The sequence below is a fragment of the Pseudomonas sp. NFACC43 genome, from assembly GCF_900119645.1.
In the GTDB taxonomy this organism is placed as follows: domain Bacteria; phylum Pseudomonadota; class Gammaproteobacteria; order Pseudomonadales; family Pseudomonadaceae; genus Aquipseudomonas.
Genome location: NZ_FPKK01000001.1, coordinates 382,644 through 495,204 on the forward strand (window position 1 = coordinate 382,644; position 112,561 = coordinate 495,204).

The window sequence follows — 112,561 nt, forward strand, 5'->3', positions numbered from 1 at the left end:
TGACTTGTCGGTTCCCCGTAATGCCCGTCAGTGTCTCAATGGAAGCCCGGTCCGATCACCGGGCTTTTTTCATGGATTCACACTAGCGCGCCATGCACCGCCGGTAACGCTCATCCACCCGCTTGGCGAACCACGCCGTGGTCAGCTTGCGCGTGATCTTCGGGCTCTTGAGTACGATGCCCGGCAGGACCGCCCGGGGCAGCGGTTTACCCTCGGCCTTCTCGGCCAGCTCGAACACCCTCTTGTAAAGCTTGCTGTCTTCGAACGCCAGACTGTCGCCCAGCTCCAGTTGATCGCGGATCGTCGGATTGCGCATCCCCAACGACTTTGCGAGTGTGCGCACGGCCAGCTCCGTGCTGCCAGGCATGATCGAATCATGCAGGATCAGGTCACCGTCGAGCGCCAGGGGTATGCCCGAAGCACGACTCACCGCGTGCTGGAACGCCGCGTTGCGGCTGGCATACCAACCGGCATTGAAGTCGGCGAACCGATACAGCGGCTCGGTGTAGCTCACCGGGTACCCCAGCAGATGGGCGATACCGAAATACATCCCGCCACGACGGCTGAACACTTCCCGACGAATCGAGCCTTCCACCGCGTAGGGATAATCCCGGGCATTGGCCTGGGCGAAGGCGATACTGACCTGCATCGGCCCACCGGTGTGTACCGGGTTGAATCCATCGAACAGCGTCTTGCCCAGCGGCACCATGCCGATGAAATCATCGAAAATCCCGCTCAGCTCCTTTTCATTGCGCGCCCCATTGAGCCGGTCGCTGTAGCTTTTGCCGTTGGGCGAGCGCACCTGGAGCGCGGCGCTGACCAGCACCCCCGGGATGTGCAGCTTCGCCGCGCGACGGTCGATTTCCTGCCGGGCTATCTTGCCCAACCCTGGCACCGGCGGCTCGGCCTGGAAAGTGGACTCCTGTTCGGTCACCGCCAGCACCGCGCAGATATTCTGCCTGGTGGGAGCGATCCGCTGCGCCGCGAACGCAACGTAGATGTCCGTGGCCCAACCTTCGCGATCCGCGAGCCGAGCCGGCAACAACCGCACGATCTGTGCCTTGACCTCGGCGGGCTGACGTTCAGGCTCCTGCGGCTGGCGACTGCCGCAACCGGCCAGGGCCAAAGCTGCGCAAAGACCGATCAACCAACGATTGAATTGCATAAGGCTCCAACGGATTCATGATACCGACGACGGTTCGACATCCTTGGGAGTGAGCTTTTGCGCGAAAGTGCCCTATCGTTCGACACCGGCCCCCCATGGGCCGCCGATCTCACGCAAGAGCCCGCGCCAACCGGCTTGCCGATGTTCATCACTGTACCGCTCACAAGGTCAACGACCCTTCGATGCAGGTCACCACCGCGCCGCCGATCCAGACCTCCTCACCCACCTGTTCCACATGGATCCGGCCGGCCCGGCCTATGGTCAACCCCTGGCTGACCACATAGGACGAAGGTGCCAGCCCCTTTCCCAGCATCCACTGGGCAAGGCCGGCGTTCAGGCTGCCGGTGGCCGGGTCCTCCGGCATGCCGTCGCCGGCGATGAAACCACGCACTTCGAATTGCGCAGCGTCGCCGTCCACGGCCCGGTCCCAAGGCGCGATGACCCCCACGGCCAGGCCCAGCAATTGGTGGTAATCCGGCTTGAGCGCCAAGACCTGTCGTCGGTCCTTGAGCATCAGGGCCAGCCAACCGGCGCCATTGTCGACCCACTGCGCGTCGACAATGGCGTCGGCCGTCAAGCCAAGCCCGTTGCGCACCCGCTCGAGCATATCGGCGTCCAGCGGGCCGGACCTGAGCAAGGGCGGCGCCAGGAACGCCAGGCCGTGTTCACTGCGGCGAATCCTGACCAGGCCGACGCCGCACTCTTGCAGGATCTCCTGCCCTTTCGGTACGCCTCCGGCCTGCAGCCAGGCATGGCAACTGCCCAGGGTCGGATGGCCGGCAAAGGGCAATTCGGTGGAGGTGCTGAAGATACGCAACCGGTAATCCGCCGCCGGATGCCGTGGAGCCAGCACAAAGGTGGTTTCGCTGAGGTTGGTCCAGTTGGCAAAGGCGATCATCTGCTCATCGCTGAGTCCATCGCCCCCCAGCACCACGGCCAGCGGGTTGCCCTTGAGCGGCACTTCGCTGAAGACATCCAGCTGCTTGAAATCGAATCGGCGCGTCATCGAGAGGGTCACTCCGGGATCTTCAGGCCGCGCACCACGGCCGGCCGCGCCAGGAAGCGCTCCAGTACCCGCGTTACATTGGGGAAATTCCGGATCCCCACCAGGTCGCCGGCCTCATAGAACCCGATCAGGTTACGCACCCATGGAAACGTCGCGATGTCGGCGATGGTGTAGCGCTCGCCCATGATCCAGTCCCGCCCTTGCAGGCGACCGTCGAGCACCTTGAGCAGGCGCTTGCTTTCCTCGACATAACGGTCGCGAGGCCGCTTGTCCTCATAGTCCTTGCCGGCGAACTTGTTGAAGAAACCCAACTGGCCGAACATCGGCCCGATCCCGCCCATCTGGAACATCAGCCACTGGATCGTCTCATAGCGTGCGGCCGATTCGTGGGCCAGCAACTGGCCACTTTTGTCCGCCAGGTAAATCAGGATCGCCCCGGACTCGAACAACGCCAAGGGCTGGTCTCCCGGCCCATGGGGGTCGAGGATCGCCGGGATCTTGTTGTTGGGGTTCAGAGAAAGGAACTCCGCGGACAACTGATCGTTGTTGCCAAAGTCCACCTTGTGGGGTTCGTAGGGCAGGCCGATCTCCTCCAGCATGATGGAGACCTTGACGCCGTTGGGGGTAGGCAGGGAATAGAGCTGGATCCACTCCGGGTACTGGGGGGGCCATTTCCGGGTGATGGGGAATGGGGTCAGGTTGGGCATGGGGCGCTCCGCAACGAATGGCAAATGCTGGAGCATAATTCAGGATGGTTCGGCAGGCATCAGCGAATCGTTCCTTGGTCGACTCCCTCAGTCGCGGGCCAGATGGGCGCGTCATGGGAATCACATCGGTTCTTCTTATATCCGCAACATCCTGTCGCTAACGTTTGCCCCAATCTCAAGGAAGATGCCGCGGCGCTATCGAACCAAAGGGTTCGAGGAGACTCTGAGCAATGCCCGGAGGATTCGAAGCGGGTATGTACGACAGGGAAAAACAACGCAGGCCCCAGGCTTCTGCGTTGCCAGGGTTTGTCAGCCCGGTTCGCAACCCGATTCGAGACAGCCCAGGACCATGATCCGATGACCCGTCCCTCGCGTTTCGCCCGGCATTTCAAACGCCGCCCATGGCTGCTGTTGCCGACACTGCTGGTCACCTGCGGCCTGGCGCTGTCGCTGGAGTCCAGCGTCAGCAGCGCCCAGCCGGCCGATGGGGTCCAGACCCTGGTATTCCTGCGCCACGCCGAGAAGCCCGCTGGCGGCCTGGGCCAACTCAACTGCCAGGGTCTCAATCGCGCCATTGACCTGGCGACTCTGTTGCCGGAAAGGTTCGGCGAGGCCGACTACGTGTTCGCCGCCAATCCCACCCGCAACGTCGAAGAAGGTGAGCTGGATCATTCCTATAGCTACATTCGGCCGCTGATGACCATAAGCCCCAGCGCCATCAAGCTCGGGCTACCCGTCAACATCGACTATTCGGCCAACGACACCAGTGACCTGGCGAGCGAGCTGATGGCCGACAAATACCACAACGCAACGATCTACACCGCCTGGTCCCATGGCTATCTGCCGGAACTGATCAACAAGGTGGCCGCCAAGGCCATGGGCAGGAAGCACACCATTACCGACGACTGGGCGTCAGGGGACTTCGATTCGTTGTACGTGCTGACCCTGACCTGGCACAACGGCAAGGCGAGCCTGTCCAGCCGCAGCTACAAGCAGGGCCTGGATAACGGGCAGAAGACCTGTCCCACCTGACCTGCCGGCATTTCCTGCAAACCGGGCCGATCACGAAATGGGCACGCTGAGGTATGATGCGCCCACTTTCCAACTCACCGGACTCTCTTCATGTCTCCAATCTCTGCCGCCCCCGACCGGAGCTGGTCGTTCTGGTGGAAACCCGCCCTGTTCCTGCTGGTGGCCTGCGTCGGCCTCTACTACGTCAAGTGGTCGCCTTATTACCTGAAGGCGTTCGTCGCCGCCGACAGCCACAACATCGGCAACTCCATCCTCAACGACGCCCAGACCGCGCCACTGATGGCCGCCCTCGCCTACGCCAAGGTGTATTTCCTGGCCATCTGGAAAGCGGCGGTACTGGCGGTGATCCTCGGTTCCCTGCTGCAGGTCCTGATTCCCCGTGACTGGCTGTTGCGCCTGTTCGGCCAGGCCGGCTTCGCCTCGACCTTGCGCGGCGGGCTGTTCGCCCTGCCCGGCATGATGTGCTCATGCTGCGCCGCACCGGTAGCGGCCAGCATGCGCCGGCAGAACGTCTCGGTGGGCGCGGCGCTGGCTTTCTGGATCGGCAACCCGGTGCTCAACCCTGCCACCCTGGTCTTCATGGGCTTCGTGCTGGGCTGGGGCTTCACGGCCCTGCGCCTCGTGGCGGGCATCGTCCTGGTGTTTGGCGTGTCGATGGTGGCCCAGCGCATCGCACGGCCTGAAGTCCTGCCCGAAGCCGCCGTGGAAGCGGTGGCCGAGGCCCGCACGATCGATGCCCAACCCTTCATGCTCCGCTGGGCCCGGACCCTGTGGCAGTTGTTCTGGAGCACCATTCCGATCTATGTGCTGGCGGTGCTGGTATTGGGCGCGGCGCGGGTCTGGCTGTTCCCCCATGTCGACGGCGCCATGGCCGACAGCCTGGTGTGGCTGGTACCGCTGGCCATTGTCGGCACCTTGTTCGTGATCCCGACCGCGGCGGAAATCCCTATCGTCCAGACGATGATGTCCCTGGGCATGGGCACCGGCCCGGCCGTGGCATTGCTGATGACCCTGCCGAGCATCAGCCTGCCGTCGCTGCTGATGCTGCGCAAGGACTTCGACGCCCGCGTGCTGGTGACTGTGGCGCTGCTGACCATACTGGTGGGCATTGTCTTCGGGCTGATCGGGGCGGTGTTGCTCTAACCGGCCCCGCACTGCACTGCGCAATGACTGTGAGGGCCGGTTTGCCTGCCCTCACAGTCGTTCCGGGAGAGGGTTGTCATTCATGCCGGATGGCTTGAACGCATCCTCCGCCGAGCTCAGCCCTGGCGGGACGCCCGCTCACGCAGATATTCCAGCACCGCCGCCTGCTCCCCGGAAAACTCGATCCGCCCGCCCTTCTTCTCCCGCTGGAACACGTACATCGGGTCGTAGTACTCACGCAGCAAGCCTTCGATCCAGCCGCGATGCAGGTCGACGGCACCGCTATCGGCCTGCTCGGCCAGGGCTGCTTCCATGATCGCCATCAAGCGACGATGGCGATCGCCACCCAGGCGCTTGTGGATGTTGTCCAGGCTCGCCAGCAAGCGCTCGGAAAACAACGCAAACCCTTCTTCGCCATGCACGGCGACAAACTCGGCGCTCAAGTCGACGACGTAATCGCGCAGGATCCGCTCGACCCGCCCCTCCACGCTGTCTTCGAGCCAGACCATGGGAACCTGCTGCATGCGCTGGTACAAAGGCAGCGGCAAGGCACAACTGCCCACCATGCGGCTTTCATCTTCCACCACGAACTGGCCAATACCGGCGGCACGTTTTTTCAGCACATCCACCGCCAGGCGGTTCTCGAAATCGATGTTCGAAGGCTGTCCGGTAGCCCGTTTGCCGAAGCTGGAACCCCGGTGATTGGCGTAGCCTTCCAGGTCCAGGCCGTTGCCCAGCTGGTTCAGCACTTCGGTCTTGCCGGTGCCGGTCATGCCCCCCAGCAATACCAGGTCGCATTCGGCAACCGCCTGCTCGACGGTGTCCAGCAGGAAGGTACGCATGGCCTTGTAGCCACCGCCGACCCTGGGATACTCGATACCCGCTTCGTCCTTGAGCCATTGCTGGACGATCTGCGAGCGCAACCCACCACGAAAGCAGTACAGCAGGCCGTCCGGGTGAGCCCGGGCGAACGCCGCCCAGGCCTCGATGCGTTGCGCCTTGATCTCGCCGCTGACCAATTGATGACCCAGCACAATGGCCGCCTGCTGGCCCTGCTGCTTGTAGCAGGTACCGACACGCTGGCGTTCGTTGTCCGTCATCAGCGGCAGATTGACCACGCCGGGGAACGCGCCCTTGTGGAATTCGATGGGCGCGCGGGTATCCATCATTGGCCGGTCGTTGAGGAAGATATCGCGGTAATCGGTAATGTCACTGGACATCAGGACACCTCGACCGCGTTTGTCTGTCGTTCCACCAGTTCGCCAATCGGCTCCAGTGCCAGGCCCAGCTCTGCGGCCATGGCCAGGAAGGACTCGTTCCCCTCCGGGGTGACGGCGATCAGCAATCCGCCGCTGGTCTGCGGATCGCACAAGACTCGCTTGTGCAACTCCTGGAGTCGACCGATCTTGCTGGCGTAACTGTCATAGTTGCGCAGCGTGCCACCTGGCACGCAGCCCTGGTCCAGGTAGTATTCGACGCCTGGCAGACGCGGTACCGCGTCATAGCGGATGCGCGCCGTCAGCCCGCTGCCGTCAGCCATTTCCACCAGATGTCCGAGCAGGCCGAAACCGGTGACGTCGGTCATCGCCATGACGCCGTCGAGCTTGCCGAAGCGGCTGCCGGGCTTGTTGAGGGTGCACATCCAGTCACGGGCCAGGCCCACGTCGGCGGCCCGCAACTTGCCCTTCTTTTCCGCCGTGGTGAGGATGCCGATGCCCAGGGGCTTGGTCAGGTAGAGCAGGCAGCCAGCGGTGGCGGTGTCGTTGCGCTTCATGTGGCGCTTGCTCACCAGTCCGGTGACGGCAAGGCCGAAGATCGGCTCGGGCGCGTCGATGGAATGACCGCCTGCCAATGGGATTCCCGCCTCGTCACAGACCGAACGACCGCCGCGAATCACTTCCCGGGCGATCTCCGGGGCCAGCACGTTGACTGGCCAGCCGAGAATGGCGATCGCCATCAACGGATCACCGCCCATGGCGTAGATATCGCTGATGGCATTGGTGGCGGCGATGCGACCGAAATCGAACGGATCGTCGACAATCGGCATGAAAAAGTCGGTGGTCGATACCACCCCGCGCTCCTCGTCGATGGCGTAGACCGCAGCATCGTCCCGGGAGGCATTGCCGACCCACAGCCGGGGGTCGAGGTTCTGCGCGCCGCTGCCGGCCAGGATCACTTCCAGCACCTGGGGCGAAATCTTGCAACCGCAACCGGCGCCGTGGCTGTACTGGGTCAGGCGAATAGGCTCGCTCATGGGCATACCTCTTGTCAGTCAAGATGGGCGATTCTACAGCAACGCCGATGCTTCGGTGCTCACGCCGATGGCGCATCCATCGGGCCTTACCGATGGAATTTTCATCGATGCCCGGAATCACTTGAACATCAGTCGCGCATTCAGCCAGGAGATTGCGATGTCCCTGCCCCCTGCAACCGACCACGGCACACACCTGGACTACGGTCTGGACACCTTGTTTGGCCGCGAGACCAAGAGCGTTCATTGCCGTTTCGACGTCAAACGCCTCGATGACGCCGAGCCGCCATGGTTCGCATTGCGCGTGCAACCGCCCCTGCCCGAGGACCTGGAAAAGGCCCAGATCGTCGTGTTCAGTGCCGAAGGTCGAAAGATCAGCGGTATTGTCCGACGCACCGAACGCCTGCCCGACGACTGCCTGCAGCTGGATGTCGAACCTGACTGAAGCGGGCAGTCTCGCTGTAAAGACCCTTGCCGACGCTGGAGTCCGGAGCGAGGCCCGTGGGATGATCGGCGTTCCAACACGCCTCCCTGCGGAGAGTTTCGATGTCGTTGCTGAATAAACACGCAAGCGCCCTGCTGCTGACGGTCCTGGCCAGCCTGATGGCATTGCCGGCCCACTCGGCCCCGCCCAAGGACCCTGGAGACCTGCCCGTGCGGAAGGTCTCGATGCTGGGCGGGAAATTTGCCTTCACCCTGCCCAAGGGATTCGCGGCGACCCCGCTGCCCGCCGGGGAGGCCGCCCAGGGCACCGCCGGGGCCACGGGGACGATGTATAGCAACGCCACCAGCAAGACCGTAGTGATCACGGCCGAAAACACTATTCTCGACGGTGCGAACGTGAAGGACGACGATGGGCCATTCCTCGACAGGACCATGGCCGATTTCGCCGCCCAGCGCACCAAGGCCCTGCCCGATGCCAAGGTCCTGGGCGAAAAAAGCCTGACCCGCAAAGGCACCGGCCTCGGCCTGCGCCAGCTCGATACCAGTGCCACCCAGGGCGGCGGACCGACCCTGGATACCACCTTGCTGGCCGCTTCCGGCACACGCATGGCCGTGGTGCAGATCATCTCCCGGGCCAGGGACAAGGCCGGCCATGAGGCACTGGTCAAGCAGATCGTCGCCGGGAAATGAGTTATCGCCCTGGCCTCGACCAGCATCGAGGCCAAGGGGACCGGGGCTTTCGTGCGATCGTCTCTGGAGCGAAGCGCCCCACGGCGCCTGGATTCAGCCAGGGCGCTCAGGGATTGAGGCGCTCCAGCCAGGCCCGCAGGTCCTGCACCTCCAGGGCGCTGATCGTGTGGCCAACGCCTGGGTAGGCGTGGAATTCGGGCTCCAGGGCCAGGGTCTTGAGGAAGGTGTCGGCCTCGGTACCGTCATGGTAGGGAATGATCGGGTCGGCCGTGCCATGGCCGATGAACACAGCCAATGCCCGTCGCGACTCATCGGGGGTCAATTCGGTCCGCAATCCGGAAAGTACCCTGCCGCCCATCGCGGCAATGCCGCCGACGGCCTCGGGATGCCGCAGGGCGACTTCGTAGCTCATCATAGCGCCCTGGCTGAAGCCCACCAGATAGACTTTGCTGGCGTCGGTGCGATACTTGGCCCGAGCCTTGGCGATGAAATCCAGCAGCATCTGGCCGCTGGCCTTCAAGTCCGACGAATCGCCCTCGTAGGCGCCCTCGCCCTTCTTCGCAAACCACTGGTAGTGGCCAGGTTCCATGACTTTCGGAGCGCGGACCGAGAGGTAGTTGTAGTCCCCGGGCAACTCGTCCTTGAGCTCGAACAAGTCCTGTTCGTTGCTGCCGGAACCGTGCAGGAAGATCACCAGAGGCCGATCCCTGGCCTGTTCATCGACATGAGCCAGGTAATTGAGGGGCAGGTCCGTGTGCAACGAGGGTTGCGCCTGGACCATGGCAGGCAGCAGCAACAACAGGGCGAGGGCTTTGAGCATCGATCTTCCTCCATCGTTTCGATAGCCGCGCGGCAACGACCGCGCGGTGAGGTAGACAGCACTTATCAGTCGTTGATCAGTTTGCCGGTGCGAATCGGTTCAAGCCCGGCCACCTTCGCCTGCCAGATACCCGGTTGGGTATAGCGTCCACGGTCCAGGGCGAACAGCACGCCACAGGTACCGGCCCGTACCGTGGAAACCCGATCAGTCAACGGATCGACCACCTCGAACAACGGATCGCCCCGCTCCACCCATTCACCGGCCTCCCGCAGGAAGCTCACCACACCGTGGTGTGGCGCGAACAGGTACTCGGTGCCTTCGAACGGGAACCCTTCGCAGCACTGCTCCGGCGCGGGCGGCCAGTCGCCACCGATGAAGCCTTGCTCAGCCAGGAAACCGAGAATGGCTTCGCAATTGGCCCGCGCCTGCTCCACTCGGGTATCGCCCATGCCGCCCAGTTCCAGCGTGGTTGCCAGGTTGGCCGCCGGAATCGCGGCGTCGGGATACGCCTTGGCCAGGCGCAGCCAGGGGGTCGAACAGGACTCGTCGAACGAGCTGCCACCGGAATCCTCGCACAACAGCGCCACCCCGGCCTTCAACCGGGCCGCCAGCGAGCGCCATTGCGGCCAGTGTTGCGGCAAGGCGTAGAGGTGAATCGCCGCCTCGAAATCGCAATGCAGGTCCAGGGTGATATCGGCGTCGCAGGCATGGCGCAACAGCAGGCGATGCAACGCCTCGAGTTGCGAAGGAGGCGCCGGCAGTTCATCCAGGACTTGCAACATGGTCTGGCGGATCAGAGTGATGTTGGCAGCCGGATCGTCGCCCAGGCGATCACCGATGCGTTGTGCCACCGGGGCACTGAGCTCCACGAAGGAGCGATTGAAATTCTTGCCGCTGCCCAACTCGAAACGGCCCATGTGGGCGCTTTGCAGATGCTGGTCCAGGCCTATGGGGTTGGCCGCCGGCACCAGCTCGACCACGCCCTTGAGCAGCCCCTGGGCCTCGAGTTCGTTGAGCCGCTGCTTCAGCTCCCAGGCCGTACGCATGCCGGGCAGCTCGTCGGCGTGCAGGCTGGCCTGGATGTAGGCCTTGCGCGGACCATGGCCATAACGAAACACACTGAGCCGGCGCTCGGTGCCCAGGTGGCTCCAGGGCAGGGTATGGTCGATGCGTTGCATGAAATCTCCAGAAAGGTGGCTCACCGGTCGACGGTGGCCACCTTGGTGTCTCTACGATTAATGGCCGTACACATCGAAGGCGAAGTACTTGTCCTGCACCTTCTTGTATGTGCCGTTGGCACGGATCTCGGTGATGGCGGCGTTGAATTTCTCGGCCAGGGCCTTGTCACCCTTGCGCACCGCAATACCGGCACCGCCACCGAAGTACTTGGGATCCTCGTAGGTCGGGCCCACGAAGGCGAAGCCTTTGCCGGCATCGGTCTTCAGGAAACCTTCGTCGAGGTTGACCGAGTCGGCCAGCATGGCGTCGAGGCGCCCGGCCACCATGTCCAGGTTGGCTTCCTGCTGGGAGGTGTAGCGCACCAGGTTGATGCCCGCGGGCACCAGTACGTCAGTGGCGAAACGATCATGGGTGCTGGCGCGCAGCACACCGACTTTCTTGCCCTTGAGCTCGGTCAGCGGGTCCTTGACCTCGGAGCCTTCCTTCATCACGAAGCGCGCCGGGGTATGGTAGTACTTGATGGTGAAGTCGACATTCTTCTTGCGGTCGTCGGTGATGGTCATCGACGACAGCACCGCGTCGATCTTCTTAACCTTGAGCGCCGGGATCAGGCCGTCGAACTCCTGCTCGACCCAGATGCACTTGACCTTCATCTGCTCGCACAACGCATCGCCGATATCCACATCGAAGCCCGCCAGCTTGCCGTCGGCCGTCTTCATCGAAAAGGGTGGGTAGCCGGCTTCGATCCCGAGTCGGATCGGCTTGGCGTCTTCGGCTACGGCCGACAAGGACAATACGGACAGTGCCAGGGCGCCGAACATCGCTAGCTTCTTCATTCTTTCTCCTGCGTGCGCTGATTTTATTTTTTGACGGAATTGGCAGTTTCGACGGCATGGCCGGCCACAGCATCAGGTCGGCAAAAACCGAAGAGGCCGGCAGTCTAGAGGGGCACACAGGCGGGGAATTATGTCGAAGCGACAAATAATTACAGAAAGCCCCGGACCTGTTGGAAGGCCCCGGGGTTTACGAAACAACCTACAGGCGCCCTGGCAAGGAAATGGCTACCTCACCATGGCTCCCAGCGTCAGCAATCGCAGCCAATCGCCGTTTCCGCCACCCGCTCCACCGAACCGGTCAGGCGGAAACCTTCATCGAGCCAGCCCATGATGCCGCCGATCATTTCCTTGACCGGATAGCCCAGGGTCGCCAGGCGGACCGCTGCCTTGTTGGCGCCGTTGCAATGCGGGCCCGCGCAATACACCACGAACAATGTGTCTTGCGGATACGCCGCCAGCGCCTGGGCAGTGATGGAACGAGTCGGAAGGTTGATCGCCCCGGGTACATGCCCGCGCTCGAAGGCCAGGGGGCCACGTACATCCACCAGCACAAAATCCACCTTGCCGGCCTGCTGGCTGGCATGCACGTCGGAACAATCCGTTTCGAAGGTCAGGCGACGGCTGAAATGCTGCAGGGCAACGTCGGATGGGGCAGCAGGCACTTCACTAACCAGGCTGGTCATCGCAGGTACTCCAGTAGAGGGCTTAGAGAGACTTTATCCGCCTGCAGCTTACCGCTACAGTGGCGTACAAGACACTCTGTGGGAATTTTCCGCCAAATGCATCCCAATCCCGGTCTGGTGGCCATCCTTGCCTACGACGGCCTCTGCACATTTGAATTCGGCATTGCCATCGAGATCTTCGGCCTGGGCAGGCCCGAGTTCGATTTTCCCTGGTACGAACACCGGATCGTTGCCGTCGATGACGGTCCGATGCGGGCCCTGGGCGGCTTCCAGGTCCTGGCCGATGGCGGCATGGAGTTGCTCGAGGCAGCCCGGACCATCGTCGTGCCGGGTTGGCGCAGTCGCAGCGAGCCGCCGTCCGAGGCGTTGCTCGACGCCTTGCGCAAGGCACATGCACGAGGCGCGCGCCTGCTGTCGATCTGCTCCGGGGTGTTCGTACTGGCAGCGGCGGGATTGCTGGACGGATTGGGCGCCACGACCCACTGGCGCTACACCGATGAACTGGCCGAGAGTTTTCCCGCCGTCCTGGTGGACCCGGACGTGTTGTACGTGGATTCGGGCCAGGTCATCACCTCGGCGGGCAGCGCGGCCGGCATCGATGCCTGCCTGCACCTGGTGGCACGGGATTTCGGCGCCCAGATCGCCAATGCGGTGGCGCGCCGCCTGGTCATGTCCCCCCAACGCACCGGCGGCCAGGCACAGTTCATCCCCTCGCCGGTCAGCCGCACGCCGCGCGGCGACCTGTCGGGCATCATGCAGTGGGCCCGCGAGCGCCTCCACGAACCCTTGGGCGTACGCGAACTGGCCAGCCAGGCGGCCATGAGCGAACGGACCTTCCTGCGCCACTTCACCCAGGCCTGCGGCCAGTCACCCAAGGCGTGGTTGCAACATGAACGCCTGGCACGAGCCCGCGAATTGCTGGAAAGCACCGAAGATACCACCGACAACATCGCGCAGCTGTGCGGCTACCGCTCGGTGGAGAGTTTTCGCGTGGCGTTTCGCAGTGTCGTCGGAGTGGCGCCTTCGGTCTACCGGGAGCGGTTCGGGCGCGGATGATCGTCCGGGCCTGGCCATGTAACCGCTGTCCCTGCCCTTCGTGACGGGTGCCGACCCGCTGGGCCCGGCACGTCGGCGACAGCATGATTGCGGCTGTTGGAGGCTGTGGCAGATTGTGCCGTGACTCGCCATCAACACGATCTTTCCTGCGATTGCATGAGGCAAGAACGAGACAGTTGCGCAGCGTAGCGCAGGCCCTGGGGGAAGTGATTTCGAACCGTGCCTTGCCACTGATAGCGATCGTATAGCTGCCATCGAGGCGACGGGTCAGTGCGAAGTCCGGCATGTAGATCACCTCACCGATATTCGGAGCCGGGCGGGTACGCAGCGCGGGGAAAGCCTTCCTGCCGATGTTCATGAAGCGTCTGGGCGCCATGGATGTCGGCATTGGCAAGTCCTTCATCCAAGGTCCGGAAGGACTGGCCGGCTGGGGCTCGGATAAACCCACTGCGTTCGAGCACATTCGTGTCCTCGATCCCGAGGCCAGGCCGGACGCCGTCGCCGAGATCCTCAAGCGAGTCAGGACGCGCTTCCCGGCCCTGGCGGACATTGAAGTGGCGGAGACCTGGGGAGGCTACGTGGACTGCGCCCCAGACGCCGTCCCGGTCATCAGCGCCGTGGACGGGTTGTCGGGTACCTGGCGGCGGGGCTGTTCCGGCATTGCCGCGCCGGTGACGACTGTCCCGTTCGACACAAGCCTGCTGGCCAAGATGAGCGCGGCGCGGTGGATGGCTCAGGCGGATCCAGGCCTATCGGTCGGTTTCGCCCTCGGGCAGGGACTTTCCACGAACCCGCCTCAAGGTTTGCGCAGCAGGTAGGTGTCCATGATCCAGCCATTGGCCTGCCGCGCAGCCTTGCGGGTGCGCTCGATATCGTCGGCCACCTCCCCCAGCCGACCGGCGATGAGGATTTCGTCCGGTGTGCCCACATAGGCGCCCCAATAAATGTACACGTCCGGATCGTTCACCTGGCGATACGCATCCTCGGCATCGAGCATCACCACCCTGCTGCTCGCCTGTCCCGCCTGCCCCGACGCCAACCGGCGTCCGGTGGTGATCTCCAGCGATCCGCCAATGCTGTTCAAGGGAACCTTGTGTCGCGCAGCCAGGGCCTGGACACTGGTGATCCCGGGAATGACCTCGAATTCGAAATCGCAACGCCCCGTATCGAGAATCGCCTGCAGGATACGAACCGTGCTGTCGTACAACCCCGGGTCGCCCCATACCAGGAACCCGCCACACTGCCCATCGGACAGTTCTTCGTCGATCAGTCTTTCGAAAGTCGCCTGCTTGGCACGGTTGAGTTGTTCGACACTGTCCAGGTAGTCCCGGTCGTCGCGTTGGCGTTCAGGACTGTAGGCTTCGACGAAACGATACGTGCGATCCACGATGTAACGCCTACAGATTTCATGCCGCAGATCCATCAGCTTTTGCTTGTCGGCCCCTTTGTCCATGAGAAAGAACACGTCGACCCGGTTCAGGGCTTTCACCGCCTGCATCGTCAGGTAATCCGGATCGCCGGCCCCGATGCCGATGACTGATAACTTCTTCATGCTCAGGACTCCTGCCCAGGGGTCAGGGTGCGTAATCGCCAGACCCCGTTGAAACGCAACTCCAGGGCGGACAACGGTTCGATGTCGATACGGTTGAACGCCGATGCCGGACAGTGCAGTACATTCACCAGGGCCGCGCGGATCACGAACGGATGGGTGACAGCCAGCAGGTGTCCCGGCTCCTCTTCCAGGCTGGCGAGCCAGTCTGCGACACGGCGACACAACCGAGTGACCGACTCACCGCCATGGGGCGCGGCATCGGGATCGTCCAGCCAGCCCTGCAGGCGTTCCGGCTCTGCCTTGAGCAACGCGTCGACCGACAGCCCGCGCCATCGACCCAGGTCACAGTCGGCCAGGGCCTCGACCACCCGGAACTGCGCCCCATACAGCGCGGCTGTCTGGCGGGCGCGCAGTTCCGGTGCGCAGAGCAGTTGCCGGACATGTTCATACCCGCTGCCCGCCTCCGGACGCCTGTCCAGCCAGGCGGCGTCCAGCGGCTCGTCGGTCGCGAAGCACCCGCGTTTCTGGGCGGCGGTGCGCCCATGGCAGATCAAGGTCAGGCGGGTGGCTTGCATGCAGGTTCTCACGCAATCGGGATAGTCGGGAAAGGCCATGCTGGGCCTTCTGTGTGTTCGGCACCTTATATGAAATCAAATATCCGAACCAAAAAGGCGTTATTTCGGACACGAAAAAAAGCTTTGGCTGACACTCCAGCTGAAACCAGCGCGAGGCCCCGTCCTACGGCGTTTTCGCACCATTTTCGAGCATTTTAAACGGAACGTAAAAACCGCTGGACATGTAGCTCCCGCTACATAAATACTATTTTCAGGACTTATGTAAGAAATCCAACACCCATCCACGCAAGGAGCACGGATGCCTCCCCTCAGAGACCTTATTACCGATCCCGGCCTGGTATTGACGCCGTCGGAACGCAAGGTCGTACGTGCCCTGCTCGATCATTATCCACGCAACGGCCTGGGCCCGATGTCGCGTCTGGCCGACCATGCCGGCGTGAGCGACCCGACCATCGTGCGGCTGGTGAAAAAACTCGGGTTCGGCGGTTATGCCGAATTCCAGGATGCGCTGCTGGTGGACATGGACCATCGCCTGCGCTCCCCCCGCACGCTGCTGCAACCCCGGGCCAAACTGCAACAGGGCGATACCTGGAGCCAGTACCTGGCGGCCAGCCACCAGATTCTGGTTGAAACCCAGGCTCTGACCCAACCCGAAGACGTACGCATCCTGGTGCAGTGGCTGCTGGACAGCCGGCATCAGGTGCATTGCTTCGGCGGACGCTTCAGCAGCTTCCTGGCCCACTACCTGCTCACTCACCTGCGCCTGCTTCGTGCCGGCTGTTTTTCCCTCGAGGACAACGCCCAGTTGCCTGACCGGCTGTTCGATGTGCAACGCCAGGACGTGGTGTTGATCTTCGATTATCGTCGCTACCAGGCCCAGGCCTTGCGCGTGGCCAGCGCGGCCAAGGAACGTCATGCCCGGGTCGTGCTGTTCAGCGATATCTACACTTCGCCCTTGCGCGAACTGGCCGACCTGATCATCAGCGCGCCGGTGGAGTCGTCGGTCTCGGCCTTCGACAGCCTCGTGCCGGCCCTGGCCCAGGTCGAGGCGCTGGTCGCCTGCCTGACCCTGCAGTGCCCGGCGCTGGCCGAACGCCTGGAAGGCATCGATGCCCTGCGCGCAGAGTTCAACACGCACCTGTTGGAGGAAAAATAAGGATGTTCTCGCTCCCCCACCGCTCACCCAGGGACCTGCCGTTCACCCGCGACCACACCGCCTTGCTGCTGGTGGATATGCAACGGGCCTGGCTGGAACCGCAATTCGATGCCCACCTGGACACCCCCGAGGCAGACTATTTCATCCGTCGCGCCCGCGAACGGGTGATTCCCAACCAGCAGCGTCTGCTCCAGGGGCTGCGGGCGGCGGGGCAGAACGTACTGCATACCCACATCGAAAGCCTCACCGCCGACGGTCGCGACCGCTCCCTGGACCACAAGTTATCGGACATGCACTTGCCCAAGGGCAGCCCCGAGGCACAGATCATCGCCGAGCTTGCCCCACTGGAAAACGAGATCGTCTTGCCCAAGACGTCTTCGGGCGTGTTCAACTCCACCAACATCGACTACGTACTGCGCAACCTGCAGACCCGGCACCTGATCGTCGCCGGCATCGTCACCGACCAGTGTGTCGACATGGCCGTACGCGACGCCGCCGACCGTGGCTACCTGGTCACCCTGGTGGAGGATGCCTGCGCCACCTACACCGAACAACGCCACCTGGCCTGCCTGAATGCGATCAAAGGCTACTGCTGGATCGCCGACACCGACACCGTGCTCGGCCGCTTGCAGGAGATGCAGCCGTGAGCCGTCTCGACCGCGCAGCGCCCCTGGCACAGCTTCCCGTCACCACGCTGGTCAGCACCGACCTGATCGGCGTGACCCGAGGCCGCTCGTTCCCCAGCGATGAGCTGCCCCACTACGTCACCGCCGGTTGCGGCTGGGTGCCGGCCAACAGTGCGCTGACCCCCCAGGACATCATCGCATCGGTCAATCCGTGGGGCGCTTATGGCGATCTGCGACTGATTCCGGACCTGCCTAGCCGGGTAACCGTCGACCAGGGGCCCGACGCCCAGGCGCCGGCGCTGGACTACATCCATTGCGACCTGCGGGAAACCGACGGTCGCCCCTGGTCCGCTTGCCCGCGCACGCTGTTGCGCGACGAAGTGGAACGCTACCGGGCCGAGCTCGGCCTGCAGGTACTGGCCGCGTTCGAACATGAATTCAGGCTGGACACCTCCCAGCCCCAACCCGATCGCCTGGCCTTCAGCCTCCAGGCCCAGCGCCAGCAGGCCGGGTTCGCCGGATGGTTGCTCGGCGCATTGCGGGCCGGTGGTGTCGAACCGGAGATGTTCCTGCCCGAATACGGCAAGCATCAGTACGAAATCACCTGCCGCCCCGCCCTTGGCGTCGCCGCGGCCGACCGCGCCGTGAACGTACGGGAGATTACCCGGGAAATCGCCCGGCAGATGGACCTGGCGGTGAGCTTCGCCCCCAAGACGTCGGCCGATGCCGTGTGCAACGGCGTGCACCTGCACCTGAGCCTGCAAGATCTGGACGGCGAGCCGGTGCTCCATGACGCTGCCAGCGCCAACGGTCTTTCCAGCCTCGGTCGACACTGGGCGGCCGGGGTGCTGCATTACCTGCCGGCCCTGTGCGCCTTGACCGCGCCGACCCCGGTGTCCTACGAACGCTTGCAACCGCACCACTGGAGCGCTTCCTACGCGTGCCTGGGACAGCGCAACCGCGAAGCGGCCCTGCGGATCTGCCCGACCGTCAGCCTGGGAGCCAGGCCGGTCGCCAACCAGTACAACCTGGAGTTCCGTGCCATGGACGCCACGGCCTCGCCGCACCTGGCGATGGCGGGGTTATTGATCGCCGGGAGGCTGGGTATCGAACAAGGGTTGGCACTCAATGCCGTCACCGATGAAATACCCGACGATTTGACTGAGGAACAGCGCCGCAGTCGTGGCATTATCGCCCTGCCGACCGACCTGGCCCAGGCCCTGGATTGCCTGCGTAACAGCGGGGCGCTGCTCGAAGCCCTGCCCGGCCCGCTGGTCGAAACCTACTTCGCCTTGAAGGCCGAGGAGCTGGCCTTGACCCAGGCGCTGTCACCTGCCGAGCGTTGTGAGCACTATGCGCGAATCTATTGAGTGTGCCGAATCGGGCCTGTACACCGAGCCAGCCTACCGGTTGCTTCGGGAGAACGCCGAGCACCCACTGATCCTGGTGTGCGAACACGCCAGTCGGTTCATCCCCGGGGCGTTGAACGACCTGGGCCTGGATGAAACGGCCGCCCAGGAACACATTGCCTGGGACATTGGTGCCCTGGCACTGGCCGAATGCCTGTCCGAGACCCTCGGCGCAACCTTGCTGTCGGCCAACTATTCACGGCTGCTGATCGACCTGAACCGCCCGCTGCACGTGCCGGACAGCATTCCAGCCCAGAGCGAGATCTACCAGATTCCCGGCAACCAGTCCCTGGACGAGGCCACGCGTGCCTACCGCCAGCAGTGCCTGTTCCACCCGTTCCATGACCGGTTGCGCTCGTTGATCGACCAGCGCCTGGCCGACCAGCGACCGGTACGGGTGGTGGGCATCCACAGCTTCACCCCGGTGTTCTACGGTCAGCCCCGCAGTCTTGAAGCCGGCGTGCTGTTTGCAGAAGCGGCGGACTACGCCCAGCGCATCGTCGACGGGCTGAGCCGGCATTCGCTGCGGGTGGCGGGGAACCAGCCCTATCGGGTCAGCCCCTTGAGCGACATGACGGTTCCGGTGCATGGCGATGGACGCGGCCTGGATTCGGTGCTGATCGAGGTCCGCAACGATTTGCTGCGCAGCCCCGAAGAAGTACGGGCCTGGAGCGCCTGCCTGGCGCCGTTGCTGTAGAAAACAGCGGCAAGACATCCTGAAAATCCATGATCGGCTGAAAAGGAGAACGGCTTGTGAGTATCGAGGCATTTGGCTACAAACAGGAATTGAAACGCAGCCTGTCACTGACGGACCTGGTGGTGTACGGGATGATTTTCATGATCCCTATCGCGCCGTTCGGCGTGTACGGCTACGTGAACGCGGAGGCGCCGGGGATGGTGCCGCTGGCGTACATCATCGGCATGGTGGCGATGCTGTTCACCGCGCTGAGCTATGGCAGCATGGCCCGGGCCTTTCCGGTGGCCGGCTCCGTCTATTCCTACGCACAACGGGGTCTCAACCCACATGTAGGCTTTATCGCCGGCTGGCTGATGCTGCTGGACTACCTGCTGATTCCCCCGCTGCTGTATGTCTACGCCGCCATGGCGCTGAATCACCTGTACCCGGAGATTCCCAAGGTCGGCTTCATCCTGGCCTTCCTCGTGAGCGCGACCTTCGTCAACTTGCGAGGCATCACCTTCACCGCCCGGATGAACATCATCTTCCTGCTGGCGCAGCTGGTGGTGCTGGGGATTTTCCTGGCCTATGCCTGGAATGCCCTGCACGGTGGCGCGGGTAACGGCCAACTGACCCTGGCGCCGCTGTACAGTCCGGAGCATTTCAACTTCGCCCTGCTGATGCAGGCCGTGTCGATCGCCGTGCTGTCGTTCCTGGGGTTCGACGCCATTTCCACCCTGGCCGAAGAAATCAAGGGCGATCCGGGTCGCAGTGTCGGCAAGGCCGCGATGCTCACGCTGCTGCTCATGGGGGTGATTTTCGTGGTGCAGACCTGGATCGCCACGGACCTGGCGGCCGGCATGGGCTTCAAGTCCGCCGATACCGCTTTCTATGAAATCGCCGAACTGGCCGCCGGCAGCTGGCTGGCCACCATGACGGCCGTCGCCACCGCGCTGTCCTGGGGCGTGGCCGTGGCCATCACCTCCCAAGCCGCGGTGTCGCGCCTGTTGTTCGGCATGGCCCGAGACGGCAAGTTGCCCAAAGTGCTGGCCAAGGTCCATCCAAAACACAACACCCCGTACCTGAGCATCTACCTGGTGGCGGTGCTGTCGCTGCTGATCTGCTACCTGTTCATCAATGCCGTGGATACCCTGACCTCACTGGTCAACTTCGGCGCACTGAGTGGTTTCATGCTGCTGCATGTCACCGTGATCAACCATTACTGGCGTCGCCAGCGGTCCGGGCAAGTGGTCCGCCACCTGATCTGCCCACTGATCGGCTTCTGCATCGTCGCGGCCATCATGTACAACATGGGCGTGGACGCGCAAAAGCTCGGCCTGGTCTGGATCGCAGCGGGCGTCGTCTATCTGTGCCTGCTCAATAAATTCGGCGCCAGCACGGCCCTGCCCGATCCGGCAGGTCATTGAGGTTCAGCGATGATCGCAAGGGGTTGTCGGTCATCGCGCTGCGACAACACAACGGTTACGACGCGTGGACATCGACAGTGATCGTCAAGCCCGGTGCAGATCACCGGGCTCAGGAACAGGAGTGCAATCCATGCTGGCCTTACGTCCAGTTCAACCAAGCGATTTGCCGCAACTGCAGCAACTGGCCCGTGACAGTCTGGTGGGGGTGACGTCGCTTCCAGACGACATCGAGCGCCTGCGAGAAAAAATCCTCGACTCGTGCGCATCGTTCGAGGCTGATGTGCGAGCACCTGGCGGGGAAAACTATTTTTTCGTGTTGCAGGACCTGGTCTCCGGGCGCCTGGTGGGCTGTTCCGAAATCCTCGCCAGCACCGGTTGCAACGAACCGTTCTACAGCCTGCGCAACCGCCCGTTCTCCAGCGAGTCCCGGGAGTTGAACATCCAGCATGGCGTACCGGCACTGTCGCTGTGCCAGGATCTGCAGGGCCAGACGCTGCTGCGCGGTTTCCACATCGACGCCGACCGGGTGCGCACGGCGGAATCGGAGTTGCTGTCCAGGGCCCGCCTGATGTTCATCGCCGCGCATCCGCAACGCTTCGCCGAATCGGTCATCACCGAAATTGTCGGTTACAGCGACGATGACGGCCAGTCGCCATTCTGGGATGCAATCGGCCAGCACTTCTTCGACCTGCCCTACGTCGAAGCCGAACGGTTGTGCGGCCTGCAAAGCCGATCCTTCCTCGCCGAATTGATGCCCCAGTACCCGCTCTATGTGCCGATGCTGCCGCCCGAGGCCCAGGCCTGCATCGGTCGGGTTCATCCCGATGGCCAGGAAGCCTTCGACATCCTGGCGCGCGAAGGCTTCGAGACCAACAGCTATGTAGACCTGTTCGACGGCGGGCCAACCCTGCACGCCCGTATCGCCAACATCCGCTCCATCGCCCGAAGTCGCATGGTCCAGACCTGGAAGAGCTCGCAGATTGACGCCCGGGGCCGCTACCTGGTGAGCAACGACCGCCTTGCAGACTATCGCGCCATCGTGGCCGAGCTGGATGTCGCCGCCGAGGGGCCCGTGGCCCTGACGCCCGACATGCTCGCCGCGCTGGACATCGACGAAGGCGAACGGATCCGGGTGATCACCCTATGAACGTCACGGGAAGTCCTGTCCTGGTCCTGCGCCCAGGCCGACACGACGAAGGAGCCGCATCATGATTGTCCGCCCGGTCGCCATTACCGACCTGCCGTCCTTGCTGGAACTGGCGCGCTGCGCCGGGCCGGGGTTCACCAGCCTGCCGGCCAACGAGGAACGCCTGGCCCACCGCGTACGCTGGGCCCAGCGCACCTTTGCCGGGCAGGTCGAGCGCGCCGACGCCGACTACCTGTTCGTGCTGGAGGACGACGACCGCCAAGTGGTTGGCATCAGCGCCCTGACCGGTGCCGTCGGGCTGCGGGAGCCGTGGTACAACTATCGGGTCGGGGTCACCGTCAGCTCGGCCCCGGAACTGGGCATCCAGCGGCAGATCCCCACCCTGTTTCTCAACAACGAGATGACCGGGCAATCGGAAATCTGCTCCCTGTTCCTGCACCCCGCCCAGCGTCACGGCCATAACGGGCGCCTGCTGTCCCTGGCGCGCCTGTTGTTCGTCGCCGAATTCTCCCAGCTGTTCGGCGAGAAACTCATCGCCGAGCTGCGAGGCCATGCCGACGAGAACGGTTGCTCGCCATTCTGGGACAGCCTGGGACGACACTTCTTCAAGAAAGACTTCAGCTATGCCGATCAGTTGTCCGGCATGGGCAACAAGTCTTTCATTGCCGAGTTGATGCCGCGCCAGCCGCTGTATACCTGCATGCTCACCGAACAGGCACAGGCCGCCATTGGCCGTGCCCATCCGAACACTGAACCGGCCCTGAAGATTCTCGGCGCCGAGGGCTTCAGCCATAAGGGCTACATCGATATCTTCGACGGGGGCCCGGTGATCGAGGCGCCAGTGTCGAAGATCCGCAGCGTGCGTGACAGCCAGTCACTGGCCCTGGCCATCGGCACGCTGGACGAACAGGCACCGGTCTGGCTGATCCACAACCGGCGCCTGGCGAACTGCCGCGTCACCAGCGCCCGGGCCCATCAGCACGGCCACAGCCTGCTGGTCGATCGCCTTACCGTCAAACGCCTGCAGATGCAGCCGGGCGATACGGTGCGCGCCGTGCCGCTGCTCGGTCAGGGACGCCAGGCTGCGACGGCTTAGCGCGGGCCTGCAACGCTCGCGGCGCAAAACACAAGACATATCACCGTGCAGCGGGATCGTTGTATCTTTCCATTAGCCATCGCCCGCGAACTCACCGTACTTGCACGCAAGGCATAGCCCATGCGCATTCGTCATCCTCCTTGCGCTTGCCACGTGATAGCCTTTGGCTCCTTCGGCGTTGACACTTTTGCTCAAGCCCTTCCATTCCATTGGTGGAACTCATATGTCCAGGCTTTCCCATCAAGATTTACGCCGTAGCTTTCGTCAACTGCTGGCTTCCCGGACCTGCTATCACACCGCCTCGGTGTTCGACCCGATGTCGGCGCGCATCGCCGCCGACCTGGGTTTCGAAGTAGGGATCCTGGGAGGATCGGTCGCGTCGTTGCAAGTATTGGGGGCGCCGGACTTCGCGCTGATCACCCTGAGCGAATTCGCCGAACAGGCCACCCGCATCGGTCGCGTGGCCCAATTGCCGGTCATCGCCGATGCCGACCATGGCTATGGCAACGCCCTGAACGTGATGCGCACCATCATCGAGCTCGAGCGTGCCGGGGTGGCCGCCCTGACCATCGAGGACACGCTGCTGCCGGCCCAGTTCGGGCGCAAGTCCACGGACCTGATCAGCGTCGCCGAGGGCGTCGGCAAGATCCGCGCGGCGCTGGAGGCCCGCGTCGATCCGGAAATGGCGATCATCGCCCGCACCAACGCCGGCATCCTGCCGGTCCAGGAAGTCATCAGCCGTACCCAGCAATATGAACGTGCCGGGGCGGACGGGATCTGCATGGTGGGTGTCCAGGACTTCGATCACCTGGAAAAGATCAGCGAGAACCTGAATGTGCCGCTGATGCTCGTCACCTACGGCAATCCGCTCCTGCGGGACGACAAGCGCCTGGCCGAGCTGGGCGTGCGGGTTACCATCGATGGCCACGGCGCCTACTTCGCCGCGATCAAGGCCACGTACGACAGCCTTCGCGAGCAGCGGCAGATCTTCACCCAGGCATCGGACCTCAGCGCCACCGAACTGACCCACACCTACACCCAGCCCGAGGAATATATCCGTTGGGCCGAGGAGTACATGAGCGTCAAGGAGTAAGAAAGCGCACTGTCCGGGAAGCGGCCATCGCGAGCTCGCTCCCACAGTAGGTTTGCGGTGCGACACCTGTCTCGCCCCCCACACTCCTTGTGGGAACGAGCTTGCTCGCGATGGCGGTGGTTCAGCTTGCATGCGTGCCGGATGTAGCAACGCCATCGCGAGCACGTTCGCACCCACAGGGGATCTGTGATGAGCGCGATGGCGTTGCCAGGGTGAAGCAGGCCTTCAGCGCCCGCTACGCAACATCTCCTTGGGCACGTATTTGCCGATCTCGAACTTGCCGATGGCCGCGCGGTGGACTTCATCGGGGCCGTCCGCCAGACGCAGGGTCCGTTGCATGGCGTACATGTAGGCCAGCGGGAAATCGCCGGAAACCCCCGCGCCGCCGTGGATCTGGATCGCACGGTCGATGACCTTCAGGGCGACGTTGGGCGCAACCACCTTGATCTGGGCGATTTCGCTCTTCGCTACTTTGTTGCCGACCGTGTCCATCATGTAGGCCGCCTTCAAGGTCAGCAGGCGAGCCATGTCGATTTCCATCCGCGAGTCGGCGATCTTGTCGATGTTGCCGCCCAGGCGTGCCAACGGCTTGCCGAAGGCGGTACGGCTGACGGCACGCTTGCACATCAATTCCAGTGCCCGCTCGGCCATGCCGATGGACCGCATGCAATGGTGGATGCGCCCGGGGCCGAGGCGCCCCTGGGCAATTTCAAAGCCTCGTCCTTCACCCAACAGGACGTTTTCGTATGGTACCCGCACGTTGTCGAACAGCACTTCGGCATGGCCGTGGGGGGCGTCGTCGTAACCGAACACCGGCAAAGGCCGGACGATCTTGACCCCGGGGGTATCCACCGGCACCAGGATCATCGAATGCTGGGCGTGGCGCGGCGCATCGGGGTTGCTCAGGCCCATGAAGATCAGGATCTTGCAGCGCGGGTCGCAGGCGCCCGAGGTCCACCACTTCTTGCCGTTGATCACCCACTGGTCGCCGTCGCGCTCGGCCCGGGCAGCCATGTTGGTCGCGTCCGAAGAGGCCACATCCGGTTCGGTCATGGCGAAGGCCGACCGGATCTCACCCCGCAGCAGCGGTTCCAGCCAGCGCTGCTTCTGCTCTTCATTGGCGTAACGCACCAGGACTTCCATGTTGCCGGTGTCCGGCGCCGAGCAGTTGAACGGTTCCGGCCCCAGCAGCGAGCGCCCCATGATCTCTGCCAGTGGCGCGTATTCCAGGTTGGTCAGGCCGGCGCCCAGCTCGGACTCGGGCAGGAACAGGTTCCACAGGCCTTCTGCCTTGGCCTTGGCCTTGAGCTCTTCCATGATGGCCGTGGGTTGCCAGCGGTCGCCCTCGGCCACTTGTCGTTCGAACACTGCTTCGGCCGGGTAGACGTAGGCATCCATGAACGCCGTGACGCGTTCACGCAGTTCCTGAACCTTGGGGGAATAGGCAAAATCCATGGGCAGCACCTTCTTGGCAGAGGTTGTTTTAGGTCATGAAATCGATGCTAGTTCAGCTACGAAAATTTACCTAACCTATTCTCGGCGTGTATTAACATTCATCACCGATATATGTTTCACTGATTCGCATCGCCTTCCGGCACCTCACCAAGTCCAAGAACAAGAGTGCAGCGCAATGAATCTGAGCAAGGTCGACCTCAACCTTTTCATCGTCTTCGATGCGATCTACACCGAAGCCAACCTGACCCGCGCCGGGCAGATCGTCGGCATCACCCAGCCGGCAGTGTCCAACGCCCTGGCGCGCCTGCGGGAAACCTTCAACGACCCGCTGTTCGTGCGCACCGCCCAGGGCATGGTGCCCACGCCCATGGCCCAGAACATCATCGGCCCGGTGCGCAATGCCCTGTCGCTGCTGCGGGTGTCGGTACAGGAAAGCCGGATCTTCAACCCGCTCCAGGCGGTCAAGACCTACCGCATCAGCATGACCGACCTGACCGAAGGGGTGATCCTGCCGCCGTTGTTCCAGCGCCTGCGCCGCCTGGCGCCCACGGTGGCCATCGAAAGTTTCCTGTCCAAGCGCCGGGAAACCACCAAGGAACTGGCCGCCGGCCGCCTCGACTTTGCCGTAGACGCGCCGCTCAACACCGACCCTCAAGTGCGTCACGTCAAGCTGATGGAAGACCGTTATGTGTGCGCCATGCGCAAAGGCCACCCCTTGGCGAGCAAGGAAAAACTCAGCCTCGATGACTACCTGGCCCAGACCCACGTGCATATTTCCAGCCGACGCAACGGCCTGGGCTATGTGGACCTGGCCCTCGGCAAGATGGGTATCCAGCGCAAGATTGCCCTGCGCTCCCAGCATTACCTGATGGCCTCGCAGGTGCTGCAGCAGACCGACATGGTCATGACCGTCCCCGAACGCTTTGCGCGTCGCCATGACCTGCACGCCTTCCTGCTACCGGTCAACGACGTGCCGCCGGTGGAGACCCACCTCTACTGGCATGAAAGCACCGACCAGGACCCGGCCAACCGCTGGATGCGCGAACAGATGATCGAGCTGTGCCAGCAGGTGACGGCGCACGAGAAGAAGCTCGACAAAGTCTGAAGGATCAAATGGTGGGAGTGCGCAAGCCCGCTCCCACCGATTCATGCTCCAACGTAGCGCAGCCCCCATGCTTGACGTGAACGTCAACCTGCCATTAGCTTAGCGCCAGCACCTTTCGTTTCGAGCGCGTCCATGAGCAGCCAGACCTACAGCATCTCCGATCTTGCCCGGGAGCTTGATATCACGACCCGAGCAATCCGCTTCTATGAAGAACAGGGCCTGCTGAGCCCTGAGCGACGAGGCCAGGAACGCATCTATTCACCACGGGACAAGGTCAGCCTCAAGCTCATCCTGCGCGGCAAGCGCATCGGGTTTTCCCTGGCCGAATGCCGCGAACTGATCGAACTCTACGACCCTTCCAGCGGTAACCAGAAGCAGTTGAACAGCATGCTGGCGAAAATCGCCGAGCGCCGGGAACAACTCGAACAGCAACTGCTGGACATCGAGCAGATGAAGCTGGAACTCGATACGGCCGAGGAACGCTGCATCCAGGCACTGGAGCAAACGCTCAAGGGACAGGAAGCTGTCCAGTAACGACCCAATAACGACGCCAGCCCCTTTGGGAGCGGGCGCATCCACTACCACAGGTCAATCTCCATGTCCCTTCCCTCCTTTGTACGCTTGATCGAAGTCGGTCCCCGTGACGGCCTGCAGAATGAAGCCCACCCCATCAGTGTCGCCGACAAGGTACGCCTGGTGGATGCCCTCAGTGCCGCTGGCCTGGGTTACATCGAGGTCGGCAGCTTTGTCTCGCCCAAGTGGGTGCCCCAGATGGCCGGCTCCGCCGAAGTGTTCGCGCAAATCCAGCGCAAGCCCGGCGTGACCTATGGCGCCCTGGCACCGAACCTGCGGGGTTTCGAAGACGCTCTGGCGGCCGGCGTGAAGGAAGTGGCGGTGTTCGCGGCTGCGTCCGAGGCGTTCTCGCAGCGCAACATCAACTGCTCCATCAAGCAAAGCCTGGAACGCTTCGCGCCGATCATGGAGGCCGCCGGGCAAAACGGCGTCAGCGTGCGGGGCTACGTGTCCTGTGTGCTGGGCTGCCCGTATGAAGGCGCGGTCAAGCCCGAGCAGGTGGCATGGGTCGCCCGGGAGCTGTATGCGATGGGCTGTTACGAAGTGTCCCTGGGAGACACCATCGGCACCGGTACCGCGGGCGCCACACGCAAGATGTTCGAGGTGGTCGGTGAGCAGGTGCCTCGCGCCAGGCTCGCCGGGCATTTCCACGACACTTACGGTCAGGCCATGGCCAACGTCTACGCCAGCCTGCTGGAAGGCATCGCGGTGTTCGACAGCTCCATTGCCGGCCTCGGTGGCTGCCCCTACGCCAAGGGCGCCAGCGGTAACGTCGCCACCGAGGACGTGCTGTATCTGCTCAATGGCCTGGGCATTGAAACCGGCGTCGACCTGGACGCCTTGATCGCCGCGGGCCGACAGATCTGCAGCGTGCTCGGTCGTCCGACCGGCTCACGGGTCGCCAAGGCCCTCAGTGCACAGTGAAGGTGTTACCGCCCCCCTTTGGGGGACAGCCAAACGAGTAACACGGAAACAATTTGTCAGATCTACACTGCCGCGTTTTTCCCATGAAAATCTTAAACCATTGATTTAAAAGGATTTTCAAAAGTTGGCACGGCACCTGCTTTCTCTCTGGCATAACAAGAATAAAAAAGCGGCAAACCTAATAAAAACAAGACGAAACGACTCTGACATAACAAAAACAACACGGCAGAGACGCAGCTAACAGATTTTTTTGGAGAAGGTGTGCTTTTCAGGGTGCTTCCAGAAGCAACCCGCAACCGGGCAGAGAACAATAAGACTACCCTCAGGTAGGACCCGAATCGGTTGGATCGCTAAGCGAAAAAGCAGATCAGCGCTCAAAAAAATACGTTTGCTCTTGATCCCGGATGGGGATCGCCCAAAACAGCGGTAAAGGGTCACGGTCACCAAAAACAACAACAGGCCGCCCCTCAATAATAAAAAGAGCACGCGACGACAAAATTAAAGGGGAGCTTCGGCTCCCCTTTGTGCTTTGCATCTTCCCTATCTTCCCGCCAGATGTCCGCGATAGCGGAGTGTCAGACAACCCGGTTGTCGACAGATGCACTGCCATCGCAAGCAAGCTCGCTTCCAACGTGTTGCCCCTAGCTCGACTCCCCGCGCAGCTCCTCGATGCTGATCTCGCGCATGCGGAATTTCTGGATCTTGCCGGTCACGGTCATGGGGAATTCCTCGACGAACCTGAAATGACGCGGCACCTTGAAATGGGCGACCCGCTCCTTGCACCAGTCCTGCAACGCCTCGCCGGTGGCACTGTGGCCAGGATGGAATTTGATCCAGGCAACGATTTCTTCACCATAGCGTGGACAAGGGATGCCTATCACCTGCACATCCGCCACGGCCGGGTGGGTGAAGAAGAGCTCTTCCAGCTCGCGGGGGTAAACATTCTCCCCGCCACGGATGATCATGTCCTTGTTACGCCCGACAATGCAGACGTACCCCTGCGCGTCCATGGTGGCCAGGTCGCCGGTGTGCATCCAGCCGTCCCGGTCGATGGCCTCGGCGGTTCCCTGGGGATTGTTCCAGTAGCCGAGCATCACGCTGTAACCACGGGTACACAATTGGCCAATGCTGCCACGGGGCACGATATCGCCGGCGTCGTCGATGATCTTGCTTTCCAGCTGCGGCTGGGTCCGACCCACGGTGGCCACGCGTAGCTCCAGCTCGTCTGAAGGACCGGTCTGCAGCGATACCGGACTGGTTTCCGTCATGCCGTAGGCGATCTGGACTTCGGCCATGTGCATCTCGCCGATGACCCGCCGCATCACTTCGATCGGGCAGGTCGCCCCGGCCATGATGCCGGTGCGCAGGCTGGACAGGTCGAATTCGCCGCGCTGCGGCTGGTCCAGCATGGCGATGAACATGGTCGGTACGCCATACAGCGCGGTGGCCTTTTCCTCGGCCACGGTGCGAAGGGTCAACAGCGGGTCGAAGGCATCGTTGGGGTAGATCATCGTGCTGCCATGGGTCATGCAGCCCAGGTTGCCCATGACCATGCCGAAGCAATGATAGAGCGGCACCGGGATCACCAGCCTGTCGGCGACGCTCAGGCCGAGGCTTTCGCCGACCATGTAGCCATTGTTGAGAATGTTGAAATGACTGAGGGTTGCGCCCTTGGGGAAACCGGTGGTGCCGGAAGTGTACTGGATATTCACCGGTTGATCGAAATGCAGGCTGGCCTGGCGCTCGGCCAATTGACCGGGGGTCACCGCCGCGCCCAGGCCCGACAGTTGCGACCAGGGCAGGAAACCGGAGGGCGGCCGGGCATCGAGGCTGATCACACCTCGCAGATCCGGCAGGCGTTCGCTGCGCAGCTGGCCGATCGATTGCTCTGCCAGCTCAGGCACGAGGGTCTGCAGCATGGCGTGGTAGTCGGAGCGCTTGAACGCCCCGGCGCATACCAGCCACTGGCAGCCGGATTGCTTGAGCACATACTCCAGCTCACCGCTGCGATAGGCAGGATTGATGTTGACCAGGATCACGCCGATTTTCGCGCTGGCGAATTGGCTGATGCACCACTGTGCGCAATTGGGCGCCCAGACACCTAGACGGTCGCCAGCGTTCAGGCCCAGCGCCAGCAAGGCCCTGGCATGCAAATCAACCGCGTCGGCCAGTTGCCGCCAGGTGTAGCGCAGCGACTGATGACGAACCACCAACGCTTCGCCATCGGGATAGCGGGATGCGGTCTCGTCGAAAGCCTGGCCGATGGTCTGCGCCAGCAGGGCCTCGGCCTGGGAGCCACGGGTGTAGCTGAGCTGCGAATGTGAACCGGGTTGATCCATGACGCCCCCTCTTGTCTTTATTAGTGGGTGAAGCGATGTCCCTTGCTGCACAAGCCCTCTTACTCTCGCTCAAGTTGACGTTAACGTAAAGGGTGATTGACAGTCGCCCATCCCAGGCTTACGTTAACGTAAAGGTGAGAGCACTCCCCCGCTCTCCGCACCCTATAAAAAAGCCAAAGGTGTCCCATGAGCTACCCTTCCCTGAATTTTGCCCTCGGCGAAACCATCGACATGCTGCGCGACCAGGTGCAGGCCTTCGTCAGGACCGAGCTGGCACCGCGAGCGGCGCAGATCGATATCGATAACCTGTTTCCCGCCGACATGTGGCGCAAGTTCGGCGACATGGGTCTGTTGGGCATCACCGTGCCGGAAGCCTACGGTGGCGCCGGCCTGGGTTACCTGGCTCATGTCGTGGCGATGGAAGAGATCAGCCGCGGCTCGGCCTCGGTCGCCCTCTCCTACGGCGCCCACTCCAACCTCTGTGTGAACCAGATCAACCGTAACGGCAATCACGAACAGAAAACCCGCTACCTGCCCAAACTGATCAGCGGCGAACACGTCGGCGCCCTGGCCATGAGCGAACCCAATGCCGGCTCCGACGTGGTGTCCATGAAACTGCGGGCCGACAAACGTGGCGACCGCTATGTGCTCAACGGCAGCAAGACCTGGATCACCAACGGTCCCGATGCCAACACATACGTGATCTACGCCAAGACCGACCTGGAAAAGGGTGCCCACGGCATCACCGCGTTCATCGTCGAGCGCGACTGGAAAGGCTTCAGCCGCAGCAACAAGTTCGACAAGCTCGGCATGCGCGGCTCCAACACGTGCGAGCTTTTTTTCGATGACGTCGAAGTGCCGGAAGAAAACATTCTCGGTGCGCTCAACGGCGGGGTGAAGGTCCTGATGAGCGGCCTCGACTATGAACGCGTGGTGTTGTCCGGCGGCCCCACCGGGATCATGCAGGCGTGCATGGACCTGGTCGTCCCCTACATCCACGACCGCAAGCAGTTCGGCCAGAGCATCGGCGAATTCCAGTTGATCCAGGGCAAGGTGGCCGACATGTACACCCAGCTCAACGCCAGCCGTGCCTACCTCTATGCGGTGGCCCAGGCCTGCGAGCGCGGCGAAACCACTCGCAAGGACGCTGCCGGAGTCATCCTCTATACCGCCGAACGCGCCACGCAAATGGCCCTTGAGGCCATCCAGATCCTGGGCGGCAACGGCTATATCAATGAATTCCCCGCCGGACGCCTGTTGCGTGACGCCAAGCTGTACGAGATCGGCGCCGGCACCAGTGAGATTCGTCGGATGCTGATCGGTCGCGAACTGTTCAACGAAACGAAATGAAATTTCACAAGCTGCAAGCGACAAGCCTTGAGCTGCAAGCGTTCGTGCTCTGGCTTGAAGCTTGAAGCTTGAAGCTGCTACGGAGTAGCCATGATCCTGCATACCCAGCTCAATCCGCGCTCGCCGGAATTCATTGCCAATCGCGACGCCATGCTCGGGCAAGTCGAGGCCCTGCGCGCCCTGCTCGCTCAGGTCCAGCAAGGCGGCGGCGCAAAGGCCCAGGAACGCCATACGTCACGGGGTAAACTGCTGCCTCGCGAACGCATCAATCGGTTGCTGGACCCCGGTTCACCGTTCCTGGAGATCAGCCCGCTCGCCGCCCATGGGGTGTACGGGGAAGATGTGCCCGCCGCCGGTGTGATCGCCGGAATCGGTCGGGTGGAAGGCGTCGAATGCATGATTGTCGCCAACGACGCGACCGTCAAAGGCGGCTCTTATTACCCATTGACAGTCAAGAAACACCTGCGGGCGCAGGCCATCGCCCAGCAGAACCGCCTGCCCTGCATCTACCTGGTGGACTCCGGCGGCGCCAACCTGCCGCGTCAGGACGAAGTGTTTCCGGATCGCGAACATTTCGGACGGATTTTCTTCAACCAGGCCAACATGAGCGCCCAGGGTATCCCGCAGATCGCGGTGGTAATGGGCTCCTGCACCGCCGGGGGGGCCTACGTGCCAGCGATGGCTGACGAGGCGATCATGGTCCGCGAACAGGCGACCATCTTCCTGGCCGGCCCACCGTTGGTAAAAGCCGCCACGGGCGAAGTGGTCAGCGCCGAAGACCTGGGCGGTGCCGATGTGCACTGCAAGGTCTCCGGCGTGGCCGACCATTATGCCGATAACGATGAACACGCCCTGGCACTGGCTCGCCGCAGCGTCGCCAACCTGAACTGGCGCAAGCTGGGCGACATGCACACACACACGTCGATCGCCCCGCTGTATGCCAGCGACGAACTGTACGGGGTGGTGCCGGCCGATGCCAAACAGCCTTTCGATGTCCGGGAAGTCATTGCGCGCCTGGTGGACGGCTCGGTGTTCGACGAGTTCAAGGCGTTGTTCGGTACCACCCTGGTGTGCGGCTTTGCCCATCTGCACGGCTACCCGGTGGCGATCCTGGCCAATAACGGCATCCTGTTTGCCGAGGCCGCGCAAAAAGGCGCCCACTTCATCGAGCTGGCCTGCCAGCGCGGCATTCCCTTGCTGTTCCTGCAGAACATCACCGGCTTCATGGTCGGACAAAAGTACGAAGCCGGCGGCATTGCCAAGCACGGCGCGAAACTGGTCACCGCGGTGGCTTGCGCCCGGGTGCCGAAATTCACCGTGATCATCGGCGGCAGCTTCGGCGCCGGTAACTACGGCATGTGCGGGCGTGCCTACGATCCCCGATTCCTGTGGATGTGGCCGAACGCGCGGATCGGCGTGATGGGGGCCGAGCAGGCAGCCGGTGTGCTGGTGCAGGTCAAGCGGGAGCAGGCCGAGCGCAGCGGCCATCCGTTCAGCGCCGCCCAGGAAGCCGAAATCAAGCAACCGATCCTCGACCAGTACGAAGAACAGGGTCACCCCTATTATTCCAGTGCGCGGCTGTGGGACGACGGTGTCATCGACCCGGCCCAGACCCGCGACGTGCTGGGCCTGGCCTTGTCCGCATCATTGAATGCGCCCATCGAACCGAGCCGCTTCGGCGTGTTCCGGATGTAACCGGGAAAATGTCCATGGATAACTTCAACACCCTCGAACTGCTCACCGACTCGCGCGGCGTCGCCACCTTGTGGCTGAGCCGCGAGTCGAAGAACAACGCATTCAACGCCGAAATGATCCGCGAGCTGATCCTGGCCCTCGACCAGGTCGGCAGCGACCCGGGCCTGCGCTTTTTGCTGATCCGTGGCCGAGGCAAGCACTTCAGCGCCGGCGCCGACCTGGCCTGGATGCAACAGTCGGCCGAGCTCGACTACCACACCAACCTCGACGATGCCCGGGAGCTGTCGGAGTTGATGTACAACCTTGCCAAGTTGAAGATTCCTACGCTGGCGGTCGTCCAGGGCGCGGCGTTCGGCGGTGCCCTGGGCTTGATCAGCGCCTGCGACATGGCCATCGGGGCCGATGACGCGCAGTTCTGCCTGTCGGAAGTGCGCATCGGCCTGGCACCGGCCGTGATCAGCCCGTTCGTGGTGCAAGCCATTGGCGAACGAGCCGCGCGACGCTACGCCCTCACGGCAGAACGCTTCGGCGGACAACGTGCGAAAGAGATAGGCTTGCTATCGGAAAGCTACCCATCCGAGACCCTGGACGAGCAGGTGGACCGCTGGATCGACAACCTGTTGCTCAACAGCCCGGCAGCCATGCGCGCCAGCAAGGAGCTGCTGCGCGAAGTCGGCAACGGGGCCCTCACCCCGGCCTTGCGGCGCTATACCGAAAATGCAATCGCCCGTATCCGCGTCAGCCCCGAAGGCCAGGAAGGTCTGCGGGCCTTTCTGCAAAAGCGCGCGCCAAACTGGCAAGCCGAGCCGAACCCGACCGCCTCGAAACGTAAGGAGCCGCGTCAATGAGCGTCCCAGTCCTCACTACGCTGCTGGTGGCCAATCGCGGGGAAATCGCCTGCCGCGTGATGCGCACCGCCAAGGCCATGGGGCTGACCACCGTGGCCGTCCACAGCGCAACCGATCGCGACGCTCGCCACATCCGTGAAGCCGACATCCGTGTCGACCTGGGAGGCAGCAAGGCCGCCGACAGCTATCTGCAGATCGACAAATTGATTGCCGCGGCCCAGGCCAGCGGCGCCCAGGCTATTCATCCGGGCTACGGCTTCCTTTCCGAGAACGCAGGGTTCGCCCGGGCCGTGGAAAACGCCGGGCTGATGTTCCTCGGCCCGCCCGCCTCGGCCATCGATGCCATGGGCAGCAAATCCGCGGCCAAGGCCCTGATGGAAACCGCCGGCGTGCCGTTGGTCCCCGGCTACCATGGCGAAGCCCAGGACCTGGAAACCTTTCGCGAGGCCGCCGAACGCATCGGCTACCCGGTGCTGCTCAAGGCCACCGCCGGCGGTGGCGGCAAAGGCATGAAAGTCGTCGAGGACGTCAGCCAACTGGCCGAAGCCCTGGCATCGGCGCAGCGGGAAGCGCAATCGTCCTTCGGCGACTCGCGGATGCTGGTGGAGAAATACCTGCTCAAGCCTCGTCATGTGGAAATCCAGGTATTCGCCGACCGGCATGGCAACTGCCTGTACCTCAATGAACGGGATTGCTCGATCCAGCGCCGACACCAGAAGGTGGTGGAAGAAGCCCCCGCTCCCGGCCTGACCCCGCAACTGCGGCGGGCCATGGGCGAAGCCGCCGTGCGTGCGGCCCAGGCGATCGGCTATGTCGGCGCGGGCACCGTGGAGTTCCTGCTGGATTCGCGGGGCGAGTTTTTCTTCATGGAGATGAACACCCGCCTGCAGGTCGAGCACCCGGTCACCGAAGCGATCACTGGGCTGGACCTGGTGGCCTGGCAGATTCGCGTCGCTCAGGGCGAGGCGCTGCCGATCACCCAGGAGCAGGTTCCGTTGCGGGGCCACGCGATCGAAGTACGGCTGTACGCCGAGGATCCGGCCAACGATTTCCTGCCGGCCACCGGGCGCCTGGCCCTTTATCGCGAGTCGAAGGCAGCACCGGGGCGCCGCGTCGACAGTGGCGTAGAGGAAGGCGACGAAATTTCGCCATTCTACGATCCGATGTTGGGCAAGCTGATCGCCTGGGGCGAAGACCGGGAACAGGCGCGGTTGCGGCTCTTGAGCATGCTCGACGAGTTTGCCATCGGTGGCCTGAAGACCAATATCGGTTTCCTGCGGCGCATCCTGGCTCATCCCGCCTTCGCCGCAGCGGAGCTGGATACCGGATTTATCCCACGTTATCAGGGGCAGTTACTGCCGGAACCCGGCGAACTGGATGACGGCTTCTGGCTCGCCGCAGCCCAGGGACTGGCCTTGAGCCTGGTGCCCCGCAGACGTTCCGATGACAGCGGCTCGCCCTGGTCCGAGACCACCGGCCTGCGCCTGGGATTGCCAAGGGAAACGACCCTGCATCTGAGCTGCGAAGGCCAGGATCGAGCGATGACGCTGGACGTCCAGGCTGGATCCGTCGAGCTTCGTGGCGAACAACTGATCATCGAGCACGACGGTTTGCGCCGCAGTCACCGAGCCATACGCCAAGGTGACAGCCTGTATCTGCAATGGAAAGGCGACCTGCATCGAGTGGACCTGTACGACCCTCTGGCCGCCGCGGAGGCTAGCCACAGCCACCAGGGCGGCCTGACCGCCCCCATGAACGGCAGCATCGTCCGAGTGCTGGTCAGCCCTGGCCAGGCCGTGGAAGCAGGCACGCAACTGGTGGTGCTGGAAGCCATGAAGATGGAACACAGCATTCGTGCGCCAAAAGCCGGTGTGATCAAGGCGTTGTTTTGCCAGGAAGGCGAAATGGTCAGCGAGGGCAACGCGCTGGTGGCGTTCGAGGAATAGGCATCGGCCCATCCAGGGCCGATCCGGTTCAGAATCTGATGGTGGCCTGCACGACCACACCGATGACGCGGCATTGCTCGGTGTACAGGCTTTTCGGGTAGGTTGGGTTGAGGGGTACCAGGTAACGCTGGCCGCTCTCTTCGATCAGCTTGCGGAAGGTCGCATCGCTGCAGCCGGGTAACTGGGCGACCACCAGCTTGCCCGGCACCGCTTCGATGGCCGGGTCCACCAGGATCGACATGCCTTCGGGGATGCTCAGTCCGGTCGGCGCGGTCATCGCATCGCCCACCACCACCAGCCAGAATGCGTCCCCTTGGGCGTGGTAATCCGTCAGCTCATAGCGCGCCTGGCCGTAGTCGCCAGGCTCCCCGTCGCGAACTTCGCCCATCTGGTGCCAGTCACTCACCGGGTAGCGGAAGTACGGGTTGTACTTCTGCGCCAGGGCCATGCCTTCCGCGGTCGAGGTGTCCGGTTCGCGGATCACCATCGCCACTTCGAGGAACTCCATGCCCAATTCCTGCAGGACCCGGTTCATGTCTTCGACACTGGGCTGCCGGCGCTTGGTCAGCCAATGGCCGACGCCGCCCTGAGACATTCCCAAACGTTCTGCGAGCACCACTTGCGTGACGCGCAGCTCCTTCATCTTGGCCTTGACCAACTCTATCCATTTATCCATGAGCGGCACGATACGTGGATGGCTCCGACCGTCAAAACACATATTGTAGTATTTAAATTGCCGTCACAATTACGATCGGTACTATTCTGGATCGAGGATTCCATTCCCCCAAGGAGAACCTCGATACCATGGACATACCCAGCAAAGACGAACCCGGCCGTCCCCTCGACAGCGCTTTCCCCTCGCTACAGGATTGCCCAGCCGCCCAACGGGCGTTGGACTATTACTTGAAACCAGGTGTTACGCAGACCCAGGAGCATCGCTTCTTCGACGTCAATCGCAATGTCAGCGCGGAGGAAGCCCTGGTACACGCCAGCGACCTGCTGCGCTGTGCAGCGGCCACCGCCCACGAGTCTGCCAACCGGCTGGAAGGATCGAGCCGTGACCTGGCCTTTTCGGTGGTGCATATGATTGATCTGGTCAAGGTAATGCTCGACCGGTCACTGGATGGTTACCCCAGCCGTCAGGCGTCCTGACCGGGATGGCGCCACGAGCGCGGCGACAGGGAAATTTTTTCCAATGAACGCAATAAAATCATTTGACTTGCAAATGATAATGATTATTATTGCATCAGCTGGTCGCGAGATCAGTCGATAGACCAGAAGACCTTGGTCGGACTTCTGGAATATCTCCTCATCAGGCTAATCACGGTTTTTGACCCGGCTTTTTGCCGGGTCTTTTTTTTGCCGATTTTCGGCTTATGGCTTCAGGCTAATGAAGTCTTTTCGGGTGTCGCTGATTCGATGCCGGCGATGCTAGCAAATGAATATTGGTTGACAAGCGTCACCCGCCACAGCGGTAAGAACTATCGACAGGCAGCACTTGAGAATCAATTGCAGACTCTCTAAGCTGCTTTTGCGTCCAGGGAGGACGCCCCCTCCTCGCGTGCTGTAAATCGTCCCGATTTTTCCTTTCTTGTGTAAAGTAACGGCCATAAAAATCCTTTCGGGAATCGTGACCGTGGCTAAATCCTCTTTTGATATCACTGCCAATTTCGACAGCGGCAATATCGAGGTCGTGGACATCAGCAACCCGCTGCAGTCGTTGCTGAAAATCAGGCCCGACACCCGCAGCGCTCATTTCCAATGGTTCCACTTCAAGGCCAGCGGTCTGCACGTCGGCCAGGAGTATTCCTTTCGCCTGCTCAACGCCAGTCAATCGTCCTACAACAACGCATGGACGGGTTACCAGGCCGTCGCCTCCTACGATCACGTCAACTGGTTCCGCATCCCGACCCAGTTTGAAGGCGACGCCCTGCGCTTCCACCTGGAAGCCGAGCAATCCCACGCCTGGTTCGCCTATTTCGAGCCCTACAGCCGAGGCCGGCACGACTGGCTGATCGAGCAGGCGCAGCACAAGGCCGGAACCGAACTACTGGCTGTTGGCAAGAGCATCGAAGGCCGTGATATCCAGCTGCTGCGCAAGGGCAGCGGGGCCGAAGGCCGTCGCAAGATCTGGATGATCGCCCAGCAGCACCCTGGCGAGCACATGGCCGAATGGTTCATGGAAGGCGTGATCGAACGCCTCCGGGACAAGGACGATGCACAACTGAACCGGCTGTTGGCCAAGGCTGATCTCTACCTGGTCCCGAACATGAACCCTGACGGTGCGTTCCACGGCCATCTGCGGACCAACGCCATGGGCCAGGACCTCAACCGCGCCTGGCAGAACGCCAGCCCGGAAGTCAGTCCCGAGGTGTTTTTCGTACAGCAGCAGATGGAAAAATACGGTGTCGACCTGTTTCTCGATGCCCATGGCGATGAGGCCATTCCCCATGTCTTCACCGCCGGCTGCGAAGGTAATCCGGGCTACACGCCACGTATTGCAAGACTCGAAGAGCATTTCCGCAGCCACCTCAAGCACCAGACCAAGGACTTCCAGACCACCCACGGCTATACCCGCGACGAGCCCGGCCAGGCCAACATGACCTTGGCCTGCAATGCGGTGGGGCAGAAATACGACTGCCTTTCCCTGACCCTGGAGATGCCCTTCAAGGACCACGACGACCATCCGAACCCGCACACGGGCTGGTCCGGCAGGCGTTCGATGCAGCTGGGCAAGGATGTCCTGAGCACCATTGCGGACATGGTCGACGAGCTGCGCTGAGGGGCCGCCCCAGCACCTTCGCAATCCACAGGCGCCGTCGAAACCGACGGCGCCCCGGGAAACGGCCTCAGCGCCGGCCGGATCCGCGCAACATGCTGTCCAACACCTCATCCCGACGGACCCAACCGTGAAACAATGCCGCCGCCAGGTGCACCAACACGGTCAGGAACAGCAGGTACGCCAGGTAGCCATGGGCCTTGCGTAACAGCGCAAAGGTCTGCGCATCCGCCGGCAGGATGGACGGCAAGCGCAGCGAGTCGCTGAGCATCACCGGATCCCCCGCCGCCGAGATCATGCCCCAGCCCAGCAACGGCAAGCCCAGCATCAGCGCATACAGCAGCCCATGCGAAGCTCTGGCCGCCAGTGCCTGCCAGCCCGGCAGGTCGGCCGGAAGCGGCGGCTGCCGGGTAGTAAAGCGCACCACCAGGCGCAGGATCACCAGCAGCAGGATCGCGATGCCCAGCGGCTTGTGCAATTGCAAAAGCCACTCATGACGCTCGGACACCGAAGCCACCATGCCCGCGCCAATGAACAGCATGGCAATGACCATCAAGGCCATCAGCCAGTGAAGCAGCCGGGCCAGTGGTGCGAAGTGACGGGGAGCGTTCATGGGCGGTTCTCCTGGGTGGCGGGCAGTTGGCTCACTTCACTGGTGCGTCGCAGGTAGGAACTGGCGTATGCGGCGGACCGCGCCGCCAGCAACGGGTCTTCGGAACCTTCGATGCCACTGGGCAGGATCAGCGGGTCATAGTTGATGTCGCGGCACTCACCGTTGTCTTGCGCCTGGGTGCGCTCCAGCACCAGCGTGCCGGCATTGAGCACCTTGCGGTCCGCGGGCCAGGCCTTGCTGGCGTCGTTGATCGGATCGCCCGGATTGGCCAGGGTGATCTGCAGTTGCCAGCGCAGGGGTCCGTTGGCAAGACGCTTGCTCAGGTCTTGTTCCAGGAAGTCGGCGCCCTGGGGCGGCGTGGCTTCGGCGGCATCCTGGCTCATCGGCACCACGCCCCAGCGCACCGCCTGGCGTTGCCCTGCCGTGTTGACCAGGTAGAACGCATTGATGCCGTTATAGGTTTCGGTAGCGTAGCTGGCCGACGGTCTCGCGGTCTTGATCCATTGCAGGAACGGCACCGCTTCCGGATGCGCGGCGAAAAACGCCGGCACCGCCGCCGGATTGGGTTTTCCCGTAGCAGGATCGGGCGATTGGGCCTGTTGGAACTGGTAGAACGCCTCGGGCGTGCCCACCGGGAATACCGGCATGCTGTTCATGCCGGTGCGCCATTGCTGGCCGTCGGCCTGGGTGAAACGCAACGCCAGGCTGCGGATCGGCACACTGCCGTCCGGTGCGTACGGGTTGCCGCTGGGCAAGGCGAAACGTCCGACGACCGGCGTGCGCGGCTGCGCGAACACCTGGGCACGGGAATAGGCTCGCGCCTCGCCGCTACTTTCGAAATAGCCCGCGACACAAACCCCTTTGGAGTGGTTGCGACGAAAGCCGGGATGCATACCGTTGTTCTTTTCCAGCACATTGACCAGCGCCTTGGGCGTCAGGCGCTGTGGATCGAGAGCGCCATTGACATAGGCAAACGCCCCAGCCAGTGCGGCCACGATAACGGCGATGCCACTCAGGCGCAGTGTCAGGCTGGCGGCACTCAACGGCGGCCGGCTCGATGAGCGGGGGGAGGAAGGGTCAACCATGACGAAGCTCCAGGGCCCAGGGCCATTTGCAGAAGAACCTGTCAGACGAAGACCCGAAAGGTTTATTCCCACGCCTCGTATTTATTTTTCCGGCGCTGGAATAATCTGGTTCACGGGGCGTCTTGCCTGTCTCGGCGCACTGGCTGCCCAACTGAAGCCACACTCCATGAATGAACTCGATGAACAGTTGCGCGTGCTCATCCCCCGGCTACGGCGCTTTGCCGTGTCGCTGACGCGCAACCCCAGCAATGCCGACGACCTGGTGCAGATGTGCCTGGAACGGGCGCTGGCCAAGTGGAACGACAAGCGTGCCGAAGGCGATTTGCGGGCCTGGCTGTTTGCGATCCTGTATCGGCAGTTTGTCGATGCCCATCGCCGGTCCCGGCGCTATGCGCGCATGCTGGAGTTCTTTACCGGACGCGACGACGCCCAGCCTTCGGCCGAGCGCAGCGTGATCGCCCAGTCGTCTCTGCAGGCGTTCGACCAACTCACCACCGAACAACGGGCGCTGCTGCTATGGGTGTCGGTCGAAGGCTTGAGCTACCAGCAAGTCGCCGACATCCTCGGCGTACCAACCGGCACCGTGATGTCACGCCTGTCCCGCGCCCGCCAGGCCCTGCGCCAACTCAGCGATGGCGAAATCACCCGCCCCACCCTGCGGATACTCAAATGATCAGCATGCCCCCCACCGACAACGACCTGCACGCCTATGTCGATCGACAACTGAGCGAGGCCGACCAGCGCCTGATGGAAACGTACCTGGCCCACCACCCCGACGTTGCCGCGCGGGTCCGAGCCTGGCAAAGGGACGCGCAACACCTGCGCACGGCCCTGGGCGTCGCCCTGGGACAACCGCCCAATCCGGACCTTGACCCGGCGATGATCCGACAGCGTCTCAAGCAGCGCTCCCGCCGCTACCTGGCCAGCGCAGCGGCCTTGCTGCTGGCTCTGGGCATGGGCGGGGTCACTGGCTGGCAGGCCCGGGAAATGACGCTGCTCAGCACGGCAGCCCCCATGGCCGACGCCATGCAGGCATACCGGTTATTTGCCCAGCAGGGCATTCTTCCGGCCGACTACCAGGCCGGCGACGAGCGTGGCATGCAAGGCTGGCTCGACCGCTACTTCACCCAAGCCAATCCCTTGCCCGACCTGTCCGGCGCCGGCTTCAAGCCAGTCAGCGGGCGCTTGCTCAGCACCGAGCAAGGCGCGGCGGCCATGGTGGTCTATCAAGACCCGAGCGGCCAGAAGATCAGCTTCTACGTACGGCCACCAGGCCCGAGAAACTTCCTGCTGCCCCGCGGCAGTCGTCGCGACGGCGAGCTGCAGGCCGAGTACTGGTCCGGGCCGGGCTACAACTATGCGATGGTCATCCCCAGCGATCTGCCGGCGGCGCAGAAGCTCAGGCAGACCCTGGACTTCTGACGCCTCGACCGGCTCCGAAAGAGTCCACAAAAGGGGATCGTCCAGGATTGCCTACCCTTGCCCGAACACCTGTGAAGGCCTGCGCAACAAAGGGTCGAACGGATTGATCCGCGGACCGATCAAGGCCGCCTCGCGCTTGAGCATTTCCACCACCGTCGGCAGGCGGTCCGGTCCCAGCCGGTCGCTGATCGTCGCCACGCTCAAGGCCGCCACGGCCCGGCCGTCACGATCGAGGATCGGCACGGCCACCCCCGCCATCCCTTGCAATACGCCGGTGTTACGTCCGGCATACCCCAGGGTGCGCACGTTCTCTACCTCCGAGCGCAGGAAGACTTCGTCGTACAGGTGGAAATCCTTCAGCCGCGGCAGGTTATAGCGAATGACCGTGTCGCGTTCTTCGGCCGGCAGGAACGCCAGGATCGCCAGGCTGCCCTGCCCCACCCCAAGCGCCACCCGCCCGCCGATATCACCGGTGAAGGTGCGGATCGGAAACGGCCCTTCACTGCGGTCCAGGCAGATCGCATCGAAACCGCAGCGCGCCAGCAGGAACAACGAGTCCCCCAGTGAGGCCGACAGCCGCAACATCGCCGGCCGCGCCAGCTCGCGCAGGTTGCCGGTGTTGCCGGCGCGGGCGGCCAGGGCGAAGAAGTCCAGGCTCAGGCGGTAACGCTTGCTGCGTGCGTCCTGCTCGACCATGCCCTCGTCCATCAGGCTGCGCAGCAGGCGATGGGTCGTGGGCTGGGACAGACCGACGCGCTGGGCCAGTTGCGTGACCCGTTCGCCACCGTCAGCGGTATCGCCCAGGCTGCGTAACACGGCAAACAGCCTGGAAACCATGCCGACCCCGGCCTCGCCTTTCTCATCATTCCGCTCAGTGGAATTTTTCATTCATATTCTCTGCATTTAATTTATTCACCGAATGAAACTGAAAATAGTCATCGTCTCAGTGAAATAGTCCATTGAGCCCATCCTATTCTTCGGCCTACTCTGCGTCCATAAGGGGCGATTCGAACAACAGCGGCAGCCGACCCAGGTCGAGCGCCAACGCACCCCGCGACACCCTTTCGTATCTGCCCATACAAAAAAGCGCGCTGGTTGGCGACGCATAACAAACCCAGGTGGAACGCAGTCATGGCTTTCGTGCAACTTGAAGACTTGAGTAAACGTTACGGCGACATCGACGCCGTGGTCGCCACCAACCTCTCGGTGGAAAAAGGCGAGTTCGTCTCGCTGCTGGGGCCGTCCGGCTGCGGCAAGACCACCACGCTGCAGATGATCGCCGGCTTCGTCGAGGTCAGCAGCGGCCGCATCCTGCTGGACGGTCGCGACATCACCCACGCCAAGCCGGCAAGCCGGGGCCTGGGGGTGGTGTTCCAGAGTTATGCGCTGTTCCCCCACATGACCGTCCGGGACAATGTCGCCTTCGGCCTGCGCATGCGCAAAATCCCCAACGCCGAGCTGCAGCCACGGGTGGATCGGGTGCTCAAACTGGTGCGCCTGGACCGGCATGCCGAGCGCTACCCGCGCGAACTCTCGGGCGGCCAGCGCCAACGCGTGGCATTGGCCCGGGCGCTGGTGATCGAGCCGCCGGTGCTGTTGCTCGACGAGCCGCTGTCCAACCTCGACGCCAACCTGCGCGAAGAAATGCAATTCGAGATTCGCCGCATCCAGCGGGAGGTCGGCATCACTACCTTGATGGTGACCCACGACCAATCCGAAGCGCTGTCCATCAGCGACCGGGTCGTGGTGATGCAGGCCGGGCGCATCACTCAGATCGACGCGCCGTATACCCTCTACGAACACCCACGCACCACCTTCATTTCCGGCTTCGTCGGCAAGGCCAACCTGTTGCCCGGCGCACGGGACAGCGCCGGTGTCATCCAGGCCTGCCCTCTTGGCAACGGGGACCTGACCCTGAGCCTGCGCCCGGAAAAGATCGACCTGTGCCCGGCAGGTACGGGGCGCCTGCAAGGCACCATCGTCAATCGCTTCTTCCTGGGCAGCCAGTGGCTCTACGGTGTCTCGACCAGCCTGGGCGAGTTGTGCGTGGTGCGCCGCAACGATGGCGGCGCTCCCATCACCGAAGGCACGGTCGTCGGCCTTGACTGGGACCCGGCATTGCTGCGCGTGCTGAGTGTGGACGAGGTGCGGGCATGAAGCGCCTGGACGCCATACGCCGGGGCCGCCAGGGTTACCTGATGTCCGCACCGGCCCTGGCCCTGTACCTGGGCTTGCTGGTCATTCCCCTGGGCCTGACGCTGGTGCTGTCGTTCAATGTCTTCGACTATGGCTCGGGCATCGACAGCAACGCCTACACCTTCGAGCACTACGTCAGCCTGCTGGGCGATCCGTACTTCTACGAGATCTTTCTGCGCACTTTCTGGATCAGCGCCCTGACCACGCTGTTGTGCGTGGCGATCGGCGTGCCCGAGGCGTACATCCTCAGCCGCATGGGCGCCCCATGGCGTTCGATTTTCCTGATCCTGATTCTCACGCCGCTGCTGATTTCGGTGGTGGTGCGCGCCTTCGGCTGGAGCCTGCTGTTGGGCGCCGATGGCCTGGTCAACCAGACATTGCTGGCCCTCGGCGGCTCGCCGATGAAGCTGCTCTACACACCGTTCGCCGTGGTCATCGCCCTGGTCCACGTGATGTTGCCGTTCATGGTCATTCCGGTCTGGACCTCGTTGCAGAAGCTCGATCCGGCGGCGGAACAGGCCGCGCTGTCCCTGGGCGCCAGCCAGTTCACGGTGATACGCAAGGTGGTGCTGCCGCAGATCATGCCCGGCGTGCTTTCCGGCACCCTGATCGTGTTCGGCCTGGCCGCCAGCTCCTTCGCCATCCCCGGCCTGTTGGGCGGACGTCGCCTGAAGATGGTCGCCACGCTGATCTACGACCAGTACCTGTCGGAGCTCAACTGGCCCATGGGCGCCGCCATCGCCATCGCGCTGCTGTTGCTCAACCTGCTGATCATGCTGTCGTGGAATCGCATGATCGAAGGCCGCTACAAGAAGTCATTGGGGTAATTCGTCATGTCCAGGAACGGTCCTTTCGCCCTGTTGTTTCATAGCCTGGTGGTGGTGTTCATGCTGGCGCCGCTGGTGGTGGTCTGCCTGGTTGCCTTCACTCCGGAGAACACCCTGAGCCTGCCGACCACGGAGTTTTCCCTGCGTTGGTTCCGCGCGGTGTTCGAGCGTGCGGATTTCGTCGATGCGTTCTACAACAGCCTGGTGCTGGCATTCTGCGCAGCCTCGCTGGCGACGTTGATCGCGGTGCCGGCGGCCCTGGCGATCACCCGCCTCGAGTTTCCCGGCCGGGATTTCTTCAACGGTCTGTTCCTGTCGCCCATCATCATCCCCCATCTGGTACTGGGCGTGGCGCTGTTGCGGCTGTTCGCGCTGATGGGCGTGAACGGCAACTTCACCTGGCTGATCTTCGCCCACGTGCTGGTCATCACGCCCTATGTGCTGCGTCTGGTCCTGGCCTCGGCCATCGGCCTGGATCGCAGCGCCGAACAGGCGGCGCAATCGCTGGGGGCCGGGCGGTTCACGCTGTTTCGGCAGATCACCCTGCCGATGATCCTGCCCGGGGTGGCCGGAGGTTGGTTGCTGGCGTTCATCAACAGTTTCGACGAGGTCACGCTGTCGATCTTCGTCACGTCGCCGGCGACACAGACTTTGCCGGTGCGCATGTACGTCTACGCCACCGAGTCCATCGACCCGATGATGGCGGCGGTGTCGGCCCTGGTCATTGCGCTTACCGCGCTGACCATGATTCTGCTCGACCGGGTGTATGGCCTGGACCGGGTCCTGGTAGGCAAACAATGAGGGCGCCATGGCTCTGCTGAAACGACTGGCCGAAGGCGACCGCCCGGCCCTGGACTTTACCCTGGACGGCATGCCGGCGACCGGTCTGCTGGGAGACACCTTGCTGACCGCGGTGCTGACCTGCAGCGACCACTTGCGCGGCAGCGATTTCAGCGCCCAGCCCCGGGCCGGTTTCTGCCTGATGGGCGCATGCCAGGACTGCTGGGTGCGCCTGGGTGACGGCCGCCGCGTGCGGGCCTGCTCCACACTGCTGGAAGCCGGACAGCAGATCACTCGCGAGCCGGGGCGCCAGGTATGAGTCCATATACGTGGCATGGCACTGCCAACTCCCCGAGGTGGTCATGAAACCCATCGCCATCGTCGGCGCCGGCCCGGCCGGAATCCGTGCCGCCCAGACCCTGGTCGCCCATGGCGTCTTTCCGGTCCTGCTGGACGAGGCCGCCCGTGGTGGCGGACAGATCTATCGGCGCCAACCGGCCAATTTCAAACGCTCGCCCGCCGCGCTGTATGGCTTCGAGGCAAACAAGGCCAACGCTCTCCACCAGACTCTCGACGAGCTGCGCGAGCAACTCGACTACCGCCCCGACACCCTGGTGTGGAACGCCGAGGCCGGCCTGCTGGACACCCTGCATGAAGGCCGCGCCGCCCGTCTCGAGTACGCCAGTGTGATCGTCGCGACAGGCGCCACCGACCGGATCCTGCCCGTGCCAGGCTGGACCTTGCCAGGGGTCTACAGCCTGGGCGCGGCCCAGATCGCGTTGAAGTTCCAGGGCTGCGCCATTGGCGAGCGGGTGGTGTTCGCCGGCAGCGGCCCCTTGCTCTATCTGGTGGCTTATCAATACGCCAAGGCCGGTGCCAACGTGGTCGCGGTGCTCGACAGCTCGCCCTTCAGTAGCCAGGCTCGGGCCCTGCCCGGCTTGCTGAAGCAGCCCCTCACCCTCGCCAAGGGCCTCTATTACCGCGGCCGGCTGGCCGCCCACGGCATCGCCGTGCACCAGGGCGCGAGCCTGACGCATATCGAGGGCGAACGACGGGTTCGCTCAGTGCGATGGCGTGACACCCGAGGCGAGCAGTCCATCGCTTGCGATGCGCTGGCTTTCGCCCACGGCTTGCGCAGCGAAACCCAACTGGCCGACCTGCTGGGCTGCCAGTTCACCTGGCAACCCCTCAACCGCGCCTGGCTGCCCCAACGAGACCACGCCGGTCGCAGCAGCGTGCCCGGTGTCTACCTGGCCGGTGACGGCGCCGGCATCATGGGTGCCGATGCCGCGGAAATGGCCGGCGAGCGAGCGGCCCTGGCCGCACTCGAAGACCTCGGTTACCGGGTCGATCCGCAGCGATGCGCTCAGCTGGAACAGACCCTGGAACGCATCGGCCATTTCCGACAAGGCCTGGAACGTGCCTTCGCTTTCCCCGAGAACTGGGCCAAGGATGCTGCCGACGAGCTGATGATATGCCGCTGCGAAGAAGTCAGCGCCGGCGACATCCGCAGCGTGGTGGCTGAAGGTCACTGGGAGATCAACCGGGTCAAGGCCCATTGCCGGGTCGGCATGGGCCGTTGCCAGGGCCGCATGTGCGGTGCCGCCGCGGCGGAAATCATCGCCAGCGCAAGCGCCCGCCCCGTCTGTGGGATCGGTCGCCTGCGGGCGCAGGCACCGATCAAGCCGTTGCCCTTTGGCCTGGAGGTCGAGCCGTGATCGACGTGGACGTGATCATCATCGGCGGCGGCATCGTCGGCGCCTCGGCGGCCTTGTTCCTGAGCAAGGCCGGACGCCGGGTGGCGTTGCTGGAGCGCGATTTCTGCGGCGCTCACTCCAGCGGCGTGAATTATGGCGGCGTGCGGCGCCAGGGGCGGCCACTGTCGCAACTGCCGTTGTCGCAACGGGCCCACGAAATCTGGAGCCAGTTGCCGCAGCTGATCGGCATCGACGGTGAATACCAGCGCAGCGGCCACTTGAAACTGGCCCGCAGCGCCGAGGACCTGCGGGCACTGCACGATTATGCCAGCGCCAGCCAGGGCTTCGGCCTCGATCTGCAACTGCTCGATCGCGATGAGCTGCATGCCCGTTTCCCTTGGGTCGGTGCCGTCGCGGTCGGGGCCTCCTTCTGCCCGGAGGATGGTCACGCCAATCCACGGCTGGTGTCCCCCGCCTTCGCCCAGGCCGCTCGCCGGCATGGCGCCCAGGTCCATGAACAATGCGCCGTCGACAGCGTGGAGCACGATGGCCAGCGCTTTACCGTGCGTACCCGGGTGGGCCCGCGGCTCCAGGCTCCCTGGCTGTTGAACTGTGCTGGCGCCTGGGCCAGCCATTTCGCCGCGCAGTTCGGCGAAGCCGTGCCCATGCATGCCGGGCACCCGGCGATGCTGGTCACCGAACCACTGCCCCTGGTGATGGATGCCAGCACTGGGGTGGAAGGCGGCGGGATCTATGCGCGCCAGGTCGCTCGGGGCAATTGCGTGCTGGGCGGCGGCCAGGGTTTCGCCCTGGACGAGGCCCGCGCCCGACCCGGGCAGAACGCGGTGCTCGAAATCCTGCGCCAGGCGGTCGAACTCTACCCGTTCCTGGAGGGTGCCCAGGCCATCCGTACCTGGAGCGGCACCGAAGGTTACCTGCCCGATCGCCAACCGGTGATCGGCCCCAGCAGCACCCAACCCGGCCTGTTGCACGCGTTCGGCTTTGCCGGCGCGGGCTTCCAGATCGGCCCCGCGGTGGGCCAGGCGCTCACCGAAATCATCTGTTGCGGCGCTTCGAACACGTCGCTAGATGCGTTTTCCATCACCCGGTTCCACTCCATCTCCGTTGCTTGATAGAGGAAGGTCGCGCCAATGAATAACGTCAAACGCACTGCACTTCTGGGTATTTCCTGCTTGAGCGCCTTGCTCGGTATCGGCCAGGCACACGCCGAGCCGACGCTCTACCTGGGCATGAACGGCGGAACCATGGAGCGGCTCTACGCCGACAAGGTCCTGCCGGCGTTCGAGAAGGCCAACAACGTCAAGGTCGTGATCGTGCCCGGCACGTCCGCCGACATCCTGGCGAAGGTACAAGCCAGCAAGGACAATCCACAGATGCATGTCATGTTCCTGGATGACGGCATCATGTACCGCGCCATCGCCATGGGCCTGTGCGACAAACTCGAGGACAACCCAACCCTGGCGCAGATTCCGGCCAAGGGGCGCATCAAGGACCAGGCCGTGGCAGTGAGTCTCGGTGTCACGGGACTTGCCTACAACACGCGGTTGTTCAAGGAAAAAGGCTGGGACGCTCCTACATCCTGGATGGACATGGCCGACCCGCGCTTCAAGGACAAGCTGGTGTTCCAGTCGGTGGCCTCATCGACCTTCGGCCTGCACGGCTTCCTGATGTTCAACCGCATCCAGGGCGGCAATGAAACCGACGTGGAACCGGGCTTCAAGGCCTGGCCGGACACTGTCGGGCGCAACGTGCTGGAATACATCCCCAGCTCGGCGAAGATTTCCGAAATGCTGCAAACCGACGAAGCGGCGCTGTTCCCACTGACGCCTACCCAGGTGACTGCCCTCAAGCTCAAGGGCATGCCGGTCGAATACGCACAACCGAAGGAAGGCGCGGTAGTGCTCAACGTGGCCGAATGCGCCATCGCCCGCAACACCCAGCCTGAACTGGCGCAGAAACTCGCCGCCTTCCTGTTGACGCCCGAAGCCCAGGCCATCGCCCTGGAAGAAGGCGACCAGATCCCGTCCAACCCCAACACCCCGACCACCGACAAGACTCGCGGCCAGGTGGAGGCGATGAAGCAATACCTGGAAACCGCCATTGCCGTGGATTGGGACCAGGTCAACGAACAGCGTCCGGCCTGGAATGCGCGGTGGAACCGCAGCATCGAACGCTAGGGCTTGCCTGAAAAGACGCCAGGCGACGACCGTCACCCAGGCGCTTTTTTTGTACAACGCGAGGGGTAAACCGTGGCGCAGCAAGCGCTGTCCTGAAGCCTGGCATAAGGTGTGTCAGACTGTTCGGGTTGTGGCGTTGGGTTGCCTTGCAGCCCCTCGCCACAAGGTTCTGTGTCAGGCCCGATGGCTGCAGACTCCTTTCCTGATCGACAGCGAATTTTCCATGGACACCCTCGCCCAACTCCGCGCCGGCCAACTGTCGGGGACCACCCGATTGAAACTGGCGTGTGGCCTGACGAAATTCCCCCGGGAAATCTTCGAGCTGGCCGACTCCCTAGAAATTCTCGACCTCAGCGGCAATCAGCTCGATACATTGCCCGACGACTTGCATCGGCTGAGCCGATTGCGCGTGCTGTTCTGCTCGGACAACCGCTTCACTGAACTGCCCGAATGCCTGGGCCGCTGCGCCGCCCTGACCATGGTCGGCTTCAAGGCCAACCGCATCGAACGTGTCACGGGGGCAGCCCTGCCGCCGCTGTTGCGCTGGCTGATCCTGACCGACAACCGCATCAGTCGATTGCCGGATGAACTGGGGCGACGCCCCCATCTGCAGAAACTCATGCTGGCCGGCAACCGATTGCAACAGCTACCGCAAAGCCTGGGGCAATGCCAGCGACTCGAACTGCTGCGCGTCGCCGCCAACCGCCTGGTGGAGTTGCCGCAATGGCTGTCGACATTGCCCAGCCTCAGCTGGCTGGCCTACGCCGGCAATCCGCTGGAGCCCCAGGCCAATGCCGCCCCGTTGAACGCCACGCCCGCCATCGACTGGTCACAACTGGCTCTGCGACAGCGGCTGGGGGAAGGCGCCTCGGGGGTGATCCACCGGGCCCGATGGCAACCGCCGGGCCAGGCGGCCAGGGAGGTTGCGGTGAAACTCTATAAAGGCGAAATGACCAGCGATGGCTCGCCATTGCACGAAATGCACGCCTGCATCACCGCCGGCAGGCATCCGAACCTGATCGAGGTACTGGGTCAGGTGGCCGGTCATCCCCAGGGGCAGGCCGGACTGGTGATGGCCCTGGTGGAGCCCAGCTATCGCAACCTGGCCGGACTGCCCAGCCTGGCCTCCTGCACTCGCGATGTATATGCCGATGAACTGCGCTTGAGTCTGCCCGTAGCGTTGCGCATCGCCCACGGCATCGCCTCGGTGGGGGCGCATCTCCATTGCCAAGGGCTCACCCATGGTGATCTGTACGGACACAACATTCTATTCAATGACCAAGGCGACTGCCTGTTGGGAGATTTCGGCGCAGCGTCGTTCCACGGCACCCCGGACAGCGCACAGACCCGGGCATTGCAACGTATCGAAGTGCGGGCCTTTGGGATTCTGCTGGGGGAACTGCTGGAGCGGGTCGAACCCGGCGTCGTGGAGCTTGGAACACTGGAAGAATTGAAGGCGCGCTGTTGTCAGCCGCAGGTACTGGCTCGGCCGGGGTTTGATGAGATTGAGGGTTTGCTTAGCGAACTCAAGCGAATTGATCACTCCCATACCCACTGAGCTCACCCATCCTGGTGGCGAGGAGATTTATCCCCGTCGGGGCGCGAAGCGGCCCCGATGCAAACGACCTGACGCACCGCGATGTCGGGTTTTAGGGCTGCTTCGCAGCCCAACGGGGATAAATCCCCTCGCCACGGGAGCCTGTGTTTCACAACACAGAGGCTGACCTTCGTCTCAGCCGGCCAGACCGACGAACATGTCCTGCACGTCGTCATGGTTGTCGAGGCCCTCCAGGAAGGCTTCGACTTCGGCCATCTGTTCGTCGGTCAGGCCGCTGACCGGGTTCTTGGGCTGGTAGCCCAGCTTGGCGGACAGCACGGTGAAGCCTTGCTCCGGCAACGCCTTCTGTACGGCGTCAAGGTCGGTCGGATCGGTGATGAACAGGGTCGCGCCCTCTTCGCCCGGCTCGAAATCCTGGGCACCGGCCTCGATGGCGGCCATTTCCGGATCGGCGTCCGGGGTGTCCGGCGTGGCCTCGATCATGCCTACATGGTTGAAATCCCATGCCACCGAACCTGAAGCGCCCAGTTGGCCCTTGCGGAAGGCGACGCGGATCTCGGCAACGGTGCGGTTGATGTTGTCGGTCACGCACTCGACGATCAGCGGCACCTGATGCGGCGCGAACCCTTCGTAGGTGACGCGGTGGTATTGCACGGTTTCGCCGAGCTGTCCGGAGCCCTTCTTGATGGCTCGCTCCAGGGTCTCGCGGGGCATGGAGGCCTTCTTGGCCTGTTCGACCACCAGTCGCAGGTGGGCATTGGTGGCGACATCGGCGCCGTTTCGCGCGGCAATACTGATTTCCTTCACCAGTTTGCCGAAGATCTTGCCCTTGGCGTTGGCAGCCGCTTCTTTGTGTTTAACCTTCCACTGTGCGCCCATTACTCACTCTCTTGTCTGACGCGCCGAGACATCTGCCGGCCGGCGCTGTGGCGCAAGTTTATACGGCCTAAACCGGCTGATCGACCAAAAAATGCAGCCGGGGAATCGACATTTCCGCAACGTAGCGTAGGGAATTTCTGAAACTGCGCTTCGCCCCCTCCGTTTTGCCCAAGGGTTTCGTACCCTCGTTGCCTCCTCTTCTCCAAGTAAGCACCGCAATGCGCAACGACACGGAAAGCCCCTTCAGCCTGACGCTCACGCAAAGCGACTTGCGCCTGCAAGTGCTGCGGTTCAGTGGTCGGGAAGCCCTCAACCGGCCGTATCGCTTCGACCTCGAACTGATCGGCCTGGCCCCGCCGATCAGCCCCGACACGCTACTGGGGCAACCGGCCTTCCTGCGCCTGGACGGCTCGTCCGGGGTGCATGGGATCGTGCACGATGTCGGCCTCAGCGCCCCTGCCGCGCACCGTATCGGCTATCGCCTGACGCTGGTTCCTTGTCTCCAGAACCTGGAACAAGGTCCGCAACGACGGGTTTTCCATCGCCTCAGCGTCGTGCAGATCCTGCAGCGCTTGCTGGAAGACCACGCATTGCCCGCCCATGGTTACCGCTTCGAGCTGCCCCATGGGCAGTATCCGTGCCGCCCCTTCTGTATCCAGTACGAGGAAAGCGACCTGGCACTGCTGCAACGGCTGTGCGAGGAAGAAGGCATCCACTACCACTTCGAACACACGCCCTACGGTCACGTCGCAGTATTTGCGGAAGATCCAAAAAGCTTTCCTACGCGATCTGTCGAATTATCCCTGCGTGCCGATGCTGGCGGCCAACAGACCATCGAGCACCTGTACCAGCATCACCGTTCCACACCGTCTGCCCCGACCTACCGTTTCAGCGACCGGGCGACGCCCCACGCCGCCACCGATGCGGCCAATCATGCCTTCGACGCTGTCGATCGCGAGGCGCTGCGGGGCAATCCAGCGCTGGCTCACGCCCACCAGGCCGGGCGCCGGAGCCTGGAGCGGCTGCGCTGCCGGCAGCGGGAGATCCACGGCCATAGCGCCCAACCCGCGCTGCGCAGCGGTCATGTCGTGCAAATCGACGGACACCCGGTCTCCACCTTCAACGATCAATGGCTGATCACCGAAATCGAACATCGCGGACGGCAATCCTCGATTCTCGAGGCGAACCCGTCGGCCGCACCGTCGGTCCGGGACTACCGAAACCGCTTCTCGGCCATCCCCTGGTCTACGGTGTACAGGCCGGCACTCGATCACCCCAGGCCCTGCATTCCCGGTTATCACATTGCGTATGTGCTTGGTCCTTCCGGCCAGCCGGCCCCGTTCGACGAGCATGGCCAGGTCCGGGTCAGCCTCTGGAACCCTCAGCAGGAAGGCATCGCCCTGCCGGTATCGCGGCAGATATTGAACGGCCACAGCGTACTCATCGCCGGCAGCGAAGTGCTGGTGAGCTTTCTCGATGGCGATCCCGACCGACCGGTGCTGTGCCCTGGAGCGATGGACAATGGCGGGCGCGTCGTCGCGCCATCATTGCCATCGTCGGACAACCGGGATTCACGGTTGCTGTTCGACTGGCTGCTCAACCCACCCGACACGACACCGTGATACATGCCCTGGGGTGGGCAAAAATTGACCTGGCACAAGCAAACCCGGCGAAACGGGCTTACAGTAAGCGCAACGCCGCCCAAGACGGCGCTCCCCCCTGATTGCCGGAGAGACTGCAATGCCCTGGAAAAGCTCCGAAAGCCGCTACAGTACCGCCACGGTCACCTTGCACTGGCTGATGCTGGTGTTGCTGGCGGTGGTATATGCCTGTATCGAATTGCGCGGGATCTTCCCCAAGGGCAGTGGCGGTCGAACCCTGATCAAGGAAGCGCACTTCATGCTGGGCCTGACGGTTTTCCTGCTGGTCTGGCTGCGCCTGTTCGCCCGCAGCATCGGCAAGGCACCGGCCATCTTTCCGGCTTCGCCTGCCTGGCAGACCGTCCTGGCGCGGCTGATGCATTGGGCGCTGTACCTGTTCATGATCGCCATGCCGCTACTGGGCTGGCTGATCACCAGCGCCGAGGGACATCAGGTGATGTTCTATGGGTTCGATCTGCCGTTGCTCGTCGACCAGGACAAGGATTTCGCCAAACGCCTCGAGGGCTGGCATGTGCTGGGCGGGACCATCGGCTATTGGTTGATCGGCCTGCACGCCCTGGCAGGGCTGTATCACCACTACATCGTGCGCGATAACACACTGCTGCGAATGATGCCCAAGCGCGGCTGACCCACCCTCATTCGAATCCCCGGCGCCCCTGCAGGCCGCCGGTATGGACGAAAACCAGGCGAGTGCCCGGTGCGAACTGCCCGGCTTCGACCCTGGTCTTGAGCATCATCAGTGCCTTGCCGGTGTACAACGGCTCCAGTTCGATTGCCCGGGTGTCCGCGACGAAGGCGCTGAGCTCGGCATCGACCCGGGCGAAACCACCCCGGCTGCCGTCATGCAATTCATAAGGCAGATCGGCGAATCCTGCTTCTTTCAAGAGACTGGACACCTGCAACGCCACGCCGTGGTCCGGCGGCACCGCGAGCACACCATGGACCGTATGTTCCCCCGCCTCGGCCAGGACCAACCCCGCCAATGACGTCCCGGTGCCGCATGCCAGCCACCAACCATGATAGTCCGCCCATCCCAGCCTTGGCAGTTGCTCACGGACACTGGCCACCCAGGCCATGCAGCCTTGCGCGCCGGGCAATCCTGAACCGCCCTCGGGGACCGGGTATAGCTGCGGATAACGCGCCCGCCACGGCGTCCAGAAATCCACCGCGTGCCGTTCACGGTATCCACCGTAGCCCAGCCAGTGCAGCTCCATGCCGAACGCCATGAGATCAAGCACCGTGGGCGTTTGTCGGAGATGACCGCGCAACAGGCCGACCGTGGGGAAGTCGAAGCGTTTGCCGGCCGCGGCCAGGGCATGCAGATGGTTGGAGTAGGCGCCCCCCAGGCTCATGATGCCCTCGGCACCCACCTCATGGGCCGAGTGCAGATGATGAAGCAGCTTGAACCACTTGTTACCGCTGATCAGCGGATCGATCCGGTCCAGGCGCAGCACCGCCACCTCGACACCGGCACGGGCGAGCCAATCCAGATGAAGGGGTTCGAGTCGAGGTCGAGGATGCCAGTCGAGAGCGCCAAGCAGCATTGAAGCAAGCCGGATAGGAACGAACCGGCATCTTAACAGCTCGGTCGTCGATGACCGTCCACTTCCTGACGCCCCTTTTGGGGGCGGGCTTGCCCGTGAAGAAGCCGGCACGTTCAACAGGTCGGCAAACCCATCCACCTTTCGCGGGCAAGCCCGTTCGGAGTGAACGGGCGATCTTTTCCTACAGCTGCGCCGCCAGCCGCGAGCCCTGGTTGATTGCCCGTTTGGCATCCAGTTCCGCCGCCACGTCGGCGCCACCGATGAGGTGGACGGTCTGACCCGCCGCTTCCAGGCCTTCCTGCAGTTCGCGCAGCGGGTCCTGGCCGGCACAGATGACAATGTTGTCCACTGCCAGCACCTGGGGCTCGCCAGCGTCACCGATGCGGATGTGCAGACCTTCGTCGTCGATCTTCAGGTACTGGACACTGTTGAGCATCTGCACCTGCTTGTTCTTCAGGCCGGTGCGGTGAATCCAGCCGGTGGTCTTGCCCAGGCCATCGCCGACCTTGGAGGTCTTGCGCTGCAACAGGAATACTTGCCGCGCCGGCGCATGGGGCTCGGCCTTGATCCCGGCGACGCCGCCCCGTGCCTCGAGACGGCTGTCGATGCCCCACTCCTTCCAGAACGCTTCCCGATCCTGGCTGGTGGCAACGCCCTGGTGAACCAGAAACTCCGAAACGTCAAAACCGATGCCACCGGCCCCGATGACCGCCACGCTGCGGCCCACCGGCTTGCGCTCCAGGATCACATCCAGGTAGCTCAGGACCTTGGCGTGCTCCACCCCCGGAATCGCCGGTACTCGCGGCGCGATGCCGGTGGCGAGGATGATCTCGTCATAACCACCCGCCACCAGTTGCGCCACATCCACCCGGGTGTTGAGGCACAGTTCGACGTTGGTGGTCTGCAACTTGCGATTGAAATAACGCAGGGTCTCGTAGAACTCTTCCTTGCCCGGGACGCGTTTGGCAATGTTGAACTGCCCACCGATTTCGCTGGCCGAATCGAACAGCGTCACCTGGTGCCCTCGCTCGGCCGCTACGGTGGCCGCAGACAAGCCGGCCGGACCGGCCCCCACCACCGCGATTTTCTTCACCTGGGTCGCCGGCAGGTAGTTGAGCTCGGTTTCATGGCATGCCCGCGGGTTCACCAGGCAACTGGTGAGCTTGCCGCCAAAGGTATGGTCGAGGCAGGCCTGGTTGCAGCCGATGCAGGTGTTGATTTCATCCGCACGGCCGGCGGCGGCCTTGTTGACGAAAGCCGGATCCGCCAGGAATGGTCGCGCCATGGAGACCATGTCGGCGTCGCCTTCGGCCAGGATCCGCTCGGCCACTTCCGGCGTGTTGATACGGTTGGTGGTGATCAGCGGGATGCTCACCGAACCGCGCAGCTTGGCCGTGACCTTGCTGAACGCGGCCCGCGGTACCTTGGTGGCGATGGTGGGGATCCGCGCTTCGTGCCAGCCGATCCCCGTATTGATGATCGTCGCCCCTGCCTGTTCGATGGCCCTGGCCAACTGGACGATTTCCTCCCAGCTGCTACCGCCTTCCACCAGGTCGAGCATCGACAGGCGGAAAATGATGATGAAATCCGGACCTACCGCCTCGCGTACCCGACGCACGATTTCCACGGGCAAGCGCATGCGGTTTTCATAACTGCCACCCCAGCGATCGGTGCGGTGATTGGTGTGGGCCGCCAGGAACTGGTTAATGAAATAACCTTCGGAGCCCATGATTTCGACACCGTCGTATTCCGCCTGGCGGGCCAATACCGAGCAGGTCACGAAATCGCTGATCTGTTTCTCGATGCCCTCTTCGTCCAGCTCCTTGGGCTTGAATGGATTGATCGGCGCCTGGATCGCACTCGGCGCCACTTGCCGAGGGCTGTAGGCATAGCGGCCGGCATGGAGAATCTGCATGCAGATCTTGCCGCCGGCCTCATGGACGGCCCGGGTGACGATGCGGTGCTTGAGGGCTTCCTCCTCGGTGGTCAGCTTGGCCGCCCCCGAGTAAACGCCGCCCTCGTCGTTCGGCGCGATACCACCGGTGACCATCAGTCCCACCCCTCCAAGGGCACGCTCGGCAAAATAGGCCGCCATGCGCTCGAAACCACCGGGCTTTTCTTCAAGGCCGGTGTGCATCGACCCCATCAGGGTGCGGTTGCGCAGCGTGGTAAAACCCAAGTCCAGCGGGGCGAGCAGGTGCGGGTAATGAGAGGCTGTCATCGGTCACTCCACAACGGGCAAAATCACGGAAAAAATGCGGAGACTCTGGTGGCCTCCATCTGTCATGCCCGACAGCCTAAGAGCCACGGCGCAACGGCTCAATGACCGTAACTGACAACTTGATGATCCAAATGTGCAGCACCCCATCCCATCACTTACCACCCGCCGACCCGCTGCCGTAGCGCCCCTTCTCCCCCGAACACCTGCGATCCTGCTTGCGCGAGCCAGTTCGCGATGGCCAGGGATCCGTGTCGGTCACCTTGCGCCCTCGCATGGCGGACAGGTGCTTCCCGGATTGCACGCATCCTTTTGCTAATCCCTTGTTTTACCGTACCCTGCCCGTGACACTTCAAGCATCACGAACCGCACAAGGCCGTTGACTGTTCCCCCATGCGCAAACTTTTGTACCTGTTGTTTTCACTGGCCTCGATTGCCGCCCTGGTCACCTACGCGCTGTGGACGGCGGATCGTCCGGCGGGCCATTACCTGTCGGACCTGCGCATCAACCTGGCGGTCGACCAGGGCATCCCCGCCGATCAAGGCAATCTGCTGGGTATCCAGCCCGAGCTCTTCCCCACGGATTACCAGAGCCCCGAGCGACTGCATCGCAAACTCGCGGCCTATCTGCAGGCTGCTCGCGACCAGGGCTTTGTCAACGAAAAAACCATCGTGGTCCTGCCCGAGCACATCGGTACGTGGCTGATGATCAGCGGTGAAAAGGACGAGCTGTATCAGGCTGGGACATTGAAGGAAGCGATGAACTGGCTGGCCGTCAGCAACCCGTTGGCCTTTATCCGGGCCTTGCTCGCTGCCGAGGGCGATAAACGACTGGACGATGCGTACTTGCGCATGAAGGCCCAGGGCATGGCCCATGAGTACCAGGCGCTGTTTGGCGGCCTGGCCAAGGAGTTTGGCGTGACCCTGGTGGCCGGCTCCATCGTACTGCCCGAGCCCAGCGTCAGCGAGGGCGAACTGCGGATAGGTCCGGGCGCGCTGTACAACAGCAGCCTGGTGTTCGGTCGCGATGGCCGACCGCTCGGGCAACCTCAGCGCCAGCAGCATCCTGTATTCGATCAACACGAGGTACTGGGTAGCGAACGCTCCGACACACCTCGCGTCATCGACACCCCGGCCGGACGCCTGGGGGTGCTGATCGGCAGCGACAGTTGGTACCCGGTCTATTATCGACAACTCAACGAACAGGGCGCACAACTGATCGCCGTCCCCGCCTTTGTCCTGGGACGAGACACCTGGAACGAACCCTGGAGCGGCTATAAAGGCCTCTCCACCCCCAGCGAGGTCAGCCTCAAGCCCGGAGAAGTGAGCGAAGGCCAGGCCTGGCATCGCCTGACCCTGACCAGCCAGTTGCCCATCAGCCAGGCCAAGGGCGGCGTCAGCGTGTTCCTGCGGGGGCAGTTCTGGGACAACGGAAGCGCCGGCCAAAGCTTTATCAGCCACGGCGGCCAGCATTTCCCTGACGGCGAAGCCCGTGGCGCGCGCTTGCTGAACCTGTGGTTGTAGCATGAAACCGCAGCCGATGCGCCTGGGGGACCTGTCAGTGGGTTTCGTCCATAGCCTGGCCGATGCGGTCGCCAGCCACGGACAGGATCCCCAGCCCTTGCTGGAACAATATGGCCTCGATGCCGCACGCCTGGCGGAGCCTGGGGCACGGTTGTCGATTCCACGCTACATGCGCCTGGGCCATGCCGCGATCCAGCAGACGGCAGACCCGGCCCTGGGCCTGCGCATGGGACGCTTCAGCCGCTTGAGCCAGGCTGGCCTGGCTGGTGTCACCGCGGCCCAGGCCCCGACGGTCCGCGAAGCCGCACGCTGCATGGTTCGCTTCGAGCCGCTCTACGGCTCCAACTACCGTGGTCAATCGAGCTTTCACGAAGATGCCCAGGGCGCCTGGGTACGGTTCTATTCCATCAGTCCGTATAACGCCTATAACCGCTTCGTCGTGGACTCGATCATCGCCGGCTGGCTCCAGCAGCTCTCCAGCGTGAGCGGCAACCCGCTGCGAGCCGAGCGCATAGAGATCGAATTCGAAGCGCCGGCCTACCTGGAAGCCTACCGGGCACTCGGTGATTGCCCGATCGTATTCGGGGCCGAACAGAACCAGTTGCGCCTGGGCCTGGAAAGCCTCGCCCAGCGCAACCCACAGCACTGCCCCAGCACTTGGCGGCACCTGCTGCAACTGTGTGAACGGGAACTGGAACAACTCACCCGCACCCGCAGCCTGCGCGAGCGCATCATCCAACTGCTGGGGCCGTTGCTCAGCGGTGGCCGTGAACCCGGCCTGGAAGAAGTGGCGGCACGCCTGAAGCTACCGACCTGGACGCTACGCCGAAAACTGGCGGAAGAAGGCACACAATTTCGCGCCATTCTCAACGACACTCGGCGCGACCTGGCCATGACTTACATTCGCGACACTGAACTGGCGTTCGGTGAAATCGCCTATTTGCTGGGGTTTGCCTCAGCCGAAGCATTTCAACGCGCGTTCAAGCGCTGGAATGGCCAGACGCCCGGAGAGTTTCGTCGCAGTCATCGGAACAAATGAGCCTCGAGCCCGCCGCCTGCTGCCTTCCTACAGCTCGGTGGCGTCCTCGGCGGGTTCCGGCGGGTCCAGCTCATACGCCTGATATTCCAGCAGCTCTTCCTGATAGTCGTCCATTGCGAATCCTTCCCCTGTTCGTTGAAACCGATGCCTGATGGCGCTGGTATCAGCATAAAGCTGCTTTATGAATAAAACATGAAGCAAAAGCTTCATGAATTAAACGTAGCACAACGGCAGGAAATTAAAGGGTGATCTGTGGCAAGGTATTTCAACCTCGCCACAAGGCTTCACGAGGCAGGCAGCGGCTGGATGGGTTCAGAGGGAGGCGGCAGGTCACTGGGCGGGGGCGGCGTGATGGGCTCCTGGGTCGGCTCCGGCGCTGTAACGGGCACGGCCTCCCCTGATGGCGCTACTTCACTGGGCGCGATCGGTGCAGGTTCCGCAGGAGGCACCACTGGTTCCGAGGCCGCTGGGAGGACCTGAGCCGGGGCTGGCGCAGCTTCCTGCTGCGTCGGCGCTACGGGCGCCGGGGCTGACGGCTCCGGCATCGGCGCAGGCGTCAACGCGGCAGGCTCTACCCTGGTTTCCGGAACGCCCAGCTCAGCTTTCGGTTTATCGGCACTTTCAGCGCCCTTCTTCGCTTCCGCTGGCAGGAATGCCTCCACCAGCGCAAAGAAACGCTCATAGAACTTGGCCGCCGATACCGTTTCACTGGCGACCTTGACCATCGAATCATCCGACGAACCGATGGGCATCGACACCGACCCCAGCACTCCCACGCCCAGGCTGGCGGAGTTGTTGATCTTCTTCAGCGCGTAACGGTCCTGCAGCGCGTTGGCGAACATGGTCGAACGGTGTCCGGTGCCGCTGTCCTGCGCGCAGACCAGGTTGAAGCTGATCTCCATGTGAGTATCACCGGTCTGCTGGAAGCTTTTGTGGCCGCTGACCAGTTTCGGATCGCTGCTGGTAATGATGTAGCCCTGGCTGAGCAGCGCACGGCGCCCGGCCTCGCAGGTCGCTGCATCGCTCACCGGATAGGTCCGGGAATAGGTACCGGAGTCATCGAAGTTCTCATGCTCGTAAATGGCGGCTTTCTTCGACGAGCAACCGGCTGCGACAGCCAGCATCAGTGCCAGCCCGACGGTGCGCATGTGAAATGATCTGAACATTGAACATCCTGAAGAAAACGGTCCGGGGCGCATTGTGCAACACAACGCTTCCGGTGATGTGGGGATTCGTGTCTCAAAGGGGTTACAAGTCTACCGGGGGATGTTTATCGGAAAAAGACACAAACCCGGCGGATCGATGAACATCCTGTTAATCGCAACGCGCAGAAACAAAAAACCCCGACTTTCCAGTCGGGGTCTTTTGTGAAGCGAACTACCGGAGCATCAGTACCGCTTGATGTCCGCTTCGCTCTCCAGCTGCTTGCGATAAGCCGCGAAGTCCTGCTGACCAATTCGGGAGGCCAGGTAGCGACGGTATTCGGCTTTCTCTGCGTCGGTCGGCGCCGCCGCCTCGTTCACCCCGTTCAGGCGCACGATCATCAGGCTTCCATCAGGCAAGGTGACGCTGGTGAACGTCGGCTTGTCCTTGGATTCCGGCTTGGGCATGCGGAACAGTGCCTGCAGAACGGCTGGATCGATGCCTTCCTGGCTGCGAGTCGCCGCCTCGGTGACTTTCCAGCCCTGGCCATCGACAGGCTTGTCCAGTGCGGTCTTGCCTTCGCGCAGGCTAACGATCAATTCGTCCGCCCGGGTCTTGGCTGCCGCGCTGGCATGCTCCTTCGTCAACTGGGCGCGAATGGCCGTTTCGACGCGCTCCAGGGGAAGCTGCTCGGGCTTGCGGTGTTCCTTGGCGCGCAGCACGACGACGGTTTCCGGGTCCAGTTCGATGGCGGTGCTGTTGGCGCCATCATCGAGTACTTCCGGGCTGAACGCGGCGGTGACAACGGCGCGGTTGGCCGCGATCCCTTCCCCACCTTCGCGACCGAACGGCGCGGACGTATGAACGGTCAGTTTCAGGTCCTGGGCCGGCTGGGCCAGATCGGAGGCTTCGAAAGAGGCATCTTCCAGTTGCTTGGTCGCCTCCACGAAACGCTGCTCCACTTGCTGAGTCTTCAGTTCGCGGGTCAGCTTGTCCTTGAGGCTGGCAAAACTCGGCACCTCAGGCGCCTCGACGCCCAACAGCTTGATCAGGTGGAAACCGAAATCGGTACGCACCGGCGCGGACACCTGATCCTTGTTCAAGGCATACAGGGCCTTTTCGAATTCCGGGTCATAGACACCCGGACCGGCATAGCCGAGATCACCGCCATTGTTCGCCGAACCCGGATCCTGGGAGAACTCCTTCGCCAGGGCTTCGAACGATTCGCCCTTGGCCAGGCGAGCCTGGATGTCCTCGATCCTGGCCTTGGCCTGGGCCTCGGTGACCTTGTCATTGACCTCGATCAGGATATGCGCCGCCCGACGTTGCTCGGACAGGTTGGCGATTTCCTTCTGGTAAGCCGCCTGCAGGTCTTCATCCTTGACGCTGACCTGATCGAAGAACGAGGCCTTCTTCAGTTCAAGGTAATCGATCACCACCTGATCGGGAGTCATGAACTCCTTGGCGTGCTTGTCGTAATAAGCCTTGACCTCGTCATCGGTCAGCTTCACCGCCGACGCGTCGCTCTTGATGGTGAGGGTGGCGAAATCACGGGTCTGTTTTTCCAGGCGGGCGAATGCCAGCACCTGGGCATCGGTGACAAAGCCACTGCCGGCCAGGCCGGCGCGCAACTGGCCGATCAGCATTTCCTGGGCCAGCATCTGGCGGAACTGCATACGGCTGTAGCCCAGTTGGCGAATCACCTGGTCGAAGCGCTCGGCGCTGAATTTGCCGTCGACCTGGAACTCAGGTGTCTGCAGGATTACCTGGTCCAGCGCGGCTTCGGAGAAAGCGAATTTCGCGTCATGGGCGCCTTGCAGCAGCAGCTTGCGGTCGATCAGCCCCTTGAGGGCCGAGTCGCGCAGCATTTTTTCGTCCAGCAAGGAGGCGTCGAAATCCTTGCCCAGCTGTTGCATGAGCTGGCGACGTTGCATATCGACAGCCTGGCTCAGCTCGTTCTGGCTGATTTTCTCGCCGTTGACCTTGGCCGCTTCATTGCTGTTGCTGGTGGCTTGAAAAATGGCATCGAAACCGGTCAACGCCATCAGTGCGACGATGACTCCGATGATGGTCTTGGCAATCCAGCCCTGTGAATTGTCCCTGATATTCTGCAGCATGCGTCCCCCAGAAACGGTTGAACTTCAAAAATTAGGCAACCGTGGAGCGTGGGTAGAATCCGGATAGAAGAAAGGCGCATCCGAGGATGCGCCTTCTCGTTACTGGCGGAGCGGACCGGGCTCGAACCCGCGAGCCCTGGCACGACAGGCCGTTTGAAAACCGACCGTGTTACCGCTCCGCTGCCAAGCCAGGCATGACCCCGACCCGGATAAACTCAATGAAACCTTAGTTGACGGCGTCTTTCAGTGCTTTACCAGCCTTGAAGCTTGGCTTCTTGGCGGCCTTGATTTGCAGAGCCTGGCCAGTCTGAGGGTTGCGACCGGTACGAGCCGGACGATCAGTGACGGAGAAGGTGCCGAAACCAACCAGAACAACGGAGTCGCCAGCCTTGAGAGCGCCAGTGACGGATTCGATTACAGCGTCCAGCGCACGGCCAGCAGCAGCTTTCGGGATATCAGCGGATGCAGCGATAGCATCAATCAGTTCCGACTTGTTCACTCTAAGTCCCCTTATATCTATTTGAGATGATTCTAAGTTTTTTTGGTGAAAGCAAAAACGAGTGCTGAATGGCCTACAGACACTTAAGAGCCGCTTTATAACAAGGGCTCTAAAAAACTGTCAAGGAAGCCCCCCAGGCAAATGCGTGTTAATGCGTGCTAATTCTTTCCTTAGAGTCAGACTCTCGCTTTTCGTCCTTCGCGACTATCTCCGGAGCCACATCCGGCAAGGGCTCCGGCGCGTATTGCAGCGCAATTTGCAGGACTTCGTCAATCCATTTAACCGGTTTAATCTGAAGATCCTGCTTGATGTTGTCGGGAATTTCCTTGAGATCACGAACATTCTCTTCGGGAATGATCACGATCTTGATCCCACCGCGATGCGCCGCCAGCAGTTTTTCCTTGAGCCCACCAATGGCCAGTACCTGGCCACGCAGGGTGATTTCGCCGGTCATCGCCACATCGGCGCGCACCGGAATGCCGGTCAGGGCCGAAACCAGGGCCGTGCACATGCCTACGCCAGCGCTGGGGCCGTCCTTGGGCGTCGCCCCTTCCGGCATGTGGATATGGGTGTCGCGCTTCTCGTGGAAGTCCACGGGGATGCCCAGGCTACGGGCCCGGCTGCGCACGACGGTCTGGGCCGCGGTGATCGATTCGACCATCACATCGCCCAGGGAACCGGTCTTGATCAGTTGCCCCTTGCCCGGTACGACTGCCGCCTCGATGGTCAGCAATTCGCCACCGACCTGGGTCCACGCCAGCCCGGTCACCTGACCGATCTGATCCTGCTGCTCGGCCAGGCCGTAACGGAACTTGCGTACGCCCAGGAAGTGCTCCAGCAGGTCCGAAGTAACCTTGACCGCGAAGCGTTTTTCCAGCGCATGCTCCTTGACCGCCTTGCGGCAGACCTTGGCGATCTGCCGCTCCAGACCGCGCACGCCCGCTTCGCGAGTGTAGTAACGGATGATGTCGCGGATCGCCTCCTCGTCGAACTCCAGCTCGCCTTTTTTCAGGCCATTGGCCTGGATCTGCTTGGGCGAAAGGTATTTGACGGCGATATTGATCTTCTCGTCCTCGGTGTAGCCCGGCAGACGAATCACCTCCATCCGGTCCAGCAGCGCTGGCGGAATGTTCATGGAGTTGGAGGTGCAGAGGAACATCACATCCGACAGGTCGTAGTCGACCTCAAGGTAGTGATCGTTGAAGTTGTGATTCTGCTCGGGATCGAGGACTTCCAGCAATGCAGAGGCCGGATCGCCCCGCATATCGCTGCCCATCTTGTCGATTTCGTCCAGAAGGAACAGCGGATTGCGCACGCCGACCTTTGTCATCTTTTGAATCAATCTTCCCGGCATCGACCCGATGTAAGTCCGGCGATGCCCGCGGATTTCCGCCTCGTCACGCACGCCACCCAGAGCCATGCGAACGAATTTACGGTTGGTCGCGTGGGCAATCGACTCCGCAAGGGAGGTTTTACCGACCCCGGGAGGACCGACCAGGCAAAGGACCGGGCCACGAATCTTTTTCACGCGTTTCTGTACGGCGAGGTATTCGAGGATGCGCTCCTTGACCTCCTCCAGGCCGTAATGGTCGGCATCGAGGATATCTTCGGCGCGAGCCAGGTCCAGACGCACCTTGCTCTGGGCTTTCCATGGCACCTGGACCAGCCAGTCGATATAGGAGCGCACCACGGTGGCCTCAGCGGACATCGGCGACATCTGCTTGAGCTTGTTCAGCTCGGCCTGGGCCTTGGCAAGGGCGTCCTTCGGCAGGCCGGCAGCATCGATTCGCTTCTTCAGCTCTTCGATCTCGTTATGGCCTTCGTCTCCGTCACCCAGCTCCTTCTGAATGGCCTTCATCTGCTCATTCAGGTAGTACTCGCGCTGACTGCGCTCCATCTGCTTCTTGACCCGACCGCGGATGCGTTTTTCGACCTGCAGCAGGTCGATTTCGCCGTCGAGCAACGCCAATACATGCTCGACACGGGCGGACAGGTCGATGATCTCGAGGATTTCCTGCTTCTGCTCGATCTTGAGGGCCATATGCGCGGCCATGGTATCGACCAGGCGCCCAGGTTCATCGATGCTGTTGAGCGACGACAGGACCTCTGCCGGCACCTTCTTGCCCAACTGCACGTACTGCTCGAATTGAGACAGCAGGCTGCGGACAAACACCTCGGACTCACGCTCAGGCACCTCGGCTTCGTCGATCAGCGACACTTCGGCACGGCAATGGCCGTTTACTTCGCTGAAGCGCTCGACCGCACCCCGTTGCTCGCCTTCGACCAGAACCTTGACCGTGCCGTCAGGCAGCTTGAGCAGTTGCAGAACCGTTGCAATCGTACCTACGCGATAAAGTGCGTCTTCGCCGGGATCATCGTCAGCAGGATTTCTCTGAGCCAGCAGAAGGATCTGCTTGTCACCCGTCATCGCAGCCTCGAGGGCTTCGATGGACTTCTCGCGCCCCACGAACAGCGGGATAACCATGTGCGGATACACCACGACATCGCGCAATGGCAGGAGAGGCAATTCGATGGTTGTCTTCATGATTTCGCCTCTACGGCGGCACTAAGGCCGGAAACAGATGAATGTAAGCTTGAAACCAAGATGGGGGCAGCCTTGAAAAAAAACAAGCGCTAAGACACGTCTAAATCACGCTAAAAGCAAAGGGGCCCGAAGGCCCCTCCTTTATTCCGGCGACCGGACGCTCAGGCGTCCGGGGCAGCCTTGGCAGCCGGCTCACTGTTTTCGTAGATATACAGCGGCTTGGACTTGCCTTCTATGACGCTTTCATCGATCACGACTTTACTCACATCGGACTGCGAGGGAATCTCGTACATCGTGTCGAGCAATACGCCTTCGAGAATCGAGCGCAACCCACGGGCACCGGTCTTGCGTTCCAGGGCACGTTTGGCAACCGATTTCAGCGCGTCGGAACGGAACTCCAGGTCTACACCCTCCATTTCGAACAGCTTGGCATATTGCTTGGTCAGGGCGTTCTTCGGCTCGGTCAGGATCTGCATCAATGCAGCCTCGTCCAGCTCGTCCAACGTCGCCAGGACCGGCAGGCGACCAACGAACTCCGGGATCAGACCGAACTTGACCAGATCGTCAGGCTCGACTTCACGCAGGGACTCGCCAACCTTCTTGCCCTCTTCCTTGCTGCGGACCTCGGCATTGAAACCGATGCCCCCACGGGTGGAACGGTTCTGGATGACCTTTTCCAGGCCGGAGAACGCGCCGCCGCAGATGAACAGGATGTTACGGGTATCGACCTGCAGGAATTCCTGCTGCGGGTGCTTGCGCCCGCCCTGGGGCGGAACGGAAGCGACCGTGCCTTCGATCAACTTGAGCAAGGCCTGCTGCACGCCCTCGCCGGAAACATCCCGGGTGATGGACGGGTTGTCGGACTTGCGGGAAATCTTGTCGATTTCGTCGATGTAGACGATACCCATCTGGGCTTTTTCCACATCGTAGTCGCACTTTTGCAACAGTTTCTGAATTATGTTCTCGACATCCTCACCCACGTAGCCCGCCTCGGTAAGGGTGGTCGCGTCGGCGATGGTGAAGGGAACGTTCAGCAAACGAGCCAGTGTCTCGGCAAGCAGGGTCTTACCCGAGCCTGTCGGGCCGATCAGCAGGATGTTGCTCTTGCCGAGTTCGACCTCGTCATTCTTTTTGTCACGTTGGTTCAGGCGCTTGTAGTGGTTGTACACCGCTACGGCCAGTACCTTTTTCGCGCGCTCCTGACCAATTACATACTGGTCGAGGATGCCGCTGATTTCTTTGGGCGAAGGCAACTTATGCGCGCTGCTTTCGGCCTGGGCTTCCTGCACCTCCTCGCGGATGATGTCATTGCACAGGTCGACGCACTCGTCGCAAATGAAGACCGAGGGACCGGCAATCAATTTGCGTACTTCATGCTGGCTTTTGCCACAGAAGGAGCAATAAAGCAGTTTGCCGTTGTCCTCGCCGTTGCGGGTGTCAGTCATTCGATCGATCCAAATCCGATAGGCTTGCAACACAAGATGAAGGCAATTGCGGGCTTTTTCAAGCCCGCAGGCGGCCGGTCATCCCAACCACCTGCATTTTGAACGACTCAGGCAGGCATCTGACGCTTGTTGATCACGGAGTCGATCAGGCCGTACTCGGCCGCACGCTCGGCGCTCATGAAGTTGTCACGCTCGGTGTCTCGCTCAATGGTTTCAAGGCTTTGGCCGGTATGATGGGCCAGCAGCGAGTTCAGACGCGAACGGATATGGAGGATTTCCTTGGCATGGATGTCGATGTCCGACGCCTGGCCCTGGAAGCCGCCCAACGGCTGGTGGATCATCATGCGCGAGTTAGGCAGGCAGTGACGCTTGCCCGCTGCGCCGCCGGCGAGCAGGAAAGCACCCATGCTGCAGGCCTGGCCGATGCAGATAGTGGAGACGTCCGGCTTGATGAACTGCATGGTGTCGTAGATCGACATGCCAGCCGTCACCGAACCGCCAGGTGAGTTGATATACAGATGGATATCCTTGTCCGGGTTTTCCGCTTCAAGGAACAGCAGTTGTGCCGCCACGAGGTTGGCCATGTAGTCTTCGACGGGCCCGATCAGGAAAATGACGCGTTCCTTGAGCAGGCGCGAATAGATGTCATAGGCACGTTCGCCACGAGCGGACTGCTCGATAACCATCGGGACCAGGCCGCCTGCGGCCTGGATGTCAGAGCTCTGCTGATAAAAAGAATTGCGGGACATGTCTCGCAGTCACTCCCAAATAGTTATGTCTTGAATACGCATAAGCCAGCGCGAAGGCTGGCTTATGGTGTGTATTTCTTACCGCAGAAAAATCAATCGGCTTGTGCAGCTTCCACCGGCTTGACCGCTTCTTCGTAAGAGACCGCTTTATCGGTCACGCTAGCTTTCTGCAGAACAGTATCCACAACTTGTTCTTCCAGCACAACCGAACGGACTTCGTTCAGTTGCTGCTCGTTCTTGTAGTACCAGGACACGACTTGCTCAGGCTCCTGGTAAGCCGAAGCCATTTCCTGGATCAACTCGCGAACGCGGGCGTCATCAGGCTTGAGTTCGTACTGCTTGACCACTTCGGCTACGATCAGGCCCAGCACGACGCGGCGCTTGGCCTGCTCTTCGAACAGCTCGGCTGGCAGTTGGTCCGGCTTGATGTTGCCACCGAATTGCTGGACGGCCTGCACGCGCAGACGACTCACTTCGTTGTCCAGCAGCGCCTTCGGCACTTCGATCGGATTGGAGGCCAGCAGACCGTCCATGACCTGGTTCTTGATCTTGGACTTGATGGCCTGACGCAGCTCACGCTCCATGTTCTTGCGAACTTCGGCGCGGAAACCGTCGAGGCCGGTTTCCTTGATACCGAACTGGGCGAAGAACTCTTCGTTCAGTTCAGGCAGCTTCGGCTCGGAGACACTGTTGACGGTCACGGTGAACTCGGCGGCCTTGCCGGCCAGGTCCAGGTTCTGGTAGTCCTCAGGGAAGGTCACGTTCAGAACGCGCTCCTCGCCCGCTTTCGCGCCGACCAGGCCATCTTCGAAGCCTGGGATCATGCGACCGGAGCCCAGCACCAGCTGGGTAGCCTTGGCGGAACCGCCGGCGAACACTTCACCATCGACTTTGCCGACGAAGTCGATGTTCAGCTGGTCTTCGTTCTGCGCAGCACGATCGGTCACTTCGAAACGGGTGTTCTGCTTGCGCAGGATGTCCAGCATCTTGTCCAGGTCGGCGTCCGATACTTCGGCGCTCAGGCGCTCGACAGCGATGGACTCGAAGCCGGCAACGGTGAACTCAGGGAACACTTCGAACGTGGCGACGAACTCCAGGTCCTTGCCTTTTTCCAGCACTTTAGGCTCGACGGATGGAGCACCGGCCGGGTTCAGCTTCTGCTCGACAACCGCTTCGTAGAACGAAGACTGGATCACATCGCCCACTGCTTCCTGGCGCGCATCAGCTTCGTAACGCTGACGGATCACGCTCATCGGCACTTTGCCTGGACGGAAACCTGGGATTTTGGCCTTTTGTGCAGTCTGCTGCAGACGCTTGTTGACCTGAGTCTCGATGCGATCAGCAGGCACGATGATGCTCATGCGACGCTCAAGAGCAGAAGTACTTTCAACAGAAACTTGCATGGATATTCCTCGTTGCACAGACGTTGGCCGGGTGTTTCCGACCCCAGAATCAAGGGCATGCATTCTAGTAGGTCAAACTCAAGAAGTCACCCTACTGAAAACAACCGGAAAACAAGCACCGACATTAAGGGGAGACAAACGGTCATGCCTCGCCCGGATTGCAAATTCAGCCAGTCAAGCCAGGAGCTCTGGACCAACGCTTCTATATATAGAAGCGAGCACTCGTCGCTCTTCGGTGCTCAGCCCCGCCGGAAGACCAACGGCATGCCGTGTATCATCACGAAACACAATCACCGCGAACCGCCAGCCGCGCCGAGCGAGACCGGACCGGACCGGACATGAACAGCCGATCGCCAGAAACAAAAACGGCGCAGTCCTCTTCAGGTACTGCGCCGTTCTCTGCTAATTGAATAGCGATTTGTATGGTGCGGACGGAGAGACTCGAACTCTCACACCTTGCGGCGCTGGAACCTAAATCCAGTGTGTCTACCAATTCCACCACATCCGCATGTCCAGCGACTTGTATAAACGACCCGGACATCTGGATCAGTTTGAAGCCCCTGGCTTTTAAAGCAAAGGCGCCAGACTGTTAGATCTGGCGCCTTTTATAATATGGGGTGGACGATGGGGATCGAACCCACGACAACGGGAGTCACAATCCCGTGCTCTACCAACTGAGCTACGCCCACCATATTGCCTTGTTGCGTTACTTGTGCCAAAGCTGCCTAATGGCGCACCCGGCAGGACTCGAACCTGCGACCATCCGCTTAGAAGGCGGATGCTCTATCCAGCTGAGCTACGGGCGCCTTTTTAATCTGTATTCTTTGACGATTACAAACTAAGTGCTTTCAGCTTTGCCGAATTGAAACAACCAACTCCGCTCAACCTACTTAACCAGTGCTAGGCTGTGCCCGACAAGTGCGACGAATGTTATAGACGGCCTGACAGGTCGTCAACTCTTTTCTAAAAAAAATTCATTTAATTAAAGGGGTTAGGGGAATTTGCAGACCAAGCGCCTTTGCCCTCACGCCTCGGCATGCGAGAATGCGCTCTCTTTTTTTCCCCTCTCGATGGTTAACCACGCGCAATGACTGCACAACTTATCGACGGCAAATCGATCGCCGCCAGCCTGCGCCAGCAGATCGCCCAACGCGTTACCGAGCGTCGCCAGCAAGGCCTGCGCACCCCCGGTCTTGCGGTGATCCTGGTCGGCAGCGATCCTGCCTCTCAGGTTTATGTCTCGCACAAGCGTAAAGACTGTGAAGAGGTCGGCTTCCTTTCCCAGGCCTACGACCTGCCTTCCGAAACCACCCAGCAAGCGTTGGCCGATCTGATCGATCGTCTCAACGATGACCCGAACATCGATGGGGTCCTGCTCCAGTTGCCCCTGCCTGAGCACCTCGACGCTTCCAAGCTGCTGGAGCGTATCCGCCCGGACAAGGACGTCGACGGTTTCCACCCTTATAACGTCGGCCGCCTGGCCCAGCGCATCCCGCTGCTGCGGCCCTGCACGCCCAAAGGCATCATGACGCTGCTGGAAAGCACTGGCGTGGATCTCTATGGGCTCGATGCCGTGGTCGTGGGCGCATCCAACATCGTTGGTCGCCCGATGGCCATGGAATTGCTGCTGGCCGGCTGCACGGTCACTGTGACCCACCGCTTCACCAAGGACCTGGCCGGCCACGTCGGACGCGCCGACCTGGTGGTCGTGGCCGCCGGCAAACCCGGCCTGGTGAAGGGCGAGTGGATCAAGGAAGGGGCCATCGTCATCGACGTGGGCATCAATCGCCAGGATGACGGCAAGCTGGTGGGCGACGTGGTCTATGAGACCGCACTGCCGCGCGCCGGCTGGATCACACCGGTGCCTGGCGGAGTGGGCCCGATGACCCGTGCATGCCTGCTGGAAAACACCTTGTACGCGGCGGAAACCCTGCATAGCTGATCGCAGCTTCAGCCGCCTGCCCCCTGCGGAAGCCAGTGGCGCTTTCGCAGGCGTTTCTGCGCCTGATCGAACGACACGCACGCCCTCCTTCATCGCCACTCGATGACATATTTTTCAGGTTCGCCCCTGCAGGATCGCATCCGATTAAATTTTATTCATTCACTCGCACCCGCGGCGCAGGCATGTAGCGCGGTTGTCACCCATACTCATAAAATGCAGCGCTTTTTTCAAAGCCGTTGCCGAACGGTACCTTACAACTCCATCGAGTCTACTCGCGTGAAAATCCGTCTTTCGATCCTCAGCCTGTTCTTCGCTTTCTCAGGCGCCCTTGCCACCCAGGATGTCCACGCGCAGGAAACCATCGCGACCCCACGCGACACCTCGAAACTGCAAGTCGCGTCGGGCAGCGCGATGCTGTTGGACCTGCAGACGGATAAAGTCGTCTACTCCAGCAACCCGGACGTGGTGGTTCCGATCGCGTCGGTGACCAAATTGATGACTGGCCTGATCGTGCTGGACGCCAAACAGAACCTGGACGAATACATCTCCATCACGATTGCCAACACACCCGAGATGAAAGGTGTGTTTTCCCGGGTCAAGCTCAACAGTGAACTGTCGCGCCGCGACGTGCTGCTGATCGCCTTGATGTCTTCGGAGAACCGCGCCGCCGCCAGCCTCGCCCACCACTACCCGGGCGGTTACGCGGCCTTCATCGCCGCCATGAACGCCAAGGCCAAGGCCCTTGGCATGACCAGCACTCATTATGTCGAGCCCACCGGCCTGTCGATCCATAACGTCTCCACCGCCCGGGACCTGACGAAGCTGTTGATCGCCGCTCGCAAATATCCGCTGCTCAGCGAATTGAGCACCACCAAGGAAAAGACCGTCACCTTCCGCAAGCCGGTCTACAGCCTGGGCTTTCGCAACACCGATCACCTGGTCCACAGGGGCAACTGGGATATTCAGCTGACCAAGACCGGCTTTACCAACCAGGCCGGACATTGCCTGGTGCTGGTGACGAAAATAGGCAATCGCCCGATGGCGCTGGTCATCCTCGATGCCTTCGGCAAATACACGCATTTTGCCGACGCCAGCCGGATTCGCAGCTGGGTCGAAACCGGCAAGAGCACCAGCGCTCCGGCCGTGGCCCTGCAATACAAGGCAGCGAAAAACCTGAAAAGCCGCCAGACCGGGGTGGTGGAAGCCTCCCAATAAGCGTGCGGCAATAAATGAACAGCCCCGGATATCCGGGGCTGTTTGCGTTCAGGGCTTGAGATTGCCCAACGGATCATAGGCCTTGGAAGAAGGCGGATCCTGCTCTTTCCTGTCGTCCCGTGGGGCCTTGGCCGGTCCTATCGGGTCGACCTGGGGATCGTCGAGATCCGGCGAATCCGGATCGAATCCCAGGTCGTCTTCGGCGGACGAGTGTTCGGAAGAATGGGGCCCTGTGGGGGTTTTCGACTGTGCCATACGTGCCTCCTCGAATCAGGGCCCGAACGTCGGAACCCTGACGATAAGAGCCCCAGGCAGCTCAGGTCGTGCCCGGCAGGTGACGAACGGGGCAGGCACTCAATGGGCCGCACCCAGGGCCTTGCTGGCCCGAGCCGCCGCTTGCTCCTGCCCTGCCCCGGCCAGCTCGTCGGCAGCCTTCAGCCAGCGCCGCGAGTCGACGTTGGCCGGCAGTTGCGTCGGTCGCTGGAGCAATACGGCCCAGCCACCGGCGTCCTTCAGGGCAGACTCGAACCCACTGAAACTCATCGACAGCCGGCGGTTCATGCCCGAACGCAGCAAGACCGTCTGCTTCTGCCGGTTGTAGCCGGCAAGGATTGCGTACCGAGGCCCGGACCAGAATGCGGAGCCTTCGGTGTAACGCAGCAATACGGGGTTGCCCGCCGCAACCTGCTCCAGCAGTGCGTCCAGGCGACTGTCGAGCGGGTACACCACCAGCCCGTACTCACGCGCCAACGTCTGCATGCTCTGCTGCAGATGGGCTTCGCCGCCCGGCAAATGCAGCGGTTTCTCCAGCAGCCCTGGCGTGATCACCGTGCCTTGCAGGGTCAGCAGGGCCGCCAGGGACTGCGGCGCGCCCAGGTAAAGCTCGCCGCGATAGAACGGCACGCTATTGAGCTCGACCCGTTCGGGCAGGCGCTGGATCTGGGGCGACACCCCACCGGCGCAACCCGCCAGGGCCACCAGACAGGCAACGGCAGATACCAATGATCGGATAGAGGGAATGACCGACGACATGATGACTCTCTTGTTCAGGCACCCGGCATCCGGGCCAGGCTTGGGGCGTCGATCATAAGATGCCCGCGCCTCCCTGGTATAGCCTTTAACCGCAGTCTGGTCGCCGCAATAGAACGATCCGGTCCGACGCCAAGGAATGCGTTCGACTGCTTGCAATACTTGAACAGCTAAACTGTCCAATGAACAGAGTGCGTTGCCCCGATCCGGGGTTGAGGAGGCCCTATGAGCCTGACGACCACCATTGTGATGCTTGTATTCGGCTGGCTGAGCGTAGCGACGGCCATGCTGTGGGGGGTCCTGCGGATCACCCGCCGTCATCATCACGCACCGCCACAAACGGAAAAAACCGCGAAACCCGCCAGGCGCCACGTCGCCGCACACTGACCGATCATTATCCAGCATGAAAAAAAACCGCCCGGGCATGGACCCGGGCGGCTTGTTCATGGCCTCGTGGAATCAGGCGTTTTCGGCTTCGACCGAAGCCTTTTGCCGGGCTCGGCGGGCCATCATGTTCAGCACTTCAATCGCAGCCGAGAACGCCATGGCCGCGTAGATATAGCCCTTGGGCACGTGGGCCCCGAAGCCTTCGGCGATCAGCGTCATACCAATCATGATCAGGAAGCCCAGGGCCAGCATGACCACCGTCGGGTTGTCATTGATGAACTTGGCCAGCGGCTCCGCAGCCAGCAGCATCACCAGCACCGACACGACCACTGCGATGATCATGATCGGCAAGTGCTCGGTCATGCCCACGGCCGTGATGATGCTGTCGATGGAAAACACCAGGTCCAGCATCAGGATCTGACCGATCGCGGCAGCAAATCCGAGGGTCACGCCAGAGGTGGCCGACTTGGGATCATCCGGCGCAGGGTCCATGCTGTGGTGAATCTCGGTGGTGGCTTTCCACAGCAGGAACAGACCGCCGGCAATCAGGATCATGTCCTTCCAGGAGAAGGCCTGGCCAAGGATCTCGATGACCGGTTCCGTGAGCTGCACGATGAACGCGATGGTACTCAACAGACCCAGACGCAGGAGCAACGCCATGCCGATACCGATCCGCCGAGCCTTGGCGCGATGCTGTTCGGGCAGCTTGTTGGTCAGGATCGAAATGAAGATCAGGTTATCGATGCCCAGCACGATTTCCATGACGACCAGGGTCGCCAGGGCGATCCAGGCTGTAGGGCTGGCGACGAGTTGTAAAAGATAATCCATGGGTCAGTCCTGACTCGATATGACGGGTTAGATGGCTTGGGTGGAAGATTTGGGTTCAGCTGCCGATTCGTCAGCCTCGTCCGCCGGTTCTTTCTTTGGACTGATCAGGCCGCCCGTGGCCTCGTTCAGCGCCTGCTCGGCGGCCTTGTGGGTGTCGTCGATGGCCTTTTTGGCGGTTTCCACTGCCTGTTCCTTCAACTGCTCGGCCAGATGCTGGGCGCTTTTTTCGGCCTGCTCGCAGCCTGCCAGCGTCAGCGAAGACATCGCAAACAGGGCTACAAGCCCCAAGGATCTGAATGTCATTGGATAAAGTGCCTCTCAGAGTAGAGGGAGCACGAAGATGCCCCACCGATGGAGCAGCATTCTAGAGAGACCGATAGTTCAGGGAAATTCGTATTTTCAGCGGTTATACTTCGGTTTTTCCGAATCGGTGCTTCCATGCTCAATTACCGGCAACTGCATTACTTCTGGGTCGTGGCCAAGACAGGCAGCATCGTACGGGCCTGCGAACAACTGAACCTGACTCCACAGACCATCAGCGGGCAGATCTCCCTGTTCGAGCAGACGTACCACATCAAGCTGTTTCGCCGCGTAGGACGCCAGCTGGAACTGACACAAGCCGGTCGCCAGGCGCTGCCCTATGCCGAACAGATGTTCCAGTTGGGAGGCGAGCTGGAGCTCATGCTGCGGGCCCAGCCCAACGAACAACAGGCGCTGTTCCGGGTCGGGGTGGCGGATGTGGTGCCCAAGTCCATTGTCTATCGGCTGTTGGCACCGACCATGGAGTTGAGCGTGCCCCTGCGCATCACTTGTCGCGAAGACAAACTCGAACGGTTGCTGGCGGACCTGGCGATCCAGCGTCTGGACATGGTGATTTCCGACAGCCCGATGCCGACCCACCTGGACATCAAGGGTTACAGTCAGAAACTGGGGGAATGCGGCATCAGCTTCTTTGCCACCACCGCCCTGGCCGAACAGTACGGGCAGGACTTCCCTCGCGGCCTGCAAGATGCCCCCTTGCTGATTCCCGGTCCGGAAACCGTGGTGCGCAGCCGCCTGCAACGCTGGTTCGCCGAGCAGCAGATCCAGCCACGTATCGTCGGCGAATTCGACGACAGCGCGCTGATGCAAGCCTTCGGTCAGTCAGGCAGCGGGATCTTCATCGGCCCGAGCGTGATCGCCGAAGAGGTGATACGCCAGTACGGCGTGCGGGAGATCGGCCGGACCGATGCCGTGAGTGAATCGTTCTATGCCATTTCCGTGGAACGCAAGGTCAGTCATCCGGGCATTGTCGCAATTGCCGAAGGGGCTCGGCGCGAACTGTTTGGCCCTGACTGAACGTCATCAGCAACAAGGCCAGCAGGATCGAGACCAGTATGAACCCGGCCGCCGCGAACCCGACACTGCCCAGGCCCAAGGTATCGATGACGCGTCCACCCACCATCGCCCCCAGGCCGATCCCCAGGTTGGCACCGGCAATGTTCAGCGACGCGGCAAAGGCCGGCGCCTGGGGGGCGGCCTTCATCAGACGCACATGACTGACCAGGAACAGGGCGGCCTGGGTCACGCCCCAGATGCCCATCGCCGCCGCCAGCCCCAGGGTGGAATGAATGCTCGGCACCAATGCCACCATGCCGCCGATCATGAACAGACAGAAGACCATCGAGGCGATCAGCGGATGCCGGTCCACCGCGCGGCCTCCCAGGGAGTTGCCCAACAGCCCCACGGCCCCGAAGCCCATCAGGCACCAACCCACCAGCGTGCCGTCGAAACCGGCGAGACGTTCGAGAATGTCGGCCAGGTAGGTATAGGCCGTGAACATGCCGCTGAACACCAGGATCGACAGCAGGACATGCCCCTGCATCAACGGGCTGCGCAGGATCTTGAACTGCGAGCGGAAGCTCACCTGATGCAGGTGCAGGCTGGTTTTCGGCAGATAGACGAACAGCAGCAACGCCTTGGCAAAGGCGATGACCGCCAGGATCGCGAAAGCACTGCGCCAGCCGAACATGTCGGAAATCAGTGTGCCCACTGGAATCCCGAATACCGTGGCGCAGACGATGCCGAATCCGATCCGGGCTATGGCGCGCCCGGCATGTTGCGGCCCGACGATATCCACGGCCGTTTCGCTGGCCAGTGCCCAGAACACCGGCAAGCCCAGGGCCGGGACCAGCCGGGCGATCGCCATGACCCAGATATCGGGGGCAACGGCCGCCAGTGTGTTGGCCAGTCCGAACATCAGCAGTACGCTAATGAACAGCTTGCGCCGTTCGAAACGGGCGAACCAGGCAGTCAGGAACGGCCCGAACGCCGCCACCGTAAATGCGAAGAGCGTCACCAGCAGCCCGGCCTGGGGAATGCTGACATGCAGGTCGCGGGCAATGGACGGCAGGAGGCCGACAATGATGAACTCCGTGGTCAGCACGGTGAAACCGGCGGCCGACAACAGGAAAATGGGTAACAGCATGCATAACTCCAGCAAAACGACGACACCAGCGTTGGCCCAGGGGCCCGCTGGCGGAATAGAAAGATGAGAAGCCCAAAGCCTAACAGAATGTCCGCGACAGACAAATTCACTTGAACACCGGGTGACGGATCGTCACAGGTCCGTCAGATTTCTTCCCGGGCTGTGCTAAAGTCCGCGCCCTCAAATACGTAACACTCTTCCGGCTCCGCTCATGTGGCCTGCCCGCCTGTTGCCCTGATCGTCGCCCGTTGCTCACAAAAAAAATATCTGGATGGTCGTCATGACTGCTTTATCCCCTTCCCTGTTGCAACGCTTCAAACGCACCGGCCTGGTGACGCAAATCGTCATCGGCCTGATCCTGGGTATCGCCCTGGCCTGGCTGGCGCCGGACGTGGCGAAGTCCACTGCCTTCATCGGCAAGGTCTTCGTGTCCGCGCTCAAGGCCGTGGCGCCAATCCTGGTGTTCGTGCTGGTCATGGCCTCGATCGCCAACCACAAGCACGGCCAGGAAACCCATATCCGGCCGATCCTGTTCCTGTACCTGCTGGGCACCTTCGCCGCGGCCGTGGTCGCGGTGGTAGCCAGTACGCTGTTTCCGTCCAGCCTGGTACTGTCCACCCAGGACGTCGCCGTTACCGCTCCCGGTGGTATCAGCGAAGTGCTGCAGAGCCTGCTGCTCAGCGTGGTGGACAACCCTGTCCGGGCGCTGATGGACGGCAACTTCATCGGCATCCTGGCCTGGGCCATCGGCATGGGGATCGCCATCCGTCATGCCGGCCAGACCACCCGCACCGTACTGGAGGACCTCTCCAACGGCGTCACGGTGATCGTACGCCTGGTGATCAGCTTCGCGCCGCTGGGGATTTTCGGCCTGGTCGCCTCGACCCTGGCGACCTCCGGCTTCAGCGCCCTGCTCGGCTATCTCCATCTGCTGACGGTCCTCATCGGCTGCATGCTGTTCGTCGCGCTGGTGGTCAACCCGCTCATCGTGTTCTGGAAACTGCGTCGCAACCCCTACCCGCTGGTGTTCACCTGCCTGCGCGAGAGTGGCATCACCGCATTCTTCACCCGCAGCTCGGCGGCAAACATCCCGGTCAACCTGGAACTGAGCAAGCGCCTGGGCCTGCACGAGGACACCTACTCGGTATCGATTCCCCTGGGTGCAACCATCAACATGGCGGGCGCCGCCATCACCATCACCGTGCTGACCCTGGCGGCCGTACACACCCTGGGCATCGTAGTGGACGTGCCGACCGCCGTGCTGCTGAGCGTGGTGGCGGCCATCTGCGCCTGCGGTGCGTCCGGCGTGGCCGGCGGATCGCTGTTGCTGATTCCCCTGGCATGCAGCCTGTTCGGCATTCCCAGCGAAATCGCCATGCAGGTCGTGGCCGTCGGTTTCATCATCGGCGTCCTGCAGGATTCGGCGGAAACCGCATTGAACTCGTCTACGGATGTGCTGTTCACGGCGGCGGCTTGCCTGGGTGAAGAAAAGAAGCTCGCACGCACGGCCTGATGCATTGGAAGAATCCCAGCCTGGGCCGTGGATGAACCCGCCCCTTCGCGGGCATGGTCACGCCCATGAAGCTAGACAGGGCCCCCCAGGCCCGGCCCACACCCATCGAAAGTCATGAAAAAGCCCGGGACGGCCCACACCGTCCCGGGCTTTTTCATGCTGCCAGGCTTAGAACGCGCCCATGTAGTCGCGCTTGCCGATTTCCACACCGTTGTGACGCAGCAGTGCGTAAGTGGTGGTGACGTGGAAGAAGAACTGCGGCAGGCCGTAGGTCAGCAGGTAGTTCTGGCCGGTGAAGCGCTTTTCCTTCGGCGTACCCGGACGGGTGACGATCTCGATATTTTCCTTGCCGTCGATCTGCTCGGGGCGGATGCCGTCGATGAAAGCCAGCACCTTGGCGATCAGGGCCTGCAGTTCGGCGAAGGTGGTTTCGCTGTCGTCATATTTCGGCACTTCGATTTCAGCCAGCCGCGCGGAGACGCCCTTGGCGAAATCCACCGCGATCTGCACCTGACGCACCAGCGGGAACATGTCCGGGTACAGCCGGGCCTGCAGGAATGCGTTCGGCTCGATGTTTTTCGCGCTGGCATGGGCTTCGGCCTTGCTCAGGACGTCACTCATGGCGTTGAGCATCTGCTTGAAAACCGGGATGGAAGCGGCGTACAGGGAAATAGTCATGGGGATCTCATGCAGGTGATGGAAAAAAGAGTCTTATCAAGCGTCGGCGATTATAGACACGCTGTCGCGCAGCTTGTCTTTTATTGCGCAAGGATTAGGCTAGGCGGCTTCACAGCATAGGGGACGCGCGATGAGCATCGAAGAACAGGATCAGGCCGAAGCAGCACGGCTCAACAGCACGGAAATCCGCATCCTCGGGGCCCTGATCGAAAAGCAGGCCACCAATCCCGAAACCTACCCACTGACCCTCAACGCCCTGGTTTTGGCCTGCAACCAGAAAACCAGCCGCGAACCGGTGATGAACCTCACCCCAGGCCAGGTTGGCCAGAGCCTGCGGGCGCTGGAGGGCCAGGGTTTCACCCGGCTCGTGATGGGCAGCCGCGCCGACCGTTGGGAACATCGGGTCGAAAAGGCCCTGGAGCTGGTGCCGGCCCAGGTGGTCCTGATGGGGTTGCTGTTCCTGCGCGGTCCGCAAACCGTCAACGAACTGTTGACCCGCAGCGGCCGGATGCACGATTTCGAAGACGCCGAACAAGTGCTGCATCAGCTGGAGCGCCTCATCGCCCGCGGCCTGGCCCTGCTGGTGCCGCGCCAGGCCGGCCAGCGGGAAGATCGATACGTCCATGCCTTGGGCGATCCGGCGGACATCGAGGCGATTCTCGCCGCCCGCCAGCACCCGGTGGAGCGCGGGACGGGCAGCGGCGTGTCGCTGGAACGCATCGAAGAGCTCGAAGCCCGCATCGCGGCGCTGGAAGAGCGGCTGGCCCGGCTGGAATAACCAGGCAAGGCCCGCGTCTAGACCGCGCGGGCGAAGGCCACGGCTTTTTCGAACTGTTCCAGGCTCGGCCGTACACCGGTGTACAGCACGAACTGCTCCAGGGCCTGGATCGCAACCACTTCCAGCCCGGTGATGACGCGCTTGCCTTCGGTTCGAGCGCGCACGATCAACGGTGTTTCCGATGGGATCGCCACCACATCGAACACCGTCTCGGCTGCCGCGATGGCGTCGGCCGAAAACGCCAGCTGATCGGCTTCCGGCCCGCCGCTCATGCCTATCGGCGTGACGTTGATCAGCATCTGCGGCCGCTGCTCGCCCAGCTCCGCTTGCCACTCGTAGCCCAGGGACGCGGCCAGCGCCCGGCCAGCGGTTTCATTGCGGGCAACGATCAGCCCCTTGCGGTAACCGCCATCGCGTAACGCGCTGGCCACGGCCTTGGCCATGCCGCCGCTGCCGCGCAGGGCAAAGGTCGATTCCTTGGGCACGGCATGGGTTTGCAGCAACTGGGCGACGGCGATGTAGTCGGTGTTGTAGGCCTTCAGGTGCCCATCGGTATTGACGATGGTGTTGATGGACTGGATCGCGGCGGCGGAAGCATCCAGCTCGTCGACCAGGGCGATGCAGGCCTCCTTGAAGGGCATCGACACCCCGCATCCCCGGATGCCCAGGGCGCGGATCCCACGGACAGCACCTGGCAGGTCCTGGCTGCTGAAAGCCTTGTAGTAGAAATTCAGGCCCAACTGCTCATACAAATGATTATGAAAGCGCAGGCCGAAGTTACCGGGGCGCCCCGAGAGGGACATGCACAACTGGGTGTTCTTGTCGTGATGAAATTGCATGCGTGTTCCTTGCGTTCACTTTCGGACAAACGGATGACCGTCTCGTTGGACCTTACACAATATTTACCCAACGGCGTTGCAGATCCTGGGAAAATCGTTGTCAGAGCAAATATCCCGGCGACCCTCATCGGGTTTGTTCCAGACCACAGCCGCCGGGGTTGAAACGAGGAACCGACATGAATCGTAAACTCCCCATCATCGCCCTGCTCGTGGGGGCACTCGCGGTCACCGGCCAGGCATCCGCCCATGGTCGCGGTGGTTGGGAGGGGCCCGCAGTGTTCGGCGCAATCGTCGGCTCGGCCATCGTCGGCTCGGCGCTCATCAACCGCGACCGTCCGGTGTATGTGCAGCAGCCGGTCTATGTCCAGCCGCAGCCGGTCTACGTACAGCAGCCACCACCGGTCTATTACCAGCCACAGCCGGTGTATATAGAGCGGCCCATCTATTATCGTCCGGCACCGGTGTATTACGGGCCACCACGGGGCTATTACTACGGCCCACCCCGGGGCCACTACGGTCGCTGGTAACCTGGACCCGGCATAAAAAAACAGCCTGTGACTGGCCAATCACAGGCTGTTTTTTCATGAGCGCTACATCACCCCGTCAGACGTGCTCGCGGCTTTCAAGCCGCACCGGGGCATGCTCTGCCGTCGAATGAGCAGGCTCCGCCACCACGGGGATCTCATTGCCGTCGCAGTCATGCAGCTTGCCATCGCTGAAATAATCGCCTTCGCGCAACGCCGCGAGATCCTGGTAGCGCAACACCCGCTCGGTCCCGGCGGCGAAGACCGACTGCTGGTCGGAATTGCCCGTGGTGAAGTGGTTGAAGGCCAGGTTCAAGACGATCGCCATGATCGCCGAAGAGCTGATGCCCGAATGGAAAATGGTCGCGAACCAGCTGGGGAAATGATCGTAGAAGTTCGGTGCGGCGATGGGAATCATGCCGAAGCCGATGGAGGTGGCGACGATGATCAGGTTGACGTTGTTGCGGTAATCGACTTTCGACAGGGTGCGAATGCCGCTGGCGGCAACGGTACCGAACAAGACGATGCCAGCACCGCCCAGTACCGAGGTCGGAACCGCCGCGATCACCCGCCCCATGAACGGCAGCAGGCCGAGCACCACCAGGAATACCCCGCCGGTGGCCACGACGAAGCGGCTCTTGATTCCGGTCACCGCCACCAGCCCGACGTTCTGGGCAAAGGCGCTCTGGGTAAAGGACCCGAAGATCGGGGCGATCATGCTCGACAGCATGTCGGCCCGCAGGCCATTGCCCAGGCGCCGGGAGTCTACCTTGGTGTCGATGATCTCCCCCACCGCCAGGATGTCGGCAGAGGTCTCCACCAGGGTCACCATGATCACGATGCACATGGACAGGATCGCCGCGATGTGGAACGTGGGCATGCCAAAATGAAACGGTGCGGGGAAGCCGAACATCGGCCCTTCGCTGACGGAAGAAAAATCCGCCATGCCCAGGAACACCGCGATCACGGTGCCGACCACCATGGCCAGCAGGATCGACAGCCGGGAAATGGTCGCGCTGCCCATCTTGCTGAGTAACAGCACCAGCACCAGCGTGACGGCAGCCAGCCCGATGTTCGCCATGCTGCCAAAATCGGCGGCATGGCTGTTGCCCCCCATGGCCCAACGTGCCGCCACCGGCATCAGCGTCAGGCCGATGGTGGTGATCACGATGCCTGTAACCAACGGTGGAAAGAACCGGGTGATGCGTGAAAACACCGGGGTGATCAGCAAACCGATCAAGGATGCGGCGATGACCGCCCCCAGGATGGCCTGGAAACCACCCTCCCCGCCGGTCCCGACAATCGCCACCATGGTCGCGACGCCGGAGAAGGATACGCCTTGCACCAAGGGTAACTGGCACCCGAAGAACGGCAGGCCCAGGGTCTGCAGCAAGGTAGCCAGCCCCCCTGCGAACAGCGACGCCGCAATCAACAGGCCGATGTCCGCCGACGACAGGCCGGCTGCCTGGCCAATGATCAAAGGCACCGCAACGATACCGCCGTACATGGTCAACACATGTTGCAGGCCGTAAGCCATATTCGCGCCGACACCAAGGTTTTCGTCCTCGGGCCGTGGGAGTGAAACATGGGGCGTTTTCATGGTTCGGGGGTTCCCTGTTTTTTGTTATGGGCACACTGTATTCAAAAATCAGGACAAATGTCCAGATAGTTGTATACAACTTTCAGCCCACATCATGACCAAAGGGTCATCACCTCATCCGTGACCCCATTGCCTCCAGGCTCTGCCTGAAAAGCCTCGATACTCGTTCAGGCGGCGGTGAAGACCGGCTCGTGCGCGAGTCGATCGCAATGCTCATTTACTCCAGTAAAAACGAGCGCGACTCCGGCCGTTACTCGCCGGTTTTCGCCTTGCATGACCTTTGCCTCAAGTCTTTTCAAACAGAGCCTAGAGCAGCCCCTTCACCGCGGGCCGCAGCACTTCTCGCGGCGGAACGCGCAGGCTGAATTCCTCCTCCAGCAGCTCGATCAGTTCATCGGCGTGCGCGATGATCCGTCGCTCGCTCTCTTGTCCCAGCCGGTGCACGGCATAGCTGTTGCCGTTGAGGGTCTTGCGCATGCCGTCTCCCGTGCGGGCCACCATCAGCCGGCCCATGAACGGAGACTCAGGGTGACTGCAGACGTACCAGTTGCCCACGGCGTAGTCGATGTCCTCCTGGCGTTGCAGGTCGAACAGGTACATCGGCCGCCATTCGCCCGCGACGTTGGCTTGCAGCAGGTAGCCGTCCTCATGCACCTCGATGCGGTACGGTTCGTGGGGCGTGGCCTGCACGTCCCGGCTATCGAGCAACAACGGGGCGGTGGGCACCATGCCGCCGAACCCCACATCAGTGATATAGCGCACGCCATCGATGACCACCAGGGTAATGCGGTGGGTACGCGCTGGCCACGCTCCTTGTGAGGCGTTCATCAGAACCCTGCCGGTGATGCCACGAACGTCGAAGCCCAGCTCCAGCAGGAGCGCCATGAACAAGTGATTGAGCTCATAGCAGTAGCCACCGCGACCTTGCTCGAAGACTTTTCGCTCGATCGATTCAAGGTCGATATGCACCGGTTGACGCAGCAGCGTGGAAAGCGTTTCGAAAGGGAACTCGGCGGTGTGGCGCCATTGCAGCTGACGCAATGTCTCGAGGGTCGGTGCGGGTGGGGCGTCGAAGCCCAGGCGATGCAGATAACGGCCCGTATCGCTCAGTCGTGCGGTGTCCATGAGGGTGTCCTTATCCGGTCCGGCGCAGGGCTTGCAGCAAGCTCACTGCAGTTGGCAGCAGGTATAAGGCATTACTTGTGCACCGACAACACCCCGGCCCGCCGGGTTTCGCCCTTCAGCGTCGTTTTCGTGAGGCGAGCCGGATCCAGGTGGGGGCATGATCGCTGGGATGAGGCTGGTTCCTGACCCAGGCGTCTACCCCTGCCTCGCTCAGATAAGGACTGGCCGCCGGGTTGAGCAACAGGTGGTCGATACGCAGCCCGGAGTTCTTCTGCCAGTGCTGACGGAAATAGTCCCAGAAGGTGTAGATCCTCTCCTGCGGATACAGATGGCGCAACGCATCCGTCCAGCCCTGGTCCAGCAGCCGCTGGTAGCACTCCCGACTTTCAGGCTGCAGCAACGCATCCTTGAGCCAGGAGCGTGGGTTGTAGATGTCCATGTCGGTGGGCACTACGTTGTAGTCCCCCGCCAGCACCACCGGGTGATCGCTGGCCTGCAGGTCCTTGGCGTAGTCGATCAGCCGGTTGAACCACTCCAGCTTGTAATCGAACTTGGGGCCTGGCTGTGGATTGCCGTTGGGCAGGTACAGGCACCCCACCAGGACACCATGCACGGCCGCCTCCAGGTAGCGGCTGTGACTGTCGGCATCACCGCCGGGCAAGCCCCGGCGGCTCTCCAGGGGTTGCGCATCGCGGGCCAGGATCGCGACACCGTTCCACGACGCCTGGCCATGCCAGATCGATCCATACCCCACCGACTCCAGTTCCGCCGCCGGAAAATCCTTGTCGGCCGCCTTGAGCTCCTGCAGACAGACGATATCGGGGCTCTCCCGCTCCAGCCATTGCAGCAGGTTGGGCAACCGGGCCCGGATGCCATTGATGTTGAAGGTCGCGATCCGCAGGTTTTTCATGGGCCAGAACTCGAATGCCAGGACACTCATGTGTGACCGACAACAAACCGCAGTGGTTGCAACGATGTTCAGGATCCGGTTCTCGACGAGGGCCGAGCACTTTGCAGCAGGTGCGTGAAAGCCGCCTTGTCGATGGGTCGACTGAGGAAATAGCCCTGGACCTCGTGGCATTGGTCCGTTCCCAGCGAACCGAGCTGATCCAGGGTTTCCACCCCTTCGGCCGTGACGGTCAGGCCCATGGCCTTGCCCAGGTTGATGATCGCCTGCACCACCGCGCGGTCGTTGCTGCTGTTGCTCATGGACGCGATGAAACGCTTGTCGATCTTGATGCCATCGAACGGATAGGTGCGCAGGTAGCCGAGTGAAGAATAGCCGGTACCGAAATCGTCCATGTTCAGGCGCACGCCCAGCTCCTTGAGGGCATTCATGACCTGGAGGGCTCCGTCCACATCGTTGAGCATCACGTTCTCGGTGATTTCCAGTTCCAGGCGGCTGGCCGGGAAATGGGTTTCGATCAGCACCTGGCGCACATCCTCCACCACATCGCTGCGTTCGAACTGCGCGGGAGAGAGATTGACCGAGACCATCAGGTCCCCCGGCCAGGTCAGCGCGGTTTCGCAAGCCTCGCGCAGCACCCAGCGCGAAAGCGGAACGATGAGATCGGTCTGTTCGGCCATTGGAATGAAGGCATCCGGCCCCAGCAAGCCCTGGCTTGGATGCTGCCAGCGCACCAGGGCCTCGACGGCGACGATCTCGCGACCGTCGACCTTGTAGCGAGGCTGGAAATGCAGGACGAACTCGTTTCTCTTCAAGGCCTGGCGCAGGTCGTTTTCCAGCTGGCGTCGATGCTGGATCTGGTCATTCATGTGCGGGGCAAAGTAGCACCAGGTCTTCTTGCCTTCGGACTTGGCCTGGTACAAGGCGATATCGGCACAACGGATCAACTCACCGGGCACGTAGCCCTGGCGACGGCTCACCGCAATGCCGATGCTGGCGCCGATGTGCAGGGCATGAGTCTCATAGTGGATCGGTTGCTGCAGGCTGTCGATCAGCCGTGCGCAGAACCGATCGATCTCGGTGGTGTTCTCCATGCCGCTGAGAACCACGACGAACTCATCGCCCCCCAACCGCGCCACCAGGTCCTGCTCACGGGTACTGTCGCGCAACCGCTGGGCCACCTCCAGCAGCACCGCGTCGCCGGCCGGATGGCCGAGGGAATCGTTGATCGGCTTGAAGTTGTCCAGATCCACCATCAGCAGGGTCAAGGGCGCGGAATGCTCCTTGGCCAGCAGGGCGTCGTCCAGGTGCCGCGCCAGCTTGTTGCGGTTCGGCAGGCCGGTCAGCGCATCGTGCAATGACAAGTGCTGGACCTGAGCGTGAGCGGCCACCTCGTCGGTGATGTCGCTGGCGGTGCCGCGATACCCCACCACCTCGCCCTTGTCCTGGATCGGCCGCGCCGAAACCCGACAAAAGCGCAATTGCCCGGAGTGATCGCGGTAGGAGCAACGCAGGTTGCTGGCATTGTGTTCCTCCGTCAGGTTGCCCAGCCACAAGGCAATCGGTGTCGTGTCGCAGAACAACAACTGTTCGATGTCCTGCCCCAGCCATTGCCGGTCGGAAAACCCGGTAACGGTACTGAAGCGTCCCGACAGGTAGGTGATGCGACGCTGGCCGTCGATTTCCCAGATCCAGTCGGAAGCCGCCTCGGCCACGGCCCGGAACCGCTCTTCGCTGGCTTCAAGGGCCTGGGCCGATCTCTCCAGGCGATCATGGCTGGCGTCCACATGCCGTGCGGTACGCATGGCGTAGCGGAAAAACCAGGCGGTGAGCAACGCCAGGATCAACAGTGCCGCGCCCAGCGGGGGTACCAGCGACCAGAGCAACTGCCGGCCCGGTCGTTCGAGCCGAGACACCAGGCTGTAGCCGGTACTGTCCAGCGGTACCGCCGGCTGGCCTGGCTCCAGCGTCGTATCCTGCTTGAGATTCAAATCGATCAAGCCGTAGCTCTGGCCCAGCTTGCGCAGCTTGACGGGTGTCAGCTGATCGACAAACAGCAGGATCGACGTGCCCTTGGGATCGATCCGGGGGCGCTCGTCATTGGGCAGGATCACCGCAGCGGTGACGATGGCCGGCCAGCCCTCGAACAAGGTATAGCGGATCCGGGGCGTCGACAGATCGGACTGGTCCTGAAGTTGGTTCATCAGTTCCTGCAACGGCATGTCCATGAAGGCTGACACGTCGGCCTGGACAGGCTGTCCCCGTATCAAGGCGTACTTGGTGCGCTCACGGTCGATGACGAACACGCCTTCGTATTCGTCGTTGGTGAACAGCGTCTTGCCCATGTTCTGTTCGGCGTAGGCCCAGTTCACATCGACCTCGCCATTGAGATGTTCGTATCCCGTGGTCCAGAAGGCGTAGCTGGTGATGTAGTTTTTCGAGGCGGTGATGCGATTTTCCACCGCGCGCTCGGTGTAGAAATGTGTCTTGCGCACATCCTCGGCATCCAGGTCGCTGGCGATGTCGAGCAGCGCCGCGACGGTCAACAGCACGCCGACGACGAACAGCCCCGCAACGGCGGCCACCAGGCGACGGGTAATGGGGGTATGGCGCATGACGTTTGAAGGCGTATCGGCAGAAGTGTCCATTCACCTGCTCCTGTACATCGACCCTGACTTCGATGTGCAGTTGACCGTCTTCAGCGGTCGATGACTCCAACGAACCTCAACGGTCGGATCGCTCCAGCACACCGCGCCCATCTTCCGTCGACCACACCGCCACGCGATTGCGGCCGCTGTGCTTGGCCTGGTAAAGCGCGGCATCGGCCCTCTGGATGAAGACTTCGGTACTGTCCAGGCTGCTGGGCACGAAGGCATAGCAGCCCAGGCTCACCGTCAGGTAGCCGGTCGGGGAGCCGGAATGGGTGATGTGTTTCTCGATCAGGCTGCTGCGGATCTGCTCGGCCAGCGTCACGGCGCCCTGCAGGTTGGTGTCGGGCAGCAACACGGCGAACTCCTCCCCTCCGTAACGCACCGCCAGGTCGGCCTTGCGATGGCAGCAGCTCTTGAGGACCTTCGCCACTTCGGCCAGGCAATGGTCCCCGGCCACGTGCCCGTAGGTATCGTTGTAGCGCTTGAAGAAGTCGATATCGAGCAGGATCAGGCTCAACGAACTGCGCTGGCGTGCGCCCCGGCCAAATTCGATGTCAAGGGCCCGCTCGAACAATCGCCGGTTCGCCAGCCCGGTCAGGCTGTCGTGGGTGGCGATCAATCGCAAGGTTTCCTGGGCCTTGCGCAGGTCGGCCTCGATCCGCTCGTTGTTACGCACCTGGCGTACGAATACCCAGCCGAACAGGCAGATACCGGTAACCACCAGGGCCACGATGAGGCTGGATTGAAAGGCCTTGGCATACCAGCCCGCCAGGATCGACTGCTTGGACATCGCGACCGTGACCATCAGCGGATAGGCCTGCAGGTGTTGGTGGTCATAGAGCCGGACGACGCCGTCGGTGGTGGAGCGGATCATCGCGCTGTGAGGCTGCGTACCAGCCAGGTCATGCCGGAACAGACGCTCCTGGGCCAGGGAGCGCCCGATCATCGTCTCGTCGAAAGGCCGGCGGGCCAGCAGGGTTCCATCGGACAAGGTCAGGACCATCTCGCTCTTGTCGTCGAGACTGAAACTTTTGAAGAACCTGTCGAAGTACGACATCTTGATGCCGGCCATGAGCACGCCCTGGAAGTTGCCGTCCTCATCATTCAGGCGCCGCGAAATGGGGATGATCCAGTCGCCGTTTTGCCGGCTGCGGATCGCCGGTCCGATATGGGCGATCAAGGAGGCGTTCTGCTGATGGAAGACGAAGTACTCCCGGTCCGCCACGCCGCTGCCTTTCTTCAGATTGTCGAAGGAGGTGACGACCCACTGCCCGTCCTTGTCGAACAGGAAAAGGCCATGCAACTGCTCCAGCGATTGCACACGCCGAGCGAGTATTTTCTGCAGGCGCGGTTGCAGCGAAGGTCCGAAACCATCGACCTGAATCCAGTCCGTCAGGCTGTCCAGCACCAGGTCGGCCTGACGGAACGTGTCCTGGGCCTGCTGGGCCATGGCCCAGGTCAGGTTGGCCGAAGCGATTCTCGCCGACTCCAGGTCGTGCCGGCGAGACTGCTCCAGTTGCAGGTACAGCAAACCGCACAGGCACAGGCAGACCGCTGCAATAAAGGCCACCGCCGCCTTGAGCAGCGGCAGGCGCTTCAGTGCACCGCCAGGGGTGTGGAGCGGATCATGGATGGGGATAGGCAAGCGAATTCCTGGGGAGGGCAAAACATGAGCGAATCGCTCAAAGCCCCCAATATCCGTGAGCTTAGCCTACCGCCTGTGGGGCGGCAATTTGCCTTAGCGATGAAGGCGATAGATGGCGGGGTTGGATCCAAAAAGCAGGCTCGCAGCACCGATGCGAGCTTGCTTGCGATAGCATCGGACCTGCCCGAATCGCTACCTTCTGACCTGTCGCCTTCGCGGACAAGCCCGCCTCTATAACGGCTGAGGCGGGCCGGCCTCAGGCCGTTTCCGCTGCAATCAGCGTACTGGCGGCACGCGGATTTCTCCGCCCCGGCATTGCGTCCGCACGCCCTTGCCGCATGCACTGAAGCCCAGGTCCTTGTCCATGCACACTCGCACTTCCGACAATTGCGGCCCGCTGCAAATCACGGCGATCCCCTTGTCCGGCATACCGGGATTGCTCTGCCGGAACAGTCGGGCAATCTCCTCGGCCTCGAAATAGTAGGACGAGCTCAGTGGCTGCAACTGTGGCGGAATCTTCACCGCCCCCAGAGCCTTGTCGGAAGCCTCCAGGTAGCCCATCGCGCCGAGGCCGCTGCAAGTGCCGTGCTTGGACCATTCATGCTCCATCAGTTTCGGCGTGGGGAACAAGGTCAGGCCCTTGTCCCGCTCGGCTGCCGTCAATGGCACCCGCGGCGCGCAAGACTGTGGCCAGCCGCCCTTGGCGTATTGCGGCCAGAGCCCATGGAGCACGAAACCGTAGCCCTTGCCGGAGCATTGCGAATCGCTCGGGTGTGTGAGGCAGAAAGTCGGCGACCAGGACAGTGCCAGCACGTAATAATCGAATACGCCCGCGACGGATTCCGCCCGAGCATTGCGCGACTCCCGGGCATTGCCCGTGTGGATGCAGCCCAGTGTAAAGGCGAGCAGCACCGCGATTGCAAAACGTTGTTTCATTGACCCACTCCTTGGGTAGCGATGGAAATAATCATGACGACGACTCGGCCGGCGATTGTGCCAGGGTTGTGTTTCAACCCCATGAAAGGACGAGTTTTTTACAGGTAAACCTTGCCCGGGGCTATTCAAATTGCATGGCGCCCCCTAACGTAGACCGTCCCCGGCCTCAAGCACCCATCGCCCATGAACATCCAGCCCCCAATCGCCGACGCCCCTTCGGCTGTCAGCCTGCGCGAAGCCTTCTGGTTCTGGCTCAAGTTGGGCTTCATCAGTTTCGGCGGACCGGCGGGACAGATTTCGATCATGCATCAGGAACTGGTGGAGCGTCGCCGCTGGATTTCCGAGCGGCGTTTCCTGCATGCCCTGAACTATTGCATGCTGCTGCCGGGCCCCGAGGCGCAGCAATTGGCGACCTACCTGGGCTGGCTGATGCACCGGACCTGGGGTGGGGTCATCGCCGGGGCGCTGTTCGTATTGCCTTCGCTGTTCATCCTCATCACGTTGTCCTGGCTGTATGTCGCCTTTGGCGAAGTACCGGTGGTGGCGGGCATTTTCTATGGCATCAAGCCGGCCGTGACGGCGATCGTCGTGCATGCAGCCCACCGTATAGGCTCCCGCGCCCTCAGGAACAACTGGCTGTGGGCAATCGCCGCTGCGTCGTTCACCGCGATATTTGCCTGCAACCTGCCCTTCCCGCTGATTGTGCTGGGGGCGGCTGTGATCGGTTACCTGGGAGGCCGTTGGGCACCGGAAAAATTCAGCCTGGGGGGACACGATACCGGGCATCGCTCCTTCGGCAGCGCCTTGATCGACGACGATACCCCTCCCCCGGAGCATGCCCGGTTCAGCGTCGGCAGGCTCACCCGGCTGGTCATCGTCGGCGCGCTACTCTGGACGTTACCCATGGGCCTGTTGACCCTGGCGTTCGGCTGGGGAGGCACGCTTACGCAAATGGCCTGGTTCTTCACCAAGGCTGCCTTGCTGACCTTCGGTGGCGCCTATGCGGTCTTGCCCTACGTCTACCAGGGCGCAGTCGCACACTTCGGCTGGTTGACACCGGCCCAGATGATCGACGGCCTGGCCCTGGGGGAAACCACGCCCGGCCCCTTGATCATGGTGGTGGCGTTCGTCGGTTTCGTCGGCGGCTACGTCACGCAGGTGTTCGGCCCCGAACAGGCTTTCCTCGCTGGCGCCGTCGCGGCCACGCTGGTGACCTGGTTCACCTTCCTGCCCTCGTTCCTGTTCATCCTGGCCGGCGGCCCATTGGTGGAGTCGACCCACAACACCCTGAAATTCACCGCACCGCTGACGGCCATCACCGCGGCGGTGGTCGGCGTGATCCTCAATCTGGCCTGCTTCTTCGGCTACCACGTTCTGTGGCCCAACGGCTTTGCCGGCGCACTGGACTGGCCGTCGGCAATCATTGCAATCCTTGCCACGATCGCTCTGTTCAGGTACCGACGTGGCGTGATTCAGGTCTTGCTGGCGTGCGGGCTGGCCGGGTTGGCGGTGCATCTGTTGCGTCAGTGACTGCAAGCGAAGCCTGGATGCCTGCGGGCAAAAAATTGAACACCCTTTTCCGTTGGTCACCTAATGAAGTTCATGGCCCTGCCACGCCCTCGCGCAACAACGGCAAGGGCTCGAACCAGAACAGCAATGACGCAGTCGCTCGCTTCCTGATTGCCTGGCCCAGGTGACCGATCCATGGAATCAAACGCTCTCGACATCCTCACCACCACCCAATTGCTGGGGATCTCCATCGCCAACTGGCTGCTCGCATCGGGCGTGATGACGGTGAGTTTTATCGTCGCCCGGGCAGGCATCGGCTTCCTGCTGCGCAAGGTAGAGGTCCTGGCACAGAAGCCCAACGCCCACGTCAGTCACATCGCCGTCGAGGTATTGTCCAGCACCAGCAATACGCTGTTGTTGCTGGCTTCGATCCTCATCGGTGTCGGTGTGCTGGACCTGCCCGAGCGTTGGCTGGGCCGCGTCAGCAGCCTCTGGTTCGTGGTGGCCGCCCTGCAGGTCGGCCTGTGGGCCAACCGGGCGATCGCCCTCACGCTCCTGCATTATTTCGCTCGCCACAGCCACAGCGACATTCATCAGAAAAGCGCCTTGGCAACCCTGAGCCTGTGGGGCGCCAAGGTGTTCCTCTGGGCCGTGGTGCTGCTGGCCATGCTCTCCAACCTGGGTGTGAACATCACCGCGTTCGTCGCCAGCCTCGGGGTCGGGGGAATCGCGGTGGCCCTGGCTGTGCAGAACATCCTCGGAGACCTGTTCGCCTCGCTGTCCATCGCCGTGGACAAGCCTTTCGAGGTCGGCGACTTCATCGTCGTGGGCTCCCTGGCCGGTACGGTGGAACATGTCGGCCTGAAAACCACACGGATCCGCAGCCTGAGCGGCGAACAGATCGTGATGGCCAACGCCCAGATGATCAGCATCACCATCCAGAACTACAAGCGTCTGCAGGAACGACGCATCGTCTTCGAGTTCGCCCTGCCCCACGAATGCTCGATCGAACAGATCAAGCAGGTGCCGGCCATTGTCGAGCGCATCATCAGGGCCCAGGAAAAGACCCGCTTCGACCGCTCCCACTTTCGCGGTTTTGGCGAAAGTGCGCTGGAGTTCGAGACGGTCTATATCGTGCTGGACCCCAGCTACAACATCTACATGGATATCCAGCAGGCAATCAACCTCGGCATGATGCAAGCATTCGCCGAAATCGGCGTACGCCTGGCCACACCGGCGCGCACCGTCCACGTGGCCTCGTTGCCGGACATGCCGCAGCGCTCCACAGACACCGGACACGACACCTCGATGCAGAACTCGCCAGCGTATGGCGCGCGGCATTGACCAGACAACGTCGCTTCATGACCCAACGCAATGAGCCCCCTTGCCCTTGAGCTAAGCTTTTTGCATCACAACGACAGGGAATCGACATGAACAAGGCAGACGCGCTCGCGGCGAAATTGCGGCAGACCCGGCAAACCCGCGCCGACACCGACAACTGCGCCGACCTGGCCATCGAACACTGGCCCGCCCAGGTCTACGAGTTGTACCGCCAGATCGAAACCTGGCTGGCGCCGGTCTGCGAGGCCGGCCTGAACATCCGGCGCAACCCCACCCATGTATTTGAAAGCCACTCCAGCGGTTCGACCTACCATTACGCCATCGACCAGTTGGTGATGGAAGGCAACCACCATCGTATCGAGCTCGACCCGATCGCCCGCTTCTCTTCCAGGGGCGAAGGCTGTATCGAGGTTCACATGAAAGGTCAGACCCACTGCATCCTTCGTACTGTCGGCGAGCACGGTGAATCGCTCTGGCATCTTCAGGCTGCGCAGCCGCCAGCGCAGTCGCGCCCCGAGCTGTTGACGCTGGATGAGGACCGCCTGCTCACGTTGGTGGAGCAAGGCTTGGGGCTTTGATGCAAGCCGGGCGCTTCGACGCAGGCAGCAACCGCCCCGAGGTCACGGCTCGCTTCTGCCAGAAAGGCCCAAGGCATTGTCGATAGCGCCTTGGGCCTCACGGTGCCTTCTGGACGTTGCTCAATTCACCACACCGTAATCGGCCGCGTTCGAAGCGCCTGAAGACGCCCGAACCGTCGCTCGTGCGGCCATCAGGGTGAGCATGGCGGCAACCACCAGCACCGCCGCGCTGGTCTCGAAGGTGGCCTGGTAGCCGTTCAGGTCAAACAGGACACCGCCCACCGTCGCGCCCGCCGCAATGGCGAGCTGAACGATCGCCACCATCAGACCACCACCGGCCTCGGCTTCTTCAGGCAAAGCCCTGGATAACCAGGTCCACCATCCAACGGGCGCGGCAGTCGCGATCAGCCCCCAGAGCGCCAGCAGAACAGTCGTGATCAACACCGACTTACCGAACCCTACGAGCGCAATGGCAATGACCGCCATCACCAGGGGGATGATCACCAGGGTGCGAAACACTCCGTTGCGCAGCAATGCGCCAATCAGGAAGGTGCCGAGCAATCCGGCCAGACCGATCACCAGCAACATGAACGAAAGCATGGAGACACTCACCTGGGTCACCGATTCAAGGAAAGGTCGCAGATAGGTGAACAACATGAACTGCCCCATGAAGAATGTGCTGACGGCCAGCATGCCCAACGCAATCGGAGGACGGGCCATCAGCGCGAGGACATTGCCCGAGCCCTGCTTCGTCCGGGTCTGCATGGACGGCAGTCGCAGCACAAGCCAGACCAGCGCCACCAGCGCCACCGGCACGATGCAGAAGAAGGCTGCGCGCCAGCCGATGATCGCACCCAGGAAACTGCCCAACGGCGCTGCCACGACGGTCGCCAAGGCGTTGCCGCCGTTGACGAGGGCCAAGGCTCGCGGGACCTGGTCCTGCGGCACGAGTCGCATGGCCGTGGCCGCCGACAGCGACCAGAAGCCGCCGATTGCCACGCCGATCAGCGCACGGCCTGCCATGAACGTCAGGTAGTTGGGCGCCAGTGCCACCACGGTCCCGGAAACGATCATCAGGAGGGTCAGCGCCAGCAGCAGCCTCTTGCGATCGACCCGGGCGGCGATGGACGCAATGAACAGGCTGGTGATCAAGGCAAAGGCGCCGGACACGGCAATGCCCTGCCCGGCCTGCCCCTCGCTGACCTGAAGGTCCGCCGCGATCGGCGTCAGCAGGCTGACCGGCAGAAACTCGGAAGCAACGAGGGCGAACGCGGCCAGCGACATGGCGAATACCGCGCTCCAGGCGGGTGGGGTTTGGGTTTTCATCCAATAGCGATCAGTCATCGGGGCTACGTTTACTCCGTCGGCAAGGGGCATGTCATCGATTTGCAAGCGATAGTTTCAGCGCCAGACCCTGATGTCCGGTAATGCATTCCGGTTGAATGCTTGCCTGATCCTGTGAGGCGGTCGGTGCACCATGGGCAGCGCCTGCCGGACGGGTTAATGTTCGCTGCATCACTGTCAACCCGAGATGACTGCAACCCGACATGGCAACCCAGCGCAGCTCCTTGCAAGCAGCACTCGCCGACCTCATCGGCGCACGGACGCCCCACACCGGCGACTTCCAGACGCCCATCGCCGGCCTGGGCTTGTTTCGACGTGAAGCCCCGGCGCCGCCGGCCATTTGCATGATCGAGCCGAGCATCGTGCTGGTGGCCCAAGGCGTGAAGCAGATCTGGATCGGCGGCCAGGCCTATGGCTACGACAATACGCGCCTGCTCATGACCTCCCTGGACCTGCCCGCCAACTCGGAAGTGCTCCAGGCGAGCCCGGAACAGCCCTGCCTGGGCCTGCTCATGAAGCTCGACTTGCGCCTGGTGGCCGACCTGATTGCCCAGGACAGCATGGCACCGTCCCGTGACCGGCCCTCCGGGATTGGCGCGAGCATTGGCCAGGCGACGCCGGATCTTCTCGCACCGTTCGTACGCCTGCTGGCCCTGCTGGACGAACCCGAAGCGATCCCGGTGTTGGCGCCGCTGATCCAGCGCGAGATCCACTACCGACTGTTGATCAGCGACCAGGCGGCCCGGCTGCGCCAGATTGCGTCCGTCGACAGCCAGGGCTACCGCATCGCCAAGGCCATCGACTGGCTGAAGTTGAACTACACCGACCCTGTCCGCGTGGAAGACCTTGCGGCGAGGGTGCAGATGAGCCCACCGACTTTCCACCATCATTTCCGCCAGCTCACCGCGATGAGCCCGCTTCAATACCAGAAATGGCTGCGATTGAACGAAGCCAAGCGCCTGATGCTCGACGAAAACATGGACGTGGCCAGCGCGGCCTCGAAAGTGGGCTATGAAAGCCCCTCTCAGTTCAGCCGCGAATATGGTCGCCTGTTCGGCCTGCCGCCCAAGCGGGACATCGCGGCATCGCGGGAGGCCGGTCGCGATATCAGCGTGGTCTGACAGCCAGAACCTGCCAGGGCATCAGCTCTTGTCGCGGTAATACTCCGCCATATGCTCGACGAACGCCCGGACCTTGGCCGGCAGGTGACGAGCATGGGGATAGAGCGCATAACAATGCCTCGACCCCAGGGTGTAGTCCGGCAGGATCCGCACCAACCTCCCCGCCAGCAGGTCGTCCTGTACCGTCGCCAGGGTAAACGCTGCGATGCCTGTACCAGCCAGGGCACCGGCGTGCAGAGCGGTGATGGTGTCCGAATGAAAGAAACTGGCGCAATCCCAACTGAACGACTCCCCTTCTTCGTTCACCAGCGACCAGCGGGTCGCCGACGCGTAGGTCAGGAGCCGATGTGCGTCCAGTTCAACCACGCTCCGAGGCAGGCCATGCTCGAACACGTAAGCCGGCGCCGCGACCAGCACTTGCGGCGACACGCCGAGCAAGCGGGCGACCAGGCTGCTGTCGGCCAGCGGTCCGCAGATGCGCAACGCCACATCGAACCCGTCGGCCACCAGGTCGACCAGCGGGTCGGAGCAGGACAGATCAATCCGGATGTCTGGATAGCGCTGTTGGAAAGCCGGCAGCCAGCGGCCCAGTTCCAAGGTACCCAGGGTCAGCGGGACGCTGATCCGAAGCAACCCGGAGGGACGTTCATGTTCCTGCGTCACCGCTTGGGACGCCGCGTCGACGCGATCCAGAATGTCCACGCAAGCGGCGTAATAGCGCTCCCCGGCTGCGGTGAGGCTCATGCGCCGGGTGTTGCGATTGAGCAGACGCACGCCCAGCGCGGATTCCAGCTGCTGCAAATGCCGCGAGACGGAAGAGTGGGTTGTATCGAGCCGCTCGGCCGCCGCCGAAAACCCTTGGGCCTCCACGATGCAGCGGAACACGCGCATGGCGAGCATCTGGTTCATGGCGTCAGCGCACCGGTAGTTTGAGGATCCGGGCAGTGGTCATGACATCGCCGAAAGTGTCCTCGACTTCAGCCAGCGCGGCTTTGTGCAACGCATCCTTGTCGATGGAGTCACCGTTGGTTCGGGTAATGGCACGGGTGGCCGATGCGTCGGACGCGACCAGCACGTTGTAACCCAGTGGCGCGGCGTCACGGGCGGCGCCGGCGACACAGGCGTGGGTCATGAGGCCGGAGATGATCAGGTTTTCGATACCGGCGCGCTTCAAGCGCTTGTCCAGGTCGGTACTGCCAAAGACGCTGACAGTGGTTTTCTGCAATACCTCATCCCTGGCCCTGGGCTGCATCTGCGGATGGAACTTCACGCCTTCACCCCCCTGGGCAAACACTGCCGATCCTGAGGGTGCAATGTGTTGAATGTGATAGACCGGCATTTTGTGCTCGTCGGCGAATGCAATCAGCTCACGGGCCTTGTCCAGCGCCGCTACGCCATCGGGAATCGGCATCTTGCCAGTGAAGTATTCGTTCTGGAAATCGATGATCAGTAACGCGGTCTTACCGGCGGGCAATTGGCTCACCGCCTGGGCACCCGACATGGCGCGGATGGTTGGATTGCTTTCAGCCAATGCCCCGGCACTGGCGATAATGCCGGAAAATGCACAGGCGGTGAGAAAACGGCGAGTAAAACGTTGCATGGAGAATTCCTTCTGGACAATGGACGAAGGAATGCTAGGGGGACCGGCGGAAATGGAACACAGCGCGGCCGAGACAGGACATGTTTGATTCTTGCACAAATGACGGCGCCCGATGGAATTTCGTCAAGTGGCTGGCCTGAGGACCTGGGCATCCACGACGATCCGCTTGCCAGCCTTTTCCCCCACCTCCAGCGCCTGTCCATCCCGCTGTTTGCCCTGGCGCGCCTGCCCCACCAACCGGGGGATCAAGTCGCCCTCTGGCAGGTGCTGCCAGAACCGCCCGGGCATATGCTGGCGCAACGCCTGGGGATTGAGCCTCGCCGGGTTGAAAATGTGCCGGTAGTAGGTGCGCCACAGTTCCGCGCCGGGGTCTTGGGCATGCTGCGCCCACTGCCGCCACTGTTCAGGGCAATGACGCTGGTAGTCCAGCTTGTGACCATCGTAGCGGATGCCGTCGCGGGGCGTTGCGATCAACCAGCGTTGGCGTCCCAGTCGCTCGGCAAAATGACCGCTCGCGCTTTCAAGGATGTCATGGGCCGGCTCGTGGAAGGACACCAGGTCCAGTTGCAACTGACCGGCGACTTCCTGTGGCAACGGTATGAAGCGCACGAAGGCGTGCAGATGATGGGCCTCGCGGCTGACCTGCTTGATCCGTCGCTGCAGCTCGCTTCCCAGGCGGTCACCGGCGAGCATCGCGGTGCGGTCGCCATGAGCCACCCGCCAGAGCACTTCATACAGCAGGTTCCAGCGTTGCTCGCCCCGATAACGACTGGCCTGTTCGAGCAATGGCAACAAAGTGGCCGGTACCCGTGTGCGAAACGGCCCCGGGTCTCGTGGCAATGGCGCCGGCACGGCGAGCAGGTCAACCATGGGCCCCTGGGCCCAGGTTACCTCGACCGGGTCGATACCGTGACCCAGCAGCGTTCGCGCCTGTTCCCGCCAGAGGGAGAAACTGTCGTCACAATCCAGCGCAATCATCCCCACAACCCCATCTGCACGGCTCGCTGGGGATCACGCAGACGTGCCCTCAACAAGCCGCTGCGCACCTGCGCATCGGCCGGCCGATAATCACTGGTGACGATGAACGGTCGCGCCTTCTCCAGTACACAACGCAACTGCACCAGGTCGTCATAACGAACGCGACGCTCCCTGCGCAGCGCAACCAGACGCTGCACGCTACGCAGGCCAATACCGGGAATTCGCGCCAGCAGGGCCGGCTCGGCACGGTTGAGATCCAGCGGGAAGACCTCACGATTGGCCAACGCCCAGGCCAGCTTGGGGTCGATATCCAAGTCCAGGTTGCCGGTCTGCCGCAACAACTCGCCGGCCTTGTAGCCATAGCCGCGCATGAGGAAATCAGCCTGGTAGAGACGATGCTCGCGCAACAGCGGAGGCGCCGCCAGGGGTACGCTGGCAGGGCTGTCAGGAATCGGGCTGAACGCCGAATAGTAGACCCGCCGCAGGCCATACCCCTGATAGAGCGACTCGGCATTGCTGAGGATGGCATGGTCATCGGTGGCATCAGCCCCGACGATCACTTGGGTACTCTGCCCGGCGGGAGCGAACCGGGGCGCCCGCGCTTCGCCAGCCACCGCTTGCTGTCCCTCCTGGATGGTGCCCATGGCCTGGCGGATCGTCGACAACTGCTTCTCCGGCGCCAGGCGCCTGAGACTCACCTCGGTGGACAGTTCGATGTTCACGCTCAGCCGGTCGGCCAGCCGCCCGGCCTCTTCGATCAACAGAGGATCGGCATCGGGAATGGTCTTGAGATGGATATACCCGCGAAACTGATGCTCCTCGCGCAGCAGCCGCGCCACCCGGATCAACTGCTCCATGGTGTAGTCGGCCGAACGAATGATACCGGAGCTCAGGAACAGGCCACTGATGCAGTTGCGACGATAGAAATCCAGCGTCAGGCGCACCACCTCCTCCGGCGTGAAGCGCGCCCGCGGTACATTGCTGGAACGACGGTTGACGCAGTATTGGCAGTCATACAGGCAGAAATTGGTCAGCAGCACCTTGAGCAATGAGACGCAACGCCCATCAGGCGTGTAGCTGTGACAGATCCCCATACCGTCCGTGGCCCCTAGCCCATCGCGGCCTCGCGAACTGCGCTTGGGGGCTCCGCTACTGGCGCAGGAGGCGTCGTACTTGGCGGCATCGGCAAGAATGCCGAGCTTGGCGATCAGTTGCATGGAAGCGATTCTCGATACTGGACATAAATACAGTATTTTGAGTCGCACGGCGATGCAAGCCCCGTCGGTCCACTCATCGCGCCAGAGGCTTTGGGGCCAGGCCGCGAGATGGGCTATAATCGGCTCACCCACGCAATCCGAGGTCCAGCCCATGGGCACTATCAGCCTTGAAGCCAAAAAGGCCTATGCAGCCAGAACCCGTAGATCCAACTATGCGGCCAGCCTGCGCCTGGAAGGCTTCAAAGTGGACTTCGCCGACGGCAACCTCAAGATGCCGACCCGCGAAGAAATCCTCAAGACCTTCACCAAGCCCAGAACCTGATGCTGGACAAATATGGCGTCGGTGAAGACGCCTACTGCTATCCCGGCTCCACTGTCCTTCGAAACAAACTCGACATTCGCGACGACGCCACCCTGAGCGAAGCCGAGCAGCAACTCACGGCCATCGCGGCGGACAGCGTCGAATTCAACCCTCCTCCCTACGACCTCGTTTACCTCCAGAACATCCATCGACGACTGTTCTCGGACTTGTATGAATGGGCCGGAGAATTGCGAACCGTCGGGATGGCCAAGCGAGATACGCGCTTCTGCCAACCACAGTTCATGGAAAAGGAAGCCGGCAAGATCTTCAGCCACATGGCCGCCGCCCACTGGTTCGAAGGCCTGCCCCGGGCAGACCTGATCATTGCCGTGGCCGACGCCTATTCCGATATCAACGTCGTACATCCTTTTCGCGAAGGCAACGGACGAGCCCAGCGCATTCTCTTCGAACACCTCATCATGAACGCCGGATTCGAGATCAGCTGGTGGGGGATCGAGAAGGAAGAATGGATCGTTGCGAACATCTCGGCCTACAACTGCGTGCCGGGCCCGATGCAGCAGGTATTCGAGAAGTGTATCGGGCCGGCCATCCAGGCCTGACGATGGGTTAGTCGGAAGGCGGTGATGGCTTCAAGGGATGAACGCCTACCGGCATCCCCGATACAACCCTGATAAACTTCGCCATTCGCCTCGTTGACTCAGATTGCCAATGTCCCTACAAACCGCTCCGCTCTCCCGTCGTTTTTCTGTTGCCCCCATGATGGACTGGACAGACGCCCACTGCCGCTTCTTCCTGCGCATCCTCTCGAAACACGCCTTGCTCTACACCGAGATGGTCACCACCGGGGCGTTGCTCAACGGCGATCATGAGCGTTTCCTGCGTCACCACGAAGCCGAGCATCCCCTGGCGCTGCAACTGGGTGGCAGTGTCCCGGTTGATCTGGCGGCCTGCGCGCGTATGGCCGAGGCCCATGGTTATGACGAGGTGAACCTCAACGTCGGCTGCCCCAGCGACCGGGTGCAGAACAATATGATCGGTGCGTGCCTGATGGGGCATCCGGGGCTGGTGGCCGATTGCGTGAAGGCGATGCGTGATGGGGTGTCGATTCCGGTGACGGTCAAGCATCGCATCGGAATCAATGGGCGCGACAGCTACGAGCAGCTATGCGAGTTCGTCGGGACGGTGCGCGAGGCGGGTTGCAGGAGTTTCACCGTACATGCGCGTATCGCGATTCTGGAGGGGCTATCCCCCAAGGAGAATCGCGACATTCCGCCCTTGCGCTATGACGTGGCGGCTCGGTTGAAGGCAGACTTTCCGGACCTGGAGATCGTGCTCAACGGCGGCATCAAGACGCTGGAGGCCTGCCATGAGCATCTGCAGACGTTCGACGGGGTGATGCTGGGGCGCGAGGCCTATCACAACCCTTATCTGCTGGCCGAGGTGGACCAACAGCTGTTCGGCAGCATGGAACCAGTCATCACCCGGGCCGAGGCCCTGGCGCGGTTGCGACCTTACATTGCCGATCATCTGGCCGCAGGCGGGGCGATGCATCACATCACTCGCCACGTACTGGGGCTGGGCACCGGGTTTCCGGGCGCGCGGCGGTTTCGGCAGTTGTTGTCGGTGGATATCCACAAGGCCAAGGATCCGCTGGCATTGCTGGATCAGGCCGCTCAGTTGCTGGAAGGGCGTTGATCGTCACTGGGTTTGAACCTGCGTGGTGTTTTGGCATCGTATTTACGGATACTCGCCCCGTCCATTCAAACAGCCGTTTTCAGGTTGTTGCCGCCGGGGCTGTCGATACCTCTTCACGCCCTTGAGTGGCTGTCAGCCCTCGGGTAATGTCAACAGACCCATAGGACAGAGCACGCTCATGACTTCCAAGCTGGAACAACTCAAGCAATTCACTACCGTCGTGGCCGATACCGGCGATTTCGAAGCTATCGCCCGCATCAAACCCGTGGACGCCACCACCAACCCTTCCCTGTTGCTCAAGGCTTCGGCGATGCACGGTTATGCCGAGCTGCTGAACGCCTGCGTGGCGGACTGCAAGGGTGATGTCGGCCTGGCCAGCGACCGTTTTGGCGTGGCGGTCGGCCAGGAGATCCTGAAGGTGATTCCGGGGCGTATTTCCACTGAAGTGGATGCGCGCCTGTCGTTCGACACCGACGCCATGCTCAAGCGTGCCCATCGCCTGGTCGATCTTTATGAGAAGGCCGGCGTCGGCCGTGATCGCGTCCTGATCAAGATCGCATCGACCTGGGAAGGTATCCGCGCCGCCGAGCAGTTGGAGCGCGAGGGTATCCAGTGCAACCTGACCCTGCTGTTCTCCTTCGCCCAGGCCGCGGCCTGTGCCGACGCTGGCGTATTCCTGATTTCGCCGTTCGTAGGCCGTATCTACGACTGGTACAAGAAGGCCAATGGCAACGATTACACCGGCGCCGACGATCCAGGCGTGCAGTCCGTGACACGCATCTACAACTACTACAAGGCCAATGACTACAAGACCGTAGTCATGGGCGCCAGCTTCCGTAACATCAATCAGATCGAACAACTGGCCGGTTGCGACCGCTTGACCGTCAGCCCGGAACTGCTGGAGAAACTGGCCGCCGACGAAGGCAAGCTGGAACGCAAGCTGGCGCCTGGACAGGCCGGTGAAGCACGCCTGAGCCTCAACGAAGCGCAATTCCGCTGGCTGTCCAACGAGGACGCCATGGCCACCGAGAAACTGGCCGAAGGTATCCGCCAGTTCGCTCGGGACCAGGAGAAACTCGAGGCGCTGCTGCAAGCCAAGCTCTAAGCGCAGTCGAAACAAGAAGGGGGCGAACCTGGATGGGTTCGCCCCCTTTTTTCATTGCATCAATCCGCAAGCCTTGATGTCGGCCCACGGAGATGAATCAAGAGCCAGGTCGTTCCAGCGCATTCACCAAGTCATGGAACGCCTCACGATTGGACTCGTTGAGCCCCATCAGGATCTTGTGGGCTTCCAGTACCTTGATCCGCACGTCTTCTTCGGATTGGTCCTGATCAGGCAGGTCGTCCAGGCACTCGGGGCACGGCACCGGGTCACCGACGATGTTGAACACCTGGTCGAAGCCCATCGACTGCAAGAGGCGGGTAATGTCGCTGTGGGTGGTGACGACGGTCGGCAGCAGGCCGACCTTTTGCCGCGACAGGATCGACAACTTGGCCAGCAGGCCAAGGGTGGTGCTGTCGATACTGCGGGTTTCAGTCAGGTCGATCACGATGGCATTGAAATTCAATGCAGTGAAGATCCGCTCAATAGTCGCATCCAGCGCCGAACAAAGGGTCAGACGCACTTCACCGACAAACTTCAGGACAAATGTGCCGTCCTGCTCGGCGAACTGGATTCTACCGGTACTCATCAAAGGTTCCTGCTCAACACTAACAGGGCGATATCATCCGGCATCTCCCCTAGCGTAGCTAATCCAAACACTTGCCGCAGACCTTCCAGGCTGCCGCCCGCAGCACTCACCCGTTCAGGCAAGGCCGCTTCTTTCTCTTTGAGTGTAGGCTCCGACAAAAGATCCAGAATGCCATCAGACATCAGCGTCAGGCTGAATACGGGTGGCAATTCCAGTACGTGGTCCTCGTAGGTCGCCTCGTTGAAAAGGCCCACCGGCAGACCACGCCCTTCCAGATACCGAACACTGTCCGGGGTGTACAACACAGGCAACGGCAGATGGCCGCCGATGCTATAGGTCAACAAGCCCGTCTCCTCGTCGATGACTCCACCGACCATGGTGACATGTTTACCCAGCTTACAACTGATCAGGCCCCGGTTGATATGCCCCAGGACCTCCGAAGGCTTGAACTCCGGCAACGTGCCATTGCGCTTGGACTCGAACAGCAGGCGCGTGGTCATGAATTTCAGCAGCACCGTCACGAACGCCGACGAGGCGCCATGACCGGAAACATCTGCCAGGTAAAACGCTACTCGCCGCTCATCGACCCGAAAGTAGTCCACGAAATCACCCGACAGGTATAACGACGGGATGATCTGGTGGGCAAAATGGAAGTCGTCGACCGACCAGGGGCTGACCGGCAGCATGTTCATCTGCACCTGACGCCCGGCGTTCTGGTCTTCCTGCAGCAGGTTCAGGCTGGCTTCCAGCTCGCGGTTGGCGGTTTCCAGTTTTTCGCGGTAGCGCTGGTTTTCCACCATCAGCCGCGAACGGTCCAGGGCCCGGCGCACCGAGTGTTCTAGCACGGCCAGGTCTTCCAGGGGTTTGATCAGGTAATCCGCCGCGCCCAGGCGCAAAGCCTCGACCGCGTCGTTCATCACACCCGCGCCCGAGACCACGATGACGGGTGTCTGCGCGGAGATCTCGGCGACCTGGCGAATGAGTTCGAGTCCGCCCATCTGCGGCATGCGCAGGTCGCAGATGACCAGGTCGGGCTTGTCTTGCTCGAATACCTGAAGACCCTGTTGGCCGTTGCTGGCCTGCAGGACGCTGAAACCACTGTCTTCCAAGTAGGCTGCGAGGCTGGCTCGCACCACTTCGTCATCATCGATTATCAGCAGCGTGGCACTGGTTTTTGGCATGTGGGCAAACGGCGCCAGAATTAGGTTGGCGTAGCGGGCTGGGCTGTCGGGCCGGGCGCGCACTACTGGATTCGCTTTCTAGCCTCTCTGTCGTACAGCTTTCAGGCGTTTGCCCTACACACGTTTACATCAGAGGTGCCCTTCTAAGGCGCAGACGGTACTCCCATCCGCGGGGCGTTTCAAGCTCATGCGGATAGCCGCTTGCCGTCTTTATTTGTCAAAGTACAGAGAGTTATAAGAACCGAGCGAAGCGTAACTCAATGGAAGGATAAATCCCGCCCGATGCACCCCGAAAGCACGAAAGGCGGCCTTTCGGGGCCGCCTTTCGTGCGCAGCAGGGTGGATCAGAAATCGTCCACTACCTGACCGTCCTTGACCTTGAACTCACGGTTCTGCAAGAAGGCATTGCGGATGAATACGTACTTGTCACCGGTCACCATCTTCTCGGCCGACAGCAGGCTGGCGCGGGTGTCGACGATGTTCAGGCCGAAGATCGAGTTACGCACCGAGACGTTGTCGATATAGGGATACGGCGTGGTGTAGCTGTCGACAAACCTGGCCGGGGCATCGCGCAAGGTGCTTGGGCCCAGCAACGGCAGCATGACATAGGGACCACTGTCGAGTCCCCAATAGCCCAGGGTCTGGCCGAAATCCTCGTCGTTGCGCTGCAGGCCCATCCTGGTGCCTACGTCAAAGAAGCCCAGCAGGCCGAAGGTGGTGTTGAAGATCAGTCGGGCGGTGTCGACTCCGGCGGCGGCCGGCTTGCCTTGCAGCACATCGTTGGCCAGGTTGCCCACGTCGCCGATGTTGCGGAACATGTTGTGGATACCGTCTTCGAGGAATTGTGGCGTTACATATTGATAACCCTGCGCCAGCGGTTTGAGCGCATAGGTGTCGACGGTATCGTTGAATTTGAAGATCGGCCGGTTGATGCTTTCCCAAGGATCTTCTTCCGTGGCGGCCTGGGCGGCGAACGGTACCAGCAGAACACCGGCAGAAAGACACAGCTGAGCTAGACGATGGCTCCAGCGCATAGGGGAAAACTCCTTGGATTGTTCAGGCAAGGGCGCCGAGCCCAGGCGGTGAGGTGGCTAGTATAAAGCGGAACGTGTCGATAGGCAGCAGGGTAAAGGAATATGCCTGTAGGACCTTTCTTTCATCCAGCGCCTTCATTTCCCTGTCACAGAGCTGTCATCGAGGGCCGGTAGGCTCCAGGTTATTTCAAGGACGTTCCCATGCCCCGCGCCGAAGCCCTGCCCCTTCCCGCTCCCAGTCTTACCGCCGTACTGTTTGGCCTGAGTGGGTGCCTGGTGGATTTCGGAGCGCGGGTTCGTCAACCGGGTGCGAAACCGGCCGAGCATGCCCACCCGACGCCCGGTGCGCTGGAAAGCCTCCACCGCCTGCAACTTCAAGAGATACCCTGCGCCTGGCTCGATGAACTGCCTCCCGCCGTCAGCCATGGCCTGGCGGCGTCCTTGCCGGCGTGGATCAAATCGCCGCAACTTCCTGCAACAAATAATCCGTGGCCAGCGCCCCATGCCTGCTGGCAAGCATTGATGGCCCTGAACGTCCAGCAACTGGACGGATGCGTCCTGGTGAGCGGCGAACCCCGGTTGTTGCAGTCCGGACTCAACGCCGGCCTATGGACCATCGGTCTCGCATCCTGCGGCTCGCTGTGCGGCCTGGCGCCGGCGCAATGGCAGGCCCTGGACCAACAGCAACGCGAAATCAGGCGGGCCAAGGCCACCGTGCAATTGTTCGGCCTGGGGGTGCATTCGGTGATCGATCATTTGGGCGAACTCGACGCCTGCCTGGCCGATATCAGCCTACGTCGGCTCAAAGGCGAGAAGCCCTGACCCGGATCATGCAGGTTGTGCGGGGGTGGATTACTCTTAAAGCAGGCCATGGACCTTTGACGAAGCGTCGCGGTCCATGGCTGTGCCGATCAATAAGGAGTACGCCATGCCTGGCCGCGACGATTTGCAAAAACAGCTCGACCAACTGCGCGATCAATTGGAACAGAACCCGCCGCTGTCCGAACCAGAACGCGAGAACCTGCACCAGTTGATGACTCAGATCGAGGCCGAAATCGAACTGGAAAACACTCTTCAGGACAACAGCCTGGTCGACGGCGTGAACCTGGCCGTGGAACGATTCGAAGTCGAACACCCTACCATCGCCGGGACCCTGCGCAATATCGTGCAAGCCTTGGGCAGCATGGGTATCTGACCCCTGCGCATGTAAAAAGCCCCACTTTCGACAGTGGGGCTTTGCGTTACTCACGAACTCAAATGCGATCCTTCGTGGGGCCTGCTCGCGATTGCGTACCGTTGCTCAACCCCAAGGCTGAATGCGGCGCCCTCATCGCGAACAGGCTCGTTTCCCCGTCGGCGTTTCATTGACGGACCAGACGACGATTCGGCAATTGCATCGCTTCGGTGCTGCGATACGGGTTGATGTCCAGTCCACCACGGCGCACATAACGCGCATACACCGTCAATTTCTCCGGCTTGAGCAAACGCTGCAGGTCGAGGAAGATCCGCTCCACACACTGCTCGTGAAAATCCGAATGCTGGCGGAAACTGACGATGTAGGCCAGCAGGCTGGCGTGATCCAGGGCCGCGCCGCGATATTCCACCGCCACGCTGCCCCAATCCGGCTGGCTGGTGACCGGGCAGTTGGATTTGAGCAAATGACTGTGCAGGCTTTCCTCGACGATGCGCGACGCGTCGCAACGCAGCAACTCCGGGCGCGGATGCGCGTAGGAATCGACGCTGATGTCCAGGTCGTCGATGCAAGTGCCGGGCAGTGCCACGATGCCTTCGCTTTCCACCTCCTGGAGGCTGCGAACCCGCACCGCCACCGGCTTGCCGGCCGCGGCCGAAAGGTCCTGGCGCAAGGTCGCCTCCAGGCTTGCGGTATCGGCGAACGGGGTCTGGTTCAAGGAGTTGAGGTACAACTTGAAGGACTTGGACTCGATGATATTCGGCGAATCCGCCGCAATCGCGAACTCACCGATAGCCACCACCGGCTTGCCGGAAGGCAGCAGCCACGACAACTCGAAACAGTTCCAGAAATCCACGCCCTTGTACGGCAGGGTCTCGGCCGTCAGGCCCAGTTCCGCCCATTTCGCGGTGCGCGGGATCGGGAACAGCAGTGACGGCGTGTACGTGGCGATGTATTCGCTGGATTTGCCCAGCGGCGAATGTTCGGCTGCGGGATGCATGACGGAAACCTGACTGAATAATCAGCGGATTCTATCAGCCTTTGCCAGCGCCTTTGAGTGCTTACTGTCTGACGGTCAGGTCACCCTTCATTCCCGCCTGGTAATGGCCGGGAATATTGCAAGCGAACTCCAGGCGAGTGACCTTGCTGAAGGTCCAGGTCAGTTCGGCTGTCTTGCCCGGCTCCACCAGCACGCTGTTGGGATCGTCGTGGCGCATGCCTGCCTGGCCGTGGCCCATGGCGCTATGGTCCATGCCCTGCTTCATCGCGGTCGGCATCAACTGTCCGTTCTGTTGCATCTTGAGCATCTGCTGCTGGTGTTCGGCATGCATGGCCGCGTCGCCCAGGTTGAATTCGTGGAGTAACTGGCCTTTATTGATCAATACGAAACGCACGGTCTCCCCGGCCTTGATATCGAGGGACGCGGGCGAAAAGGTCATGTCCCCCATCACCACTTCGATACTGCGACTGGCCTTGGCCGCCGGCGCTGGCTGGCCAAAATCGACATGGCCTGGCGAGGCCCATGACGGCGCACTGAGGACGATTGCACAAGCAGCCAGGATCAGGCGTTTACCCATTAACATGTTCAGACTCCCAAGGGATGAGGTTCAGCTTGTGCGAAACTCTATCGCCGTGCGCCTGCCAATCGGCTGACGGCTCGATTACAACTTTGTCAGGTTGCACCATGGCCCTGCGTGCCACGGTATAACGCCCTCGTTCCAATCCTGCCTCGAGCCGCCACCATGAAATTGCTGATCGTCGAAGACCAAACGAAAACCGGCCAATACTTGCGCCAGGGCCTGAGCGAAGCCGGGTTCAATGCCGACCTGGTGGCCGATGGCATCACCGGCCAGCAACTGGCCCTGAGCGGTGAATACGCCCTGTTGATCCTTGACGTGATGCTGCCCGGACGCGATGGCTGGCAGATTCTGCAGGCCGTACGCGGCGCCGGGCTGGATACTCCGGTGCTGTTTCTCACCGCGCGGGACGCTGTCCAGGACCGGGTGTATGGCCTGGAACTGGGCGCCGACGACTATCTGGTCAAGCCCTTCGCGTTTTCCGAATTGCTGGCACGGGTCCGCAGCCTGTTGCGTCGCGGCGGTTCGTCGCCCCAGGAAACCAGCCTGCAACTGGCCGACTTGCGCCTGGATCTGATCCGTCGCCGCGTCGAACGCAGCGGTCGGCGCATCGACCTCACCGCCAAGGAATTCGCCCTGCTGGAGATGCTTTTGCGGCGCCAGGGCGAGGTGCTGCCCAAGTCCCTGATCGCCTCCCAGGTCTGGGACATGAACTTCGACAGTGACACCAACGTCATCGAAGTCGCGATCCGCCGCCTGCGGATCAAGATTGACGACGAATTTCCCAGCAAGCTCATCCACACGGTGCGCGGCATGGGCTATGTGCTCGAAGAGCGAAGCCTGTGAAGGCCCGGTGGTCCTTGAGCAGTCGCCTGGCGCTGCTGTTCGCCGCCTGCACCGCCGTGGTGTCGCTGTTTGCCGGGGTGCTGTTCAGCCGCGGCAGCGAGGCGCACTTCATCGAGCTGGATCAACAGTTGCTGGAAGGCCGGCTGATCGGCTTGCGCCGGGCCCTGCAGGATCTCGACGCCGAGCAGACCCGCAGGCGCCTGGAGGATGAACTCAGCCGCCAGGCCGACCTTGCGTTGCGTATCAAGGACAGCAATGGTGTGCGCTGGTACGACAGCTCGATCCGGATTCCACAGCAACTGCCGGAAAGTCCTGGCCTGTCGACCCTCAGCGATGCAGACACCGACTACCGGGTGCTGAATGCGCCACTGGACCCCAACCGTCCCGGCTCGCCACAACTGACGCTGCTGCTGGACATCACCCACCACCAGCATTTTCTGCAACGCATGCAGCGCCTGATCTGGTTGACCGTGGGCCTCTCCGCCCTCGCCACCGCCCTGCTGGGCGCCTGGGCCGCACGACGCGCCTTGCGGCCGTTGCGGCGCATGGGGGCCATTGCCGGCAGCGTCTCGGCCCGCTCCCTCAACGCCCGCCTGCCCGAAGAGCAGATGCCTGCCGAACTGGCCGAATTGGCCCACAGCATCAACGCCATGCTCGAACGCCTTGACGATGCGTTTCAACGGCTCTCGGCGTTCTCCGCCGATATCGCCCATGAATTGCGCACGCCGCTGTCGAACCTGTTGACCCACACCCAGGTCACCCTCACCCGGGAACGTCCGCTGGAGGACTACCGCGAAGCGCTGCACAGCAATCTCGAAGAACTGCAATGGATGGCGCAAATGGTCAACGACATGCTGTACCTGGCCAAGGCCGACCATGGCCTGCTGGCGCCCAACCGTGAGCCGCTGTTACTGGCGGCGGAAGTGGATGTGCTGCTGGAGTTCTTCGCACCCTTGGCCGAAGACGCCAATGTACGGCTGAACCGGGAAGGCGACGGTCGCGTGGAGGGGGATCGCAGCATGTTGCGCCGGGCCTTCTCCAACCTGCTGGACAATGCCTTGCGCTTCACCCCCGGCGGCGGCGAAGTGCGCCTGCGGATCCTTGACGGCCCGCATGCGCTGAAGATCTATGTGGAGAACAGCGGCGAAGGCATTCCAGCAGACCTGCTGCCGCGCCTGTTCGATCGCTTCTATCGCGCCGACCCGGCCCGCCGGGAAGGCAGCAGTGAACATGCGGGGCTGGGCCTGGCCATTACCCGCTCGATCATCCATGCCCACGGCGGGCATATCCACTGCGAGTCGGCCGATGGCTGGACACGCTTCATGATTGAATTGCCGAAGGCAGGCCAGCCCTGACACAAGACCCTGTGGCGAGGGGATTTATCCCCGCTGGGCCGCGAAGCGGCCCCCAAAAACAGTCAATTCAACCTGTCTGATGTACCGAGCTTCAGGTTCAGGGCTGCTTTGCAGCCAACGGGGTAAATCCCCTGGCAACAAGGGCCCTGCAGCCGGTCCTGGATATCAGGAATACCGCAACGCCTGCGCCGGCTCGGTCTTCGCCGCACGCCAGGCCGGGTAGATCGTGGCGAGGAAGCTCAGGATAAAGCCGGCGGCACAGATCAGGATCACGTCGCCACGCTGAAGCTCCGACGGCAGGTTGCTGATGAAATACACATCGGAACTGAAGATGTGCTGGCCACTGACCCGCTCCAGCCATCCCACCAGCTCGCTGACATTCAACGCCGCGATCACCCCCAGCACTCCGCCGATCACCGTACCGACGACGCCGATTACCGTACCCTGGACCATGAAGATCGCCATGATCTGCCGCGGCGTGGCGCCGATGGTCCGCAGGATCGCGATGTCCGCGCCCTTTTCGTTCACCACCATGATCAGGGTCGCGATGATATTGAACGCCGCCACTGCGACGATCATCAGCAACAGCAGGCCGATCATGGTCTTTTCCATTTTCATGGCACTGAACAGGCTGCCCTGGGTGTGGGTCCAGTCGTCCGCCTTGTAGCCTGCGCCCAGGCTGCTGGCGATGTCGCCAGACACCTTGGGCGCGGCGTACAGGTCCTTCACCGCCAGACGCACGCTCTGCACCTGGTTCGGCTGCCAATGCTGCATCTGTGCGGCGTCGGCCAGGTGGATCAGCGCCATGGAACCATCCAGCTCGGCGCCCACCTTGAACACACCCACCACGTTCAGTCGCTGCATGCGCGGAGTGATTCCCCCCGGCGCGGTGCTGACTTCCGGCACGATCAAGGTCAGTTTGTCGCCGACGTTCAAACGAAAGCGTCGAGCCGTGATCTCACCGATCACCACACCATATTCGCCCGGTTTC

108 protein-coding genes and 3 tRNA genes (1 of these 111 running past the window's edge) are annotated in these 112,561 nt (G+C 62.1%); 56 read left to right on the forward strand and 55 right to left on the reverse strand.

The window, feature by feature from the left end; genetic code table 11:
* Positions 1-82: 82 nt before the first annotated feature.
* From BT179_RS01610 to BT179_RS01620, 3 genes are all read right to left on the reverse strand, one after another.
* The gene (locus BT179_RS01610; protein WP_072430415.1) at positions 83-1,165 is read right to left on the reverse strand and encodes a DUF1615 domain-containing protein; all 1,083 of its coding nucleotides are present in this window, start codon (positions 1,163-1,165) and stop codon (positions 83-85) included.
* 160 nt (positions 1,166-1,325) lie between these two features.
* Positions 1,326-2,171, reverse strand: a complete 846-nt coding sequence (locus BT179_RS01615) for a PhzF family phenazine biosynthesis protein (RefSeq protein WP_072430414.1) — start codon at positions 2,169-2,171, stop codon at positions 1,326-1,328.
* Positions 2,172-2,179: 8 nt separating this feature from the next.
* Positions 2,180-2,878 carry a glutathione binding-like protein gene (locus BT179_RS01620; protein ID WP_072430567.1) on the reverse strand — a complete coding sequence of 233 codons (699 nt, stop codon included), beginning with the start codon at positions 2,876-2,878 and terminating at the stop codon, positions 2,180-2,182.
* A 357-nt stretch (positions 2,879-3,235) separates the two neighbouring features.
* On the opposite strand from BT179_RS01620, the gene BT179_RS01625 reads away from it, so the two are divergent.
* Both BT179_RS01625 and BT179_RS01630 read left to right on the forward strand, forming a co-directional pair.
* Complete coding sequence (locus tag BT179_RS01625; protein ID WP_072388773.1) at positions 3,236-3,910, forward strand: histidine phosphatase family protein; 675 nt, start codon at positions 3,236-3,238, stop codon at positions 3,908-3,910.
* Between the two features lie 90 nt (positions 3,911-4,000).
* Positions 4,001-5,053: a permease gene (locus BT179_RS01630; protein WP_072388775.1), complete on the forward strand. Its 1,053-nt coding sequence runs from the start codon at positions 4,001-4,003 to the stop codon at positions 5,051-5,053.
* Positions 5,054-5,169: 116 nt separating this feature from the next.
* Here the strand turns inward: BT179_RS01630 and mnmH are convergent, their stop codons facing one another.
* Together mnmH and selD are read right to left on the reverse strand one after the other, a co-directional pair.
* Positions 5,170-6,273 (reverse strand): tRNA 2-selenouridine(34) synthase MnmH, encoded by a 1,104-nt coding sequence (gene mnmH / locus BT179_RS01635; RefSeq protein ID WP_072430413.1) that lies wholly within the window; start codon positions 6,271-6,273, stop codon positions 5,170-5,172.
* The gene (gene selD / locus BT179_RS01640) at positions 6,273-7,307 is read right to left on the reverse strand and encodes a selenide, water dikinase SelD (RefSeq protein ID WP_072388779.1); all 1,035 of its coding nucleotides are present in this window, start codon (positions 7,305-7,307) and stop codon (positions 6,273-6,275) included. Before selD ends, mnmH begins: the two co-directional genes overlap by 1 nt.
* A gap of 157 nt (positions 7,308-7,464) precedes the next feature.
* Between selD and BT179_RS01645 the strand changes: the two genes are divergently transcribed.
* Both BT179_RS01645 and BT179_RS01650 read left to right on the forward strand, forming a co-directional pair.
* The gene (locus BT179_RS01645; RefSeq protein ID WP_072430566.1) at positions 7,465-7,749 is read left to right on the forward strand and encodes a hypothetical protein; all 285 of its coding nucleotides are present in this window, start codon (positions 7,465-7,467) and stop codon (positions 7,747-7,749) included.
* Positions 7,750-7,850: 101 nt separating this feature from the next.
* Positions 7,851-8,438, forward strand: coding sequence for a DcrB/PsbP domain-containing protein (locus BT179_RS01650; RefSeq protein WP_072430412.1), 588 nt, complete (start codon positions 7,851-7,853; stop codon positions 8,436-8,438).
* Between the two features lie 106 nt (positions 8,439-8,544).
* Here the strand turns inward: BT179_RS01650 and BT179_RS01655 are convergent, their stop codons facing one another.
* From BT179_RS01655 to BT179_RS01670, 4 genes are all read right to left on the reverse strand, one after another.
* Positions 8,545-9,258 carry an alpha/beta hydrolase gene (locus BT179_RS01655; RefSeq protein ID WP_072430411.1) on the reverse strand — a complete coding sequence of 238 codons (714 nt, stop codon included), beginning with the start codon at positions 9,256-9,258 and terminating at the stop codon, positions 8,545-8,547.
* Between the two features lie 65 nt (positions 9,259-9,323).
* A complete protein-coding gene (locus BT179_RS01660; protein ID WP_072430410.1) occupies positions 9,324-10,436 on the reverse strand; it encodes a succinylglutamate desuccinylase/aspartoacylase family protein in 1,113 nt (370 codons plus the stop codon).
* 57 nt (positions 10,437-10,493) lie between these two features.
* A complete protein-coding gene (locus BT179_RS01665) occupies positions 10,494-11,273 on the reverse strand; it encodes an ABC transporter substrate-binding protein (RefSeq protein ID WP_072388787.1) in 780 nt (259 codons plus the stop codon).
* 248 nt (positions 11,274-11,521) lie between these two features.
* On the reverse strand, positions 11,522-11,956 hold the full coding sequence (locus tag BT179_RS01670; protein WP_072430409.1) for a rhodanese-like domain-containing protein: 435 nt from the start codon (positions 11,954-11,956) through the stop codon (positions 11,522-11,524).
* 96 nt (positions 11,957-12,052) lie between these two features.
* Between BT179_RS01670 and ftrA the strand changes: the two genes are divergently transcribed.
* Both ftrA and BT179_RS01680 read left to right on the forward strand, forming a co-directional pair.
* Positions 12,053-13,012 carry a transcriptional regulator FtrA gene (ftrA, locus tag BT179_RS01675; RefSeq protein ID WP_072388791.1) on the forward strand — a complete coding sequence of 320 codons (960 nt, stop codon included), beginning with the start codon at positions 12,053-12,055 and terminating at the stop codon, positions 13,010-13,012.
* Between the two features lie 350 nt (positions 13,013-13,362).
* Positions 13,363-13,830: an FAD-dependent oxidoreductase gene (locus BT179_RS01680; protein ID WP_143148675.1), complete on the forward strand. Its 468-nt coding sequence runs from the start codon at positions 13,363-13,365 to the stop codon at positions 13,828-13,830.
* On the opposite strand, the gene cobF is transcribed toward BT179_RS01680, so the two are convergent.
* Positions 13,809-14,564, reverse strand: a complete 756-nt coding sequence (gene cobF / locus BT179_RS01685; RefSeq protein ID WP_072388795.1) for a precorrin-6A synthase (deacetylating) — start codon at positions 14,562-14,564, stop codon at positions 13,809-13,811. The genes BT179_RS01680 and cobF overlap by 22 nt on opposite strands.
* A 2-nt stretch (positions 14,565-14,566) precedes the next feature.
* Positions 14,567-15,139 carry a histidine phosphatase family protein gene (locus BT179_RS01690; RefSeq protein ID WP_072388797.1) on the reverse strand — a complete coding sequence of 191 codons (573 nt, stop codon included), beginning with the start codon at positions 15,137-15,139 and terminating at the stop codon, positions 14,567-14,569.
* Between the two features lie 298 nt (positions 15,140-15,437).
* On the opposite strand from BT179_RS01690, the gene BT179_RS01695 reads away from it, so the two are divergent.
* From BT179_RS01695 to BT179_RS01730, 8 genes are all read left to right on the forward strand, one after another.
* Positions 15,438-16,295 carry a MurR/RpiR family transcriptional regulator gene (locus BT179_RS01695; RefSeq protein WP_072388799.1) on the forward strand — a complete coding sequence of 286 codons (858 nt, stop codon included), beginning with the start codon at positions 15,438-15,440 and terminating at the stop codon, positions 16,293-16,295.
* A 2-nt stretch (positions 16,296-16,297) separates the two neighbouring features.
* Positions 16,298-16,942, forward strand: coding sequence for a cysteine hydrolase family protein (locus tag BT179_RS01700; RefSeq protein WP_072388801.1), 645 nt, complete (start codon positions 16,298-16,300; stop codon positions 16,940-16,942).
* Positions 16,939-18,291 carry a type I glutamate--ammonia ligase gene (locus BT179_RS01705; RefSeq protein WP_072388803.1) on the forward strand — a complete coding sequence of 451 codons (1,353 nt, stop codon included), beginning with the start codon at positions 16,939-16,941 and terminating at the stop codon, positions 18,289-18,291. Before BT179_RS01700 ends, BT179_RS01705 begins: the two co-directional genes overlap by 4 nt.
* On the forward strand, positions 18,275-19,027 hold the full coding sequence (locus BT179_RS01710) for an N-formylglutamate amidohydrolase (RefSeq protein WP_072388805.1): 753 nt from the start codon (positions 18,275-18,277) through the stop codon (positions 19,025-19,027). The genes BT179_RS01705 and BT179_RS01710 overlap by 17 nt, the downstream gene beginning before the upstream one ends.
* Before the next feature lie 56 nt (positions 19,028-19,083).
* Complete coding sequence (locus BT179_RS01715) at positions 19,084-20,433, forward strand: APC family permease (RefSeq protein WP_072430407.1); 1,350 nt, start codon at positions 19,084-19,086, stop codon at positions 20,431-20,433.
* Between the two features lie 130 nt (positions 20,434-20,563).
* Positions 20,564-21,580: an arginine N-succinyltransferase gene (locus BT179_RS01720; RefSeq protein WP_072388809.1), complete on the forward strand. Its 1,017-nt coding sequence runs from the start codon at positions 20,564-20,566 to the stop codon at positions 21,578-21,580.
* Positions 21,581-21,641: 61 nt separating this feature from the next.
* The gene (gene astA, locus BT179_RS01725; RefSeq protein ID WP_072430406.1) at positions 21,642-22,676 is read left to right on the forward strand and encodes an arginine N-succinyltransferase; all 1,035 of its coding nucleotides are present in this window, start codon (positions 21,642-21,644) and stop codon (positions 22,674-22,676) included.
* A 223-nt stretch (positions 22,677-22,899) separates the two neighbouring features.
* Entirely contained in the window at positions 22,900-23,769 is an 870-nt protein-coding gene (locus BT179_RS01730; RefSeq protein ID WP_072388815.1) for an isocitrate lyase/PEP mutase family protein, read from the forward strand.
* A gap of 225 nt (positions 23,770-23,994) precedes the next feature.
* On the opposite strand, the gene BT179_RS01735 is transcribed toward BT179_RS01730, so the two are convergent.
* A complete protein-coding gene (locus BT179_RS01735) occupies positions 23,995-25,224 on the reverse strand; it encodes an acyl-CoA dehydrogenase (RefSeq protein ID WP_072430405.1) in 1,230 nt (409 codons plus the stop codon).
* Between the two features lie 175 nt (positions 25,225-25,399).
* On the opposite strand from BT179_RS01735, the gene BT179_RS01740 reads away from it, so the two are divergent.
* The 3 genes from BT179_RS01740 (at position 25,400) to BT179_RS01750 (ending at position 27,826) form a co-directional block, all read left to right on the forward strand.
* Positions 25,400-26,329, forward strand: a complete 930-nt coding sequence (locus BT179_RS01740) for a LysR family transcriptional regulator (RefSeq protein WP_072388821.1) — start codon at positions 25,400-25,402, stop codon at positions 26,327-26,329.
* 132 nt (positions 26,330-26,461) lie between these two features.
* Positions 26,462-26,863 (forward strand): MerR family transcriptional regulator, encoded by a 402-nt coding sequence (locus tag BT179_RS01745; RefSeq protein WP_072388823.1) that lies wholly within the window; start codon positions 26,462-26,464, stop codon positions 26,861-26,863.
* A 63-nt stretch (positions 26,864-26,926) separates the two neighbouring features.
* Positions 26,927-27,826 carry a hydroxymethylglutaryl-CoA lyase gene (locus tag BT179_RS01750; RefSeq protein WP_072430404.1) on the forward strand — a complete coding sequence of 300 codons (900 nt, stop codon included), beginning with the start codon at positions 26,927-26,929 and terminating at the stop codon, positions 27,824-27,826.
* A 641-nt stretch (positions 27,827-28,467) separates the two neighbouring features.
* Here the strand turns inward: BT179_RS01750 and BT179_RS01755 are convergent.
* The gene (locus tag BT179_RS01755) at positions 28,468-30,165 is read right to left on the reverse strand and encodes an AMP-binding protein (protein WP_072430403.1); all 1,698 of its coding nucleotides are present in this window, start codon (positions 30,163-30,165) and stop codon (positions 28,468-28,470) included.
* A 186-nt stretch (positions 30,166-30,351) separates the two neighbouring features.
* Here BT179_RS01755 and BT179_RS01760 point away from each other — a divergent pair, with 186 nt between their 5' ends.
* From BT179_RS01760 to BT179_RS01775, 4 genes are all read left to right on the forward strand, one after another.
* Entirely contained in the window at positions 30,352-31,515 is a 1,164-nt protein-coding gene (locus tag BT179_RS01760; RefSeq protein WP_072430402.1) for an isovaleryl-CoA dehydrogenase, read from the forward strand.
* Positions 31,516-31,605: 90 nt separating this feature from the next.
* On the forward strand, positions 31,606-33,210 hold the full coding sequence (locus BT179_RS01765) for a carboxyl transferase domain-containing protein (RefSeq protein ID WP_072430401.1): 1,605 nt from the start codon (positions 31,606-31,608) through the stop codon (positions 33,208-33,210).
* A 14-nt stretch (positions 33,211-33,224) separates the two neighbouring features.
* On the forward strand, positions 33,225-34,058 hold the full coding sequence (locus tag BT179_RS01770; RefSeq protein ID WP_072430400.1) for a gamma-carboxygeranoyl-CoA hydratase: 834 nt from the start codon (positions 33,225-33,227) through the stop codon (positions 34,056-34,058).
* Positions 34,055-36,004 (forward strand): acetyl/propionyl/methylcrotonyl-CoA carboxylase subunit alpha, encoded by a 1,950-nt coding sequence (locus BT179_RS01775; protein WP_072430399.1) that lies wholly within the window; start codon positions 34,055-34,057, stop codon positions 36,002-36,004. The genes BT179_RS01770 and BT179_RS01775 overlap by 4 nt, the downstream gene beginning before the upstream one ends.
* 28 nt (positions 36,005-36,032) lie before the next feature.
* Here the strand turns inward: BT179_RS01775 and BT179_RS01780 are convergent, their stop codons facing one another.
* Complete coding sequence (locus BT179_RS01780) at positions 36,033-36,680, reverse strand: LexA family protein (protein WP_072430398.1); 648 nt, start codon at positions 36,678-36,680, stop codon at positions 36,033-36,035.
* Between the two features lie 128 nt (positions 36,681-36,808).
* Here BT179_RS01780 and BT179_RS01785 point away from each other — a divergent pair, with 128 nt between their 5' ends.
* Both BT179_RS01785 and BT179_RS01790 read left to right on the forward strand, forming a co-directional pair.
* Entirely contained in the window at positions 36,809-37,156 is a 348-nt protein-coding gene (locus BT179_RS01785; protein ID WP_072388839.1) for a DUF6124 family protein, read from the forward strand.
* Positions 37,157-37,634: 478 nt separating this feature from the next.
* Positions 37,635-38,786 (forward strand): M14 family metallopeptidase, encoded by a 1,152-nt coding sequence (locus BT179_RS01790; RefSeq protein WP_072430397.1) that lies wholly within the window; start codon positions 37,635-37,637, stop codon positions 38,784-38,786.
* A gap of 67 nt (positions 38,787-38,853) precedes the next feature.
* Here BT179_RS01790 and BT179_RS01795 read toward each other — a convergent pair whose 3' ends face one another.
* Together BT179_RS01795 and BT179_RS01800 are read right to left on the reverse strand one after the other, a co-directional pair.
* Positions 38,854-39,396 carry a cytochrome b gene (locus tag BT179_RS01795; protein WP_072388845.1) on the reverse strand — a complete coding sequence of 181 codons (543 nt, stop codon included), beginning with the start codon at positions 39,394-39,396 and terminating at the stop codon, positions 38,854-38,856.
* The gene (locus BT179_RS01800; RefSeq protein ID WP_072430396.1) at positions 39,393-40,481 is read right to left on the reverse strand and encodes a catalase family peroxidase; all 1,089 of its coding nucleotides are present in this window, start codon (positions 40,479-40,481) and stop codon (positions 39,393-39,395) included. The genes BT179_RS01795 and BT179_RS01800 overlap by 4 nt, the downstream gene beginning before the upstream one ends.
* A gap of 166 nt (positions 40,482-40,647) precedes the next feature.
* Here BT179_RS01800 and BT179_RS01805 point away from each other — a divergent pair, with 166 nt between their 5' ends.
* Together BT179_RS01805 and BT179_RS01810 are read left to right on the forward strand one after the other, a co-directional pair.
* Positions 40,648-41,154: a sigma-70 family RNA polymerase sigma factor gene (locus tag BT179_RS01805; RefSeq protein ID WP_072430395.1), complete on the forward strand. Its 507-nt coding sequence runs from the start codon at positions 40,648-40,650 to the stop codon at positions 41,152-41,154.
* A complete protein-coding gene (locus BT179_RS01810) occupies positions 41,151-41,903 on the forward strand; it encodes an anti-sigma factor family protein (protein WP_072430394.1) in 753 nt (250 codons plus the stop codon). Before BT179_RS01805 ends, BT179_RS01810 begins: the two co-directional genes overlap by 4 nt.
* Before the next feature lie 51 nt (positions 41,904-41,954).
* Here the strand turns inward: BT179_RS01810 and BT179_RS01815 are convergent, their stop codons facing one another.
* Positions 41,955-42,791, reverse strand: a complete 837-nt coding sequence (locus BT179_RS01815) for an IclR family transcriptional regulator (RefSeq protein ID WP_072430393.1) — start codon at positions 42,789-42,791, stop codon at positions 41,955-41,957.
* Between the two features lie 243 nt (positions 42,792-43,034).
* Here BT179_RS01815 and BT179_RS01820 point away from each other — a divergent pair, with 243 nt between their 5' ends.
* The 8 genes from BT179_RS01820 to BT179_RS01855 all read left to right on the forward strand — a co-directional run bounded on the left by BT179_RS01820 (position 43,035) and on the right by BT179_RS01855 (position 51,159).
* Positions 43,035-44,060 carry an ABC transporter ATP-binding protein gene (locus tag BT179_RS01820; RefSeq protein WP_072430392.1) on the forward strand — a complete coding sequence of 342 codons (1,026 nt, stop codon included), beginning with the start codon at positions 43,035-43,037 and terminating at the stop codon, positions 44,058-44,060.
* A complete protein-coding gene (locus tag BT179_RS01825; protein WP_072388858.1) occupies positions 44,057-44,926 on the forward strand; it encodes an ABC transporter permease in 870 nt (289 codons plus the stop codon). The genes BT179_RS01820 and BT179_RS01825 overlap by 4 nt, the downstream gene beginning before the upstream one ends.
* A gap of 6 nt (positions 44,927-44,932) precedes the next feature.
* On the forward strand, positions 44,933-45,727 hold the full coding sequence (locus tag BT179_RS01830; RefSeq protein WP_072388860.1) for an ABC transporter permease: 795 nt from the start codon (positions 44,933-44,935) through the stop codon (positions 45,725-45,727).
* A gap of 7 nt (positions 45,728-45,734) precedes the next feature.
* Positions 45,735-46,025, forward strand: a complete 291-nt coding sequence (locus BT179_RS01835; protein WP_072430391.1) for a (2Fe-2S)-binding protein — start codon at positions 45,735-45,737, stop codon at positions 46,023-46,025.
* 43 nt (positions 46,026-46,068) lie between these two features.
* Positions 46,069-47,424, forward strand: a complete 1,356-nt coding sequence (locus BT179_RS01840) for an FAD/NAD(P)-dependent oxidoreductase (protein WP_072430390.1) — start codon at positions 46,069-46,071, stop codon at positions 47,422-47,424.
* Positions 47,421-48,536, forward strand: a complete 1,116-nt coding sequence (locus tag BT179_RS01845; protein ID WP_072430389.1) for an NAD(P)/FAD-dependent oxidoreductase — start codon at positions 47,421-47,423, stop codon at positions 48,534-48,536. Before BT179_RS01840 ends, BT179_RS01845 begins: the two co-directional genes overlap by 4 nt.
* An 18-nt stretch (positions 48,537-48,554) precedes the next feature.
* Positions 48,555-49,601, forward strand: a complete 1,047-nt coding sequence (locus BT179_RS01850) for an ABC transporter substrate-binding protein (RefSeq protein ID WP_072430388.1) — start codon at positions 48,555-48,557, stop codon at positions 49,599-49,601.
* Positions 49,602-49,824: 223 nt separating this feature from the next.
* Positions 49,825-51,159, forward strand: coding sequence for a leucine-rich repeat-containing protein kinase family protein (locus BT179_RS01855; RefSeq protein ID WP_072430387.1), 1,335 nt, complete (start codon positions 49,825-49,827; stop codon positions 51,157-51,159).
* Positions 51,160-51,333: 174 nt separating this feature from the next.
* Here BT179_RS01855 and BT179_RS01860 read toward each other — a convergent pair whose 3' ends face one another.
* Positions 51,334-52,038: a YebC/PmpR family DNA-binding transcriptional regulator gene (locus BT179_RS01860; RefSeq protein ID WP_072388869.1), complete on the reverse strand. Its 705-nt coding sequence runs from the start codon at positions 52,036-52,038 to the stop codon at positions 51,334-51,336.
* A 218-nt stretch (positions 52,039-52,256) separates the two neighbouring features.
* Here BT179_RS01860 and BT179_RS01865 point away from each other — a divergent pair, with 218 nt between their 5' ends.
* Positions 52,257-53,660 carry a type VI secretion system Vgr family protein gene (locus BT179_RS01865; RefSeq protein WP_072430386.1) on the forward strand — a complete coding sequence of 468 codons (1,404 nt, stop codon included), beginning with the start codon at positions 52,257-52,259 and terminating at the stop codon, positions 53,658-53,660.
* 118 nt (positions 53,661-53,778) lie between these two features.
* Positions 53,779-54,327 carry a cytochrome b gene (locus BT179_RS01870; protein WP_072388873.1) on the forward strand — a complete coding sequence of 183 codons (549 nt, stop codon included), beginning with the start codon at positions 53,779-53,781 and terminating at the stop codon, positions 54,325-54,327.
* Between the two features lie 7 nt (positions 54,328-54,334).
* Here the strand turns inward: BT179_RS01870 and BT179_RS01875 are convergent, their stop codons facing one another.
* Entirely contained in the window at positions 54,335-55,243 is a 909-nt protein-coding gene (locus BT179_RS01875; protein ID WP_072430385.1) for a 1-aminocyclopropane-1-carboxylate deaminase/D-cysteine desulfhydrase, read from the reverse strand.
* A gap of 181 nt (positions 55,244-55,424) precedes the next feature.
* Entirely contained in the window at positions 55,425-57,464 is a 2,040-nt protein-coding gene (locus tag BT179_RS01880; protein ID WP_072430384.1) for an oxidoreductase, read from the reverse strand.
* Positions 57,465-57,854: 390 nt separating this feature from the next.
* Here BT179_RS01880 and BT179_RS01885 point away from each other — a divergent pair, with 390 nt between their 5' ends.
* Both BT179_RS01885 and BT179_RS01890 read left to right on the forward strand, forming a co-directional pair.
* Positions 57,855-58,985, forward strand: coding sequence for a carbon-nitrogen hydrolase family protein (locus BT179_RS01885; protein WP_072388879.1), 1,131 nt, complete (start codon positions 57,855-57,857; stop codon positions 58,983-58,985).
* Between the two features lies 1 nt (position 58,986).
* Entirely contained in the window at positions 58,987-60,024 is a 1,038-nt protein-coding gene (locus BT179_RS01890) for an AraC family transcriptional regulator (RefSeq protein ID WP_072430383.1), read from the forward strand.
* A gap of 27 nt (positions 60,025-60,051) precedes the next feature.
* Here BT179_RS01890 and BT179_RS26380 read toward each other — a convergent pair whose 3' ends face one another.
* The 11 genes from BT179_RS26380 to BT179_RS01940 all read right to left on the reverse strand — a co-directional run bounded on the left by BT179_RS26380 (position 60,052) and on the right by BT179_RS01940 (position 70,731).
* On the reverse strand, positions 60,052-60,234 hold the full coding sequence (locus tag BT179_RS26380; protein WP_143007925.1) for a hypothetical protein: 183 nt from the start codon (positions 60,232-60,234) through the stop codon (positions 60,052-60,054).
* Positions 60,235-60,308: 74 nt separating this feature from the next.
* Positions 60,309-61,190 (reverse strand): DUF2242 domain-containing protein, encoded by an 882-nt coding sequence (locus BT179_RS01895; protein WP_072430382.1) that lies wholly within the window; start codon positions 61,188-61,190, stop codon positions 60,309-60,311.
* Positions 61,191-61,412: 222 nt separating this feature from the next.
* Positions 61,413-63,284: a SurA N-terminal domain-containing protein gene (locus BT179_RS01900; protein ID WP_072430381.1), complete on the reverse strand. Its 1,872-nt coding sequence runs from the start codon at positions 63,282-63,284 to the stop codon at positions 61,413-61,415.
* Positions 63,285-63,510: 226 nt separating this feature from the next.
* Positions 63,511-63,783 (reverse strand): HU family DNA-binding protein, encoded by a 273-nt coding sequence (locus tag BT179_RS01905; RefSeq protein WP_072388887.1) that lies wholly within the window; start codon positions 63,781-63,783, stop codon positions 63,511-63,513.
* 148 nt (positions 63,784-63,931) lie between these two features.
* Positions 63,932-66,328: an endopeptidase La gene (gene lon, locus BT179_RS01910; RefSeq protein WP_072388888.1), complete on the reverse strand. Its 2,397-nt coding sequence runs from the start codon at positions 66,326-66,328 to the stop codon at positions 63,932-63,934.
* Positions 66,329-66,489: 161 nt separating this feature from the next.
* Positions 66,490-67,773 carry an ATP-dependent Clp protease ATP-binding subunit ClpX gene (clpX, locus tag BT179_RS01915; RefSeq protein ID WP_030140022.1) on the reverse strand — a complete coding sequence of 428 codons (1,284 nt, stop codon included), beginning with the start codon at positions 67,771-67,773 and terminating at the stop codon, positions 66,490-66,492.
* Between the two features lie 107 nt (positions 67,774-67,880).
* Entirely contained in the window at positions 67,881-68,522 is a 642-nt protein-coding gene (gene clpP / locus BT179_RS01920) for an ATP-dependent Clp endopeptidase proteolytic subunit ClpP (RefSeq protein WP_003183177.1), read from the reverse strand.
* A gap of 92 nt (positions 68,523-68,614) precedes the next feature.
* The gene (gene tig / locus BT179_RS01925) at positions 68,615-69,925 is read right to left on the reverse strand and encodes a trigger factor (protein WP_072430380.1); all 1,311 of its coding nucleotides are present in this window, start codon (positions 69,923-69,925) and stop codon (positions 68,615-68,617) included.
* A 423-nt stretch (positions 69,926-70,348) separates the two neighbouring features.
* Positions 70,349-70,433, reverse strand: a tRNA-Leu gene (locus BT179_RS01930).
* Between the two features lie 105 nt (positions 70,434-70,538).
* A tRNA-His gene (locus BT179_RS01935) sits at positions 70,539-70,614 on the reverse strand.
* A 40-nt stretch (positions 70,615-70,654) separates the two neighbouring features.
* Positions 70,655-70,731 (reverse strand) — tRNA-Arg (locus tag BT179_RS01940).
* Between the two features lie 281 nt (positions 70,732-71,012).
* On the opposite strand from BT179_RS01940, the gene folD reads away from it, so the two are divergent.
* The gene (gene folD, locus BT179_RS01945) at positions 71,013-71,867 is read left to right on the forward strand and encodes a bifunctional methylenetetrahydrofolate dehydrogenase/methenyltetrahydrofolate cyclohydrolase FolD (protein ID WP_039589132.1); all 855 of its coding nucleotides are present in this window, start codon (positions 71,013-71,015) and stop codon (positions 71,865-71,867) included.
* Positions 71,868-72,143: 276 nt separating this feature from the next.
* Entirely contained in the window at positions 72,144-73,082 is a 939-nt protein-coding gene (pbpG, locus tag BT179_RS01950; RefSeq protein ID WP_072430379.1) for a D-alanyl-D-alanine endopeptidase, read from the forward strand.
* Positions 73,083-73,130: 48 nt separating this feature from the next.
* Here the strand turns inward: pbpG and BT179_RS01955 are convergent, their stop codons facing one another.
* Both BT179_RS01955 and BT179_RS01960 read right to left on the reverse strand, forming a co-directional pair.
* A complete protein-coding gene (locus BT179_RS01955; protein ID WP_072430378.1) occupies positions 73,131-73,337 on the reverse strand; it encodes a DUF6021 family protein in 207 nt (68 codons plus the stop codon).
* Between the two features lie 99 nt (positions 73,338-73,436).
* Entirely contained in the window at positions 73,437-74,114 is a 678-nt protein-coding gene (locus tag BT179_RS01960) for a hypothetical protein (RefSeq protein ID WP_072430377.1), read from the reverse strand.
* 222 nt (positions 74,115-74,336) lie between these two features.
* Here BT179_RS01960 and BT179_RS26685 point away from each other — a divergent pair, with 222 nt between their 5' ends.
* Positions 74,337-74,498 carry a hypothetical protein gene (locus BT179_RS26685; protein WP_165887621.1) on the forward strand — a complete coding sequence of 54 codons (162 nt, stop codon included), beginning with the start codon at positions 74,337-74,339 and terminating at the stop codon, positions 74,496-74,498.
* A gap of 72 nt (positions 74,499-74,570) precedes the next feature.
* On the opposite strand, the gene BT179_RS01965 is transcribed toward BT179_RS26685, so the two are convergent.
* Both BT179_RS01965 and BT179_RS01970 read right to left on the reverse strand, forming a co-directional pair.
* Positions 74,571-75,326, reverse strand: coding sequence for a TerC family protein (locus tag BT179_RS01965; RefSeq protein ID WP_072388901.1), 756 nt, complete (start codon positions 75,324-75,326; stop codon positions 74,571-74,573).
* Between the two features lie 27 nt (positions 75,327-75,353).
* A complete protein-coding gene (locus BT179_RS01970; RefSeq protein ID WP_072388903.1) occupies positions 75,354-75,629 on the reverse strand; it encodes a hypothetical protein in 276 nt (91 codons plus the stop codon).
* 135 nt (positions 75,630-75,764) lie between these two features.
* Between BT179_RS01970 and nhaR the strand changes: the two genes are divergently transcribed.
* Positions 75,765-76,664: a transcriptional activator NhaR gene (gene nhaR, locus BT179_RS01975; protein WP_072388905.1), complete on the forward strand. Its 900-nt coding sequence runs from the start codon at positions 75,765-75,767 to the stop codon at positions 76,662-76,664.
* On the opposite strand, the gene BT179_RS01980 is transcribed toward nhaR, so the two are convergent.
* The gene (locus BT179_RS01980; RefSeq protein ID WP_231991092.1) at positions 76,600-77,793 is read right to left on the reverse strand and encodes an MFS transporter; all 1,194 of its coding nucleotides are present in this window, start codon (positions 77,791-77,793) and stop codon (positions 76,600-76,602) included. The two genes, nhaR and BT179_RS01980, sit on opposite strands and share 65 nt — an antisense overlap.
* Before the next feature lie 280 nt (positions 77,794-78,073).
* Between BT179_RS01980 and sstT the strand changes: the two genes are divergently transcribed.
* Complete coding sequence (sstT, locus tag BT179_RS01985) at positions 78,074-79,306, forward strand: serine/threonine transporter SstT (protein ID WP_072388907.1); 1,233 nt, start codon at positions 78,074-78,076, stop codon at positions 79,304-79,306.
* Between the two features lie 168 nt (positions 79,307-79,474).
* Here the strand turns inward: sstT and BT179_RS01990 are convergent, their stop codons facing one another.
* Positions 79,475-79,984 (reverse strand): DUF1993 domain-containing protein, encoded by a 510-nt coding sequence (locus BT179_RS01990; RefSeq protein ID WP_072388909.1) that lies wholly within the window; start codon positions 79,982-79,984, stop codon positions 79,475-79,477.
* A 130-nt stretch (positions 79,985-80,114) separates the two neighbouring features.
* On the opposite strand from BT179_RS01990, the gene BT179_RS01995 reads away from it, so the two are divergent.
* Positions 80,115-80,762: a YceH family protein gene (locus BT179_RS01995; RefSeq protein ID WP_072388911.1), complete on the forward strand. Its 648-nt coding sequence runs from the start codon at positions 80,115-80,117 to the stop codon at positions 80,760-80,762.
* A 17-nt stretch (positions 80,763-80,779) separates the two neighbouring features.
* Here BT179_RS01995 and BT179_RS02000 read toward each other — a convergent pair whose 3' ends face one another.
* Positions 80,780-81,601, reverse strand: coding sequence for a shikimate 5-dehydrogenase (locus BT179_RS02000; protein ID WP_072388913.1), 822 nt, complete (start codon positions 81,599-81,601; stop codon positions 80,780-80,782).
* 176 nt (positions 81,602-81,777) lie between these two features.
* On the opposite strand from BT179_RS02000, the gene BT179_RS02005 reads away from it, so the two are divergent.
* Positions 81,778-82,128 (forward strand): hypothetical protein, encoded by a 351-nt coding sequence (locus BT179_RS02005; RefSeq protein ID WP_072388915.1) that lies wholly within the window; start codon positions 81,778-81,780, stop codon positions 82,126-82,128.
* 76 nt (positions 82,129-82,204) lie between these two features.
* Here the strand turns inward: BT179_RS02005 and BT179_RS02010 are convergent, their stop codons facing one another.
* The 6 genes from BT179_RS02010 to BT179_RS02035 all read right to left on the reverse strand — a co-directional run bounded on the left by BT179_RS02010 (position 82,205) and on the right by BT179_RS02035 (position 90,989).
* Positions 82,205-83,725, reverse strand: coding sequence for a nucleobase:cation symporter-2 family protein (locus tag BT179_RS02010; protein WP_072388917.1), 1,521 nt, complete (start codon positions 83,723-83,725; stop codon positions 82,205-82,207).
* A gap of 306 nt (positions 83,726-84,031) precedes the next feature.
* Positions 84,032-84,850, reverse strand: a complete 819-nt coding sequence (locus tag BT179_RS02015; RefSeq protein WP_072430376.1) for an arylamine N-acetyltransferase family protein — start codon at positions 84,848-84,850, stop codon at positions 84,032-84,034.
* Between the two features lie 115 nt (positions 84,851-84,965).
* The gene (gene xth, locus BT179_RS02020; protein WP_072430375.1) at positions 84,966-85,760 is read right to left on the reverse strand and encodes an exodeoxyribonuclease III; all 795 of its coding nucleotides are present in this window, start codon (positions 85,758-85,760) and stop codon (positions 84,966-84,968) included.
* A 68-nt stretch (positions 85,761-85,828) separates the two neighbouring features.
* Positions 85,829-88,405, reverse strand: coding sequence for a bifunctional diguanylate cyclase/phosphodiesterase (locus BT179_RS02025; RefSeq protein WP_072430374.1), 2,577 nt, complete (start codon positions 88,403-88,405; stop codon positions 85,829-85,831).
* 76 nt (positions 88,406-88,481) lie between these two features.
* Complete coding sequence (locus tag BT179_RS02030) at positions 88,482-90,053, reverse strand: sensor domain-containing diguanylate cyclase (RefSeq protein WP_072388925.1); 1,572 nt, start codon at positions 90,051-90,053, stop codon at positions 88,482-88,484.
* Positions 90,054-90,329: 276 nt separating this feature from the next.
* Complete coding sequence (locus BT179_RS02035) at positions 90,330-90,989, reverse strand: ribonuclease T2 family protein (protein ID WP_072430373.1); 660 nt, start codon at positions 90,987-90,989, stop codon at positions 90,330-90,332.
* A gap of 183 nt (positions 90,990-91,172) precedes the next feature.
* Here BT179_RS02035 and chrA point away from each other — a divergent pair, with 183 nt between their 5' ends.
* The 3 genes from chrA to BT179_RS02050 all read left to right on the forward strand — a co-directional run bounded on the left by chrA (position 91,173) and on the right by BT179_RS02050 (position 94,417).
* Positions 91,173-92,519 (forward strand): chromate efflux transporter, encoded by a 1,347-nt coding sequence (gene chrA, locus BT179_RS02040; RefSeq protein ID WP_072430372.1) that lies wholly within the window; start codon positions 91,173-91,175, stop codon positions 92,517-92,519.
* A 174-nt stretch (positions 92,520-92,693) separates the two neighbouring features.
* The gene (locus BT179_RS02045) at positions 92,694-93,842 is read left to right on the forward strand and encodes a mechanosensitive ion channel family protein (protein ID WP_072388931.1); all 1,149 of its coding nucleotides are present in this window, start codon (positions 92,694-92,696) and stop codon (positions 93,840-93,842) included.
* An 86-nt stretch (positions 93,843-93,928) separates the two neighbouring features.
* Positions 93,929-94,417 carry a hypothetical protein gene (locus BT179_RS02050; RefSeq protein WP_072430371.1) on the forward strand — a complete coding sequence of 163 codons (489 nt, stop codon included), beginning with the start codon at positions 93,929-93,931 and terminating at the stop codon, positions 94,415-94,417.
* A 120-nt stretch (positions 94,418-94,537) separates the two neighbouring features.
* Here the strand turns inward: BT179_RS02050 and BT179_RS02055 are convergent, their stop codons facing one another.
* The gene (locus BT179_RS02055) at positions 94,538-95,761 is read right to left on the reverse strand and encodes an MFS transporter (RefSeq protein WP_072430370.1); all 1,224 of its coding nucleotides are present in this window, start codon (positions 95,759-95,761) and stop codon (positions 94,538-94,540) included.
* Between the two features lie 203 nt (positions 95,762-95,964).
* On the opposite strand from BT179_RS02055, the gene BT179_RS02060 reads away from it, so the two are divergent.
* Positions 95,965-96,882: an AraC family transcriptional regulator gene (locus BT179_RS02060; protein WP_072430369.1), complete on the forward strand. Its 918-nt coding sequence runs from the start codon at positions 95,965-95,967 to the stop codon at positions 96,880-96,882.
* A 21-nt stretch (positions 96,883-96,903) separates the two neighbouring features.
* Here the strand turns inward: BT179_RS02060 and BT179_RS02065 are convergent, their stop codons facing one another.
* The 4 genes from BT179_RS02065 to BT179_RS02080 all read right to left on the reverse strand — a co-directional run bounded on the left by BT179_RS02065 (position 96,904) and on the right by BT179_RS02080 (position 100,677).
* Positions 96,904-97,791, reverse strand: coding sequence for a LysR family transcriptional regulator (locus BT179_RS02065; RefSeq protein WP_072388939.1), 888 nt, complete (start codon positions 97,789-97,791; stop codon positions 96,904-96,906).
* A gap of 4 nt (positions 97,792-97,795) precedes the next feature.
* A complete protein-coding gene (locus BT179_RS02070; protein ID WP_072430368.1) occupies positions 97,796-98,482 on the reverse strand; it encodes a cysteine hydrolase family protein in 687 nt (228 codons plus the stop codon).
* 123 nt (positions 98,483-98,605) lie between these two features.
* The gene (locus BT179_RS02075) at positions 98,606-99,466 is read right to left on the reverse strand and encodes a TIGR03915 family putative DNA repair protein (protein WP_072430367.1); all 861 of its coding nucleotides are present in this window, start codon (positions 99,464-99,466) and stop codon (positions 98,606-98,608) included.
* Positions 99,457-100,677, reverse strand: a complete 1,221-nt coding sequence (locus BT179_RS02080; protein WP_072430366.1) for a putative DNA modification/repair radical SAM protein — start codon at positions 100,675-100,677, stop codon at positions 99,457-99,459. Before BT179_RS02080 ends, BT179_RS02075 begins: the two co-directional genes overlap by 10 nt.
* 151 nt (positions 100,678-100,828) lie before the next feature.
* On the opposite strand from BT179_RS02080, the gene BT179_RS26390 reads away from it, so the two are divergent.
* From BT179_RS26390 to tal, 4 genes are all read left to right on the forward strand, one after another.
* Positions 100,829-100,999 (forward strand): YhfG family protein, encoded by a 171-nt coding sequence (locus tag BT179_RS26390; RefSeq protein WP_092179576.1) that lies wholly within the window; start codon positions 100,829-100,831, stop codon positions 100,997-100,999.
* Positions 100,999-101,598: a putative adenosine monophosphate-protein transferase Fic gene (locus tag BT179_RS02085; protein WP_072430365.1), complete on the forward strand. Its 600-nt coding sequence runs from the start codon at positions 100,999-101,001 to the stop codon at positions 101,596-101,598. The genes BT179_RS26390 and BT179_RS02085 overlap by 1 nt, the downstream gene beginning before the upstream one ends.
* A 109-nt stretch (positions 101,599-101,707) precedes the next feature.
* Positions 101,708-102,694: a tRNA dihydrouridine(20/20a) synthase DusA gene (gene dusA, locus BT179_RS02090; protein ID WP_072430364.1), complete on the forward strand. Its 987-nt coding sequence runs from the start codon at positions 101,708-101,710 to the stop codon at positions 102,692-102,694.
* 178 nt (positions 102,695-102,872) lie between these two features.
* Positions 102,873-103,799 carry a transaldolase gene (gene tal, locus BT179_RS02095; RefSeq protein WP_072388951.1) on the forward strand — a complete coding sequence of 309 codons (927 nt, stop codon included), beginning with the start codon at positions 102,873-102,875 and terminating at the stop codon, positions 103,797-103,799.
* A 97-nt stretch (positions 103,800-103,896) separates the two neighbouring features.
* On the opposite strand, the gene rssC is transcribed toward tal, so the two are convergent.
* The 3 genes from rssC to BT179_RS02110 all read right to left on the reverse strand — a co-directional run bounded on the left by rssC (position 103,897) and on the right by BT179_RS02110 (position 106,600).
* Positions 103,897-104,385: an anti-sigma factor antagonist RssC gene (gene rssC / locus BT179_RS02100; protein WP_072388953.1), complete on the reverse strand. Its 489-nt coding sequence runs from the start codon at positions 104,383-104,385 to the stop codon at positions 103,897-103,899.
* Positions 104,385-105,566 (reverse strand): two-component system response regulator RssB, encoded by a 1,182-nt coding sequence (gene rssB, locus BT179_RS02105; RefSeq protein WP_072388955.1) that lies wholly within the window; start codon positions 105,564-105,566, stop codon positions 104,385-104,387. Before rssB ends, rssC begins: the two co-directional genes overlap by 1 nt.
* 344 nt (positions 105,567-105,910) lie before the next feature.
* A complete protein-coding gene (locus tag BT179_RS02110; RefSeq protein WP_072430363.1) occupies positions 105,911-106,600 on the reverse strand; it encodes an MlaA family lipoprotein in 690 nt (229 codons plus the stop codon).
* A 201-nt stretch (positions 106,601-106,801) separates the two neighbouring features.
* Here BT179_RS02110 and BT179_RS02115 point away from each other — a divergent pair, with 201 nt between their 5' ends.
* The gene (locus tag BT179_RS02115; protein WP_072388960.1) at positions 106,802-107,422 is read left to right on the forward strand and encodes an HAD superfamily inactivated hydrolase PcrP; all 621 of its coding nucleotides are present in this window, start codon (positions 106,802-106,804) and stop codon (positions 107,420-107,422) included.
* 106 nt (positions 107,423-107,528) lie between these two features.
* Positions 107,529-107,795: a DUF4404 family protein gene (locus tag BT179_RS02120; protein ID WP_072388962.1), complete on the forward strand. Its 267-nt coding sequence runs from the start codon at positions 107,529-107,531 to the stop codon at positions 107,793-107,795.
* Positions 107,796-107,961: 166 nt separating this feature from the next.
* On the opposite strand, the gene queF is transcribed toward BT179_RS02120, so the two are convergent.
* The gene (gene queF / locus BT179_RS02125) at positions 107,962-108,792 is read right to left on the reverse strand and encodes an NADPH-dependent 7-cyano-7-deazaguanine reductase QueF (protein ID WP_072388964.1); all 831 of its coding nucleotides are present in this window, start codon (positions 108,790-108,792) and stop codon (positions 107,962-107,964) included.
* A gap of 61 nt (positions 108,793-108,853) precedes the next feature.
* The gene (locus BT179_RS02130) at positions 108,854-109,375 is read right to left on the reverse strand and encodes a copper-resistant cuproprotein CopI (RefSeq protein WP_072388966.1); all 522 of its coding nucleotides are present in this window, start codon (positions 109,373-109,375) and stop codon (positions 108,854-108,856) included.
* A 159-nt stretch (positions 109,376-109,534) separates the two neighbouring features.
* Here BT179_RS02130 and BT179_RS02135 point away from each other — a divergent pair, with 159 nt between their 5' ends.
* Both BT179_RS02135 and BT179_RS02140 read left to right on the forward strand, forming a co-directional pair.
* Entirely contained in the window at positions 109,535-110,215 is a 681-nt protein-coding gene (locus BT179_RS02135) for a heavy metal response regulator transcription factor (RefSeq protein WP_072430362.1), read from the forward strand.
* Positions 110,212-111,570 carry a heavy metal sensor histidine kinase gene (locus BT179_RS02140; protein WP_072430361.1) on the forward strand — a complete coding sequence of 453 codons (1,359 nt, stop codon included), beginning with the start codon at positions 110,212-110,214 and terminating at the stop codon, positions 111,568-111,570. The genes BT179_RS02135 and BT179_RS02140 overlap by 4 nt, the downstream gene beginning before the upstream one ends.
* Before the next feature lie 165 nt (positions 111,571-111,735).
* Here the strand turns inward: BT179_RS02140 and BT179_RS02145 are convergent, their stop codons facing one another.
* Positions 111,736-112,561: the 3' portion of a lipoprotein-releasing ABC transporter permease subunit gene (locus BT179_RS02145; RefSeq protein ID WP_072388972.1), read on the reverse strand. 419 nt of this gene lie beyond the right edge of the window; 826 of the gene's 1,245 nt are visible here — the last part of the coding sequence; its start codon lies off the right edge, out of view — the gene reads right to left on this strand; the stop codon is at positions 111,736-111,738.

Coding starts and splice junctions, on each gene's coding strand:
- BT179_RS01610 (WP_072430415.1), bottom strand. CDS start 1,165: ATGCAATTCAATCGTTGGTTGATCGGTCTTTGCGCAGCTTTGGCCCTG.
- BT179_RS01615 (WP_072430414.1), bottom strand. CDS start 2,171: ATGACGCGCCGATTCGATTTCAAGCAGCTGGATGTCTTCAGCGAAGTG.
- BT179_RS01620 (WP_072430567.1), bottom strand. CDS start 2,878: ATGCCCAACCTGACCCCATTCCCCATCACCCGGAAATGGCCCCCCCAG.
- BT179_RS01625 (WP_072388773.1), top strand. CDS start 3,236: ATGACCCGTCCCTCGCGTTTCGCCCGGCATTTCAAACGCCGCCCATGG.
- BT179_RS01630 (WP_072388775.1), top strand. CDS start 4,001: ATGTCTCCAATCTCTGCCGCCCCCGACCGGAGCTGGTCGTTCTGGTGG.
- mnmH (WP_072430413.1), bottom strand. CDS start 6,273: ATGTCCAGTGACATTACCGATTACCGCGATATCTTCCTCAACGACCGG.
- selD (WP_072388779.1), bottom strand. CDS start 7,307: ATGAGCGAGCCTATTCGCCTGACCCAGTACAGCCACGGCGCCGGTTGC.
- BT179_RS01645 (WP_072430566.1), top strand. CDS start 7,465: ATGTCCCTGCCCCCTGCAACCGACCACGGCACACACCTGGACTACGGT.
- BT179_RS01650 (WP_072430412.1), top strand. CDS start 7,851: ATGTCGTTGCTGAATAAACACGCAAGCGCCCTGCTGCTGACGGTCCTG.
- BT179_RS01655 (WP_072430411.1), bottom strand. CDS start 9,258: ATGCTCAAAGCCCTCGCCCTGTTGTTGCTGCTGCCTGCCATGGTCCAG.
- BT179_RS01660 (WP_072430410.1), bottom strand. CDS start 10,436: ATGCAACGCATCGACCATACCCTGCCCTGGAGCCACCTGGGCACCGAG.
- BT179_RS01665 (WP_072388787.1), bottom strand. CDS start 11,273: ATGAAGAAGCTAGCGATGTTCGGCGCCCTGGCACTGTCCGTATTGTCC.
- BT179_RS01670 (WP_072430409.1), bottom strand. CDS start 11,956: ATGACCAGCCTGGTTAGTGAAGTGCCTGCTGCCCCATCCGACGTTGCC.
- ftrA (WP_072388791.1), top strand. CDS start 12,053: ATGCATCCCAATCCCGGTCTGGTGGCCATCCTTGCCTACGACGGCCTC.
- BT179_RS01680 (WP_143148675.1), top strand. CDS start 13,363: ATGTTCATGAAGCGTCTGGGCGCCATGGATGTCGGCATTGGCAAGTCC.
- cobF (WP_072388795.1), bottom strand. CDS start 14,564: ATGAAGAAGTTATCAGTCATCGGCATCGGGGCCGGCGATCCGGATTAC.
- BT179_RS01690 (WP_072388797.1), bottom strand. CDS start 15,139: ATGCAAGCCACCCGCCTGACCTTGATCTGCCATGGGCGCACCGCCGCC.
- BT179_RS01695 (WP_072388799.1), top strand. CDS start 15,438: ATGCCTCCCCTCAGAGACCTTATTACCGATCCCGGCCTGGTATTGACG.
- BT179_RS01700 (WP_072388801.1), top strand. CDS start 16,298: ATGTTCTCGCTCCCCCACCGCTCACCCAGGGACCTGCCGTTCACCCGC.
- BT179_RS01710 (WP_072388805.1), top strand. CDS start 18,275: ATGCGCGAATCTATTGAGTGTGCCGAATCGGGCCTGTACACCGAGCCA.
- BT179_RS01720 (WP_072388809.1), top strand. CDS start 20,564: ATGCTGGCCTTACGTCCAGTTCAACCAAGCGATTTGCCGCAACTGCAG.
- astA (WP_072430406.1), top strand. CDS start 21,642: ATGATTGTCCGCCCGGTCGCCATTACCGACCTGCCGTCCTTGCTGGAA.
- BT179_RS01730 (WP_072388815.1), top strand. CDS start 22,900: ATGTCCAGGCTTTCCCATCAAGATTTACGCCGTAGCTTTCGTCAACTG.
- BT179_RS01735 (WP_072430405.1), bottom strand. CDS start 25,224: ATGGATTTTGCCTATTCCCCCAAGGTTCAGGAACTGCGTGAACGCGTC.
- BT179_RS01740 (WP_072388821.1), top strand. CDS start 25,400: ATGAATCTGAGCAAGGTCGACCTCAACCTTTTCATCGTCTTCGATGCG.
- BT179_RS01745 (WP_072388823.1), top strand. CDS start 26,462: ATGAGCAGCCAGACCTACAGCATCTCCGATCTTGCCCGGGAGCTTGAT.
- BT179_RS01750 (WP_072430404.1), top strand. CDS start 26,927: ATGTCCCTTCCCTCCTTTGTACGCTTGATCGAAGTCGGTCCCCGTGAC.
- BT179_RS01755 (WP_072430403.1), bottom strand. CDS start 30,165: ATGGATCAACCCGGTTCACATTCGCAGCTCAGCTACACCCGTGGCTCC.
- BT179_RS01760 (WP_072430402.1), top strand. CDS start 30,352: ATGAGCTACCCTTCCCTGAATTTTGCCCTCGGCGAAACCATCGACATG.
- BT179_RS01765 (WP_072430401.1), top strand. CDS start 31,606: ATGATCCTGCATACCCAGCTCAATCCGCGCTCGCCGGAATTCATTGCC.
- BT179_RS01770 (WP_072430400.1), top strand. CDS start 33,225: ATGGATAACTTCAACACCCTCGAACTGCTCACCGACTCGCGCGGCGTC.
- BT179_RS01775 (WP_072430399.1), top strand. CDS start 34,055: ATGAGCGTCCCAGTCCTCACTACGCTGCTGGTGGCCAATCGCGGGGAA.
- BT179_RS01780 (WP_072430398.1), bottom strand. CDS start 36,680: ATGGATAAATGGATAGAGTTGGTCAAGGCCAAGATGAAGGAGCTGCGC.
- BT179_RS01785 (WP_072388839.1), top strand. CDS start 36,809: ATGGACATACCCAGCAAAGACGAACCCGGCCGTCCCCTCGACAGCGCT.
- BT179_RS01795 (WP_072388845.1), bottom strand. CDS start 39,396: ATGAACGCTCCCCGTCACTTCGCACCACTGGCCCGGCTGCTTCACTGG.
- BT179_RS01800 (WP_072430396.1), bottom strand. CDS start 40,481: ATGGTTGACCCTTCCTCCCCCCGCTCATCGAGCCGGCCGCCGTTGAGT.
- BT179_RS01805 (WP_072430395.1), top strand. CDS start 40,648: ATGAATGAACTCGATGAACAGTTGCGCGTGCTCATCCCCCGGCTACGG.
- BT179_RS01810 (WP_072430394.1), top strand. CDS start 41,151: ATGATCAGCATGCCCCCCACCGACAACGACCTGCACGCCTATGTCGAT.
- BT179_RS01815 (WP_072430393.1), bottom strand. CDS start 42,791: ATGAAAAATTCCACTGAGCGGAATGATGAGAAAGGCGAGGCCGGGGTC.
- BT179_RS01820 (WP_072430392.1), top strand. CDS start 43,035: ATGGCTTTCGTGCAACTTGAAGACTTGAGTAAACGTTACGGCGACATC.
- BT179_RS01825 (WP_072388858.1), top strand. CDS start 44,057: ATGAAGCGCCTGGACGCCATACGCCGGGGCCGCCAGGGTTACCTGATG.
- BT179_RS01830 (WP_072388860.1), top strand. CDS start 44,933: ATGTCCAGGAACGGTCCTTTCGCCCTGTTGTTTCATAGCCTGGTGGTG.
- BT179_RS01835 (WP_072430391.1), top strand. CDS start 45,735: ATGGCTCTGCTGAAACGACTGGCCGAAGGCGACCGCCCGGCCCTGGAC.
- BT179_RS01840 (WP_072430390.1), top strand. CDS start 46,069: ATGAAACCCATCGCCATCGTCGGCGCCGGCCCGGCCGGAATCCGTGCC.
- BT179_RS01850 (WP_072430388.1), top strand. CDS start 48,555: ATGAATAACGTCAAACGCACTGCACTTCTGGGTATTTCCTGCTTGAGC.
- BT179_RS01855 (WP_072430387.1), top strand. CDS start 49,825: ATGGACACCCTCGCCCAACTCCGCGCCGGCCAACTGTCGGGGACCACC.
- BT179_RS01860 (WP_072388869.1), bottom strand. CDS start 52,038: ATGGGCGCACAGTGGAAGGTTAAACACAAAGAAGCGGCTGCCAACGCC.
- BT179_RS01865 (WP_072430386.1), top strand. CDS start 52,257: ATGCGCAACGACACGGAAAGCCCCTTCAGCCTGACGCTCACGCAAAGC.
- BT179_RS01870 (WP_072388873.1), top strand. CDS start 53,779: ATGCCCTGGAAAAGCTCCGAAAGCCGCTACAGTACCGCCACGGTCACC.
- BT179_RS01875 (WP_072430385.1), bottom strand. CDS start 55,243: ATGCTGCTTGGCGCTCTCGACTGGCATCCTCGACCTCGACTCGAACCC.
- BT179_RS01880 (WP_072430384.1), bottom strand. CDS start 57,464: ATGACAGCCTCTCATTACCCGCACCTGCTCGCCCCGCTGGACTTGGGT.
- BT179_RS01885 (WP_072388879.1), top strand. CDS start 57,855: ATGCGCAAACTTTTGTACCTGTTGTTTTCACTGGCCTCGATTGCCGCC.
- BT179_RS01890 (WP_072430383.1), top strand. CDS start 58,987: ATGAAACCGCAGCCGATGCGCCTGGGGGACCTGTCAGTGGGTTTCGTC.
- BT179_RS26380 (WP_143007925.1), bottom strand. CDS start 60,234: ATGAAGCTTTTGCTTCATGTTTTATTCATAAAGCAGCTTTATGCTGAT.
- BT179_RS01895 (WP_072430382.1), bottom strand. CDS start 61,190: ATGTTCAGATCATTTCACATGCGCACCGTCGGGCTGGCACTGATGCTG.
- BT179_RS01900 (WP_072430381.1), bottom strand. CDS start 63,284: ATGCTGCAGAATATCAGGGACAATTCACAGGGCTGGATTGCCAAGACC.
- lon (WP_072388888.1), bottom strand. CDS start 66,328: ATGAAGACAACCATCGAATTGCCTCTCCTGCCATTGCGCGATGTCGTG.
- clpX (WP_030140022.1), bottom strand. CDS start 67,773: ATGACTGACACCCGCAACGGCGAGGACAACGGCAAACTGCTTTATTGC.
- clpP (WP_003183177.1), bottom strand. CDS start 68,522: ATGTCCCGCAATTCTTTTTATCAGCAGAGCTCTGACATCCAGGCCGCA.
- tig (WP_072430380.1), bottom strand. CDS start 69,925: ATGCAAGTTTCTGTTGAAAGTACTTCTGCTCTTGAGCGTCGCATGAGC.
- folD (WP_039589132.1), top strand. CDS start 71,013: ATGACTGCACAACTTATCGACGGCAAATCGATCGCCGCCAGCCTGCGC.
- BT179_RS01955 (WP_072430378.1), bottom strand. CDS start 73,337: ATGGCACAGTCGAAAACCCCCACAGGGCCCCATTCTTCCGAACACTCG.
- BT179_RS01960 (WP_072430377.1), bottom strand. CDS start 74,114: ATGTCGTCGGTCATTCCCTCTATCCGATCATTGGTATCTGCCGTTGCC.
- BT179_RS26685 (WP_165887621.1), top strand. CDS start 74,337: ATGAGCCTGACGACCACCATTGTGATGCTTGTATTCGGCTGGCTGAGC.
- BT179_RS01965 (WP_072388901.1), bottom strand. CDS start 75,326: ATGGATTATCTTTTACAACTCGTCGCCAGCCCTACAGCCTGGATCGCC.
- BT179_RS01970 (WP_072388903.1), bottom strand. CDS start 75,629: ATGACATTCAGATCCTTGGGGCTTGTAGCCCTGTTTGCGATGTCTTCG.
- nhaR (WP_072388905.1), top strand. CDS start 75,765: ATGCTCAATTACCGGCAACTGCATTACTTCTGGGTCGTGGCCAAGACA.
- BT179_RS01980 (WP_231991092.1), bottom strand. CDS start 77,793: ATGCTGTTACCCATTTTCCTGTTGTCGGCCGCCGGTTTCACCGTGCTG.
- sstT (WP_072388907.1), top strand. CDS start 78,074: ATGACTGCTTTATCCCCTTCCCTGTTGCAACGCTTCAAACGCACCGGC.
- BT179_RS01990 (WP_072388909.1), bottom strand. CDS start 79,984: ATGACTATTTCCCTGTACGCCGCTTCCATCCCGGTTTTCAAGCAGATG.
- BT179_RS01995 (WP_072388911.1), top strand. CDS start 80,115: ATGAGCATCGAAGAACAGGATCAGGCCGAAGCAGCACGGCTCAACAGC.
- BT179_RS02000 (WP_072388913.1), bottom strand. CDS start 81,601: ATGCAATTTCATCACGACAAGAACACCCAGTTGTGCATGTCCCTCTCG.
- BT179_RS02005 (WP_072388915.1), top strand. CDS start 81,778: ATGAATCGTAAACTCCCCATCATCGCCCTGCTCGTGGGGGCACTCGCG.
- BT179_RS02010 (WP_072388917.1), bottom strand. CDS start 83,725: ATGAAAACGCCCCATGTTTCACTCCCACGGCCCGAGGACGAAAACCTT.
- BT179_RS02015 (WP_072430376.1), bottom strand. CDS start 84,850: ATGGACACCGCACGACTGAGCGATACGGGCCGTTATCTGCATCGCCTG.
- xth (WP_072430375.1), bottom strand. CDS start 85,760: ATGAAAAACCTGCGGATCGCGACCTTCAACATCAATGGCATCCGGGCC.
- BT179_RS02025 (WP_072430374.1), bottom strand. CDS start 88,405: ATGGACACTTCTGCCGATACGCCTTCAAACGTCATGCGCCATACCCCC.
- BT179_RS02035 (WP_072430373.1), bottom strand. CDS start 90,989: ATGAAACAACGTTTTGCAATCGCGGTGCTGCTCGCCTTTACACTGGGC.
- chrA (WP_072430372.1), top strand. CDS start 91,173: ATGAACATCCAGCCCCCAATCGCCGACGCCCCTTCGGCTGTCAGCCTG.
- BT179_RS02045 (WP_072388931.1), top strand. CDS start 92,694: ATGGAATCAAACGCTCTCGACATCCTCACCACCACCCAATTGCTGGGG.
- BT179_RS02050 (WP_072430371.1), top strand. CDS start 93,929: ATGAACAAGGCAGACGCGCTCGCGGCGAAATTGCGGCAGACCCGGCAA.
- BT179_RS02055 (WP_072430370.1), bottom strand. CDS start 95,761: ATGACTGATCGCTATTGGATGAAAACCCAAACCCCACCCGCCTGGAGC.
- BT179_RS02060 (WP_072430369.1), top strand. CDS start 95,965: ATGGCAACCCAGCGCAGCTCCTTGCAAGCAGCACTCGCCGACCTCATC.
- BT179_RS02065 (WP_072388939.1), bottom strand. CDS start 97,791: ATGAACCAGATGCTCGCCATGCGCGTGTTCCGCTGCATCGTGGAGGCC.
- BT179_RS02070 (WP_072430368.1), bottom strand. CDS start 98,482: ATGCAACGTTTTACTCGCCGTTTTCTCACCGCCTGTGCATTTTCCGGC.
- BT179_RS02080 (WP_072430366.1), bottom strand. CDS start 100,677: ATGCAACTGATCGCCAAGCTCGGCATTCTTGCCGATGCCGCCAAGTAC.
- BT179_RS26390 (WP_092179576.1), top strand. CDS start 100,829: ATGGGCACTATCAGCCTTGAAGCCAAAAAGGCCTATGCAGCCAGAACC.
- BT179_RS02085 (WP_072430365.1), top strand. CDS start 100,999: ATGCTGGACAAATATGGCGTCGGTGAAGACGCCTACTGCTATCCCGGC.
- dusA (WP_072430364.1), top strand. CDS start 101,708: ATGTCCCTACAAACCGCTCCGCTCTCCCGTCGTTTTTCTGTTGCCCCC.
- tal (WP_072388951.1), top strand. CDS start 102,873: ATGACTTCCAAGCTGGAACAACTCAAGCAATTCACTACCGTCGTGGCC.
- rssC (WP_072388953.1), bottom strand. CDS start 104,385: ATGAGTACCGGTAGAATCCAGTTCGCCGAGCAGGACGGCACATTTGTC.
- rssB (WP_072388955.1), bottom strand. CDS start 105,566: ATGCCAAAAACCAGTGCCACGCTGCTGATAATCGATGATGACGAAGTG.
- BT179_RS02110 (WP_072430363.1), bottom strand. CDS start 106,600: ATGCGCTGGAGCCATCGTCTAGCTCAGCTGTGTCTTTCTGCCGGTGTT.
- BT179_RS02115 (WP_072388960.1), top strand. CDS start 106,802: ATGCCCCGCGCCGAAGCCCTGCCCCTTCCCGCTCCCAGTCTTACCGCC.
- BT179_RS02120 (WP_072388962.1), top strand. CDS start 107,529: ATGCCTGGCCGCGACGATTTGCAAAAACAGCTCGACCAACTGCGCGAT.
- queF (WP_072388964.1), bottom strand. CDS start 108,792: ATGCATCCCGCAGCCGAACATTCGCCGCTGGGCAAATCCAGCGAATAC.
- BT179_RS02130 (WP_072388966.1), bottom strand. CDS start 109,375: ATGTTAATGGGTAAACGCCTGATCCTGGCTGCTTGTGCAATCGTCCTC.
- BT179_RS02135 (WP_072430362.1), top strand. CDS start 109,535: ATGAAATTGCTGATCGTCGAAGACCAAACGAAAACCGGCCAATACTTG.